98 protein-coding genes and 3 tRNA genes (2 of these 101 only partly in view) are annotated in these 114,296 nt (G+C 60.4%); 38 read left to right on the top strand and 63 right to left on the bottom strand.

The annotated features are described in order from the left end of the window. Window positions 1-1,615, bottom strand: the 5' portion of a protein-coding gene (locus tag ACZ5D1_RS15260) for a methyl-accepting chemotaxis protein (RefSeq protein WP_464555385.1). 407 nt of this gene lie to the left of the window's left edge; only the first 1,615 of its 2,022 coding nucleotides appear in the window; its start codon is at window positions 1,613-1,615; its stop codon lies off the left edge, out of view. Between the two features lie 798 nt (window positions 1,616-2,413). Between ACZ5D1_RS15260 and ACZ5D1_RS15255 the strand changes: the two genes are divergently transcribed. Continuing rightward, window positions 2,414-4,390, top strand: coding sequence for an acyltransferase family protein (locus tag ACZ5D1_RS15255; protein WP_464555383.1), 1,977 nt, complete (start codon window positions 2,414-2,416; stop codon window positions 4,388-4,390). A gap of 81 nt (window positions 4,391-4,471) precedes the next feature. Further along, window positions 4,472-5,287: a zinc transporter ZupT gene (gene zupT, locus ACZ5D1_RS15250; protein WP_011369242.1), complete on the top strand. Its 816-nt coding sequence runs from the start codon at window positions 4,472-4,474 to the stop codon at window positions 5,285-5,287. A 149-nt stretch (window positions 5,288-5,436) separates the two neighbouring features. Here zupT and ACZ5D1_RS15245 read toward each other — a convergent pair whose 3' ends face one another. The 19 genes from ACZ5D1_RS15245 to ACZ5D1_RS15155 all read right to left on the bottom strand — a co-directional run bounded on the left by ACZ5D1_RS15245 (window position 5,437) and on the right by ACZ5D1_RS15155 (window position 27,553). Further along, a complete protein-coding gene (locus ACZ5D1_RS15245) occupies window positions 5,437-5,733 on the bottom strand; it encodes a type II toxin-antitoxin system HicB family antitoxin (protein ID WP_273195763.1) in 297 nt (98 codons plus the stop codon). Window positions 5,734-6,237: 504 nt separating this feature from the next. After that, window positions 6,238-6,313, bottom strand: a tRNA-Phe gene (locus ACZ5D1_RS15240). Between the two features lie 90 nt (window positions 6,314-6,403). Beyond that, window positions 6,404-6,979, bottom strand: coding sequence for a hypothetical protein (locus ACZ5D1_RS15235; protein ID WP_011369240.1), 576 nt, complete (start codon window positions 6,977-6,979; stop codon window positions 6,404-6,406). Between the two features lie 3 nt (window positions 6,980-6,982). Further along, window positions 6,983-8,455 (bottom strand): aspartate ammonia-lyase, encoded by a 1,473-nt coding sequence (locus ACZ5D1_RS15230; protein ID WP_011369239.1) that lies wholly within the window; start codon window positions 8,453-8,455, stop codon window positions 6,983-6,985. A 108-nt stretch (window positions 8,456-8,563) separates the two neighbouring features. Then, window positions 8,564-9,304 carry a DUF1045 domain-containing protein gene (locus tag ACZ5D1_RS15225; protein ID WP_464555379.1) on the bottom strand — a complete coding sequence of 247 codons (741 nt, stop codon included), beginning with the start codon at window positions 9,302-9,304 and terminating at the stop codon, window positions 8,564-8,566. 148 nt (window positions 9,305-9,452) lie between these two features. After that, on the bottom strand, window positions 9,453-10,181 hold the full coding sequence (locus tag ACZ5D1_RS15220) for a histidine phosphatase family protein (RefSeq protein WP_011369237.1): 729 nt from the start codon (window positions 10,179-10,181) through the stop codon (window positions 9,453-9,455). Continuing rightward, window positions 10,178-11,455, bottom strand: coding sequence for a DVU_1551 family NTP transferase (locus ACZ5D1_RS15215; RefSeq protein ID WP_464555377.1), 1,278 nt, complete (start codon window positions 11,453-11,455; stop codon window positions 10,178-10,180). Before ACZ5D1_RS15215 ends, ACZ5D1_RS15220 begins: the two co-directional genes overlap by 4 nt. Further along, on the bottom strand, window positions 11,455-12,516 hold the full coding sequence (locus ACZ5D1_RS15210) for an XdhC family aldehyde oxidoreductase maturation factor (protein WP_011369235.1): 1,062 nt from the start codon (window positions 12,514-12,516) through the stop codon (window positions 11,455-11,457). The genes ACZ5D1_RS15215 and ACZ5D1_RS15210 overlap by 1 nt, the downstream gene beginning before the upstream one ends. Then, on the bottom strand, window positions 12,500-14,089 hold the full coding sequence (locus ACZ5D1_RS15205) for a DVU_1553 family AMP-dependent CoA ligase (RefSeq protein WP_464555375.1): 1,590 nt from the start codon (window positions 14,087-14,089) through the stop codon (window positions 12,500-12,502). Before ACZ5D1_RS15205 ends, ACZ5D1_RS15210 begins: the two co-directional genes overlap by 17 nt. After that, entirely contained in the window at window positions 14,086-15,480 is a 1,395-nt protein-coding gene (gene trsS / locus ACZ5D1_RS15200; RefSeq protein ID WP_464555373.1) for a radical SAM (seleno)protein TrsS, read from the bottom strand. The genes ACZ5D1_RS15205 and trsS overlap by 4 nt, the downstream gene beginning before the upstream one ends. Before the next feature lie 5 nt (window positions 15,481-15,485). Continuing rightward, window positions 15,486-15,938 carry a DVU_1555 family C-GCAxxG-C-C protein gene (locus ACZ5D1_RS15195; RefSeq protein ID WP_011369232.1) on the bottom strand — a complete coding sequence of 151 codons (453 nt, stop codon included), beginning with the start codon at window positions 15,936-15,938 and terminating at the stop codon, window positions 15,486-15,488. 31 nt (window positions 15,939-15,969) lie between these two features. Further along, a complete protein-coding gene (gene trsM / locus ACZ5D1_RS15190; RefSeq protein ID WP_464555372.1) occupies window positions 15,970-16,701 on the bottom strand; it encodes a DVU_1556 family methyltransferase in 732 nt (243 codons plus the stop codon). Continuing rightward, the gene (locus ACZ5D1_RS15185; RefSeq protein WP_011369230.1) at window positions 16,698-16,913 is read right to left on the bottom strand and encodes a DVU_1557 family redox protein; all 216 of its coding nucleotides are present in this window, start codon (window positions 16,911-16,913) and stop codon (window positions 16,698-16,700) included. Before ACZ5D1_RS15185 ends, trsM begins: the two co-directional genes overlap by 4 nt. Continuing rightward, on the bottom strand, window positions 16,910-19,420 hold the full coding sequence (locus tag ACZ5D1_RS15180; RefSeq protein WP_464555370.1) for a pyridine nucleotide-disulfide oxidoreductase/dicluster-binding protein: 2,511 nt from the start codon (window positions 19,418-19,420) through the stop codon (window positions 16,910-16,912). The genes ACZ5D1_RS15185 and ACZ5D1_RS15180 overlap by 4 nt, the downstream gene beginning before the upstream one ends. A 112-nt stretch (window positions 19,421-19,532) precedes the next feature. After that, on the bottom strand, window positions 19,533-22,256 hold the full coding sequence (locus ACZ5D1_RS15175) for a molybdopterin-dependent aldehyde oxidoreductase (protein WP_464555368.1): 2,724 nt from the start codon (window positions 22,254-22,256) through the stop codon (window positions 19,533-19,535). 108 nt (window positions 22,257-22,364) lie between these two features. Next, window positions 22,365-23,390, bottom strand: coding sequence for a molybdopterin-binding protein (locus ACZ5D1_RS15170; RefSeq protein WP_011369227.1), 1,026 nt, complete (start codon window positions 23,388-23,390; stop codon window positions 22,365-22,367). Window positions 23,391-23,842: 452 nt separating this feature from the next. After that, complete coding sequence (locus ACZ5D1_RS15165; RefSeq protein ID WP_011369226.1) at window positions 23,843-25,186, bottom strand: sigma-54-dependent transcriptional regulator; 1,344 nt, start codon at window positions 25,184-25,186, stop codon at window positions 23,843-23,845. Next, complete coding sequence (locus ACZ5D1_RS15160) at window positions 25,179-26,411, bottom strand: ATP-binding protein (RefSeq protein ID WP_011369225.1); 1,233 nt, start codon at window positions 26,409-26,411, stop codon at window positions 25,179-25,181. The genes ACZ5D1_RS15165 and ACZ5D1_RS15160 overlap by 8 nt, the downstream gene beginning before the upstream one ends. Beyond that, on the bottom strand, window positions 26,411-27,553 hold the full coding sequence (locus tag ACZ5D1_RS15155; RefSeq protein WP_464555366.1) for an iron-containing alcohol dehydrogenase: 1,143 nt from the start codon (window positions 27,551-27,553) through the stop codon (window positions 26,411-26,413). The genes ACZ5D1_RS15160 and ACZ5D1_RS15155 overlap by 1 nt, the downstream gene beginning before the upstream one ends. A 350-nt stretch (window positions 27,554-27,903) precedes the next feature. Between ACZ5D1_RS15155 and ACZ5D1_RS15150 the strand changes: the two genes are divergently transcribed. Then, window positions 27,904-28,098 carry a hypothetical protein gene (locus tag ACZ5D1_RS15150; RefSeq protein ID WP_011369223.1) on the top strand — a complete coding sequence of 65 codons (195 nt, stop codon included), beginning with the start codon at window positions 27,904-27,906 and terminating at the stop codon, window positions 28,096-28,098. Between the two features lie 70 nt (window positions 28,099-28,168). Here ACZ5D1_RS15150 and ACZ5D1_RS15145 read toward each other — a convergent pair whose 3' ends face one another. The 9 genes from ACZ5D1_RS15145 to ACZ5D1_RS15105 all read right to left on the bottom strand — a co-directional run bounded on the left by ACZ5D1_RS15145 (window position 28,169) and on the right by ACZ5D1_RS15105 (window position 37,153). Continuing rightward, the gene (locus ACZ5D1_RS15145) at window positions 28,169-28,969 is read right to left on the bottom strand and encodes a hypothetical protein (protein ID WP_011369222.1); all 801 of its coding nucleotides are present in this window, start codon (window positions 28,967-28,969) and stop codon (window positions 28,169-28,171) included. Between the two features lie 100 nt (window positions 28,970-29,069). Further along, a complete protein-coding gene (locus tag ACZ5D1_RS15140; protein WP_011369221.1) occupies window positions 29,070-29,909 on the bottom strand; it encodes an FAD/NAD(P)-binding protein in 840 nt (279 codons plus the stop codon). Then, window positions 29,902-30,990: a 4Fe-4S dicluster domain-containing protein gene (locus tag ACZ5D1_RS15135; RefSeq protein ID WP_464555364.1), complete on the bottom strand. Its 1,089-nt coding sequence runs from the start codon at window positions 30,988-30,990 to the stop codon at window positions 29,902-29,904. Before ACZ5D1_RS15135 ends, ACZ5D1_RS15140 begins: the two co-directional genes overlap by 8 nt. After that, window positions 30,990-31,952, bottom strand: coding sequence for a 4Fe-4S dicluster domain-containing protein (locus ACZ5D1_RS15130; protein WP_464555362.1), 963 nt, complete (start codon window positions 31,950-31,952; stop codon window positions 30,990-30,992). The genes ACZ5D1_RS15135 and ACZ5D1_RS15130 overlap by 1 nt, the downstream gene beginning before the upstream one ends. A 16-nt stretch (window positions 31,953-31,968) precedes the next feature. Continuing rightward, on the bottom strand, window positions 31,969-32,433 hold the full coding sequence (locus ACZ5D1_RS15125; protein ID WP_011369218.1) for a hydrogenase iron-sulfur subunit: 465 nt from the start codon (window positions 32,431-32,433) through the stop codon (window positions 31,969-31,971). Beyond that, complete coding sequence (locus ACZ5D1_RS15120; RefSeq protein WP_464555361.1) at window positions 32,421-34,379, bottom strand: 4Fe-4S binding protein; 1,959 nt, start codon at window positions 34,377-34,379, stop codon at window positions 32,421-32,423. Before ACZ5D1_RS15120 ends, ACZ5D1_RS15125 begins: the two co-directional genes overlap by 13 nt. Next, a complete protein-coding gene (locus ACZ5D1_RS15115) occupies window positions 34,376-35,302 on the bottom strand; it encodes a CoB--CoM heterodisulfide reductase iron-sulfur subunit B family protein (RefSeq protein ID WP_464555359.1) in 927 nt (308 codons plus the stop codon). The genes ACZ5D1_RS15120 and ACZ5D1_RS15115 overlap by 4 nt, the downstream gene beginning before the upstream one ends. After that, window positions 35,299-35,856, bottom strand: coding sequence for a 4Fe-4S dicluster domain-containing protein (locus ACZ5D1_RS15110; protein WP_011369215.1), 558 nt, complete (start codon window positions 35,854-35,856; stop codon window positions 35,299-35,301). The genes ACZ5D1_RS15115 and ACZ5D1_RS15110 overlap by 4 nt, the downstream gene beginning before the upstream one ends. Before the next feature lie 115 nt (window positions 35,857-35,971). After that, window positions 35,972-37,153 (bottom strand): iron-containing alcohol dehydrogenase, encoded by a 1,182-nt coding sequence (locus ACZ5D1_RS15105; protein ID WP_027182165.1) that lies wholly within the window; start codon window positions 37,151-37,153, stop codon window positions 35,972-35,974. A 430-nt stretch (window positions 37,154-37,583) separates the two neighbouring features. Between ACZ5D1_RS15105 and ACZ5D1_RS15100 the strand changes: the two genes are divergently transcribed. Then, on the top strand, window positions 37,584-37,961 hold the full coding sequence (locus ACZ5D1_RS15100) for a winged helix-turn-helix domain-containing protein (protein WP_011369213.1): 378 nt from the start codon (window positions 37,584-37,586) through the stop codon (window positions 37,959-37,961). A gap of 152 nt (window positions 37,962-38,113) precedes the next feature. Here ACZ5D1_RS15100 and ACZ5D1_RS15095 read toward each other — a convergent pair whose 3' ends face one another. Genes ACZ5D1_RS15095 through modA form a run of 3 tightly spaced genes read right to left on the bottom strand, consistent with a single transcriptional unit; the run spans window position 38,114 to window position 40,288 of the window. Further along, window positions 38,114-38,845, bottom strand: a complete 732-nt coding sequence (locus ACZ5D1_RS15095; RefSeq protein ID WP_464555356.1) for an ATP-binding cassette domain-containing protein — start codon at window positions 38,843-38,845, stop codon at window positions 38,114-38,116. Further along, window positions 38,842-39,516: a molybdate ABC transporter permease subunit gene (modB, locus tag ACZ5D1_RS15090; RefSeq protein WP_011369211.1), complete on the bottom strand. Its 675-nt coding sequence runs from the start codon at window positions 39,514-39,516 to the stop codon at window positions 38,842-38,844. The genes ACZ5D1_RS15095 and modB overlap by 4 nt, the downstream gene beginning before the upstream one ends. A gap of 1 nt (window position 39,517) precedes the next feature. After that, window positions 39,518-40,288 (bottom strand): molybdate ABC transporter substrate-binding protein, encoded by a 771-nt coding sequence (gene modA, locus ACZ5D1_RS15085; RefSeq protein WP_011369210.1) that lies wholly within the window; start codon window positions 40,286-40,288, stop codon window positions 39,518-39,520. Between the two features lie 141 nt (window positions 40,289-40,429). On the opposite strand from modA, the gene ACZ5D1_RS15080 reads away from it, so the two are divergent. Continuing rightward, window positions 40,430-41,572, top strand: coding sequence for a TOBE domain-containing protein (locus ACZ5D1_RS15080; RefSeq protein ID WP_455697027.1), 1,143 nt, complete (start codon window positions 40,430-40,432; stop codon window positions 41,570-41,572). 18 nt (window positions 41,573-41,590) lie between these two features. On the opposite strand, the gene fdhD is transcribed toward ACZ5D1_RS15080, so the two are convergent. From fdhD to ACZ5D1_RS15040, 8 genes are all read right to left on the bottom strand, one after another. Beyond that, on the bottom strand, window positions 41,591-42,475 hold the full coding sequence (gene fdhD / locus ACZ5D1_RS15075) for a formate dehydrogenase accessory sulfurtransferase FdhD (RefSeq protein ID WP_464555352.1): 885 nt from the start codon (window positions 42,473-42,475) through the stop codon (window positions 41,591-41,593). A gap of 29 nt (window positions 42,476-42,504) precedes the next feature. After that, window positions 42,505-43,428: a formate dehydrogenase accessory protein FdhE gene (locus ACZ5D1_RS15070; protein ID WP_464555350.1), complete on the bottom strand. Its 924-nt coding sequence runs from the start codon at window positions 43,426-43,428 to the stop codon at window positions 42,505-42,507. 58 nt (window positions 43,429-43,486) lie between these two features. Beyond that, window positions 43,487-44,215, bottom strand: coding sequence for a 4Fe-4S dicluster domain-containing protein (locus ACZ5D1_RS15065; protein ID WP_011369206.1), 729 nt, complete (start codon window positions 44,213-44,215; stop codon window positions 43,487-43,489). Window positions 44,216-44,266: 51 nt separating this feature from the next. Further along, a complete protein-coding gene (gene fdnG / locus ACZ5D1_RS15060; RefSeq protein ID WP_081701847.1) occupies window positions 44,267-47,308 on the bottom strand; it encodes a formate dehydrogenase-N subunit alpha in 3,042 nt (1,013 codons plus the stop codon). Between the two features lie 165 nt (window positions 47,309-47,473). Then, complete coding sequence (locus tag ACZ5D1_RS15055) at window positions 47,474-47,941, bottom strand: winged helix-turn-helix domain-containing protein (protein WP_011369203.1); 468 nt, start codon at window positions 47,939-47,941, stop codon at window positions 47,474-47,476. Window positions 47,942-48,115: 174 nt separating this feature from the next. Then, the gene (locus ACZ5D1_RS15050) at window positions 48,116-49,228 is read right to left on the bottom strand and encodes a M48 family metallopeptidase (protein ID WP_464555347.1); all 1,113 of its coding nucleotides are present in this window, start codon (window positions 49,226-49,228) and stop codon (window positions 48,116-48,118) included. Window positions 49,229-49,242: 14 nt separating this feature from the next. Next, window positions 49,243-50,355: a YjgN family protein gene (locus ACZ5D1_RS15045; RefSeq protein WP_464555345.1), complete on the bottom strand. Its 1,113-nt coding sequence runs from the start codon at window positions 50,353-50,355 to the stop codon at window positions 49,243-49,245. A gap of 107 nt (window positions 50,356-50,462) precedes the next feature. Beyond that, complete coding sequence (locus ACZ5D1_RS15040) at window positions 50,463-52,550, bottom strand: methyl-accepting chemotaxis protein (RefSeq protein WP_464555343.1); 2,088 nt, start codon at window positions 52,548-52,550, stop codon at window positions 50,463-50,465. 284 nt (window positions 52,551-52,834) lie between these two features. Between ACZ5D1_RS15040 and ACZ5D1_RS15035 the strand changes: the two genes are divergently transcribed. Further along, entirely contained in the window at window positions 52,835-53,353 is a 519-nt protein-coding gene (locus tag ACZ5D1_RS15035) for a DUF4410 domain-containing protein (protein ID WP_011369199.1), read from the top strand. A 151-nt stretch (window positions 53,354-53,504) separates the two neighbouring features. On the opposite strand, the gene ACZ5D1_RS15030 is transcribed toward ACZ5D1_RS15035, so the two are convergent. Continuing rightward, a tRNA-Leu gene (locus tag ACZ5D1_RS15030) sits at window positions 53,505-53,591 on the bottom strand. 195 nt (window positions 53,592-53,786) lie between these two features. Between ACZ5D1_RS15030 and ACZ5D1_RS15025 the strand changes: the two genes are divergently transcribed. Together ACZ5D1_RS15025 and ACZ5D1_RS15020 are read left to right on the top strand one after the other, a co-directional pair. Then, on the top strand, window positions 53,787-54,731 hold the full coding sequence (locus ACZ5D1_RS15025) for a bifunctional riboflavin kinase/FAD synthetase (RefSeq protein WP_011369198.1): 945 nt from the start codon (window positions 53,787-53,789) through the stop codon (window positions 54,729-54,731). A 147-nt stretch (window positions 54,732-54,878) separates the two neighbouring features. After that, the gene (locus ACZ5D1_RS15020; RefSeq protein WP_027182173.1) at window positions 54,879-56,687 is read left to right on the top strand and encodes a chloride channel protein; all 1,809 of its coding nucleotides are present in this window, start codon (window positions 54,879-54,881) and stop codon (window positions 56,685-56,687) included. Between the two features lie 128 nt (window positions 56,688-56,815). Here ACZ5D1_RS15020 and ACZ5D1_RS15015 read toward each other — a convergent pair whose 3' ends face one another. The 3 genes from ACZ5D1_RS15015 to ACZ5D1_RS15005 are packed head-to-tail and all read right to left on the bottom strand — an operon-like array spanning window position 56,816 to window position 58,724. Beyond that, complete coding sequence (locus tag ACZ5D1_RS15015; protein ID WP_011369196.1) at window positions 56,816-57,097, bottom strand: hypothetical protein; 282 nt, start codon at window positions 57,095-57,097, stop codon at window positions 56,816-56,818. 2 nt (window positions 57,098-57,099) lie between these two features. After that, the gene (locus tag ACZ5D1_RS15010) at window positions 57,100-57,900 is read right to left on the bottom strand and encodes a 2-amino-3,7-dideoxy-D-threo-hept-6-ulosonate synthase (RefSeq protein ID WP_011369195.1); all 801 of its coding nucleotides are present in this window, start codon (window positions 57,898-57,900) and stop codon (window positions 57,100-57,102) included. Further along, window positions 57,897-58,724 carry a tRNA1(Val) (adenine(37)-N6)-methyltransferase gene (locus ACZ5D1_RS15005; RefSeq protein ID WP_464555340.1) on the bottom strand — a complete coding sequence of 276 codons (828 nt, stop codon included), beginning with the start codon at window positions 58,722-58,724 and terminating at the stop codon, window positions 57,897-57,899. Before ACZ5D1_RS15005 ends, ACZ5D1_RS15010 begins: the two co-directional genes overlap by 4 nt. Before the next feature lie 230 nt (window positions 58,725-58,954). Here ACZ5D1_RS15005 and ACZ5D1_RS15000 point away from each other — a divergent pair, with 230 nt between their 5' ends. Continuing rightward, window positions 58,955-62,224, top strand: coding sequence for a UvrD-helicase domain-containing protein (locus tag ACZ5D1_RS15000; RefSeq protein ID WP_464555338.1), 3,270 nt, complete (start codon window positions 58,955-58,957; stop codon window positions 62,222-62,224). Window positions 62,225-62,303: 79 nt separating this feature from the next. On the opposite strand, the gene ACZ5D1_RS14995 is transcribed toward ACZ5D1_RS15000, so the two are convergent. After that, a complete protein-coding gene (locus ACZ5D1_RS14995; protein WP_169727961.1) occupies window positions 62,304-62,441 on the bottom strand; it encodes a hypothetical protein in 138 nt (45 codons plus the stop codon). A gap of 462 nt (window positions 62,442-62,903) precedes the next feature. Between ACZ5D1_RS14995 and cbiR the strand changes: the two genes are divergently transcribed. The 3 genes from cbiR to ACZ5D1_RS14980 are packed head-to-tail and all read left to right on the top strand — an operon-like array spanning window position 62,904 to window position 65,248. After that, the gene (gene cbiR, locus ACZ5D1_RS14990; protein ID WP_464555336.1) at window positions 62,904-63,698 is read left to right on the top strand and encodes a cobamide remodeling phosphodiesterase CbiR; all 795 of its coding nucleotides are present in this window, start codon (window positions 62,904-62,906) and stop codon (window positions 63,696-63,698) included. Beyond that, window positions 63,698-64,207 carry a bifunctional adenosylcobinamide kinase/adenosylcobinamide-phosphate guanylyltransferase gene (locus tag ACZ5D1_RS14985; protein WP_011369191.1) on the top strand — a complete coding sequence of 170 codons (510 nt, stop codon included), beginning with the start codon at window positions 63,698-63,700 and terminating at the stop codon, window positions 64,205-64,207. The genes cbiR and ACZ5D1_RS14985 overlap by 1 nt, the downstream gene beginning before the upstream one ends. Further along, window positions 64,208-65,248 (top strand): DHH family phosphoesterase, encoded by a 1,041-nt coding sequence (locus ACZ5D1_RS14980; protein ID WP_011369190.1) that lies wholly within the window; start codon window positions 64,208-64,210, stop codon window positions 65,246-65,248. A 164-nt stretch (window positions 65,249-65,412) separates the two neighbouring features. Here the strand turns inward: ACZ5D1_RS14980 and ACZ5D1_RS14975 are convergent, their stop codons facing one another. Both ACZ5D1_RS14975 and ACZ5D1_RS14970 read right to left on the bottom strand, forming a co-directional pair. Next, the gene (locus ACZ5D1_RS14975) at window positions 65,413-65,739 is read right to left on the bottom strand and encodes a P-II family nitrogen regulator (protein WP_011369189.1); all 327 of its coding nucleotides are present in this window, start codon (window positions 65,737-65,739) and stop codon (window positions 65,413-65,415) included. 20 nt (window positions 65,740-65,759) lie between these two features. After that, window positions 65,760-67,145 (bottom strand): ammonium transporter, encoded by a 1,386-nt coding sequence (locus ACZ5D1_RS14970; RefSeq protein WP_011369188.1) that lies wholly within the window; start codon window positions 67,143-67,145, stop codon window positions 65,760-65,762. 535 nt (window positions 67,146-67,680) lie between these two features. Between ACZ5D1_RS14970 and ACZ5D1_RS14965 the strand changes: the two genes are divergently transcribed. The 14 genes from ACZ5D1_RS14965 to icd all read left to right on the top strand — a co-directional run bounded on the left by ACZ5D1_RS14965 (window position 67,681) and on the right by icd (window position 81,702). Beyond that, window positions 67,681-68,484, top strand: a complete 804-nt coding sequence (locus tag ACZ5D1_RS14965; RefSeq protein WP_011369187.1) for a 2-amino-3,7-dideoxy-D-threo-hept-6-ulosonate synthase — start codon at window positions 67,681-67,683, stop codon at window positions 68,482-68,484. Between the two features lie 28 nt (window positions 68,485-68,512). Then, window positions 68,513-69,328, top strand: coding sequence for a 2-amino-3,7-dideoxy-D-threo-hept-6-ulosonate synthase (locus ACZ5D1_RS14960; RefSeq protein ID WP_011369186.1), 816 nt, complete (start codon window positions 68,513-68,515; stop codon window positions 69,326-69,328). 1 nt (window position 69,329) lies between these two features. Then, window positions 69,330-70,316 (top strand): 3-dehydroquinate synthase II family protein, encoded by a 987-nt coding sequence (locus ACZ5D1_RS14955; protein WP_011369185.1) that lies wholly within the window; start codon window positions 69,330-69,332, stop codon window positions 70,314-70,316. Window positions 70,317-70,318: 2 nt separating this feature from the next. Further along, complete coding sequence (pheA, locus tag ACZ5D1_RS14950) at window positions 70,319-71,458, top strand: prephenate dehydratase (protein WP_011369184.1); 1,140 nt, start codon at window positions 70,319-70,321, stop codon at window positions 71,456-71,458. A 54-nt stretch (window positions 71,459-71,512) separates the two neighbouring features. Then, window positions 71,513-72,841, top strand: a complete 1,329-nt coding sequence (aroA, locus tag ACZ5D1_RS14945) for a 3-phosphoshikimate 1-carboxyvinyltransferase (protein ID WP_464555331.1) — start codon at window positions 71,513-71,515, stop codon at window positions 72,839-72,841. Continuing rightward, entirely contained in the window at window positions 72,832-73,614 is a 783-nt protein-coding gene (locus ACZ5D1_RS14940; protein ID WP_455697082.1) for a prephenate dehydrogenase/arogenate dehydrogenase family protein, read from the top strand. The genes aroA and ACZ5D1_RS14940 overlap by 10 nt, the downstream gene beginning before the upstream one ends. Window positions 73,615-73,726: 112 nt before the next feature. Then, window positions 73,727-75,160 (top strand): anthranilate synthase component I family protein, encoded by a 1,434-nt coding sequence (locus ACZ5D1_RS14935; RefSeq protein WP_464555328.1) that lies wholly within the window; start codon window positions 73,727-73,729, stop codon window positions 75,158-75,160. Beyond that, window positions 75,141-75,746, top strand: coding sequence for an anthranilate synthase component II (locus tag ACZ5D1_RS14930; RefSeq protein ID WP_027182181.1), 606 nt, complete (start codon window positions 75,141-75,143; stop codon window positions 75,744-75,746). The genes ACZ5D1_RS14935 and ACZ5D1_RS14930 overlap by 20 nt, the downstream gene beginning before the upstream one ends. 18 nt (window positions 75,747-75,764) lie before the next feature. Continuing rightward, window positions 75,765-76,760, top strand: a complete 996-nt coding sequence (gene trpD, locus ACZ5D1_RS14925; protein WP_011369179.1) for an anthranilate phosphoribosyltransferase — start codon at window positions 75,765-75,767, stop codon at window positions 76,758-76,760. After that, window positions 76,753-77,514: an indole-3-glycerol-phosphate synthase gene (locus ACZ5D1_RS14920; protein WP_011369178.1), complete on the top strand. Its 762-nt coding sequence runs from the start codon at window positions 76,753-76,755 to the stop codon at window positions 77,512-77,514. Before trpD ends, ACZ5D1_RS14920 begins: the two co-directional genes overlap by 8 nt. 19 nt (window positions 77,515-77,533) lie before the next feature. Next, complete coding sequence (locus ACZ5D1_RS14915; protein WP_011369177.1) at window positions 77,534-78,178, top strand: phosphoribosylanthranilate isomerase; 645 nt, start codon at window positions 77,534-77,536, stop codon at window positions 78,176-78,178. 87 nt (window positions 78,179-78,265) lie between these two features. Continuing rightward, complete coding sequence (gene trpB / locus ACZ5D1_RS14910) at window positions 78,266-79,429, top strand: tryptophan synthase subunit beta (RefSeq protein WP_011369176.1); 1,164 nt, start codon at window positions 78,266-78,268, stop codon at window positions 79,427-79,429. Between the two features lie 14 nt (window positions 79,430-79,443). Further along, entirely contained in the window at window positions 79,444-80,256 is an 813-nt protein-coding gene (trpA, locus tag ACZ5D1_RS14905) for a tryptophan synthase subunit alpha (protein ID WP_273238073.1), read from the top strand. Window positions 80,257-80,553: 297 nt separating this feature from the next. Beyond that, entirely contained in the window at window positions 80,554-81,702 is a 1,149-nt protein-coding gene (icd, locus tag ACZ5D1_RS14900; protein ID WP_011369174.1) for an NADP-dependent isocitrate dehydrogenase, read from the top strand. A gap of 224 nt (window positions 81,703-81,926) precedes the next feature. On the opposite strand, the gene ACZ5D1_RS14895 is transcribed toward icd, so the two are convergent. Continuing rightward, a complete protein-coding gene (locus ACZ5D1_RS14895) occupies window positions 81,927-82,550 on the bottom strand; it encodes a LysE/ArgO family amino acid transporter (RefSeq protein WP_011369173.1) in 624 nt (207 codons plus the stop codon). A gap of 101 nt (window positions 82,551-82,651) precedes the next feature. On the opposite strand from ACZ5D1_RS14895, the gene ACZ5D1_RS14890 reads away from it, so the two are divergent. After that, a complete protein-coding gene (locus ACZ5D1_RS14890; RefSeq protein ID WP_464555323.1) occupies window positions 82,652-83,602 on the top strand; it encodes a LysR family transcriptional regulator ArgP in 951 nt (316 codons plus the stop codon). Between the two features lie 8 nt (window positions 83,603-83,610). Here ACZ5D1_RS14890 and ACZ5D1_RS14885 read toward each other — a convergent pair whose 3' ends face one another. Beyond that, on the bottom strand, window positions 83,611-84,204 hold the full coding sequence (locus ACZ5D1_RS14885; RefSeq protein ID WP_273196064.1) for an LOG family protein: 594 nt from the start codon (window positions 84,202-84,204) through the stop codon (window positions 83,611-83,613). 184 nt (window positions 84,205-84,388) lie between these two features. On the opposite strand from ACZ5D1_RS14885, the gene ACZ5D1_RS14880 reads away from it, so the two are divergent. Next, the gene (locus tag ACZ5D1_RS14880) at window positions 84,389-85,369 is read left to right on the top strand and encodes a bifunctional helix-turn-helix transcriptional regulator/GNAT family N-acetyltransferase (protein WP_464555321.1); all 981 of its coding nucleotides are present in this window, start codon (window positions 84,389-84,391) and stop codon (window positions 85,367-85,369) included. A 66-nt stretch (window positions 85,370-85,435) separates the two neighbouring features. Here the strand turns inward: ACZ5D1_RS14880 and zwf are convergent, their stop codons facing one another. Together zwf and gnd are read right to left on the bottom strand one after the other, a co-directional pair. Further along, window positions 85,436-86,977: a glucose-6-phosphate dehydrogenase gene (gene zwf / locus ACZ5D1_RS14875; RefSeq protein ID WP_273196059.1), complete on the bottom strand. Its 1,542-nt coding sequence runs from the start codon at window positions 86,975-86,977 to the stop codon at window positions 85,436-85,438. Beyond that, on the bottom strand, window positions 86,974-88,020 hold the full coding sequence (gnd, locus tag ACZ5D1_RS14870; protein ID WP_464556560.1) for a phosphogluconate dehydrogenase (NAD(+)-dependent, decarboxylating): 1,047 nt from the start codon (window positions 88,018-88,020) through the stop codon (window positions 86,974-86,976). The genes zwf and gnd overlap by 4 nt, the downstream gene beginning before the upstream one ends. Before the next feature lie 18 nt (window positions 88,021-88,038). On the opposite strand from gnd, the gene ACZ5D1_RS14865 reads away from it, so the two are divergent. From ACZ5D1_RS14865 to rfaD, 4 genes are all read left to right on the top strand, one after another. Next, window positions 88,039-88,776, top strand: coding sequence for a metallophosphoesterase family protein (locus tag ACZ5D1_RS14865; RefSeq protein WP_273196054.1), 738 nt, complete (start codon window positions 88,039-88,041; stop codon window positions 88,774-88,776). A gap of 107 nt (window positions 88,777-88,883) precedes the next feature. Then, the gene (locus ACZ5D1_RS14860) at window positions 88,884-90,275 is read left to right on the top strand and encodes a protein kinase domain-containing protein (protein WP_464555318.1); all 1,392 of its coding nucleotides are present in this window, start codon (window positions 88,884-88,886) and stop codon (window positions 90,273-90,275) included. 4 nt (window positions 90,276-90,279) lie between these two features. Then, on the top strand, window positions 90,280-90,942 hold the full coding sequence (locus tag ACZ5D1_RS14855) for a YkgJ family cysteine cluster protein (RefSeq protein ID WP_011369165.1): 663 nt from the start codon (window positions 90,280-90,282) through the stop codon (window positions 90,940-90,942). Window positions 90,943-91,083: 141 nt separating this feature from the next. After that, window positions 91,084-92,073: an ADP-glyceromanno-heptose 6-epimerase gene (rfaD, locus tag ACZ5D1_RS14850; RefSeq protein ID WP_011369164.1), complete on the top strand. Its 990-nt coding sequence runs from the start codon at window positions 91,084-91,086 to the stop codon at window positions 92,071-92,073. Between the two features lie 78 nt (window positions 92,074-92,151). Here rfaD and ACZ5D1_RS14845 read toward each other — a convergent pair whose 3' ends face one another. Together ACZ5D1_RS14845 and mutL are read right to left on the bottom strand one after the other, a co-directional pair. Beyond that, window positions 92,152-93,621, bottom strand: a complete 1,470-nt coding sequence (locus tag ACZ5D1_RS14845) for a response regulator (RefSeq protein WP_011369163.1) — start codon at window positions 93,619-93,621, stop codon at window positions 92,152-92,154. Window positions 93,622-93,796: 175 nt separating this feature from the next. Further along, window positions 93,797-95,875, bottom strand: a complete 2,079-nt coding sequence (mutL, locus tag ACZ5D1_RS14840) for a DNA mismatch repair endonuclease MutL (RefSeq protein ID WP_464555315.1) — start codon at window positions 95,873-95,875, stop codon at window positions 93,797-93,799. A 150-nt stretch (window positions 95,876-96,025) separates the two neighbouring features. On the opposite strand from mutL, the gene ACZ5D1_RS14835 reads away from it, so the two are divergent. From ACZ5D1_RS14835 to ACZ5D1_RS14825, 3 genes are read left to right on the top strand one after another with little or no spacing between them, the layout of a single operon-like run. Then, a complete protein-coding gene (locus tag ACZ5D1_RS14835) occupies window positions 96,026-96,772 on the top strand; it encodes an ABC transporter ATP-binding protein (protein WP_464555313.1) in 747 nt (248 codons plus the stop codon). Continuing rightward, window positions 96,769-97,557: an ABC transporter permease gene (locus ACZ5D1_RS14830; RefSeq protein WP_027182191.1), complete on the top strand. Its 789-nt coding sequence runs from the start codon at window positions 96,769-96,771 to the stop codon at window positions 97,555-97,557. The genes ACZ5D1_RS14835 and ACZ5D1_RS14830 overlap by 4 nt, the downstream gene beginning before the upstream one ends. A 30-nt stretch (window positions 97,558-97,587) precedes the next feature. Beyond that, window positions 97,588-97,899, top strand: a complete 312-nt coding sequence (locus ACZ5D1_RS14825; protein WP_011369160.1) for a hypothetical protein — start codon at window positions 97,588-97,590, stop codon at window positions 97,897-97,899. Window positions 97,900-97,978: 79 nt separating this feature from the next. Here the strand turns inward: ACZ5D1_RS14825 and purE are convergent, their stop codons facing one another. Together purE and purD are read right to left on the bottom strand one after the other, a co-directional pair. Further along, a complete protein-coding gene (gene purE / locus ACZ5D1_RS14820; RefSeq protein WP_027182193.1) occupies window positions 97,979-98,485 on the bottom strand; it encodes a 5-(carboxyamino)imidazole ribonucleotide mutase in 507 nt (168 codons plus the stop codon). 94 nt (window positions 98,486-98,579) lie between these two features. After that, window positions 98,580-99,851: a phosphoribosylamine--glycine ligase gene (gene purD, locus ACZ5D1_RS14815; RefSeq protein WP_011369158.1), complete on the bottom strand. Its 1,272-nt coding sequence runs from the start codon at window positions 99,849-99,851 to the stop codon at window positions 98,580-98,582. A gap of 179 nt (window positions 99,852-100,030) precedes the next feature. Here purD and ACZ5D1_RS14810 point away from each other — a divergent pair, with 179 nt between their 5' ends. Together ACZ5D1_RS14810 and ACZ5D1_RS14805 are read left to right on the top strand one after the other, a co-directional pair. Beyond that, the gene (locus tag ACZ5D1_RS14810; protein ID WP_464555309.1) at window positions 100,031-101,332 is read left to right on the top strand and encodes a phenylacetate--CoA ligase family protein; all 1,302 of its coding nucleotides are present in this window, start codon (window positions 100,031-100,033) and stop codon (window positions 101,330-101,332) included. 181 nt (window positions 101,333-101,513) lie between these two features. After that, the gene (locus ACZ5D1_RS14805) at window positions 101,514-102,752 is read left to right on the top strand and encodes an HD-GYP domain-containing protein (protein ID WP_011369156.1); all 1,239 of its coding nucleotides are present in this window, start codon (window positions 101,514-101,516) and stop codon (window positions 102,750-102,752) included. A gap of 307 nt (window positions 102,753-103,059) precedes the next feature. On the opposite strand, the gene argC is transcribed toward ACZ5D1_RS14805, so the two are convergent. From argC to ACZ5D1_RS14770, 7 genes are all read right to left on the bottom strand, one after another. Continuing rightward, window positions 103,060-104,133 carry an N-acetyl-gamma-glutamyl-phosphate reductase gene (gene argC, locus ACZ5D1_RS14800; protein ID WP_273238064.1) on the bottom strand — a complete coding sequence of 358 codons (1,074 nt, stop codon included), beginning with the start codon at window positions 104,131-104,133 and terminating at the stop codon, window positions 103,060-103,062. Between the two features lie 185 nt (window positions 104,134-104,318). Beyond that, window positions 104,319-104,624, bottom strand: coding sequence for a DUF1844 domain-containing protein (locus ACZ5D1_RS14795; protein WP_011369154.1), 306 nt, complete (start codon window positions 104,622-104,624; stop codon window positions 104,319-104,321). Window positions 104,625-104,690: 66 nt separating this feature from the next. Further along, on the bottom strand, window positions 104,691-105,866 hold the full coding sequence (locus tag ACZ5D1_RS14790; protein WP_464555306.1) for a pyridoxal-phosphate-dependent aminotransferase family protein: 1,176 nt from the start codon (window positions 105,864-105,866) through the stop codon (window positions 104,691-104,693). Window positions 105,867-105,895: 29 nt separating this feature from the next. Further along, window positions 105,896-107,086: a class I SAM-dependent rRNA methyltransferase gene (locus tag ACZ5D1_RS14785; protein WP_464555304.1), complete on the bottom strand. Its 1,191-nt coding sequence runs from the start codon at window positions 107,084-107,086 to the stop codon at window positions 105,896-105,898. Between the two features lie 76 nt (window positions 107,087-107,162). Beyond that, window positions 107,163-109,760 carry a DNA polymerase I gene (gene polA / locus ACZ5D1_RS14780; RefSeq protein WP_464555303.1) on the bottom strand — a complete coding sequence of 866 codons (2,598 nt, stop codon included), beginning with the start codon at window positions 109,758-109,760 and terminating at the stop codon, window positions 107,163-107,165. 718 nt (window positions 109,761-110,478) lie between these two features. Next, on the bottom strand, window positions 110,479-110,787 hold the full coding sequence (locus tag ACZ5D1_RS14775; RefSeq protein ID WP_464555301.1) for a hypothetical protein: 309 nt from the start codon (window positions 110,785-110,787) through the stop codon (window positions 110,479-110,481). A 373-nt stretch (window positions 110,788-111,160) separates the two neighbouring features. Next, window positions 111,161-113,557 carry a mechanosensitive ion channel domain-containing protein gene (locus ACZ5D1_RS14770; protein WP_464555300.1) on the bottom strand — a complete coding sequence of 799 codons (2,397 nt, stop codon included), beginning with the start codon at window positions 113,555-113,557 and terminating at the stop codon, window positions 111,161-111,163. Window positions 113,558-113,917: 360 nt separating this feature from the next. Here ACZ5D1_RS14770 and ACZ5D1_RS14765 point away from each other — a divergent pair. After that, window positions 113,918-113,993: transfer RNA gene (locus tag ACZ5D1_RS14765), tRNA-Ala, on the top strand. 301 nt (window positions 113,994-114,294) lie between these two features. Here ACZ5D1_RS14765 and ACZ5D1_RS14760 read toward each other — a convergent pair. Beyond that, a protein-coding gene (locus tag ACZ5D1_RS14760; protein WP_464555299.1) for a hypothetical protein crosses the window boundary here: on the bottom strand, window positions 114,295-114,296 show a 2-nt sliver of it. The gene runs 355 nt beyond the window's last position; only 2 of the gene's 357 nt are visible here; its start codon lies off the right edge, out of view; the stop codon is cut by the window's right edge — 2 of its three bases fall inside, at window positions 114,295-114,296.

Genomic DNA, 114,296 nt, shown 5'->3' with positions numbered 1-114,296 from the left:
CGGCAAAGCCTCTTCCGGCGTCGCCCGCGCGGGCGGCTTCTATGGCGGCATTAAGCGCCAGCAGGTTTGTCTGGTCGGCTATGTCGTTTATGACGTCCATTATCATGCCGATGCCGTCAGCCTGTGCCCCAAGCTCTGTCAGGTCCGTGGTCATCACCTGCGTTTCCTTGTGCAGAAAGTTGACCGCTTCGGCCACTTTGTCCACCAGTTCGGCGCTGCGTCCGGCTTCGCGTAGGGCGGCGGAAGCATTGGAGGCAGCCTCTCCGGAATTGCGTGCAACCTCCATGACCGATGCGTTCATCTGCTCCATGGCGGCTGCGGTTTCTGTCATGCGCGCCTTCTGGATATCTGAAGCACTGCTGATCTGGCGCGCCTGTGCTGACAGTTCTTCCGTGTTGGTGGCAATGCGTTTTACCACTCCCTCTATTTGCGATGTGGCCTGCAGAATACCGCGTCTTGTGGCCTGCAGGGCTTCCCTGCGGGCTTCTTCGGCCTGTTCGGTAGCTTTGCGGGCGCGTTCTGCCTCCTGCGTGGCGGCGCGCTCTTTCTGTTCCGTTTCGGTTATCATTTCTTTCAGCCGTGCCACCATGGTGCGCAGTGCCTCGGCAAGAACGCCCACTTCGTCGCTGCGGTTGATGTCCAGCGTTTCATCCAGCCTGCCTTCTGAAACAGCGGCGGCAAATGCCACGCCCCTGCCAAGCGGACGGAATATGAGAAATGAAGCCAGCATGTTGACCATAAGCACAGAAAGAAGCAGTGCCGTTACCGCCATGCCTATGGTGAGGTACAGATTTTCTTTTGAGTCTTTTTCAATGGTCGCAGTGCTTTCAAAGGCCAGCACTTTCCAGTTGAGACTGTCTATGTAGTACAGGCTTCCTTCATACGTCTGGCCGCCATGCGTGAACGACAGCCGGCTGGTTCCGGTGGTGCCCTGATATCTCTTCAGGTCGGGAATGACATCCCACAGGCTTTTGCCGATGTCCTTTTCGTCGGGAGCCGCCATGATGAAACCGTCGCGCCTTATGAGCAGGACATTTTTGAAATCCAGCACCTGCCGGGTGAAGCTTGTGATTTCATTCATGGCCAGATTGGCGCACAGCGTGCCGGCCACCGCCCCGTCTTTTGTTATGGGAACACCGGCGGCCATGACCAGTTCGCCGATGGAGGATGTGTAGGGCGTTGTGATGATTCTTTTTTCACCGTTGAAAATTCTTACATACCATTCGCGGCCCAGATCTTTTGCGTTGAAGTTGCGTATCTGCCCCTTGGCCGTGTAGGTCAGCCCGTCGCGCAGGCCGTAATAAGCTTCGCTCACGTTTGTCTGCAGCATCAGGGCGTGCAGCACTGAAAGCCTGTACTCCATGTCATCGGGGGTATGAGGGCTTAACACCGGCGCAAGCATTCTCGCTGCAAGCTCCAGCGCGTTGAAGTATGTATCGGTTTTTTCCGAAACAGCTTTGCCCACGGCCGTGGCCACTGTTTCCAGCTTGATATGCTGGGCTTTGTTCGATGATTCGCTGAAGCGCTGGTATGAAACTGCGGCCATTGCGATGATGACCAGTGCGAAAAAAGATAACACACTCAGTACAATTTTATTTTTTGCACTTAACGCCATGTCTGCTCCTGATGATTGCCGCAGGCACAGTGCGCCGGCGGGGGACAGGCGCTGCAACAGGCGCCTGCATATCTTTCATATAGTATGTGTGGAATGGAGAGCCTTTTACAGGCCCAGCGTTTGCTGTGTGCTGCCGTCCAAAGGTTTGCAGCAGGCGCTTTCCAAGCATGAAGCATGCCACTATATATAAGATATCAAGGAACTGTACTGTGTATTTATTGCGTATGATGTGTGCTGTTATATTATGTATGCAATGGTATGAGCTCGAGCGGAATGTGTGGATATGTATTCATGGTTTGTGTGTTCCATAAAAGAAACATGACAGGCGTTTCATATGATTCAATTTGCATGCTATTGATTTTTGTGTATCATTATTGAAACATTAGTTCCATAATTGAAACACGGAAGCAGATTTTTCTGTATCGTTGTTCTAATTGGCAGGATGTATGAATTTGCCATATTGCTATATTGATTGTATTTTTTATGATGCAATGTGATTTTTATGGCAGTAGGAATATTTTTTTGAAAACTTGATGCTCGTTAATTCGATGCTGTATCGCTTCTGTGTGTATATTTTTGTTTTTGTCTTATATGTATTTTTTATTAAATATGCTGTTTTGCATTTGCGATATAGTGATTGAGCTTTTTAATTGCGTGCTGCTGTATTTGTTTTTGTGTGTATTTATGCTCTGCAATTTGATGCTTTTAGCTGCTGTTGCAAATACTTTGCAAAAAAAGTAAGAAAAACGCCGCAATCACTCCGGTTGCCAAGGGGATTTTCAGCTCAGGGAGGGGGGCTTGCGCTACAGAGCGGATATCGACGGTCTGCGGGCCGTGGCTGTGGCTGCTGTTCTTTTGTATCATTTTCAGGTGGGGGCGTTGGCCGGGGGATTTCTGGGGGTGGATGTTTTTTTTGTGATCTCCGGATTTCTGATTACCGGCATTATCCTGCCCGCCGTGCAGAACAACACATTCACCTTTTCCGGTTTTTACAAAAAGCGCGTGCTGCGTATTTTTCCTTTGTTTGCCGTGGTGCTGGCGTGCTGTTTTGCTGCCGGCATGCTTATTCTCAGCCTCAAGGAATTCCGGCAGTTTTCGCAGGATGCGGCGTATGCAGCGCTGGGCGTTTCCAATATCCATTTTTTTCTGCACACCGGTTATTTTGACTTGGCGGCAAAAGCGAAGCCGCTGCTGCATACCTGGTCGCTGGGTGTGGAAGAACAATTCTACTTCTGTCTGCCCGTGCTGCTTGTCATGCTGCGTGCGCGCAGCGTCCGCTTCCGGACTGCGGTTCTGGGGGGGCTTGCGGTCTGCTCGCTGACCGCCATGCTCGTCACGGGACGTACAGCGCCGGACGCGGCGTTCTATCTGCTGCCGTTCAGAGCGTGGGAGCTGCTGGCAGGGGCCTTGCTGGCAATGCATACGGGGGCGGTTCATGCAGGGCGCGGCAGCTTGGCGCTGCGTCAGGCCGTTTCGCTGGGCGGGGCGGCGCTTATAGGCTCCGGCATGGTGTACGCCACCCCCGCCATGCATCCCGGCTGGGTGACGCTGCTGCCTGTGGCGGGCACATGTGCTGTCATCTGGGGAGCACATGACAGCCGCACGCTGGTGAACAGACTTCTGTCGCTTTCTGCCATGCGGTTTACTGGCCGTATTTCCTATTCACTGTATCTGTGGCACTGGCCTGTGCTTGTTTTCGGCGTGATGCTGGGAGGGCCGCTCACACCGCAGCGTACGGCGGTCATGCTGATGTTCTGCGTGGTGCTTTCGTGGCTTTCATGGCGTTATGTGGAGCAGCCGGCACGACACAGCGAGCGCCTGCTGTCCGGCTGGCGTCCGGTACAGGTGTTTGTTCCCGTGTTGCTGCTGCTGGTGGCCGCGGGCATAACCGGCTTTGCCACCAAGGGGCTGCCGCAGCGGCTCACAGCACAGGGACGGCAGATGGAAACGCTGCGGGCATTTAAAAATACCGATGTGCAGCCGGAAAAACTGACTGTTGCCGCCATGACGCCGCTGGGCGGAGGCAGCGGGCACCCGGACTTTATCGTGTGGGGTGACAGCCATGCGGAGCACCTGTATCCGCTGTTTGTCCGTCTGGCACAGCGGTACGGTCTGCACGGGTTGATGGCCACCCATTCCAACACCATACCCTCGCTGAATGTGCAGCTGGGCGAACAGTACGACGCCGCAGTGCAGTTTAACAGAAAAATGCTTGAGGCGGTGCGCGCCACGGGTGTGCGCCATGTGATTCTGGCTGCCCGCTGGCAGGGCTATCTTGCAGCGCGCATGTTGCAGGACGGCAGCCCCGTGCCGCCGGACAGAACCGCCGGTGCGGTGTTTGCCTCGGTCGGGCGGCTGACGGCAGACCTGCGCGCCATGGGCTGTACCGTGTGGCTGGTGGAGGATGTGCCCGGCCACGCCTTTTCTGCGCTGGATGAATTGCAGAGGCCGCTGCGGCCCAGCAATGCCGGTGAATTTGAGTCAACCGCAGCCGCTGCAGCCGATAAAGGGCGTGCCGTTGTCGAGCGGTTTCTCGATGGGCAGGCGGCAGCGGGAGTGCAGGTTGTCCGCACACGCGCTCTCTTTCTGTCCGGTGACCGCTATCTGGCTGTACGCGGCGGTGTGCCGCTGTACAGGGATACAAATCACCTGAGCGCCCCCGGTGCCCTGCTGCTTGAAGAAGCGCTGTGGCCTGCGCTGGCACAGATAGGGACCGACCGTGTTGTGGCGCACCGCACGGCACCTGTCCCTGCCCCGCAGAACTCCCGCCCGTGATGTAGTGTGTTTATTCTTGCTCTGAGGCGCATATCTGGTATTGTTTCAGACTGATATCTCTACCTGTGCCAGGAGCTGAAAATGTTTGCTACCCAAGATATTCTGTTCGCCTTCGGCCTGACGCTGTTTGCCGGTCTGTGTACCGGCATCGGCAGCGCTCTGGCGTTTTTTACCCAGAAAACCAATACAAAGGTGCTGTCTGTGGCACTGGGGTTTTCGGCGGGTGTCATGCTGTACGTTTCTTTTGTGGAAATTCTGTCCAAAGCGCAGGATGCCCTGACGGCATCTCTGGGCAATGTGGCCGGTGCGTGGGCAACTGTGGCTTCGTTTTTCGGGGGCATCGGGTTCATTGCGCTTATCGACTATTTTGTGCCGTCGGAAGAAAACCCCCACGAGGTGCAGAAAGTTGAGGCCATGGACGACCAATGTGAGGCAGCGCGTTTTAAAAAGCTGTACCGCATGGGAATCTTCACTGCCCTTGCCATCGGTATTCACAACTTTCCCGAAGGGCTGGCAACGTTTACAGCGGCCCTGACCGATCCCCAGCTGGGTGTGGCCATTGCCGTGGCCATTGCCATTCACAACATACCGGAAGGCATTGCTGTCTCCATACCCGTCTTTTATGCCACCGGTGACCGCAGGCTGGCGTTCAGGCTGTCGTTTCTGTCGGGGCTTTCAGAACCTGTGGGCGCGCTGGTGGGCTATCTGCTGCTGATGCCGTTTTTTTCAGATACGGTCTTCGGCGTGCTGTTTGCGGGTGTTGCAGGTATAATGGTGTTCATTTCGCTGGATGAACTGCTGCCTACGGCAAAGGAATACGGCGAGCATCATCTTTCCATTGCCGGTGTTGTGGCCGGTATGGCTGTTATGGCGCTCAGCCTGCTGCTGTTTATCTGATTGCGGTGGCGGACCGTTGCAGAAAAGCCCCCGCAAGGGGGCTTTGTGTTTGCTGCAGACCGGCCCTGTAAACCGTACCGGCCATTCTGCGGGCCTGCTGGCTCTGGTTTTCTGCTGCTCCGTATGGCCGGCAGGAAGGGGGAACGCCTTTATGCAGGGGCTCCGCAAACCGGTACCGCTCTCACCAGAAAGTCCCGTGAGCGGTCTATACCGTCTTCTTGCATACTTGCAGCGGCAAATGCCACAACCTCTTCGAAGGAGGCGGCAGGGGGCATTTCGCGTTGTTCCTCAGCCCGGACCTGAGCCTCAAGAGCAAGTACATCGGCTGCGTTTTCAAGTGCGTCAGCAAGGTCCTCCCCGTATGTAAAAGCCCGTGGACACTCCGCGAACCGGACAAGATAGCCACCTTCCATAGTGGGCAGAAGTGCTGCGTAATGGTTTTCCATATCTGTTGTTTTTCCTTGTGGCAGAAGAACCGTCCCGCGAAGCCGTCAGTTTTGCTGCCGGTGCTGCGCCACATGCGTGATTCTGTGCCGCCAGCGCCGGTTGTCTGATGGAGATCCGGGCCGGAACGTGTTTGCCGCCGCTGGAAACGGGACGGCGGGCAGTGAATGAGGGCTTCCACCGGAGGGCGGGGCCGGTGGGCCTGTCTGACGGGTAACATGTTGATGATATGCTTTTTTTGCAGCAAGGCAAGAGGCTTTCAGCGGCTTTGTATAGATTATGCCTTTCAGATTTTTGCAGCACTGTCTGCAGCAGTGAGCGGCGGGCGCGAAAGGTCGTCGGCGGTTTTCCGGTGTCTTTTTGCGGCACAAGAGGGCTTGAGGTCTTCGGTGCGGAATTGTGTGCGGCGATGCGCCGCAAGGGGGCTTTGTGTTTGCTGCAGACCGCAGATGTGGGCGAAAGAATAAAAAAAGGCGGCTACATTTCTGTAGCCGCCCTGGCACTCGTGGTGCCGAGAGAGAGAATTGAACTCCCGACACGGGGATTTTCAGTCCCCTGCTCTACCAACTGAGCTATCTCGGCGTCGCGGAGACATTGTTTAAGCAAAGCGGCATATCATTGCAAGCCTTTTTTTGCCTTTTCCTGAAAAAAGTTGCCGGAACGCCCGCGCAGCTACAAAAAAAGCCGCTTGGCATTGCGCATGGCGTAGTCGCAGTCGGCCACAAAACGCAGTGAAGCCTTCTGCGTGGGGGTGGCGTCTTCGGGTATCCGGCCATGGCGCAGCCAGTCGAGCATATCCTCCACAGGCGCGGTAACGCTGAACCAGTAACCCTGCGGGGCCGGTACGGGGCTGTGGGCATAATGTCCGAACAGGATTTTATCATCCACGATGATGACGGGCATGCAGGGCATGGCACGGGTTTCGTATAGTTCCACCAGTCCGTCATGGCGTGCGGCAAGCCGGACAAGAAAGTCGCGCGAGCTGTTGAACTCATGCTCCATCTGCGCCAGAGAATAATCGGGCCGCAGGACATGCATGAATTCTTCCATCCAGCCCCTTTTGGGGTCAAACGGCAGAGTGATGGCATGCAGCTTGCGGAAGCCGGGCTTGGTGAGTGCGGTGCTCAGGGCTTCGATGTGACGCGGTGAACGGGCGAAGTTGGAGTAAAGTGCGGCGTGCATGATGATGCGCCTGCGGGCTTCTGCAAAGACAAACGGCAGGCTTGCCGTATGGATGCCTACATACATGGATCATTCTCCGTTGTTGGATTCGTCCGGCAGAGCCTTGTCCGGTACCGTGTGTCCTGTGCGGCCGGAGCATTGCTGCGGCAGGTCCTGCGGTGTGAAGCCCAGCTTGCGCATACGCTCCGGTGCCAGCAGGCTGCGGATGTTGTCTTCCGGCACGCAGAGAGCCTGCGCCGCCACCCGGGCAAACGGAGTGCCGGTGGTCCGGGCCGTGTGCAGCATCTGCTCCACGGCAGTGTGGCCGGCCAGCGGCACCAGCACCGCCGCCAGTGCGGCGGAACGTCCCACATGGCTTTGTGCCTGTTCCGCCTGCGGCTCAAGGCCCTGCATGCAGCGGTTGTTGAGCAGCGTCACGCTGCTGCGCATCAGGTGCAGCGACTCGAGCAGGGTGTGCGCCAGCAGCGGCATGAACTGGTTCAGTTCCAGCGTGCCCATGGCCGAAGCGTGCGCGGCAAGACCGTCGTTGGCCAGCACCCGCAGCGCAGCCTGTGAAACGGCTTCGGCGATGACAGGGTTCACTTTGCCGGGCATGATGGTGGAACCGGCCTGCATGGCGGGCAGTTTCAGCTCGCCCAGTCCGGCACAGGGGCCGCTGCCCAGCAGCCGCAGATCCGTGCTGATTTTAAGCAGATTGGCTGCCAGCGCCTTGAGAATGGCGGAAACCTCGACCAGCTGGTCGGTGTTCTGGGTGGCATCCACCAGATTTTCCGCTCTGGAAAGTTTGAGTCCCGTAACGCTGCGCAGGGTGTCTGCAGCTTTCAGTATGTAGTCGCGGGGGGCTCCCAGACCGGTGCCGATGGCCGTGCCGCCCAGACTGACCTGCCGTATGCGTTCTCTGGATTTGAAAACCCGCCATCTGTCGCGGGCCACTGCTTCTGCCCATGCCCCGAATGTCATGCCGAACGTCATGGGAACAGCGTCCTGCAGCTGGGTCCGGCCCAGACGCAGCGTGTCCTGATGTGCGGCTTCAAGCTGCTGCAGCTGCGCCTGCAGGGCGGCGGTCTCTTTTTCCAGCGCAGTCAGTTCGTGCAGCATGGCCACGCGCAGTGCGGTGGGAAAAACGTCATTGGTGGACTGGTGCATGTTGACATGATTCAGGGGGCTGACCAGCGAATGCTGTCCGGGAACGCCTCCGAGCAGCTGGCAGGCGCGGTTGGCCACCACCTCGTTCATGTTCATGTTGGCCGAGGTGCCGGCCCCGCCCTGAAACGGGTCTGTGATGAAGCTGTCCTGATGGCTGCCGCCGATGATTTCCAGGCAGGCGGTTTCGATGGCTTCTGCCAGCCGGTTGTCCAGATACCCCAGACGGGCGTTGGTGCGTGCGCAGGCCAGCTTGACCTGAGCAAGAGCACGGATGAGCGGGGGGGCAAGGCGGTAGGGGCTTACGGGAAAATTTTCTGCGGCACGCAGCGTGTGTATGCCGTACAGCGCATCGGCGGGCAGTTCCCTGCTGCCCAGCGCGTCATGTTCAGTTCGCATAGTCCTCCGTGCCTGTTCACTTTTTCAGGATGTCGGTACCGTAACACGGGCGGCCATGCGGTTCAACAGAACGGCGCGGTTATCAGAACGGCACGGGCGGTGGCGTGGCTACAGGCGGGCCCGGTATCTGCGTGCAGGGCTTTGCCGGCCGGTAAGGGGAATGCGTTTTTGCAATATGAACGGAGAAACACGGTTTTCCTGACGGAAAAGGCACAGTTCGCCGATGTGCAGTGCGCCGGGCAGAAAAGGAGCGACGAGGGGCGCCAGTTTTTCGCACAGTGCGCGTCTGCATGCGGGGTCGCGGATTCTGCCCGTGAGGGCCATGTAAAAGCGGTAATCTTCAAGCACAAAAGGATAGCCGAACCGCATCAGCAATCTTTCCTGTCTTTCTGTGAGAGGCTTCATGCGGTGACGTTCCATGTCTGCCGGGCAGAGCGGTGCACGCAGCGGTTCAAAAAAACGCAGGCAGGCATCGGCCAGTCTGCTGATGGCTTTGCAGGGGCGTTCCGGCACCAGTGCCACCTGTGCTCCCAGACAGGCCAGCCGCAGCGGCGGGCCGCAGACCGGCGGCTGTGTTGTGCAGAATTCTTCCAGTGCGGCGGAAAGCTGCGCCGGTGTGATGCGCGGTGCAGCCTCAAACGGGGCCCGTATGGTGGCGTGGAACCCGCGCCGGCGTGTTCCGGCAAGCAGGTTTTCTGTTTTCTGCCCGCAGAATGAATCCCGCAGTGCCGGATGGGAGGGCATTGTGTCGGGTACCGCGGAAGGCGTCCGGCCCAGCCAGCGGCGGCCGAATTCTTCCAGCGGGCTGCCGTGCGGCGGAATCATGTATACAGCGTATCTGCGGGACAACTGCGTTCTCCGTTGCCGTAGGCCGGACACGGGGACGTCCTGATGCCGGACATGCGCGGCCATCAGGCGTCCTCCGGTGCAAAAGGGGGATGTTCCGTTGTGCCTGTGCCGTGTGACGGAGATGTGGCGGCGGTGTGCCTGTTGCGCGTCAGAAAGGTACGGGGGTGCCCAGCAGGGCCGCGGCCTCGTGGGCGCGCAGGTTGTGCCCCAGCAGTCTGGGGATGCCGGTGTTCAGTTCGACCACTGCGGCACACGCGTATGAAGGATAAAAGGAGAAAAGATCGTCAAGCGGGGTGTCTGTAAGATGGCAGAGCAGCGTGCGCAGCCACCCTGCGTGTGTCACAGCCACGGCGGGAAAGGGACCTGCGCTCATGAGCGCCAGAGATTTGCGCATGCGGATCTGGACATCGGCAAAGCTTTCACCCTGCGGCGGGCGGAATCCGGCCATGTTGCGGCCGCGTTCTTCGTATTCGCGGGGGTACAGATGCTCGATGGCGGCAAAGGGCATACCCTCCCACCGGCCCAGATTGATTTCGTCCAGATCGGCCAGCACGGTGACTTCACTGCTTTCCAGCCCGCCTGAAAGGGGGGCCAGCGTCTGACGGGCCCTGATGGCGGGGCTGCAGTACAGTGCGGCTATGCGCGGCGGGCGCGGGGGGGCATCGGCGTGCACGGCTCCGCAGGCGGCCTGAGCAGCCTGCGCTCCGCACCGGCAGGCTTCTTCAGGGTCGGGCAGCTGTTCTATGCCGAACGCCGCGGCTATGCCCTGCGCCTGAGTCAGACCTTCCGCCGAAAGCTGCACGGGCGTCCTGCCGATGGCGCGTCCTCCGCTGCCGGAGGTGGCCGCATGGCGGAACAGCGCGATACGGCCGTTCATGCAAGCTCCTGTTGCAGCAACCGGTAGCTGTCCTGCCCCAGAGCGGCGTCCAGCAGACGCCGCAGCGTCATTGCGCGGTGTTTGCGGGCCGAAATATCGCGTACCGCCTGCGGGTCGCGGTTCCACTCTCTTATGCGTTGGTCAAAGCGTTCTTCCATGGGAATCAGCGTCGTGCCCCGTATGTATTTATCCGCCAGCATGACCAGTTCGCGTTCACCGGGTATGCGCACCCGCGCGGGGTCCGTATCCCTGTGGGCCGCCACTATGCGCGCTGCGGCGTCAAATCCGTACCGGCGCAGCATGGCTCCGCCGGCTTTTTCGTGCTGCCTGTAGCCCTTCAATATATCGTGCAGGGTACCGGATGCAAGGGCAAGACCGGCATCGGGCAGAGATTCAACGGACGGAGAGGCGCAGCTGACCATCCGGCAGGCGAACAGAGCGGCCGCCTGTCCCACGCGTACCCCGTGTGCGCGCACATGGGGCGGCGTTGCGGCAATATCAAGCAGCGCCAGCACTTCGCCTGCCGTGGGGATGTGCCTGCGTCTGAAGGCCGCAACGGCCAGCCTGTATGCTTCGGGCGTGTCCATGTCGCGCAGGCAGCCTTCATCGGCAACGGGCACCGTGGTGTTCATGCCGAGGTCTGCAAATGCCCGGATGACGGCCCGCAGTCCGTCTTTGCCGTCATGCCGCAGTACGCTGCGCAACACATCAGCGCGCAGCAGCGGCGGATGCCCCGTGCGGCTGCGGTGCGGCGATGCCACAGGCAGCGTGACGGCGTGCCCCTGCCGGACAAAGGAGGCCGCAAGCAGCATGCAGGTGGACGCGCGTACCAGCGGGGTGTCAACGGGCAGAATAAAGGCCGCGTCAACGTGAGAGACAATGGCCTGTATGCCGCACTGTACAGAGGAAAACATGCCGTTTTCTGGATGCGGGTTGGTCACGGCGGTCAGACCGCAGCGGCGGGCTTCGGCGCGGACAGCATCGCCGTGATGACCGCAGACGACAACCACTGGGCCTGTGACGGCCGCTGCCAGCGCCAGCGCCGTCTGCTCCAGAACGGTGCTGCCGCCGAGGGGCAGTATGGCTTTGCACCGCCCCATGCGTGATGATTCTCCTGCGGCCAGAATAATACCGCCGATGCGCGGCAACGGGCCTGTGATGTCCTGCGGCGGCCATGCGGGAAGACACAGCGCCGGAGGCGGGGCCGGTTTGGGCCCCCGGCACGCGCTGTTATCCTGCGGACGCAGGCCGGGGGTGGATAAACTGCGGGGCATCAGCTTGCTCCGTCTCCGTTGCCGGCGGCACGGCAGGCGATGATTTCCGCCATGATGCTCACGGCGATTTCTTCGGGAGTGCGTGCCCCGATTTCCAGGCCGATGGGGCAGTGGCAGCGCGCGATGGAGCTTTCATCAACCCCTTCGCTGCGCAGCTGATCATACAGCGCGTCGCGTTTGCGTCTGCTGCCGATCATGCCCACATAGCAAGCGGGAGTCTTCAGCGCCTGTTCCAGCACGGTTTTGTCGTGCAGGTGTCCTCTGGTCATGATGACCACGTAGCACTGCGGGGTGATGGTCAGCTGTGCAAATGCCTGACCGAAATCCGGCAGCACCACGGTGCGGGCCTGAGGAAACCGCTGCGGACTGGCAAATTCTTCGCGGTCGTCCAGCACGGTCACGGCAAACCCCGTCATGGAGGCCATGGCCGCCGTAGGCAGTGCCACATGACCTGCTCCGAAAATGATCATGCGCGGTGAGGGTTGCAGCCATTCCGTAAACCGGCATGTTTTTCCGTCGCAGTCCAGCGTGGCAGACGCTGCGGCAGGCGCTGCATGACCGCAGTCAGGTGTCTTGCGGCCGGTGACGGCAAAGCAGGCCTCGCGCGTGGCGGCTGCGGTGTGTTCCAGCCGCTCCATGGTTGTTTCCAGCCCGCAGGCTTTGCCCTGCAGCAGGCTGTCGCGCGCGGCGCACAGCACCTCGGCCCCGCGTCTGCCTGCCTGTATGTGTTCAGCCACCACGGTCAGCCGGCCGCCGCAGACCATGGCGGCCTTGGCAGCTTCTTCATTGCTCAGGTCAAAATGCCTGATGACGGCCAGTTCCGGACCGGACTCCGCTGCGGAAGAGGCGAATCTGCCGGTGAGCATTTCGCGTCCCAGTTCCATGCAGCCCGCCTCCATCAGACCGCCGCCCACGGTGCCCAGTATGCTGCCGTCACGTCGTACGGCCATTTTGGCACCGCTTTCCCGCGGGGTGGAACCGGACTGCATGGCAATGGTCACAATGACCACATCTTCGCCCTGTTCAAGAAGTGCGCATACAGAATCAAGGAAGCTGTTCATGGTATGATTCTCCGGAGTTGAGAGGTGGCGTGCCCTGTGGAATGACGCGGATACGGCGTTTGCCGAAACCCGCCTGCGGTGCGGTGCGGGCGACATGGAACGTTGTCCCGCCGTGGCGTGTCAGAGCCGCAGGCAGGGGTGAATCCGCCAGCGCTTTTTCTGCCTGCTGCCGCAGCGTCCGGTCCGTACCGGCTGCCGGCGCGGGGTACAGCGTGATTTGCAGCGGGGTACCGGCCCACGGCTGCCAGCATGCTTCAAAATCATGCAGCCCGGCAAGGGGCAGAAGAATGTTGTCCAGATCGGCAGGGTACAGGCTGCCGCCGTCCGGCAGTGTGATTCCTTCGCCGGTTCTGCCCCTGCCGGGGCTGATGCGTCTCAGCGGGCTGCCGCAGGGGCATGCACCGGCAAGCAGCCGCGCCAGATCGCCGGTACGGTAGCGTATGAGCGGCATGGTGCGGCGGCGCAGGGTGGTGATGACCAGTTCGCCCTCCTGTCCGTCGGGCAGGGGGGTGCCGGTAACGGGATCTATCACTTCGGCCAGCAGGTCGGCTTCGCGCAGGTGCAGTCCCTGATGTCCGCAGCCCAGCGCTCCGCCCAGACCTGTTTCCGTCATGCCCCAGTGGACAAGCACTCTGCAGCCGAAAATGCGGCGTATGAGTCCGGCCACCGCGGGGGGCACGCTGTCCCAGCACAGCAGCACCGTGTGAATGCGGCCGGGGTCGTAACCGGCTTGCTGCCAGGCCAGTGCCAGATGCCTGACATGGCTGGCCGACCCGACAATCACTGCGGCTTTTTCCGTATGGGCCAGCCGTGCCAGCGCCGGAGCGCCCTGCCCCATATTGCCGGCCACGGAGCGCATGCCTGCGTTTTCCAGCGCGGTACCCAGCAGGCGCCCCACACTGGCGGGGCGTTCTCCCGGCAGGACAGCCAGCACGGTATCGCCGGGATGCCCCACGCTCAGCATGCCCCACGAAAAAAATTCCACCGTGGCGTTCAGGTCTTCTTCAGAAAAGAAAAGCCGCTTTGGCCGGCCGGACGTGCCCGATGTGTCCAGCGTGACCACCCGCGCCACGTCATCCTGCGAGGTGCACAGCAGGCTCAGAGGTGCGCGGCGCAGCACATCGGCATGCAGCAGAGGAAGGCGGTGCAGCCCCCCGCGCGCGCTGATGCTTGCCGGGTCCACACCCTGCAGGGCTTGTCTGTAATAGGGTGAAGCCTCTGCGGCGAGGGCGAGCACCTCGCGCAGTCTGTCTGTCTGCCATGCGCTTATGCCGGAAGCCGTGAGCAGCCTGCGCAGTTCCGGATCGCTGCATGCGGGGTTGCAGGCCGCGGCGCAGGAAATTCCCATGGCCCGGGCCGTCAGCCCGTCCGGAGTGAACACCGCCTGATTACGCTGTCCTTCTGCATCGCTACCTGCATCGCTGCCTGCATCGCTGCCCGTGCTGTCTTTTCCGCTGTGATGATTTTCTCTGTCCGGTCCGGCGCAGCACGGCGGGGCTGTGTGCGGGGCTTCATGCGGCATGCCTGCCTGTCCGCGGCATTGCCGGGGCAACACGCTGCGGTCTGCTGTCATTGTCCGCTCCTGTGCAGGGGCACTCCCTGCGCACTGGTGCAGTTCCATGCGCAGAAAGGCACTATGCGCCCGTCCGGAGCGGCCACATGGATGCAGCATCCGCGTACCCGTTCCAGATCAATGTTCCAGACATCCTGAAAGGCCATGGCCGACACGGCAAAGGTGTGCGTGGCCGCACGCTGCAGAAAACGGTCAAGGTCGTCGGCGGGCGGCTGCGGTGCGGTGCTTTCCTGCTGTTGCGGGGCGCCGTTACGCGGTGCGGCCCATTGGCGTTTGACAAAGGCTTTGGCAGCGTCGGCGCCTTCGCTGGCTGGTCTGGGGCGGCAGTCGCAGGCACTGCGCTGTACGGAAAGGCGCTGGAGTCCGCCGTCTTCACGCACCAGATAGTTGGCATGGAATGAACACAGCGAATGCTCGCAGCCGGGCGGCAGAAAATCATCGGTGGTCACAAGTCCCGCGGTCTGCTTTTCAAGGCCGCGCATGATTTCAGGCAGGGTGATGCGTTCTGCGGGGGGCGGGCCCTGTTCGGGGGCACGGGTTGCGCCGTCTGGCGCGGGGTGTCTGCCGAAGTGGCTTACCGGCTGGAAATGGACTCCGCGCACGGCAGGACACAGGGCAGCACCCAGGCGCAGAATTTCTCCGATATTGTCGTCGTTGACTCCCGGTACCACTGTAGGAACCAGCACAATGCCTATGCCCGCTTCGGAAAGCAGTCTGACGGCTTCCATTTTTTCGCGCAGCAGGGGCATGCCGCGCAGGGCGGTGTAGATGGCATCCTGTGTGCCGTCAAACTGCAGAAAGACGGAATCCAGTCCGGCACGGGCCAGCTGCGCGGCAAGAGAAGGTTCGCGGGCTATGCGCAGGCCGTTGGTATTCAGCTGGACAAAAGGAAAACGTTCCTTTGCCATGCTGATTATCTGCGGCAGGTCGTCGCGCATGGTGGGCTCGCCGCCGGAAAGCTGCACGTTGCAGGGGCCCGTGCGCGGGCGGGCGTTGTCCATGAGCGTCCGCAGCGCGGCCATATCCGGGTCGGGCGGGGCGGACTTGCCGGCGGAGGCAAAACAGAACCGGCAGTGCAGGTTGCAGCGTGAGGTTATTTCAAAAAGCAGCGTGCAGGTGTGCTGGTTGTGTTCCGGACACAGTCCGCAGTCAAAGGGACACCCTTTTGTTCTGCTTCCTCCGGGCGCGGGCGGAGTGGGCAGCTTGGGTTTTTTCCAGCCCTGCATGGCGGGCAGCCCCCGCCATACCGGGGTGCGGAATTCGCCGTGGCGGGGACAGCGTTTTACCTGCAGCACGGTATCACCCTCGTGTTCGTGCCGCGCGGGAATACGTTGCAGGCATACGGGGCAGAGGCTTTCGCGCATGTCGGCTTCAAGAAAAAATGGATTCATGCAGGTTATTCGTCCTTTCCCGTGGCGGGGTCCAGCGCATGGGCGTCCAGAATTTCCAGCAGCCTGCCGTACGCCGCTGCCACCAGTGTGCCGCAGCGGCTCATATCCGGCGTGCGGCATTGGCCGCCGGTAATCTGACTGCATTGAATGCCGCCGTATTGCGCGACTGCCTGCCCGAACCATTCGCCGTATTCTTCCAGCAGCAGCGGCAGAATTTCGTCTGCCGTGTCGTTATCGTGTCCTTTGGCCGTGTACAGGGCCAGCAGACAGTTGCCGCCGGTAAGTACACCGCAGGGGCCGTCGCAGTCACTGCCGCCATGGCACAGGCCCGCGGCCGCGCGCACAAGGTCGGGGTTGCGTCTGCCCATACCTTCAAGAGCAAGCAGTATGAGAATCTGGCTGCAGCAGTAGCCCTGCCCTGCCAGCCGCATCATGGTAAGCGATGTATCGTCGAGCATGGTTATTCTCCGTGGAAGGTGTGAGTGGTCTTCAGCCTGACCTGCGGGCCAGCAGCAGAAAGTAGCCTGCGCCCGTTCCGGTGTGCGGGATGTTTGCAGACCGGCCCGCAGCCGCGGCGCTGAGAGAGCACAGCGGTTCACCCGCCAGAACAAGACGGGCAGCCAGCGTACCGAGCATGGGGGTATGGTCCTCAAAGCACAGAGGCAGAAAGCCCGCCTGCCGCAGCATGGCCAGAATGCCGCTGCGCGTTGCCTGCCATCCAAGGCAGGAACCGGCTGGCAGCGTATGTTTTTTCTGACCGGTCAGGTACAGGTCGGTAACGGCCAGCGTGCCGCCGGAACGCAGCAGATTGCGGAAAATATGCAGTGCGCGGGCGGGGTCCGGCAGCAGGGAAAGAACGCATTCACACAGAATCATATGAAAGCTTTCCGGAATGAAAGGCGGCTGCATGGCATCGGCCCGCACCATGGGCACTCCTGTTGTGACGCGGCAGGGAACATCCCCCTGCCGGTGACGGCCGGCCAGCATGTCCATGCCTGCAGCCAGCGCCCCGTAACGGCGACGCAGATGCAGGGCGGAAGCGCCGGTGCCGCAGCCTGCGTCAAGCACTCGCCAGCCGGGCTTGACCCCTGCCAGCGCCGCGGCGCGGTCGGTAAGCTCCAGCCCGCCGGGGCGCCATGCATTGGGCGAAGCTCCGCGCATGGCCGGACGGGCCCACAGCGGCTCGCAGGCAGCTGCCGGTGCTGTGCCGGTGCAGGTCACTTGTCCTCCAGCAGGCTTTCCACATCCGCCATTTTACCGGTGGCCAGATCTTCGGGAATCAGCACCAGTCCGCAGGCGGCGCAGGCAGGCAGTTCCACGTTGAACAGGCTGTCCAGATATTCCAGTTCCACGGTGGCGGGCTGCAGGGGTTGCCCGCAGCGGGCGCACACCCAGTGTGAATAATCTTTGTCCAGAACCTTCATGGTGCTCATGACGGTGTTCTCCCGTTGACTGTGCGCACGTGCATCCGGTGGCTCCACACGTTGTGCACCGTGAAGGTGTTTTCATCGTGCCGGGTGAACTCCACCCAGTAGGTGACCACAACGGGCCGCAGCGATGCCAGCCGGTGGCCCTGCGGGCTGCGCGTATCCTGCAACCAGCGGTTGTCGCGGGAGTGCAGCAGCACTTTGCGCACGTCGGCATCCAGAATACGCCGCTCTTCCATGCGTGCGGCGGCCTGTGCCGTGTAGCGTATTTCCAGCGCCGCCTGCGGGCCGGAGGCGGCAGGCGCTTCATCCCAGCAGGATGTCAGCAGATATTCCCGCAGTCTGGCCCTGTTTTCATGCCGTGCCGAAAGCGAGGGAGCATGCCGTGCCGCGGCGGAAAAACCTTGCGCGCAGCAGTCGGCAGGCAGGGTTCCGGCGACGGGCTCTTCCTGCGCGGAAGGCAGGGGGGCTGCGGCGATGGCGGGAGCGTCAGCCTGCGCGGGCAGCAGAATGTCGAGCAGGTGCGCTGTGCGTTTGCCGTGCGCCGCAAGTCTGTCGCGGCACATGGCGCAATAGGTCACGGCATCGGCCTGCAGGTCTGTGCCGGAGGGGGCTGCTTCCGCTGTCTTGCCTTGTGCGGGGGGGGCCCCCAGCCGCAACGCTCTGCCTTCTGTTATTTTTTTTCCCAGTGCAGCATTGGCCTCTGCCGCCAGACCGCCGAAACCGCAGCATTCCGTGGTTTCCGCGGTCAGTTCCGGTTCGTGCACGGCTATGCCGTAGCGTTCCAGCAGCGACCTTACGGCCTGTCGCATGGGGGCGTCTTCGCGGGTGCCGCATGGGTCGTGCAGCACCACGGCGGGGTGTCCGTCTGCGGTTGCCGGCTGCAGAATATCCGGCTGGCTGTCAGTCAGGCTGTCCATGATTTCCCACAGTCCGGTCACGTCTGCCTGCGGCAGATGGCTGCGCAGCATGACGGCGCATGAGGGACAGGCGGCAATCATGACGGGAGAGCCGAGGTTTTCCCAGTCCTGTTTCAGGGCGGCCACGGTGCCGGCGGTCAGTTCGTTTCTGCCCGACCATTGTGCAGGGGCACCGCAGCAGCGCAGCATCAGGCCCACACCCTGATTCTGCGCGGTACCGCATGATGGGGGCAGATGCCGCCGCAGCCATTCCCATGTACGGGGAATGCTGTCCGGGTCCGAAGCAGCAAGCTGGCATCCGGGGAAAAACACCCAGCCGCTTGCCTGCGTGTCCGGAGCGTGGCGCGCCAGCGTACAGTGTTCTCCGTTGGCAAATTCCATATCGCGGAGCGCGAAATCGTGGGCCGAAGGGGGCATTTTGCCGCGGCGGACCATGCTTTGCCGGGCCTCTGCACACAGCGCGCCCATATCAAAGCCGTTGGGGCACAGGGTGGCGCACAGTCCGCACTGCATGCATGAGTTGATCATGGTGTTGGCCTGCCGCGTACCCATGACGATGGATTCATTGTTGTATATGCGACGGGCGTACTGTTTCGGATAGCTGCCGTATTCCTGCAGAAAGACGCAATGCCTGACACATTCCATGCATTCACAGCGCAGGCAGCGGGCTGCTTCGTTACGGGCCTGCGTGGCGTCGTATCCGCCTGCGGGTACGGGCACGGGCGGAGCGGGTTGTACTTTTTCCAGACTGGTGAACAGCGTGGATTCAAACACGCCTTCGCGTTCGCGTCCCGCAACCAGTGAAGCTCCCTCGTGCAGCCGGGCCACAGAGGTGGCCGCCCGTCTGCCCTGTGCCGCGGCGGCTACGGGGGAAGTCCCCTCCGTAACGGAGCATGGCAGCGGCGGTGCTGCAAACACGCCGTGCGTTGCCGTGCCCAGCGTCAGGGGGTCCGGTTCCGGCAGGCCTGCCATGAGCCTGTCATAGGCGCGGGGCGTGATGAATACGGCTCCGCACTCTTCCAGACAGCCGGCTGCCAGACCGGAAGTGATTTCTGTGTGTTCCTGTATTTCCGCGTCGAGTCTGCGCAGGGTGTCCAGCTCTTGCTGCAGCATGCTGTCTATGCTGTCTGCGGCAGCGGGGGGAATGTGCAGACCGTCCAGCGCATCCGCGGGCGGGGTGTCCGTGTATATGGTGACGGCAATGCCTTTTCTGGTCATATCCCATGCGGCGGCAAGACCGGCCAGATCGCATCCGAGCACGGCGGCTTTTTTGCCGCGGGAAGGGGCGGGCAGTATGCGCGGCTGGCGGGTTGCCCGCTGTGCGCAGACGTGTTCCAGCGCCGGCAGTTCTATGCTGCCGCCTGCCTGTCCGCGAATGCAGGCACTGCGGCACGGCCCGTCGCAGATGCGGGCGAGCACCCGGGGCAGGGGCATGGTGCGGCACAGTGTGGCCCACGCCTGATCATATTTTTCTTCCGCCATGCGGGTGCAGAATTCTTTCACGTCCACGTGCAGCGGGCAGGCGGCGCGGCATCGGGGCGGCTCTTCCTGTGTGCAGCGTGCTTCCCAGCGGCGCAGTTCGGCCTGTTCCATAACGTCTGTCCCCCGGAACGTCGTTCACGCATGCACCGTTACGGCACACGCGCGGAAAAAAAAGGACGGCCCCCGCCCCTGAGCGGGGGCCGTCTGCATGGTATCTGTTACGCTATGCCTTGGCCTGCAGGCCTGCAAGCACCTTTTCCGGCAGGGCCGGCAGTCGGGTGATGCGTACGCCGCATGCGTTGTATATGGCGTTGATCACGGCTGCATGGGGGCAGGTGAGCGGCAGTTCGCCCACACCCGCTGCGCCGAAGGGCCCTTCGGGCCGGTCCGATTCGTGGTAGATCAGTTCGATTTCATCGGGCACCTGCTTGATGTAGGGGAAGCCCGCACCCTTCATGGTGGAGTGCTTTTTGATGTCTTCGAAGTCTTCAGTGAGGGCCAGACCGATGGCCTGAGCAACACCGCCGTACATCTGTCCGTCCACGGCCAGCTTGTTCACGATTTTGCCCACGTCGGCGATCATGGTCATTTTTTCCACGGTGGTCTTGCCGGTGGCCACTTCCACGGCCACTTCGGCCATGAAGATGCCGTACATGTACACGGCAAAGGGGTTGCCCTGACCGTTGGTGTCGCAGTCGGTGCAGGGGGCTGTCCATTTACCGTTGTACTTGGTGGCTATCTTTTCATCGACCATTTCCTGATAGGTGCGGTAGGTGCCGTCGCTCTTGCGCATGCCGCCGAGCAGCAGTTCACATGCCGCTTTTATGCCGCGTCCCACCACAACCTGCGAGCGGCTGCCGCCTGCGGGGCCGCCGTTGGGGCAGAATTCGGTATCGTTGAGCACCAGCTTGATGTTTTCAGGAGCGATGCCCAGCGGGCGCAGCGCCTCGTGGGCGGTGGTCAGCGCGCCGATGTCGGCACCCTGTCCGTGGTCGTGCCATGTGGTGTAGATGCTGACGGTGCCGTCGGGATGCAGTTCTGCATCGACTTCGGCGGTGTCGGGGCCGTCAAGACCGCAGCCGTATACGCCCAGCGATATACCCACACCGCGTTTTACTTCGGCGGTGCTGTTTTTGGCTGCTTTTTCCAGTGCGGCCTTGTACTTGGGCCGCGCGGTGTCAAGCATGTCGGGCAGGCTGAATACTTCGGGATTCTGGCCGGTGGGCGTGGTGGCTCCGGGGCGGTATGCGTTTTTGTAGCGCAGTTCCAGCGGATCCATGCCCAGTTTTTCGGCCAGCATGTCCATAAGCACTTCAGAGGCGAACTCACTCTGGGGCGAACCGTAGCCGCGGAATGCCGAACCCCATGCGTGGTTGGTGCAGACGGTGCGGCCTTCGCCGCGGATGTTGGGAATGTCGTAGCCGGCACCGATGAACTGTGCGCCGCGCAGGGTCAGCAGGTCGCCGAATTCGGAATAGGGACCGTGGTCCACCGACCAGTCGCTTTCCATGGCAAGCAGCTTGCCCTGCTTGTCGGCAGCAAAACGCACATTCATGAAGAAAGGCGAGCGTTTGCCGGTGTAGGTCTGCTGCTGGTACCATGTGTAGTTAAGGTATACGGGCTTGCCGGTGGCCATGCATGCCGCGCCGACCAGCGCTTCCATGGTGGGGCTGAACTTGTAGCCGAAGGTGCCGCCTGTGGGGTTCTGCACCATGATGACGTTTTCGGGTTCAATGCCCAGACCGGGAGCGATCATGTACAGGTGCAGGTGCAGGCCGATGGACTTGGAATGGATGCACAGCTTGCCGTCTTCGTTGAAGAAGGCAAAACCCACGTCGGGCTCGATGGGCATATGGGGCTGACGGCCCACATAGAAGTCGCCTTCGGCCACCACATCGGCTTTTTCAAAGTAGGATGCTGTTTCCTCGCCCTTGGCGATTTTCTGTTCAAAGTACACGTTGGGGGTGCCGGGATGAATTTCCATGGCGTCTTCGGCCATGGCTTCCGGAGCGCTCATGTAAGCGGGCAGGACTTCCAGATCCACCTTGACCTTGGCGGCAGCAGCCTTGGCGTGTTCTTCGGTGTCGGCGCATACGATGGCTATCGCGTCGCCGTACTGGTATACCTTGTCATCGCAGAGGATGGGGCGGTCCCAGCCGTCACCTTTGTTGGTGGGAAAGGTGATGAGACCGGTGATGCGGTTTTTGCCCTTGATGTCTTTGTGGGTCACAACCTTGGCGACGCCGGGCATGGTTTCCGCTTCGGAGGTGTCGATGCCGAGAATGCGTGCGTGCGAGACTTCGGCCTGCACCAGAGCGCAGCGCAGGGTGCCTTCGGGCATTTTTATGCCCAGATCGGCGCCGTAGTCCAGCGTGCCGGTAACCTTGGCAATGCCGGAAGGACGGGGGTATTTGGTGCCCCAGATGCGTCCGTCTTCGGGAATTTTGAACAGCAGCTCGTTGACTTTCATGTCGCCGCGCAGCACAGCTGCGGCATCCATCACGGCGTCCACCAGCGGCTTGTATCCGGTGCAGCGGCAGGCGTTGCGATGTTTCTGGAACCAGTCGCGTACATCCTCGCGGGTGGGCGAGGTGTTCTGATCAAGCAGAGCCTTGGCGGAAACGATGAATCCCGGCGAGCAGAAACCGCACTGTGCGGCGCCGTGGGCCAGCCATGCCACCTGCAGGGGGTGCAGGTGGTCGGGAGTGCCTATGCCTTCCAGCGTGGTGATGACCGCGCCGTCGGCAAGGCGGCTCATCTTGTAGCTGCACGAGCGGACAACCTTGCCGTCGACAATGACGCTGCAGCTGCCGCACTGACCGGTTCCGCAACCGATCTTGACACTGGTAAGCCCCAGGCTTTCGCGCAGGTACGTTGCAAGCGTTGTGTCCGGCTTGGCAATGGCCATCCGGGGCGCTCCGTTGATCATGAGCGAACGTTTGATCATCGCGATCCTCCTTGCGGATTGATGTGCCGGTGCCTGTTCACGCAGACCGCGGCACTGTGTATGTGTATCCAAAAGCCCGTAAGCGGGCGGTCTGGAACATGTTGCTGCTTATGCCGACTTGCCGAAGGGGCAGACCGGGTATCTGCACGGTTCGCATCCTGCGCAGAAACCGCCGTGAGCCAGCGAGGCAATGTCCTGCCTGGTTACCGGCTGCCCTGCCAGCAGACGGGGCACCACCAGATCAAAAATGCTCGCGCGGTAGTACATGACGCAGCCGGGCAGCCCCAGAACGGGCACATCGCCCAGATACGCCAGCATGAACATCACCCCCGGAAACGTGGGTGAGCCGTAGGTCACCACGTCGGCTCCGGTGGAACGTATGCTGGCAGGTGTCTGGTCGTCGGGGTCCACACTCATGCCGCCGGTCACCACCACCATGTCCGCGCCTTCTGCGACAAACGAAAGTATGGCGGCACGGGTGGCCTGCGGGTCGTCGCCCACAAAGGTCTGTCCCATGACGGATGAACCGAGCGCGGCGAATTTTTTGCGCATGACCGGTCCGAATTTGTCTTTGATGCGGCCGTGGAGAATTTCATTGCCGGTGGTCACGGCCCCCACCCTGAACTGACGCAGCGGGGCGACCTGCACCACCGGATAGTGGGCGGCGCAGATGGCTTCCACCTGTTCTATGCGTTCGCGTTCTATGACCAGCGGCACAATGCGTGTACCCGCCACAGGCCGGGCCATGGGAATGTGCTGGTTGGTGTGCATGGTGGCCAGCACCACGTCGGGCACGCTGTTTATGGCGGCCAGCGCCTGCGTGTTGATCTGCAGCAGCCCCGGTTCGGCGATGAAGTTGATGCGACCCTCGCTGCATTCCGAAAGAGATATGCCCGGTCCGGCAGCCGCTTCGGCTATGCGCCGCGCGGCTTCATCCTCATGTATGTGCGTGTCGCCCAGCGAAAGAACATAAAGATGTTCCTTGCCGATGTTCAGCAGGTGGGGAATGTCTTCTGCGGTGATGACATGGCCTTTTTTGAATGCGCGGCCTTTGAATTCTCCGGGAACGATACGGGTCAGGTCGTGGCAGAGCACGGTGCCGACAGCTTCCTGAACAGGGATGGATTTCATCATGACGAGGCGTCTCCGGTAGAGCGGCAGAGCCGTTGCTGATTTTTCATATGCCTGTGGAGGCATATTAACTGTTCTTAAAAAAGACACAAAACGTGTCTGTACATACAGCGCAGCTGCCGTGCGGCAGACGCTGCGTTGTTTGCGGTGCCACATGGCACTTCGGGGGCCGGTGCCGCACACAGCGGCTGCCGGTATATACGCAAAGAACGGGCCAGTTTTATATGGTTAGTGATATAGCATTGTTATGTATTATTGTATGCCTACACGTGGGCTGTGTCATCCGTTAATTTGTGCTAAAAAGCACAAAGTCTGCCTGCGTCGTACTGAAAAACATTGATAATCTGGCACGTTATCATGTGTGTCATTGTGACGCTGTTTTATATCGCCGTTGAGTCACTTTGTCACATCTTTCAAGTCGCCTGTGCGTATAGGTTATTCTTTGTGTCCTGCGGTTACAAATTGTAACGCTCCAGCTTGCGGTACAGGGTTTTGCGTCCTATGCCCAGCGCCTTGGATGCCTGCTGTCTGTTTCCGTTAAAAAAGGCCAGAGCGCGGGTGATATGTTCACGCTCCATGTGTTCCAGCGAAAAGATGCTGCTTTCCAGCCCGCTCTGTTCAGCCCGTTCCACAAGATCGCGCGGCAGTGAACGTTCTGAAATGATGCCGTTTTCTGAAAGAATTATACTGCGCTCCAGCACGTTGCGCAGCTCGCGCACGTTGCCGGGCCAGTCGTAGTGCTGCAGGCACTGCATGGCTTTGTCACTGACGGTCAGTTCGTTGTGGCCCATGGCATTGCCCAGTCTGCCCAGAAAATGCTCCACAAGCAGGGGGATGTCTTCTTTGCGGTCGCGCAGCGGTGCCACGCAGATGTTGAATACGTTGATGCGGTGAAAAAGGGCGTCATTGAACCGGCCTGCCTCCACTTCTTCCAGCAGGTTGCGGCTGGTGGCGAAAAGAAAGCGGATATCCACCTGCCTCTCGCTTTTCTCGCCCACGCGGCGGTATCGTTTGGCCTCCAGTACCCGCAGCAGTGCGCCCTGCACTTCCGGCGGCAGTTCGCCGATTTCGTCCAGAAACAGTGTGCCGGTGTCTGCAAAGGCAAGCAGCCCTTCGCGGTTGTCGGTGGCGCCGGTGAACGAGCCTTTGGTATGGCCGAAAAGTTCGCTGCGCATCAGTTCTTTTTGCAGGGTGGCGCAGTTTTTCACCAGAAAAGGCTTGCCGCTTCGGGTGCTGAGCGCCTGAATGGAATGGGCCACAACATCTTTGCCCACGCCGCTTTCGCCGGTGATAAGCACAGGAACGTCGGTGGGAGCGACTTTGCCGACCAGATAGCGTATCTGTTTTATTTCTGCTGAATTACCGACCATCTTTGAAGGCGGAGCGCTGCTGTGCGAGTGGCGGAAGCTGCGGTTTTCGCGCTGCAGGCATACCCGCTGGTAGGCCCGTTCGACCACCAGTTCCACCCTGTCCAGATGAAAAGGTTTGGTCACATAGTCGTAGGCGCCCAGACGCATGGCTTCCACGGCGTTGTCTATGTTGCCGTGTCCGGTGATAAGAATGAATTCAACGTCGGGATATATGCCTTTCAGCTCGACCATGAGGTCCAGCCCGTCGGCGTCGGGCAGGCGGATGTCGGAAATGACAACGTCATAACGCTGGCGGCTCAGTTTTTCACGGCCTTCGCGTCCGTTCTGGGCGGTGTGGACAATGCGGTCCTGTGTGGTCAGTTCGCGTTCGAGCAGTCGCAGTATGGATTCTTCGTCATCAATGACCAGAATGCTGTAGATGTCAGACACGTTGTTCTCCGCGGTTGCCGGGTAGCGTTACGGTGAATTGCGATCCTTTGCCTTCCGTGCTTGTGACGGTTATTTCGCCGCCGTGCTTGCGGACTATGGAATAACAGGTGGAAAGACCGATGCCGATGCCCTTGCCCACATTTTTGGTGGTGAAGAAGGGTTCGAAAAGTTTGTCTATGTTGTCCGGCGGAATACCGCAGCCCGTGTCGCTGACAATGAGTTTTGCGCCGCTTTCGCCGAAGGGGGCTGTTTCCACGGCCAGCACGCCGGAAAAGTAGCAGCGGTCTTTGTTTCCGGTTTCGCTCATGGAGTCGAGCGCATTGGTCAGCAGATTGAGCACCACCTGTTTCAGCTGGGCTTCGTCGCCGAAAATATGAGGTACGGTTTCGTCAAGGTTCAGATTGACCTTGATGTTGTGATGCTTTTTGAAGTGGTTGTGCAGCAGCCAGACTGTTTCCGAAACCACGGAGTTGAGACTGAGCTGCGAAAACTCCGCCGAGGAGGGACGGCTGAAGGTCAGAAGAGTCTGTACGATGTCCTGACAGCGCAGACATTCTTTGAGAATGGTGTCGGTGTATTCCTGAAAGTCGGTGAACAGCTGGTCATCCACCAGTCCGCGCAGCTTGGGCAGACGACGCCGGATGCCTTCGGCAAAGCCTGTCACCGCCGTAAGGGGGTTGTTTATCTCGTGTGCGACACCGGCTGCCAGCACACCCATGGTGGCCATTTTTTCGGCCTGATAGAATTTCGCCTGATATTCTTTTTCCAGTGTCACATCGCGTTTGAAAATGAGCACGCGGTGTTCGGGCAGGTACGGGCTTTTAAGCGGCGATGCCACCATCTCGAACTGCATGTTGCGTCCGTTGATGCGGAAAATGGCAGTCTCGCGGCATACCGTGTCCGTGCTGAGCGAGCGGAACGCGGGACATTCGCGGCAGGGGGTGTGGGAATGCCTGAAGTATTTGTAGCAGTACTGTCCGTGGGGGTCGCTGTCGGGGAACAGCTGCATGAATACATGGTTTACCGAGATGATGCGCAGGTCTTCGGAAAGCACCATCATCACATCGGTAATGCCGTCAAGGATGGCGGCTGTTTCGCGGCGCTGTTCCTCCAGCTCCTTGTTGCTTTCTTTCAGTTCCTCAATGCTCTGCTGGAGTTCCTGAAAAAAATTCAGCTTGCTGTGTTCAATGCCGACAAGGTCTTCTATGGTTGTTTTGCCTTTCATTACCAGGCCTCTTTGCATATCCCCATCAGGTCAGTCCAGGTGGCTTCGCGCGGGTTGGTAAGTGCGCATTCGTCCGGCACCGCCATTTTGCATATCTGCTCCAGCTGACTGTCGTCGGGCAGAATATCACGCAGTCTGGTGGTGACCTGCAGCGAACGGAACATGTGTTCCAGCTGTTCTATGCCCTCCAGTGCGCGGCCGGTTCCGGCGGGGTCGCAGCTTTGCAGCACCACGGCGGCGATGTTGTCCATTTTTTCGCGGCACACAGGCAGGTTGTACCGCATGACGTGCGGCAGCAGTACCGGATGCACCAGCCCGTGCAGCACGTCGTAGCGTCCGCCCAGCGAGTGCGCCAGCGCATGTCCTATGCCCAGCCCGGCATTGCTGAAAGACATGCCCGCCGCGGTACTGGCGATGCTCAGCTTTTCCAGTGCCGCGGGGTTGCGCGTGCGGGCTGCCGTTTCCAGATTTTCCATGATCAGCCGGATGGCATACAGCGCCTGCGTCTCCGTAAACGGAGAAGCCAGCCGCGATACATAGGATTCAACCGCGTGGGCCAGCGCGTCTATGGCCGAAGCAAGAATCAGTTCCACGGTTTTTGTGAGCAGAAGAGAAGGGTCTATGATGGAGACGTTGGGCACCAGCGAACGGCTGATGATGGACATTTTGAGCTGCCGCTCCACGTCGGTGATAATACAGTACTGTGAAATGTCAGAGCCGCTGCCCGCCGTGGTGGGGATGAAAATCATGGGCGGCAGGGGACGCATGATGCGGTTGGCGCCCTCGTAATCATGAATCCGCCCGCCGTTGCTGGCAATGGTGGCAATGCCCTTGGCGGCGTCAATGGGGCTGCCGCCGCCGAGACCGATGATGAGATCGGCGCGTTCTTCAGTGTACAGACGGGCGCCCTCGTGCACCTGCCAGTCTCGGGGGTTGGAATCCACATCGTTGTAATAGACGCATTCCAGCCGGTCTTCGGAAAGAATGTCAATGACGTGCTGCACCCAGCCCGCCTTTTCCAGCCCGGGATCACTTACCAGAAATATCCGTCTTGCTCCGAGCCGCAGCGCACACTGTGCAAGATACCGCAGGCTGGAGTTGCCGAAGATGACTTCCGGAATAGCGAACTTCGTTACCGACATGCCGCCTCCTCGGAGCGTATAAAGAAAATCAGTCTTGTTGATACCCGCTTATCTCCCGTTAGGGCAAGCCCGTGAACAAAAATTGCTTATGCTTTTCAGGACATAATAAATATCCGTCGTGCCCCTCATGTGCAGTGTCGCGGTGTCCGGCGTACCATAATCATCAACCGTCTGTAAAAGTGCAGTTACTGCCGGACGCATTATAAAGACCGTTATTTTGTGCCATGTCTCCGTACGTTCTGTTGACCTGTATGCAGCACAATATATATTCAAATGATGAGGGACCGTGCCTGCACTGCGTGGCAATAGTGCCTTTTGCGCATGCATGTTTCTGCAACAATGGGGGATTTATGAAAATAGCTGTGGAAATAACAGTGTTCGGCCATGTGATAAAAGAGGTCGTGGACTATCCCGGGCAGCCTGCTTCGCAGGCGGAAGTCATCCAGTGGCTGATGAATCAGACCGGTTACCGCTGGGCAGACTACGAAAATGCCGCAGCCGAGGACAGGCAGATATACCATCTGGATGATTCCGTGGTGCACTGACCGTGCCTCAGGGCACGCAGGCATATACGGGCCTCCGGCAGCATGCTGCCGGAGGCCTTTCACGTTCATGTCATCCTCTGCTGATGACGATGCCTGCTTCGTCTTCGCCCTGTACGGGCAATGCGCCGGCGGTGCAAAGCTGTCGTACCGTGGCGTGCAGCGCCGTGCGGCTTCCGGCGCAGCCGCCGGAAAGCGGCCCCAGCTGGTCAAAGGGAATACACATCTCGCTGCTTACGTATACCATGCCGTGCAGCCAGCGTTCCAGCGAACGGGCGCGCAGGGCAAAACGGCTGCGGGTGAAGGACCGCATGTCGGGCAGCGAGCGCAGTGCGGCAAAAACCTGCGGCGAAAATTCCACAACGCAGCGGTCCTGAGTGCTGTCCAGCAGCAGTCTGTTGATGATGCGCAGCGTGTAGTGCAGTCTGCCGTTGGAAACTTCAAGCAGGCCGCAGGCCATGCGCTGCAGACTGAGGGCTGTTTTGCGCCGCGTGGCGCGGTCGTCAGGCCTTTTCATGGCTCTGGCTATGCCGCCCGTCATCATGCCCACGCAGGTGCCTGTGCGTCTGCCGGTATGTGCCGAGCTTTCCATGCAGGCCAGCAGTACATCAAGGTCGAACTGGTCAAGGCGCTCTCCGGAATACAGCATGGTACGTGCGGAATCTGTGGATGCCAGCGGCAGCCTGCTGACCACCGGCCTTTTGCGGGCGTACACGGCCTGAAAGAGGTCCGACGCCAGCAGCGCCGACGGCGGCAGGTGCATGAACACCGCCTCGTTGTGCAGGATGGGCGTGCTGCGCTGTACGGCATGGGCCGGTCTGCGTTCCGCGGGGGCGGATTCACTTTCCAGTCGGTCGAATTCATCATAGAGCATGGTTAGTTCTCCCGGCAGTCTGTTGTGGTGGCGCAGCCCGTGCCCGGCGCAGAAACCGCCGGCGGGGATGCCGCGCCGGCGGTTCCGGGCAGTTGCGCGGTTACAGCTCGTTGGGCAGTTTTTTCAGCTGGGCATAGCTGAAAACAGGCCCGTCCTGACAGACGTATTCTGTGCCGATGTTGCATCGGCCGCATATGCCCACGCCGCACTTCATGCGTTTTTCCAGCGTGGTGATGATCTGCTCGTCGGCAAAGCCGAGTTCATGCAGCGCCTGTATGGTGAACTTGATCATGATGGGCGGTCCGCAGGTGACTGCCACGGCATTCTGCGGCGAAGGATTCATTTCTTTCAGAATGTTGGGTATGAGGCCCACTCTGTGGGGCCATTCGTCGGCGGGGTTGTCCACCGTGAGCACCGTGTGCATGTCGTCGCGTTCCAGCCATTGCGGCAGCTCATAGCTGAACGCCATGTCCGCAGGGCTGCGTGCGCCGTACAGCAGTGTTATTTTGCCGTAGTCTCCGCGGTTGTCCAGCATGTAGAGCAGCAGTGTGCGCAGCGGTGCCATGCCGATGCCGCCCCCTATGAAAACGATGTCTTTGCCCTGCATCTGCCTGTACGGAAAGGCGTTGCCCAGCGGGGCGCGCACACCTATCTGGTCGCCGGCACGCAATGAGTGCAGTTTGCCTGTCAGTTCGCCCACCTTCATCACGCTGAACTGCAGGTATTCTTTGCGGGTGGGCGGCGAATTGATGACAAAGGTTGATTCTCCCGCGCCGAAGACGGAAAGCTGTCCCACCTGCCCCGGTTCAAACTGGAAGTTGTCCATGGCGGCGGGGTCGTTCAGCCTGACGCGGAACGTTTTGATGGCGGGTGTTTCGGTGACGACTTCCTGTATGGTCGCCATGTAGGGCAGATACAGATTATCCTGCGGGCTATTCATGAGCTTGCTCCGGCGTTGCGCATTGCGCCCGCTGCATGGCACTGTGCACGATGCGGCGGATGTCCATGGTTACGGGGCAGGAGCTGATGCACCGGCCGCAGCCGACGCACGAAAGAGCCCCGTCGTGTATTCTGGGATAATAGCTGAACTTGTGTCCGATGCGGTTGCGGTAGCGGTGGGCTTTGGTCGGGCGCGGATTGTGCCCGCTGCCTTCCAGTGTGAACTGGAAAGACATGCAGTTATCCCACGTGCGCAGTCTTCTTCCTTCCAGCCCGTTGCTTTCATCCGTGATGTTAAAACAGTAGCAGGTGGGGCACAGATAGGTGCACGCCCCGCAGCTGAGGCATTTGGCCGTGACTGACTGCCAGAACTCCATATCGTCGAACAGCGCCGCCACGGGTTCCGGCGCGGCCGTGAAATCGGCCGGGGCGCAAGGCACGGCCGCGCGGGCTGCAGCGCATACGTCCGCGGCTTCCTCTTCTCTGTGAGCGGCTTCGGTAAACAGCGGGTGCCGCAGCACTGCTTCGCCGGCCTGAGTCAGCGGGCGCACGATGAAGCCGTCCTGCACAGGGGTGAACAATATGTCGCTGCCTTCGGTATCATCGGGCGCACCGCCCACGGCCGTGCAGAAACAGCTCTGTTCCGGACGGGTGCAGACGACGGAGGCCACCACGGTGGCTGCACGCCGCGCCGTGTAGTAAGGATCTTTGCCCCTGCCGGCATCGTATACGCGGTCAAACACCGTGAACGCCCGTGCGTCGCAGGGGCGCGGCCCGAAAAGCAGTACAGCCCCCTGCGGCATGACGGGCTGCACGTCCAGCGAGGTGCTTCCGTCTTCCTGCTTTGCGTAGCTGAACTCAAGCAGAGTCTCGCAGGCCGGAAGCAGTACGTTTTTGGGCGGGGTCTGTGCCTGTCTGTCCAGTTCAAGCGCCTGTGTCTGCGCGGCGGCGTCCTGCGCGCAAAGCCGGTGAAAGTGCACGCCTGTCTTGTCGCGCAGCGGTGCGTACACCGTGTGCGTGGCAGCCGTGTCCGCCAGCCATGCGGCAATGTCGCCGCGTTGTATGAACAAGGTCGTTGCCATCACCAGTCCCTTTCTTTGATGTTCTCTTCGGTTTCCTTGAAGTGGAACAGCGGCGGGGTTGCCTGCGGGTCTGTGCCCGCGCGGTAGTCGAACAGCCGGTGTATTTCTCTGTTCAGCGCCTGCTTGAGCGCCAGCACCGGAATATCCATGGGGCAGGCCCGTTCGCATTCGCCGCATTCCGTGCACCGTCCTGCAAGGTGCAGGGCGTGGATAGCCTGAAACATCAGTTTTTCACGCGGGGTGTCTTCCTGTGTCACCCAGTGCGGATTGCGGCTTTGTGCGGCGCAGTGATCCTGACACACGCACAGCGGGCAGGCACTGCGGCAGGCGTAGCAGCGCAGGCAGCGGCTCATTTCCTGTTCCCAGAAGCGGAAACGGCTTTCAAAGTCCATGGCTTCCAGCCGCTCCAGCGTTCCCTGAGGGTTTCCGGAGACGGCGGCACGTTCAGCCGTGCCGTGCGGTCCGGCAAAGTGGTCGCAGATGAGCGCTTCCGGCTCGGTACACGTCAGGCATTTGGCGGCCAGCGCTTCCGTTTCCGGCAGCGCTACGGGGCCGGTGTCCGTCTGCAGGCGCACCTGTCCGCTGCCGTGTTCCATGCTCTGCACGGGGTGTCTGTCGGCGGCACCGCGCAGACGCGGCACGTTGACCACGCCGGAGCACGCAAAACCGAAAACAGTCAGGTTGTCGCGGTCCACCAGACCTTCCTGCAGCAGTTCAATAACAGAACGGCTGTCGCAGCCTTTGACCACTATGCCCACCTTTCTGTCCCTGAGACCGGGCAGATAGGTGGCAAGATTGTGAACGCACGAGGGGCCGAGGATCATGTCGTCGAGGTCTTCCGGCTTGGTGATGAACAGCGGCGTGGCGCCCAGCGCATCCAGCCCGCGCCCCCATGCGATAACCACGTCCAGTTCGGGCAGTGCCTTTGCGATGGCGTCTTTCAGAGATTCAAGTTGCGGCATCGTGTACTCCTCGCGGTTAGATGACGGCTTTCAGAACGGCCTGTGCCTGTTCGGAAGCTTCCTGCGCAAAGGCGGGAGCAGGCCCCAGTCCGTGAATCTGGGCGGTGAATTCCCGCACCACCGTCTGCCAGCGGTTGCCCTCGGAAGCGGAGACCCATGTGTACTCGAACCGGAGCGGGTCTATGCCCAGCACCGGCAGCAGCGCCTTGAGCACTTCCATACGTCTGCGGGCGTAAAAGTTGCCCGCCGTGTAGTGACAGTCGCGCGGGTGGCAGCCTGAAACGAGCACCCCATCGGTGCCGTTCAGCAGGGCGCGCACAATGAACAGCGGGTTGATGCGGCCCGTGCAGGGCAGCCGCACGATGCGCAGGTCAGTGGGCTGGGCAAACCGTCCCACGCCTGCGGTGTCGGCACCGCCGTAGGAGCACCAGTTGCACAGAAATCCGATGATGCGCAGTTCTTTTCCTTCTAGTACCGGCATAGGGCGTTGACCTCGGCAAGTATCTGGTTGTCTGTGAAATGCTGCAGCTGAATGGCACCCTGAGGGCAGGTGACGGCGCATATGCCGCATCCCTGACACACGGTTTCCACCACGGAGGCTTTGGGCATGCCGCGGAATTCGGTCATTTCGATGGCACCGAACGGACACGTTTCCCTGCATTTGCCGCATCCTACGCATCGCAGCAGCGATACGGCGGAAACCTGCGGGTCGCTTTCCAGCTTGTCTCTGGAGAACAGGCTGAGCACTTTGCTGGCGGCGGCGCCGCCCTGTGCCACGGAAGAGGGGATATCCTTGGGGCCCTGACAGGAACCGGCCAGATACACACCTGCGGTGTTGGTTTCCACGGGCTTCAGCTTGGGATGGCCTTCCATGAAAAAGCCGTAGCTGTCGTAGGAGATGCGCAGTTTTTCAGCCAGTTCAGAGGCGCCCTTGGCCGATTCCACACCTACGGCCAGCACCACCATGTCGGCTTCGATTTCCACCTGATTGCCCAGCAGCGTGTCCGCGCCCTTCACCAGATATCTGCCGCCCCTGGGCTGGATGGCGGAAACGCGGCCGCGTATGTAGCGGGCACCGTATTCCTCCATGGCGCGGCGGGTGAACTCGTCGTACATTTTGCCCGGTGAGCGGATGTCCATGTAAAAGACATAGGACTGGGAGTCGGGGATGTGATCTTTTGTCAGAATGGCCTGTTTGGCCGTATACATGCAGCAGAACCCCGAACAGTAGGGGCGGCCGATGGACTTGTCGCGCGAACCGGCGCACTGGATGAAGACGATATTTTTCGGTTCGGCGCCGTCTGACGGCCGCTTGACGTGCCCGCCCGTGGGACCGGATGCCGAGAGCATGCGTTCATACTGCAGCGAGGTGATGACATCGGCGTAGCGTCCGCCGCCGTACTGCCCCAGTGCGGTGTGGTCGAACAGGTCATACCCCGTGGCGGCGATGATGGCTCCCACTTCTTCCGTGACAATGCTGTCCTTCTGGTCAAACTGAATGGCCCCTGCGGGGCAGACCTTGGCGCAGTTTCCGCACTTGCCTTTGGTCAGCATGATGCATGTTTCCGGTGTGATGACGGCCTTTTTGGGTATGGCCTGCGGAAAGGCTATCTTGATGGCCGTGGTGCGGCCTATGCCTTCATTGAATTTGTCATACGTTTTGCGCGCGGGGCATTTTTCTTCGCAGGCACCGCAGCCGGTGCACAGCGACCAGTCCACATAGGCGGCCTTTCTGCGTATGTTCACGCTGAAATTGCCCACGAACCCGTTCACGCTTTCCACTTCTGAAAGAGCGTACAGCGTGATGTTGGGGTGCTGGGCAATGTCCACCATTTTGGGACCGAGGATGCAGCTGGAACAGTCCACGGTGGGGAATGTCTTGTCCAGTTTGGCCATTTTGCCGCCGATGGTGGGCTCGCGCTCCACCAGCACCACCTCAAGCCCGCCTTCGGCGCAGTCCAGTGCGGCCTGAATACCGGCCACGCCGCCGCCGATGACCATGACGCGTTTGTTTATGTCAAATTTGCGGGGATGCAGCGGGGTGTTGCGGCGCAGTTTTTCTACCGCGATGCGTACAAGGTCCATGGCCTTGGACGTGTTGGCTTCCATGTCTTTGCCGATCCATGAAACATGCTCGCGGATGTTTGCCATTTCGAACATGTAGCGGTTCAGCCCAGCCCGTTCCAGCGTGCGGCGGAAAGTGGCTTCGTGCATGCGCGGCGTGCATGACGCCACCACCACGCCGTCCAGCCCGTGTTCGCGGATGGCGGATATGATGCCCTCCTGCCCCGGTTCGGAACAGGCGTACATTGTATCGGTGGCAAAGCGGACTTCGGGATACAAGCGCGCGGCCTCGGCCACTTTTTCCGTATCCACGGTGCCGGCAATGTTGCTGCCGCAGTGGCAGACGAAAACACCTATGTTCATGCTCCGGCCTCCCGTGGTTGCGCCGGTGCGGTGTCCGGCCCCGCGGCGGGGGTTATGCAGGCAAGGGCGCCTGCCGGGCTGACGCACAGCTTGTCTAGCCCCATTTCCGCCGCGGTGTATCCGGTGGCAAGGCCCACCAGCTGCGTGTAATAAAAGACAGGCATATGAAACTGCGTGCCGTTGTCTCTGTTTATCTGCTGCTGGCGCATGTCCAGATTCATCTGGCACATGGGACAGGCCGTCGCCATGGCATGCGCGCCGGCTTCGACCGCGGCATCAAGCAGCCGGCATGAAAGCGAGGTGACAATGTCGCGGCGTGTCAGCGCCAGCGAGGCGCCGCAGCAGTCCACTTTCATGGCATAGGGCACCACCGTGGCTCCCAGTGCCGCCAGCAGTCCGTCCAGCGCCACGGGGTTTTCATGATCGTCAAACGCCATGACATCCGGAGGGCGCGACATGAGACAGCCGTAATACGGAGCCACCTTCATGCCGGTGAGCGGCCGGGTGACATGTTCCTGAACCCGCTGCGGGCCGAAATCTTCGGCAATGACCTGCAGCACTGATTTGACGGGCAGCGTGCTTTGCACGGGGTAATCCAGCAGGGCTTCAATGCCTGCCCTGTAAGCGGGCCGCTGCAGGCGGTGCTGGGTGGTCTTGAGATTTTTCAGACAGCTGGGGCACGGGGTGATGATGCCGCGCACATCAGGCATCTGTTCGGCCAGCATCAGGTTGCGCGCCACCAGCGCTCCGGCCAGTGTGTGGTCTGTGGCATGGGCCGGAGTGGAGCCGCAGCAGTTCCAGTCGGGTATTTCCATCAGTGTTATGCCCAGCCTGCTGCACAGGGCGCGGGTGGATGCTTCATATTCCGCCGAGGTGCCCATGGCGGAGCAGCCCGGATAGTAGGCGTAGGTGAATGTGCTCATGCCGAACGCTCTCTGTAACGTCTGAAAATTTGTCTTATGGCTTCCTTGTCGGTCACCGGATGCGGCCGAAGGGGAAGTTTGCCCTTGCCCAGCGCCGCCGGAGCAAGATCTGCGTCGGTCCAGAACCGGCCAGTTTTACGCACATATGCGGCCATGAGGCCCACCTCGTACACGCGTCCGTGTTTTTCGACGGACTCGAGAAAGGCGTCCCAGAAATCACGTATGTTTTTTTCGGCCACATGATTTTCACGGCGGGCCATATGACGCAGCACATCCATGACGCGTGCCACGTCGATATCATTGGGGCAGCGAGTGGTGCATGTTTCGCATGAGGCGCAAAGCCATATGGAATCGGCCCCCAGTGCGGCCTCGCGCTGACCTGCCTGCACAAGGCGCATGACCTGCGTCACCGGCGTGCTGCTGGCGCGTGCCACAGGGCACCCCGCCGTGCAGTTGCCGCACTGGTAGCACAGTGCCATGTTCTGCTCGCTCTGCTGCTGCACGCTTTGTGTGAACGCGGCATCGCAACGACGGATGGTACGGTCGTCTCGCATGGGTATATTTCTCCGGAAAGATTACCGCCGGGGCCAAGGATGACCCCGGCGGCGGGTTCTGCGGATATGCAGGGCAGCGGGAGAAAAAGGGGTTTTCCCCCGCTGTAAGCAGGCGTTACAGAGCAGCCTTGTAGATGGCCATCACGTCGGCATCGGTGGGGCAGCGGGGGTTGGTAAGACCGCAGGCGTCCTTCTGGGCGTTGGCGGTCATGGTCGGAATATCAGATTCCTTCACATCCTTGCCGTAGCGCTTGCCCAGCTCGATAAGGCCGGAGGGGATACCCACGTCGGCGGAAAGCTGGCGGATGGCGTCGAGGCACTTTTCGGCTGCGGCGCGGGGGCTCAGGCCTTCGGTGTTTTCGCCCATCCAGCGGGCCATTTCGGCAAAGCGCTCAACCTTGGCTATCAGGTTGAATTTTTCCACGTGGGGCAGCAGGATGGCGTTGCATTCGCCGTGCGGCAGGTCGTAGAAACCGCCCAGCTGGTGCGCCATGGCATGCACATGCCCCAGGCTTGCGTTGTTGAACGCCATACCGGCAAGGTACTGGGCGTAGCACATGCCTTCGCGGGCTACCACGTCCTGTCCGTTGGCCACTGCGGCACGCAGGTGCTGGAAGATAAGCTTGATGGCTTTTTCGGCGCAGGCGTCGGTCATGGGGGTGGCAATGGTGGAAACATAGGCTTCCACGGCGTGGGTCAGGGCGTCCATGCCGGTGGCTGCGGTCAGTGCGGGGGGCATGCCCATCATCAGCAGCGGGTCGTCAAGGGCGATGGTGGGAGTAACACGCCAGTCGACGATGGCCATTTTGACCTTGCGGGAGGTGTCGGTGATGATGCAGAAGCGGGTCATTTCAGAGGCGGTGCCCGCCGTGGTGTTCACGGCAACGTAGGGGGGCATGGGCTTGGTGGACTTGTCCACGCCTTCGAAATCATGAATTTTGCCGCCGTTGGCGACCACAAGGCCGATACCCTTGCCGCAGTCGTGGGAGCTGCCGCCGCCCAGAGTGATCAGCGAGTCGCACTTGTTTTTCTTGTACACGTCCACGCCGGCATGCACGTTTTCATCGGTGGGGTTGGGAATGGTTTCATCGTAGACAACGCAGTCCATTTTGTTGTCTTTCAGCAGCTTGACGATTTTTTCGGTCAGGCCGACCTTGGTGATACCTTTGTCAGTTACGAGCAGAGGCTTCTTGCCGCCCAGAGCCTTGATCTTGGCCGGGATTTCCTTGTGGCTACCGATGCCCATCAGGGTGACGCTGGGAATAAAAAAGCCGTAAACTTCTTCACGTACTGCCATAACTTTATCCATCCTTACCGTTTGTGTGTTGGTGGCAAAACTGTGGACTTTGCCGTGAGCATTAGTGTTGCTCTCCCATAGGCAAGGAACGGGCCAAAGCTATATAGTGCATTAAAACATGCAGTTATGTATTTTATACCTGTTATACCTCTGGGCCGGTCCGGACGTGAAAAAAGTGCCGGTTGTGTCCATTTGACCCCCGGACAGCACAGAAGGCCGATATAACGCCGCTGCGGACGTGTGTTTCATTCTGATACATGTGTTCCCGCTGTTTGAGTCAAATAGTCACCCCGGCCGGAGGCTGTGCGGACGGTATCAGGCCGTGCCGCGGTGACGGCCCTTGGAAAGCTGCTGCGCCGGTGGTAAGCAGCCGGAACGGTACACGCGCATGTTGTGCGGCGGACACGGTTGCTGAAGGAGGAAATAACGCATGGAACACAGTACCCCGCAGCTGAAGATGAAGCTGTGGATTGAAAAAGACGGTAAAAACGCCTTCGGCATGGGCAGTGCCGCGCTGCTGCGCGGAGTGAATCAGACGGGGTCGCTGGCGGGTGCCGCCAAGGCTCTGGGCATGTCGTACCGCGCCGCATGGGGCCGCATACGCAAGATTGAAGAACGGCTGGGCACCGATGTGCTGGTGAAGCGCGGCGGCAATAAATCGGGGTATGAGCTTTCGGCGGACGGCAGGGCCTATCTGGAAGCCTATGAGCAGCTTGCGCGTTCTCTGGAAGAAGAAGCGCAACGGCGTTTCGGCGAGTTGTTCGGCGGGCTGCCGGCCTGCCGCCGCGGGGGAACGGCGGAACGCTGACATTGGGGCTGCTGCTGTGCCGTGGCTGACGGAATGCTGCGGCATGCAGGTGTCATATTGCCGGTAACAGGTATATATGCGGGCCGGAGCACAATGCTCCGGCCCGCAGGTCTTCCGCCTGACAGATGCCGGACGGAGGATGCGATGCGTTTTCACAGGCTGACCGGCGCTGTCCGCAGCGAGGCACCGCAGGCGGCGCTGCGGGCGACCGGTGCCGCGGCGTGCCGCCGCGGGGCGGGCATGTTGCGGCCAAGCCACTGCTCATCCGGTATGCCCGCATTGACGGCGATGACGGTGTCGCCCAGCATGGCTGCTTCTTCCAGATCGTGCGTCACGTGCACGATGGGTATGTCCAGCTCATTTTTCAATTCCAGCATGGTCTGCCGCAGGCTGCGGCGGGTATCCACATCCAGCGCGGAAAAAGGCTCGTCCAGCAGCAGCATGCGCGGACGGCGTGCCAGAGCCTGACACAGGGCCACGCGCTGTTTTTCGCCGCCGGAAACGGCAGAGGGGCGCTGGGCTGCCAGATGGGCTATGCCCATGCGTGCCAGCAGTTCACGGGCCTGTTTTTTGTCTCCGGTGGCAAACGATACATTGCCCAGTACATCAAGGTGCGGAAACAGGGGATAGTCCTGAAACACAAATCCCAGATGTCTGCAGCGCACCGGCAGAAAAGTGCCCGCGGCTGTGTCGCACCACACCGTGCCGTTCAGCTTCACATGGCCTTCATCGGGTTGTTCCAGTCCTGCAAGGCAGCGTATGAATGTGGTCTTGCCCGCACCTGACGGCCCCACAACGGCTGTAAGGTGACCGCAGGGGCATGTCATGGCAACGTCCAGCGTGAAGTGGGGCAGCGTTTTGCAGATGCGGGCGTCCAGAGTCATTGCAGGCTCCTGTTCATTCTGTTTACGGCCAGCAGCACGATGAAGCTGGCGGGTACCAGCGCCAGACACAGCAGAAAGGCATCGTCATAGCGCAGCGCTTCCACGGCTTCGTATATGGCGATGGATGCCACTTTTGTGGTGCCCGGCATGCTGCCGCCCACCATCAGGATGACGCCGAATTCACCCAGACTGTGGGCGAACACCAGCACGGAAGAGGCGGCAAGCCCCGGCAGGCTGTTGGGCAGAATGACCCTGCGGAATGTGGCAAGCGGCGAAAGCCCCAGTACGGCGGAACATTCCAGCAGTCTTCTGTCCATTTTTTCAAAGGTGGCCCGCAGCGGCTGCACCGCAAAAGGCATGTTGTATACCACGGATGCCAGCAGAATGGCGGGAAAGCTGAAAATCAGCCGTTCGTTGAAAACCGCCTGCCACGCCTGCCCCATGAATCCGTTGGGGCCCATGACCACAAGCAGCCAGAAACCCAGCACCGTGGGGGGCAGAACCATGGGCAGGGCCACAAAGGCCTCGGCCAGACTTTTACCGGCAAACCGGCGGAAGGCGAACAGCCACGCCAGCGGCAGCGCTGCCACGGGAATGAACAGCGTGGTGAAGAATGCCAGCTTGACCGAAAGGTACAGCGGGTCTGCTATGGCGGGTACCGCTTCCAGCATGCTATTCGTATCCGTATTTTGCCTTGATTTCAGCGACCAGAGGCGAATTGAGGAATTCGACAAATCTGGCGGCAGCCTGCGGATTCGGAGCGCTTTTCAGGATGCACGCGGCCTGAATGACGGACGGTGCCTGCGGCACGGCAAAGGTTGTGCCGGTGCGGCCCTGTTCCGTCAGAGTAGACGACAGCGCGCAGAATCCGGCATCGGCCGCGCCGGAGGAAGCAAACTGGAAAACCTGTGCGATGGATTGTGCATAGGCAAGACGGGGACTGACGGTTTCAAACAGCCCTGCCTTGTTCAGCGCTGCCACGGCAGCCGCGCCGTAGGGGGCGGATTCGGGGTTGGCCACGGCGATGCGCTGTATGGTATCGCGCTGCAGGCACTGCTGCCAGTCGGCGGCGGTCACGCCCGGCTGCGGCAGCCAGAGCACCACCTTGCCGCGCGCATAGACAAAAGGTGCTTCCGATTTGCCTTCGGCGGCCAGCTTGGCCGGTCGTGCCTCGTCTGCGGCCAGAAAAACGTCAAACGGTGCTCCGTTGGAAATCTGGGCGTACAGTTTGCCTGTGGAGGAATATACGGCGTGCCCTTTGATGCCTGTGGCGGCTTCGAAGGCGGGCAGAATTTCTTCCATGGCGGGCATGAAGTTGGCGGCCTGCGCCACCAGCAGGTCCTGCGCGCCGGCGGGGGCTGCCAGCAGACACAGGGTCAGGCAGAGGGGCAGGCAGAGCGGGGCCAGCAGGCGTGCCGGCAGAGCGTACAGACGTGACAGCATGGGATGAATCCTCCTTGATGCGTGTGCAGAAGTGCGAGTATGTATTTACTGCATGTACGCACTTACGAAGTTGTGTATCGTCTGCCAACGCGGTCACGAATGCCCTGAAAATCGTGACAAAACCAGTTTACGGGAGCAGCCATGACGACAACCGGCACAACAGTACGGTCCGGCCGTCCGGCGGGCGGCAGAATAGCGCCGCATGCACTTTTTGTGGTGCCGGAGGGGGTCAAGCTGCTGGATGCGGAGCAGCTTTTGCGGCTGGAACAGGCGTTCAGCCGCTGGCGTGCCGCGGCCGCAACCCCGCATGCCGAAATTTCGCGCGGGCGCATGTGGCTGCTTTTTCAGCTGTTGCGCCATACGGGAGCGCGCCTCGGCGAGGTGCAGGCGCTTGATGTCCGCACCGACGTCTGTCTGCAGACGGGAAGCGCGCGCTTCGGGCACAACGGCAGAATGCGGGAGGTGCCGCTGCCCCGTGCCTTGTGCCGAGAAATCGACCGGCTGCTGAACGGTGTTTCGGGCGGCGGGTTCGGGGAGTATCCTTTCGGCGTTGACCAGGGGTATGTGCGCCGCGTTTTTTATGCCCGCGCAGAGGAGTGCGGCGTGCCCAGAGACATGGCCACGCCGCGTGTGCTGCGCAATACCCGCGCCGTGGAACTGCTGCGCAGCGGTGTGCCGCTGGCCGTGGTGCGCGAAGTGCTGGGGCAGGCATCCGCTGATCTGGCTGCGGTGCTGCAGAACTATTCATCGGGTGACATGCGTGCCATCGTGCGGCGTCTGGCCATGGATGCGGGAGAACGCAGCAGTGCGCGAAACAGCTTCAGAGGGCATGTGAGCACCATCAGAACAGATGCGATCATGGCCGAGGTCAGTCTGTGCACGGTGGGAGGGCATACCGTTTCGGCGCTTATCACCATGGAGAGTCTGCGCGCGTTGGAGCTGGAACCGGACAGCCCTGTGGGGGCAACGGTAAAGGCGCCCTATGTCGATGTGCGTCTGTGCGCACCCGGCAGCGCAGATGGGGATACGGGCGGCAGCGGGCGGCCCAACTGCATGACGGCCGCCGTCACGCAGGTCCGCAGCTCCGGTGTGATGGCCGAAGTCATGGGAGCCTGCGCCGACGGCACCCAGCTGTGCGCGCTGCTTTCCGTTTCTGATGCCGAACGCATGGGGCTGGTATCTTCGGAAGCAGGCGCGGGGCAGGATGTGGCAGCACCCGGCGTAAAGGGTATGACCGCGGAATTTTTTTTTAAACCGCTCTCCGTGGTGCTGCATACCGTGTAAGAAACGGCTGTTGTCCGGTCATGACGGGCGGCGCAGCGGACAGCTTTCTGCCGGACCGCTGCACGGGGTCGTGCCGTCGCATGCGGCGACCATGCGCTGTGCATGTGTATAGATGTTCATTCTGCCGCTGCGCAGAAAACCCACCAGCGTGATGCCCGAGGCTTCCGCAAGTTCCGTCCCCATGCTGGTCACGGCGGACAGCCCTGCCACCACCCGGGCCTTGAGAGCCAGCGATTTCTGTACCATCTCGAAGCTGAGCCTTGACGAGAGCAGCACCAGATGCACGTCTGCCGCCGTGCCCTGCATCAGGGCCTGTCCGGCTGCTTTGTCCAGTGCGTTGTGCCTGCCCGTGTCTTCGGCAAAGGCCAGTATGGTCAGCTGCCCGTCATACAGCGCGCAGAAATGAGTGCCGCCGGTCCGGCTGAACAGCGCCTGATAGCCTTCCGCCTCGCGCAGCAGGGCATTGAGTGTTTCCGGTGCCACCCGGAAAGCCTCTTTGTTGTCTGCCGGGCCGGAGGAAGGCACGGGGGGCAGAGTCCGGACAAGTTCCTGCGCACTGACGGCGTTACGGTTGCCGCAGCAGGAAAAACCCATACGCACGCCTCTGCCGCGCATCATTTCCTGCACGCGCCGCGGGCCGCCCTGAATTTCCAGCAGCATCCGCATCGTGCCGTCCGCGGCGGTGCACCGGTGCATGCTGTACGGTTCGCCCTGCTGCAGCAGTCCTTCCGTATGGCAATACCCCAGTGCCAGCGCCTCGTCGTCGCCGGGGGTGCGCATGAGAGCGGCCCACGGCACGCCGTTGACCACTATCTCCATGGGGGCTTCGATGATTATCTCATCGTCGGAAAAACGCCTCAGACCCTGATTCAGTCTGGTGATGCGCCTGCTTCTGGTATGCATATTAACGGGTTCCGTTGCTGCGGGGCAGGTTATTCGTCGTCAAATGTGTTCCAGAATGACGGGGCCAGCGGCATCAGTCCTTCACGGGCGGCCACAAGATCAAGATGCAGCATACCCAGTGCCATGGCATCCATCTGGGGATTTTCCGTGGTTTCGCGCAGATCGACTCCCGGGCAGTAGGTGTTGCATTTGCGGCACAGGTCTATGCGTTCCCACGGGGTCTGCGGGTCGCGCAGGTATTCCAGCGCTCCGGGGTCTTCGTTGCCGCACGAAGGACAGGCTCCGCGTCTGAACAGCCATTCGTGCGTGCACAGGGAACAGTGCAGATGCTTTTTGCCGCCGCCGCTGCGCAGAAATTCCGACTGGTCAGGGTCTGGCCTTCCCAGATACGCGATGGAAGGAAATGAGCCGCAGACAGGGCATGTTCCTTCACGCCACGCGGCAAAATCAGCGTCGTGCAGGTGGTGCTGCGTCATGGCGTGCAGTACCGGACCGGCAACCGCGTTTGCGGCAAAAGCAAAGACCGCTTCGGGTACGTCGTGCTGCCGGGCGGCGCGTGTGAGGGCACCGGCGTCGCCGTGCACGATGGCGGACATGAGGCCGGCCAGAGCGGTATCATCCTGATCGAAGGCTTTTTCCAGCCCTGCGCGCGAGCCGGCCAGCGACTGGTGCGCGGTTATGACGGGCAGCAGGTGCCGTGCTGCAACGCGCATGAGCGGCGCGGCCCACTGTGTCGGGGCGTCTGCCATGACGGGCACGCCCTGTGCCAGCCTTTCAGACCGGGCCTGCGGCAGGGTGGCTGTGCCGTTGCGCAGTTCATCCGCCAGAGCGTCCGGCAGGGCTGCGCTGGCGGTAAGCAGCGGTTCGAATGCGCTGAGTATGGAGTGCAGCGCCGGACGGCGTGAGGCAATGGCGTTCAGAGTGGCACTGACTGATTCGCGTGATTGTGGCATTCGTGCTCCGGTAAAGCCGGAAGGCCGGGTAAGCGGCCTTCCGGGCTGTTGTTCGGTCCTAGCTGTTTTCCGTCATGGCCCGCACGGGACGCCGCAGCGAGGCAAACAGCCGCTTGCGGCTGACGGGCTCGGCCTGAGCCACGCTGTATTCGTGGTACCGTTCGGGGTCGTCTGCCAGCAGAAAGATGACATTCACGTCATCGGGGTCTGCCAGCATGGCGCGGGGGTGTTCCTTGCGGACTTTTTCAAGCCGGGTTCTGGCCAGCTTGAGCATCTCTTCGCGCTCTCCGAAGTTCATGGTGCCCGTGGGGCACACCTTGACGCAGGCAGGCTGCATGCCGGCCTTGATGCGGTCAAAGCACATGACGCATTTTTTGACCTGTCCTGTCTGCTCGTCGCGGCGGGGAATGTCATAGGGACATGCGTCGCGCACGGCCTGAAAGTCTTCGGCCGAAAGCAGGCTGGATTTTTCGGTGGTCAGCACCGCGCCGGTTTCTTCATCGTGCACCAGTGCGCCGTCCACAATCATGTTGGCGATGTCCACGCACGGCGGGTTGACGCAGTGCCTGCACTGGTCGGGAAAGAAGTACCAGACCACGCGGTCGTCTATCATGTGTTCATGAAAACGGACCAGTTTGAAGTTGTTGGGGTTGAGGTCCGGCGGATTCTGGTGGCTGCCTGTCTGGCGCGTTTTGTTGGCGGGCAGCTCGTACCATTCCTTGCAGGCAAGCTGGCAGCCGCGGCACGCCGTGCAGCGGGTGGTGTCTATGAATATGGCTTTTGACATGTCATGACTCCTTGGCGGGGCGGCCACATGAAGCGGCCGTCCGCCGTATGGCTATCGGTCGATTTCGGTCAGGGTGTCGGCCTTGCGTATATTGACGCAGCTGGCCTTGTATTCCGGTATGGATGTGTTGGGGTCGCCGACCGAAGGCGTAAGCCTGTTGGTCGAGTCGCCCGTGCCGGGTGTCGTCCAGCCGAAGCAGAACGGCATCCCCACAAGGTGTACCGTTTTTCCCTGAACGGTGAAGGGGCGTATGCGCACCGTCACCATGGCGATAGCCTCTACCCTTCCGCGGGCACTTTCCAGAATCACTCCGTCGCCGTTGGCGATGCCTTTTTCTTCTGCCAGCTCGGGGCTTAATTCCACATACAGCTGCGGTTCGGCCTCAAGCAGGTTGGGCACGTTACGGGTTTCGCCGCCGCCGCACCAGTGTTCCGTCACGTTGTAGGTGGTCAGCACATAGGGGAAGCGCGGGTCGGCAGGTCTGGCCAGTTTATCCATGTCGCTCGAAACGAACTTGTACACGGGGCTGCTCAGCTGTTTGGAGAACGGATGCGCGTCGATGGGGGTTTCCACCGGCTCGTAGTGTTCCGAGAACGGCCCGTCCATGCGGCCGGTGCCGTACAGCTGGCCGAAGCCGTGCTTGCTCATGATGAACGGATGTCTGCCCTTGCCGGTGGCCATGGGCGGCCAGCCGCCGTCGGGGACATCGCCTTCCCATTTTTTGCCGTTCCAGCTGATGACAGCCTTGGCAGGGTTCCACGGTTTGCCCTGAGCGTCGACGGACGCACGGTTGTACAGAATACGGCGGTTGACAGGCCAGCACCACGACCACTTGGGGTACAGGCCGATGGCGGCCTGCATGGGGGTCTGCGAGGGGTCCCGCCGCTGAGCCTTGTTGCCGTCTTCTTCCGTGTAGCTGCCCGAGTACAGCCAGTTGAGCGAAGAGGTGCTGCCGTCATCGGCAAGCGCCGTGAAGGAGGGCACCAGCTGCCCTTTTTTGTACTCTTTGCCGTTTACCGTGGTGTCCTTGAGGAAGAACCCGTTGATGCGGCGTGCCCATTCCTCGGGGTCGTACTGCTGCGGCCAGTCGAGGTTAAGCACGGCTTCAGGCATGGTGCCGCCTTCTTTGCGGTACAGGTCGCGTACCACGTTTATAAGCGGTACGAACATGTCGCCGAAGCTGCGGGCTTCGCCTTCGGGTTCCACGGCCTTGTGGTGCCACACAAGCCAGCGCCCGCTGTTGCTCACCGAGCCTGCCTTTTCAACACGGTGGGCGGAAGGCAGCAGAAACACCTCGGTTTTGACAGTTGCCGGGTCCACGCCGGGTCTGCGCCAGTTATCCGTGGTTTCGGAATGGTGCAGTTCCGCGGTGACCAGCCAGTCGAGGTTGTCCAGCGCCTTGCGCACCTTGTTGGTGTTGGGCACGCTGTTCATGGGGTTCAGCCCGATGATGAAGCCGCCTGTGATCTTGCCGCTGTACATCCTGTCAAACAGGAACATGTAGGAGTGGTCGGCGCCTTTTTCTATTTTGGGCAGCAGCCCGTAGCAGTAGCCGTTTTCCGCCGTGGCCGCATCGCCGAACCATGCCTTGAGCAGGCTGGTCAGGTACTTGGGCTTGTGCTGCCACCAGTTGGCGCTCTGCGGGTCTGCGGAAACAGGCGTGTTGGCCTTGTTGTAATCGGCATAGGTCTGCCAGTCGGCCATGGGCATGGTCATGTAGCCCGGAATGATGTGATAGAGCAGGCAGTGGTCGGTGGAACCCTGCACGTTGGGTTCGCCGCGCAGGGCGTTGATGCCGCCGCCCGCCACACCTATGTTGCCCAGCAGCAGCTGCACAATGGCGGCGCTGCGGATGTTCTGCACGCCCACCGTGTGCTGTGTCCAGCCGAGGGCGTACATCATGGTGCCTGCTTTGTCCGGTTTGCCGGTGGCGGCAAAGGCTTTGTAGACCTTCAGCAGGTTTTCCTTTGTCACACCGGTTACAGATGAAACATTGTCCAGCGTATAGCGTGAATAATGTTCCTGCATCAGGCGGAAGACGCAGCGCGGGTGCTTGAGCGAGGGGTCGCGTTTGGGCGTGCCCTGCGCGTCGGTTTCAAAGTTCCACTTGCTGCGGTCGTAGCTGCGGGTGTGTATATCGTACCCGCTGAACAGTCCGTCCTTGAACCCGTACGATTCGCCCACGATGAACGATGCGTTGGTATAATCAAGCACGTACTGCCGGAAGTAGCTTTCCGTTTCCAGAATGTAGTGTATCATCCCGCCCATAAAGGCGATGTCGGTGCCCGAACGCAGCGGTACATGAAAGTCCGAGCGTGCGGATGTGCGCGAAAACTTGGGATCGACGTGCATTACCACGGCGCCCTTGTCTTTGGCCTGCAGCACCCATTTGAACGAGATGGGGTGGTGTTCGGCAGCATTGCTGCCCATAATAAGAATTGCATCGGCATTCTTGATGTCGATCCAATGGTTGGTCATCGCACCGCGTCCGAACGACTCTCCCAGAGCCGCTACAGTTGCGCTGTGTCAGATACGTGCCTGGTGGTCCATATGGACGACACCGAGGCCTCGCATTGCTTGGTGCACAAGGGCGCACTCTTCGTTGTCCGCATGGGAGGTGCCCAGCAGGAACATGGATTCCAGACGGTTGACCCGCTGGCCCTTGTTGTTTTCGAGTATGATTTCCTTGTCGCGGGTATCCTTGACGCGGCGGGCTATCTGCTCCAGCGTCCAGCCCCAGTCTTTTTCTTCCCACTTGTCGCTGAAGGGTGCGCGGTATTTGGGTTTGAGCAGTCTGTGATGACTGGTCGACATGGTCAGCAGCGCGGCGCCCTTGGCGCACAGCGAACCTTCGTTGATGGGATAATCCGGATCACCTTCCGTGCTGATCAGCTTGCCGTTTTTCACATACGCGATGATGTGGCAGCTGACGGAACAGAACGGACAGACGGTGATGACTTCCTTCGCCCCTTCAATCTTCAGCGACGCGGCAAAGGCGCGCGCCTCTTTCAGACTGAAGCCGAGCTGTGCCAGAGAAATACAGGCTGCGCCCGCTCCGGCCAGCTTCAGGAATCCTCGCCGGGTGCAATTCATGTCCTCGGCCTCCTTTTTCGGTTGCTAATGCCGCGGCGCAGGTGCACGCCGCATCCTATGCAACGGATGCCACGTCAGGAAATGTTTGGTCAATAAAAAGTCAGTTATTATAATGTGTTAATATTAACACAACGGCGGGCGGAGCAATGCATACCGCAAGGTGCCTCAGTGTGCGGAGGCAGATTTTTCCACAGCCGCCTGTGATGGTGTGTTTTTCTTTTTAGCTGCGGGGGCATGCCGCGGTGTCAGGGCACAGGCTCCGTGCCGGTTTATAAACCGTTCGGGCATGTAGCCCAGATGTTCTTCGGCCTTTTGCAGCGCCAGAGCTTCCACTTCATCCAGCCAGTTACGGTAGCCGGTCATTAGCATGCGCGCCGCATCGCTGAGCCGGCAGCCGGAACGTCTCCCTTCGGGCTGTTCCAGCAGTTTGAAACCCAGCGCTTCTTCCGAGGCTTTTATTTTACCCCACGCCGCGCGGTAGGACATGCCCAGCCGCTTGGCCGCCGCGTTTATGGAACCTGTCTGGTCTATGTATTCGAGCAGCTGCAGCCGCCCCTGACCGAAAAGCACGCCATCGGACTGTTCGAGCCACAGGTGCAGGCGCATGACAGGTTGTTGTGTCTTTTTTGGCATATTTACCTCCGCGGGCTTTCCCGTGGTGCACGGCTGTGAACCACGCGGAACAGCTTGAAGCAGACAATACAATGGATGTTATGTCTTGTTGAGCATATTATTCTTGCGCATGGTTTGACATGACCGCGGGCAGCCGGAAACCCTGTACGTTTCCGGCTGCCCGCGGGATGAATGTCATAACTGGTCTGTGCGCCGGGAGCAGGCGTTTTTGACCGCCTGCCACTGTCGGGACGACAGCGGTGACTGCCGCGGCGGCGGTGTGCCCAGCGCGTCGTATTGTGCCTGCATGGCTTTTACCCTGTGCGGGGTGTCAGGGTGGGTGGAAAGGTACCTGTCAATCAGCTGCAGCGGGGTGTCGCCGTCTTCGGGCGGGGGAGCGGCCCGGACAAGAAAGTCCTGCAGCCGGCTGATGGGAATACCGGCGCGGTGCAGCGCGCGCACGGCACCGCTGTCCGCGGCGTCTTCGGCCTCGCGGGAGAAGCGCAGCAGCATGAGGGCCTGCGCGCTGCCGCCAATCATCCGCAGTGTATCGCTGTTGGCGGCAAACATCTTCAGCACCATGCTGAATGCGGCATTGCGCACGTAGCTGGTTGTGCCGTGGTGCTGGGTTATGTGGGTGCGTTCATGGGCCAGAATGCCCGAAAGCTCATCGGGGTGCTGCAGGTCGTTTATCAGCGCGCTGGTCACCAGTATGGTGCCGCCCGGAATGGCAAGCGCGTTGTTGAATGAGCTGTGCAGAATCCTGATTTCATAGGGCTGCGGGTCTTCCGGCGAAAGCAGTTCGCTTTGCATTGCGTCCAGTGCGGCCTGCGATTCCGCCGAGGTGCACCACTCCGGAGTGGTGTTGAGCGAGAGCAGCGGCAGCAGACTTTCCATGGCCTGTCTGCCCATGGCTTTTTCCACATCGTGCGGAATGCACGAGGCAATGAAGCGGGTGGTGACGTCGCCCATGAAAATCCCCCAGCATACCATGGCCACGACCGCCGTCAGCGCCGCCACACCGAACTTGCTGATTACGGGCAGGCGGATTCCCCTGTGCATGCGGATGTGGCGGACTATTTCGTCCGTGCGGCTTCCGGCAGGCAGGGTCAGCCGTTCATAGGTGTCGGGGGTGCGTTTCAGACGCAGCGGGCGGCTGCTCCAGCCGTCCACTGCGTCTATGCGGGAAAGCGGCCAGCGGCAGGGTTCTCCTTTGTGTTCAAAGACAAGAGACCCTGCCGACATCTGCGGCGAGACTTCGGCCGTTTCGGGTGTCAGGCCGTCGTTGTACAGTGCGCGGTGCTGCATGCGGGACACAGCGGTTAAAAGCCCATGTCAAAGTCAAAGGCCTGTGCAATGCCGTCGCCGGTGGCTTCATGCTGTTCCGGTCCGCGGTGCACATCGGCAAAGACAATGTCGCCTGTGGGTTCGTACAGCTGCATGAAAAAGCGCTGCAGCCCGACGATGGCCCACGGCAGGCCGATGCCCAGCGTGAACAGCGTGATGAGCATGAATTTGAGCAGGGCGACAAACAGGCGCAGCGGCGTTATGGAGCATGTCAGTCCGGCTTCGCCGAAGTGCATTCCGGTGGCTGCCCAGCGGATAAAGCGGCACTGCCACAGCAGGCTTGAGATAAAGGTAAGAAGGCCCAGCGCGCTGGCAATGATGAGAATTAGCGTCCTGAGTTCCGAGGATGAATACCCTGCTAACGAGCCCGAGGCCAGCATGACAAGAAAACCCACATAAGCGGCCATAGGCACAATTACAAGCAGCATGGGCAGAATGGCCGCCTTGACCAGAGCCATGGGCTTGCCGGTGAACGTGAACATCTTGTCGCCGTACCGGATGTTGCCCAGAATGTCGGCCGTGACCTTGGCGTATGCCCACGGAATCATGAGGCCAAGAGTGACCAGTGCGATGAACGAGCGCAGCAGCGTGCGTCCGGCGAACCGTACGGGGGAACCTTCCAGCCCGAAGGGGATGCCGTGCAGGCGGGTATGCGCCAGCCTGAAGCGCATGCTGCGGAAGATGGCGTACGGGGCAAACAGCAGTGCTATGAGAATACCGGTCAGCGTGCCGGCGGGCGGTCCGAAAAGCATGTCAGTGGCCAGAGCGATGAGAGCCAGCAGTCCCAGCAGAACAATGCCGATGAGAAAGCCTACAAACAGCTGCCCGCCTGTCCCCGTGTATTCCAGCGGTTCGCCCTGCACCTTCGTGTGCGACCAGAAATATCGTCTGATCTTGGTGGTACCCCAGAAACTGTAGATTCCCAGCGTGAGAACTGTCAGTAATCCGTTTATAATGTATAGAAAAAAGAGCGACTTTCCCGTGCCGGTAAATGCAAGGAACGGGGCTGTTGCAGCGGCATCTGAAGCCGCATGATGCATGGTTTCGCCTGCCTCGCCAGGCGCTTGTACGTTGTTTTCATGATGCATATGAGTTTCTCCGGATAGTATAATCCTGAATCTCATATAGAAAGACAGACGCGATGGGAAGCATTTTGAAGAAGCTTGCTGTTCCGCACCCTTCCGGCAGGGGATGTTCAGCACATCGGATTGTTTTCATCCTCCATTGAGCAGATTATCTGGCGCAGCTGTATGGCCAGTCCCGCAAGGTGCTGTACCGCCTTTGCCGCTTCTTCCATCAGCGAAACCGTGGAAGAAGAAAGGGTGGCAACCTTGTCGAGTGACGCGTTGATGGCTTCGGATGCCTCGACCTGCTGCTCTGAAGAATGCGCGATGGCGCTGACTTCCTGTGACGAGGCGGAAATCAGCCGGACGATGGTTTCCAGCGCCTTGCCGGAGTCGGCGGCATAGCCGTTGGCGGTCTGTGTGACGGCAAGCGCGTTCTGCGCATTTGCAATGTTGCCTGTGATGCTGGTGCGGATTGCAGAGACTGAGCGCTCCACCTCTTTGGTGGCGCTTTGTGTTTTTTCGGCAAGTTTGCGCACCTCGTCCGCCACCACGGCAAAGCCCCGTCCGGATTCTCCGGCCCGTGCGGCTTCTATGGCGGCGTTCAGTGCCAGCAGGTTTGTCTGGTCTGCAATGTCGGATATCATGTTGACAACCTGACCGATGCCGGCAGCGTGTTTGCCCAGTTCGTCCATGTCCGTTGCAAGGTTGCGGGCTATTTCATGCACTTCGTTAATGGAGCGGATGACTTCCTGTACCACGCTGTTTCCGGAATCAGCTTCTTTTCTGGCATGTTCTGTTGATTCGGCATTCTGTCCGGTCCGTCCTGCTATTTCCATCACACTGGCGTTCATTTCCTCCATGGCAGTGGAGGAAAGCTGAAGTTGCTGTGCCTGTTCATGGGCGCCCTGACTGCATCCGTCAATGTCTCTGGCCAGTTCGTCGGCCGTTTCCATAATGCCGGATACGGCCTGACTGAGCTGGCGCGTGGCATACAGCACGCCTTCGGACCGCGCCTTTTCGGCCTGAATTTTGGCTTCTGCCGCTTCTTCCGCGGCCCGCTGTGATTTTTCGGCTTCGCGGGTGGCTGCCGCGCTTTTCTGTTCCGCCGTTTCATTCGCGGCTTCCAATTCGTGCACCATGGAAAGAAGACTCTGCTTCAGCACATCAAATTCAAATGCATATGCTCCGCGGGGTGTGGCCTGCCAGTCACCGGCGGCGACCTCTTCTGCAAATTTTTTGATATTCACCAGCGGAGTGATGACCTTTATGCGCAGGACCGCGTATATGACCGTGAAAATGATAAGAAAACCGAATCCCATGGTGATGAGTATATATAACCCTGCTTCCATAGCGGCGCTGATTTTGGCCTCGACGATGTGCGCGTCCTTGGCCAGCAGATACAGGCCGGTCTGCCGTCCCTGCAGATCCAGAACTGGTTCAACCACAACGAACAGGCCGTCGGAGATGAAATATCTGTCGCGGGTGACGCGTGTAAGGTCTATGTCCTCAAGCCGCTGGACCACGGATGAAGAAAACCACTTGTTGTTTGCCAGTACATAACCGCCCAGACGTGTATTGTTTCTGAGGCTGTCCGGAGGAGAGGCCCCGTCGGCACTGACCAGCTGTACAAAAAACATGCCCTCTTTTTCAAAGTCGCGGGAAATGCTGCCAACACCCTGTATGAACTGGATATAGCCCGCGATGTTGTCCGGCTGGCCGATAAACGCTGTGCCGCGCAGAAGCAGGCCGTCTTCATCCAGTACAAAAGCGGAAGCCGCCTGCCCCTGCCGGGCGGCGGCACGCAGCACTTCGCCGGCGGCTGCGGGCGCATCCCCGTGTTTATCTTTGTTCCAGCTGCGTACCAGCGTACGGCCTTCCGCATCGAAAATGTGAAGCCTGATGCCGCGGAAGTTGGAAGTTTTTTTAAATATGTCACCGATACTGCTTACATGGCGCATCAGACCTTCCCTGTCCTGTGTGCGGACAAGACGCACAAGGTCGGCCGAAGAGGCAAAGGAGATGCTGTTGGTGATGCCGATATCAATCTTTTTTTCCAGCCGCTGCTGCAGTGAATGAATCATGGTTGCGTATTCATTCTGCAGCGTTTCCTGCCGGACTTTTTTTTCCTGAAGGTGAAAGAGTATTCCGCAGGCAGCTGATATGGCGAGCGATGCGGCCAGAAGAAGGCCGATGGTGTATGTACCTAACGATTTCACGGGGCATCCTCCGCAAAAAGGGGTGAAAGGCAGGGGCGCGCCTCGGCGGAACGCTGTGTGCCGCAGTCGGGGCCGGAGCGTATAGTATTCTCTGGCGGGTGTTAGTCGCCTTTATTTTTTATGCGGCGCATGAACGTGCCCCTGTCTGTGCCGTCACGGCGCGGGCAGGGGGGGACTGCCGTTCCGGCGGATGGATGCGGGAACCGGAAGTGTATTTTCCTTTATTGACAGGCTTGTTTTTGTCCGGTCGGTGCGATACGACCTTTGCGCCCGAAGGAGGGATCATGAAACGTATTGTATTACTGATTTTTTTATGTCTGGCCATGGCGGGCTGCTCCACAAAAGCGCAGCTTGTTCCGCAGACGGAAAGCGGAAAAACTATCATGGCCGACAGCTTTGCCATCAGCAGCGTGGAAGACCGTTCCGGCTATGCTTTTGAAAGCGCCGAGGAGAATTTCAGTCTGGCGGAAGCCATGCGCACGGCCCTGAACAAAGCTCTGACCAAAGAGCATCTTGAGCGGGCCGATAGTGAGTATGTGCTGGTCACGACCATTGTGTCTTACAGCCCGGGCAATGCCTTTAAACGCTGGCTGCTGCCCGGAGCCGGAGCCACCGAGCTGAAAACCGAAACAGCCATCATGGACAGAGAGGGGACAGTGCTTGCCACGGTTCCTGTGGAACGTTCCATCGCGGCTGGAGGCGGATACACCGTCGGCGCATGGATGTATGTTTTTGACGATGTGGCCGAAGCGACTGTTGATGTACTGAAGACAGTTGTCAGACAGGATGTAGCTGTGAAGTGATGCGTACCTGCGCGGCTTGCCTGTACAGAGAAGGAAACACGGGGGCGGCGGTGCCGCCCCCGTGTGGTGAGCGGTGTTGCAGAGTCTGTGCAGGGTGGCAAATAAAGAAAAAAGGGAAACCGACATATGTCTGTTTCCCTTTAATTGCGAATGGTGCCGAGGGGGAGACTCGAACTCCCACGGGGGAACCCCCACTAGACCCTGAACCTAGCGTGTCTACCAATTCCACCACCTCGGCGCGGAAGAGGCATATAGACAAAAGACCGGCGCCTTGGCAAGTTTTTTCTGGTAAAAAAGTAAAAAAAGTCCGGCCGGATTCCGGCGGGGTGTCCGTATGCTTGAACGGATGCGGGTTTTGGGGTAGCTATAGCGGTCTTCGGCGGGCTGAACGGATATTTCCGGCGCCCAACCCAACCCGGAGAACGGGAACCCCATGCAGATCGCAAGACAGCTTCAGGAAATAACCCTTGATCTTTCCGGCGGGTCGTGTGTCACCATCGGCAATTTTGACGGTGTGCACAACGGCCACCGCAAGCTTATAGGCCGCATGATGGCCAAAGCCGCCAAGGCTTCGTTGCCGGGTGTGGTGGTCACGTTCTGCCCGCATCCGCTAAGGGTGCTTGTGGGCCCGCATACCCCCCCGTTCATTACTGATTATGAAAAAAAACTTGACCTGCTGGAAGCGCTGGGGGTTGATCTGACCCTTATGCTGCAGTTCACGCGGGAACTGGCGGCGCTGGAGCCTGAAGAATTTGTGCGCAGTATTCTGGTGGACGGCCTGAATGTGAAGGAGCTGGTCGTAGGGTACGATTACTCCTTTGGCAAAGGGCGCAAGGGGCACTTTGAGCTGCTGGTGGAACTGGGAGAAAAATACGGCTTTTCATGTGAGCGGCTGGACCCTGTCATCATCGACGGTGCCGTGGTAAGTTCCACGCGCATACGTGATATGATTAAGGCCGGTGATGTATGGGGAGTGCGGCCTCTCATGGACAGGTTCTATGTGGTGCGGGGCACTGTTGTGCACGGTAAAAAACGCGGAGGCCGGCTGCTGGGTTTTCCCACGGCCAACCTTGAGGTGAGGGACGAGCTTGTTCCGGGACCGGGCGTATACGCCGTGTGGGTTGAAGTGGACGGCAACCTGTACAAGGGTGTCACCAATATCGGGTACAATCCCACATTCGGCAACGAGACGCTGAGTGTGGAAACATATATTATGGATTTTGACCGCGACATCTACGGATGGGAGCTGCGGTTGAATTTTGTGCACAGGCTGCGGGATGAACGCAAGTTTTCGGGTCTTGACGATCTGATGACGCAGATTCGCAGCGATGTGGAACTGGGGCGGCAGATACTGGATTCTCAGGAAGCCGGACTGTAGCCTCCCTCTGCGTTGTTTCGCGCCTTTCTGTACGCCGCCCGGCACCGCCGCGCGGCGTGGCGGTGTTTGCACCGTGCAAAAGCGGGGCGGCAGTTATCTGCCGTCATAACCACGCGGCGCTGTTGCCGTAACGGAGTTTCACCTCTCATGTTTCGCCCTTTTGTCCGTTTGTGGGAAGAATACCTGCGGCTGTACCGTAATGTGACCTATGTGCGCATGCTTGTGCTGGGCGTGGTGCTGGGGGTTGTCTCGGGCATAGCGGCTACGCTGTTTTTTCTCGGCATAGAGTATTTCAAGCACCTCATTCAGGCCGTCTGGGCCGGCTACAGCCTGCCGGCACCGGCTGGCGAAGCGCTGTTTCACGGACATGCGGGCGAAACATTCCGGCCGTGGGTCATTCCTCTGGCCACCACCACCGTGGCGCTGGTCACCGGCTGGCTGGTCAGCCGCTTTCTGCCGGACAGCTTTCACGGCATGACCGACGGCACGGACTCCATGATCAGGGCTTTTCACCGGCAAAAAGGCGTTATCCGTCCTGTGGCCCCGCTCATCAAGGGCATTACCTCCATTTTCACCATTGCGTCCGGCGGCAGTGCAGGACGCGAAGGGCCCATATCGCAGATAGGGGCCGGTATCGGGTCTTTTTTTGCCGACAAAATGGGCCTGAGCACCAAAGAGCGCCGCATACTGATGCTGACAGGCGCCGCGGGCGGACTGGGTGCCGTCTTTCGTGCGCCGCTGGGCGGGGCGTTGACTGCCGTGGAAGTTATCTACAAGGAAGACTTTGAATCCGAAGCCATTCTGCCTGCGGTGACCTCATCGGTGGTATCGTATTCCATTTTTACGCTGGTGTTCGGTACCGAACCTATTTTCGGCATACCGGAGTTCAGCTTCAACAGCATGAGCGAACTGCCGTTCTACCTGATTCTTTCGCTGGTCTGCGCCGCTGCGGGCTGGCTGTATGTAAGCACGTTCCGGTTCATCAAATATTCCGTGTTTGCCCGTATGCAGCAGAAGGTGGGCATCATGTGGACCATGGCGGCCGGAGGGCTTTTAATGGGGCTTTTCGGCATGCTGTACCCCAAGGTGCTTTCGGGCGGCTACGGCTGGCTTGAACAGGCCATTCTGGGACAGATGACCGTTGCCACCATGGTGACCATCATACTGGCAAAAACGCTTGCCACATCGGTCACGCTCGGCTCGGGCATGAGCGGCGGCATGTTTGCGCCGGCTCTGTTCGTGGGAGGGATGAGCGGCGGCATTGTGGGCTTTACCGCGCATAAATATTACCCCGATATAGTAACGCAGCCGGGCGGATATGTGCTGGTGGGCATGGCGGCCTTTTTTGCCGGTGTGGCCAACGCACCCATCGGCCCGCTGATAATGGTGTGCGAACTGACACAGGGCTACGGTCTGCTGGCGCCGCTTATGCTGGCCTCTGCCGTGTGCATTGTGCTGGGCAGGCGCAGCAACCTGTACGAAAATCAGGTGGAGAACAAATTCGAGTCACCCGCCCATATCAATGATGCCACCATCAACCTGCTGGAACAGCTGAAGGTGACTGACCACTTTGAACGCGGCAGAGTGACCATTCTGGAGGAAAGCGTCACCCTCAAAGGCCTGACGGACATTATTTCCGGCACCAATGAATTTTTCTTTCCCGTCAAAAGCGAAGAGGGAGAAATCACCGGTATCCTTTCCATAAATGACGTGCGCAGCCTGCTGTATGAAGAGAGCCTTTTTGATCTGGTGCTGGTGAAAGACCTTGCGCGCAAGCCTGCCACACTGGAGGAGGAAGATGATCTGTACACGGCGCTGCTCAAGTTTGTGGATACGGATCTCGGCCAGATTCCTGTGGTGGACGCGGACGATCATAATACCATTCTGGGACTCATCAACCGCTCGGACGTGTTCCACGCTTATACCAAGACATTGCAGAAACTGCGTGAAGACTGATGTCTTGTTCCGCGATGACAAACCCCCGATGACAAAACCCCCGTCTGCATATGCTGACGGGGGTTTTTTATGCCGGATGCTGCATGCTGAAAAACAGGCAGCGCCGCTGCGGAAAGCCGGCGCATATGTCAGCGCCGCCGCGGACCGTTGCCCGAAGACATGCCTTTAACTATCCATATGGAAACAAAGTAGGAGCCGGCAAAGAGCGCCAGCGTGAGAGCCACCTGCAGCAGAAAGTGGTCTTTGACGAACTGCTGGCCGGAAAGCAGGGTGTTGCCTGTGAATACCAGCGCCGCCCACAAAATGAGCTGGAGCAGGTGGTTTGTGTCGCGGATGACCTTGCGCCGGCTGCTCAGAAAAAAGCTGAGCACCCAGACCGCGACAAACAAAATGACAACAACCTTGAACATGATTACCCGTTCCGCACGTCGTTTTCCTGCGGTGTTTTGTCGTCCCGCTGGCTGTGTACCACTGTCAGCAGTCTGTCCAGCGCCGCCATGGGGTCGTCCTGCTGAAAAATATTGCGCCCGATGCTTACACCGGCGGCGCCGCATTCAAGCGCTTCTTCCATGTGCCTGATAAAATTTTCAAAGTCACCCATAGAAGGGCCGCCCGCCACCAGTACGGGCACGGGACAGGCATCAACGGCCCGTGAAAAACTGTCCATATGACCGGAATAGGGAACACAGACCATGTCGGGCCCCAGCTCGCCGCCTAGCCTGACACAATGGGCGATGAGCGAAGGGTCAAGCTCCTGCACTATGTTGCCGCCCCGCGCCACGATGACGGCCATCACCGGCAGGCCGTGCTGGTGCGCTTCTTCCGTGGCCATGCCCAGATCCGTAAGCATCCGGTCTTCCTGTTCGTTGCCGATGTTCACCTGTACGGCCACGGCGTCGGCCCCCAGGCGCAGCGCTTCGGGAATGGAGCAGACCAGCGATTTGTTCCACGCGGGCAGCCCGTGCCGGGTTCCGGCGGAAAGCTGCACCACAAGCTGCGTGGCCGTGGGGATTTCATTTGCGTAGGCGCGTGCCGTGCCCTTGTTCAGCACCACGCCCTGCACCGGACGGTCGCCTATGTCCGCAAGCAGACCGGGTATATTGTCCAGCCCGTGCAGCATGCCTTCACCGGCACCGTGGTCCAGCGGCAGCACCACGGCCCTGCCGCTGGGGGTCATGAAAAATCGTTCGAGTTTGCGGATGGCTCCGATCATGGTGTCTCCTGTGTATGGCATTGAACGCCGCGGGCATTGCAGCCGAGGAACGGACAGAAGGCCAGCGCTTCCGGCGTGAGATGTGTCCTGTGGCCGCTGCCTGCATACAGAACCAGCGGCGGGTGTATGGTGATGGCGGGATTAGCGTTTTTTCTGGCTTCCAGCAAGATGAGTCTGGCCGGCTGCTCCGCGCGTGAATGAACGGGCAGCAGGCTTTTGGCTTCCAGCCCTGCGGGGCGCAGCGTGCATAAAAGATCGGGCAGTCTTTCCGCCGGATAGATGCAGAAAAAGCGGCCCTTGTTGCGCAGAGCGTAAGCCGATGCGGCCACAAAGGCCGTCAGCGGACCGGCTGTTTCAAACAGGGCGCGTGTGCGTTGCTGTGTCGCCGCGTGCCTGCCCTGATCCGGCCGCCGGTACGGAGGGTTTGTCACCACCAGATCGAATGATTCCGGCGTGATGTCTGCGTGTGCGCGTACCTGCTGCGCATCGGCCTGTACCGCGCTGAACCGGTTGCCCAGTCCCAGCATGGCGGCGTTGTGCATGGCTGCATCGGCCAGCTGCGGGTCTATGTCAAATCCGGTGCCCTGCACCGTATCAAGCAGCAGGCACAGAGCCAGCCCCACCACCCCGCAGCCCGTGCCCGCATCAAGAAACCGCAGCGGTTTTGCGGGGGTGCCGTATGCGGCGGCGGTCCATGCGGCCAGCAGCAGCGCGTCCGCGGAAAAGCGGAACGAATCCGGCGGCTGCAAAAGTCCGCGCGGAAAATATTCCCGCGCCGCGTGTACATCCTGTCCTGTATTTTTTTGCGGCCTAAGGTTCTGCATGGGTATGTCCGATAGTGTGGTGTCAGTCTGCACGGTGTCAGCCTAGCCTGACGTGCCGCCGCGGACAAGGGCGGAATGCAGGACAGCTGCCGGGCGTGCACGGCGTGTCCGGTATTTGGCTCCATGCACGTTTTCTGCTAGCATCCGTCAAACCACCGGCAAACGGCCGGGGCGGCATCCGCAGGTGCCGGATGCCATGCTTTTTCACATGCTGCAAGGACAGGCTATTCATGAAGCAGTTTAGGGCCGACCTGCATATACATTCCCGTTTTTCCCGCGCCACAAGCAAAAAACTCACTGCCCGTCATCTGGCGGCATGGGCGGCCGTCAAAGGGCTGGATGTGCTGGGTACGGGAGACTTCACCCACCCCCAGTGGCGCGAGGAACTGGCCGCACAGCTGATTCCCGACGACAATACCGGCTTGTTGCGCCTGCGTGAAGCGGACGGGCTGGACGAAGAGATTTCTGTTTTTGCCGGGCGCCCGCTGGGCGGCCGTGTGCAGTTCATGCTGCAGGCCGAAATAAGCTCTATCTACAAACGGGGCGGCAAGGTGCGCAAGGTGCACAACCTTGTTTATGTGCCCACGCTGGAAGCTGCGGAGTCACTGTCGCGCAAGCTTGAGCAGGTGGGCAATCTCGCTTCCGACGGGCGGCCCATTCTGGGGCTTGATTCGCGCGACCTGCTTGAGATGGTGCTGGAAACCCACCCCAGAGCATTTCTTGTGCCCGCGCATATCTGGACTCCGTGGTTTTCCGTGTTCGGGTCAAAATCCGGCTTTGATTCCATAGAAGAATGCTACGGTGATCTGTCAGCGGAAATATTTGCGCTGGAAACAGGTCTGAGCTCCGATCCGGACATGAACTGGATGTGGAGTGCGCTGGACCGGTTCCGGCTTATCTCCAACTCGGACGCGCATTCCGGCGACAAACTGGGGCGCGAGGCCAACCTGTTCAGCGGAGACGTTTCCTACGACGGCATTTACAGGGCATTGCGCGGTGAAGGGCTGGGGCACCGGTTTCTGGGCACGCTGGAATTTTTTCCCGAAGAAGGCAAATACCACATGGACGGCCACCGCAAGTGCGGTGTGATCATGGACCCGCGTGAAACGGCGGCCAGAGACGGCATATGCCCCGTTTGCGGCAAGCCGCTCACCGTGGGGGTGCTGAGCCGTGTCATGGAGCTGGCGGACAGAGAAATGCCCGAACGACCGGCGGGACAGCCCGGTTTCATTTCGCTGGTGCCTCTGGCAGAGGTCATATCCGAAATTGTCGGCACCAGACCGGGCACCCGCAAGGTACTTGATTTTTATGCAGGCGCCGTATCGCGGTTCGGTTCGGAGCTGGGTATTCTGCAGGATGTGCCGGAAGAAGATCTGAGGACATTTTCCGCGCCGCTGGCTGAAGGCATTTCGCGCATGCGCCGCGGCGAGGTTGCGCGGCAGCCGGGTTGCGACGGCGAATACGGGGTTATCAGCGTGTTCACCCCGCGTGAGCGTGATGAGTTTAAAAACGGCCGCATGCTGATGGACCTGCCCTTGCCCGCTTGTGGCACAACGCGTACGGCGGAACCCGCCGCGGCTGCAGATGCTGTGCCGCAGGACGGCGGCGGAAACGGGCCGGAAACGCAGGCTGCGGCGTCCGGCGGAACGGCGGGTGCGGCCCTGCAGGACGCTGATGCCGGTGTGCAGGGTGTTTCCGACGAATTTATTTTTGAAGACGACGAGGCTGCGGAGCAGCCGCAGGGAGCCAACGAGGCCCAGCAGCGGGCCATGGACGCCGGACCGGAACCGGTGCTGGTGCTTGCCGGACCGGGAACGGGCAAGACCCGCACGCTGGTGGGGCGCATCCGCAGACTGGTGGATAACGGGGTTTCTCCGCGGCAGATACTGGCAGTGACATTCACACGCCGTGCCGCGACAGAGATGGACGGCAGGCTGCTGGCCGAGCTTGGGGGTAATGCGGCGCTGCCCCGTACCGACACCCTGCATGCGCTGGCCTTTGAATACTGGCACAAAGCCTATGACGATGCGCCGGTGCTGCTTTCGGAAGACGGCGCGCGGCGTGTGTTTGCCGAGGCCAATTCCGGCGAGACCGCGCAGCGGATACGGGAAGCGTGGGAACGCATAGCCGTGTGCCGCGAACGCATGTCCGTGTGCCATACGGATGACGCCCCGTTTCTGCACAGGTATGTGAAGCTCAAGGAATCGTGGAATCTTGCCGATTATACCGACCTGCTGGAATTCTGGCTGGAGCAGGTGAACAACGGTATTTACGCCTGTCCGTATGTGCATGTGCTGGTGGATGAAATTCAGGATCTTTCACCTCTGCAGCTTACACTGGTGCGTTCTTTGCTGCCTGAAAACGGCGCGGGGTTCTTCGGCATAGGCGACCCTGATCAGTCCATCTACGGTTTCCGGGGGGCGCACGGCGATGTGCGTGCGTTTTTCGGTGCGGCGTGGCCGGATATGCAGGTGATCAAACTGACCCGTAACTACAGATCTTCTCAGGCCATACTTGATTTTTCGGCTGCTCTGCTGCCGCAGGACCCGCCGCTGGTTGCCATGCGTGCGCTGCCGGGCGAGATACGGCTTTTTGAAGCGCCCACGGCAGAAGGTGAAGCCTCCTGGATTGCCGGGCAGATACGTTCGCTTATCGGCGCCACAAGCCATTCTCTGGCCGACAGCGGGGCCACCCGCCTGAAAAGTGGCGGGCATGACGACGATGTGAGCGGTATGGCCGGTGCTCTCGCCCCCGGCGACATTGCGGTACTGGTACGCTTCAAGGCGGTTATTCCTGTTATCCAGCGCACGCTTGTCCGGCTGGGCATACCCTGCTCCGTGCCCGAGGCCGAAGCTTTCTGGGTGGAACCGCGCATACAGATGATTCTGGCCGCGGCGGGCCGTGTGCTGGGCATTGCCTACCGGTCGGAGGAAGAAACCATTTCGTGCCCCGACAAGGTGCTGGCCAAAGGACCTCTCGGGGTTTCGGCGTATCTGCAGGACATGCCGCCTTTTGATAATCTGTTCTGGCAGTCTCCGGAGTTCAGGCGTCTGGTGAAAGCTTATGACGAGTACGGGGGCTGGGCGGGTCTGCTTAACTGGGTGCACCTGCAGACAGAGCTTGAACTGGTGCGCAGCCGCAGCGAAAAAGTACAGATAATGTCGCTGCATGCGTCAAAAGGTCTTGAATTTAAAGCGGTATTTCTGCCTGCGCTGGAAGACGGCATACTGCCTTTTGCCAGCGCGGGCGTGTTGACGGGCAGCGTGGACAAGGCCCGCATGCGCACGGATACGGAGGAGGAACGCAGACTGTTGTATGTGGGGATGACCCGTGCGGAACAGGCGCTGTTTCTCAGCCGCGCAGCGCGGCGGATGCTCTACGGCAAGGAACTGCGGCTCAGGGAATCACGGTTTCTTCAGGGGCTGCCGCTGGGCGACCTGCGCCGTTCGACGCTGGTGGCGCACCAGAAGCGCAAGGAAAAACAGCTGACATTGATGTGACGGAGGCAGGGGGCGTGCGTACGCCCGCCCGCCTGCATACGGCGCTGCCGGCGGTGCGGGCTGCCGTCTGCAGTTGCGGCTAAAGCCTGTACAGATAACGCTCGTACAGTGCCGAAAACCGTGCGGCCGCACCCGCACTTATGCCGCAGTCGCGCAGTCTGCAGTATATGTGCAGCGGGTTGAGACGGTGTTGCAGGTAGCTTTTTATTTTCCGCATGGGAGCAGTCTTCCGTTGGGGGTGCTCATTCCGGATGCCGTCCGTGGACACAGGCTGCCGGTAATTTTTTTGTGCAAGCGCCGTGCCTGTGCCGTACGGGGTGCACAACACCGGCTGGTTGCCGCTGCAGCCCGCCGTTACAGCTGTCTTGCCGTGCTCGTTTCGCGCGCCGTGCGGCGGTTTTCCGGCACGGGGCCGCGGGTGGCACGGACTGTGCTTTGTACAGGGCGGCTGCACTTCTTTCCGGTTTCCATATAGAACGTATCGGCGCAAGGCAAGCCCGGCACTAGGTCCGGGCACGTTTTTTATGGCGTGCCCGTTACCGTATCCGGCCGCCTTCCGGACATGGATGCTCCGGCGTGCATGATATGTCTGTTATCCTGACAGCCTGCGGCGCGGTTTGTGCTGTGTCCGGCCATGATGTATACTGAATAACCCGCGTAAGATTGCGGAACGGTGTGTATGAAGGAACAGCAAGGAACAGGGCGGTTGCCGCACGGCAGAATTCTGGCGGCACCCTCGTGGGTCATTCCCGCGGGGGTGGCGGAAAACTGCCGCTTTCTTGCCGGCAGGGTGGATGAAGTCGGGCTGCTGTTTCTGGAAAGTGAAGCCTGTCTTGCCTATTCGCGCCATGATCTGCCTGTGGATTTGGCCGACCTGCCCTTGAGCTGGCATGTGCATCTGCCTGTGGATCTGCCGTGGGGCGCAGCCCGCGTCCGTCCGGAAACCGCACACCGCGACGGCAGCCGCTGTGCTGATATCTGCCTGCGGCTTATGGATAAAGTTGATTATCTGGGGGCGGTACGCGGGGTTGTGCATCCGCCGGCATATTGTCATGCCGCATACGCGGTGCAGGCGCTGGAAGCCTTTACCGCTGCCTGGACTGCCGCCGGTCTGCGGCCCGAAGACATTCTTCTGGAAAACATACAGGGCCAGCCGCTGACGGAACTGGCGGAAACTGTCCGGTCTCTGGGACTGTCGGTTTGTCTGGACACGGGCCATATGCTGTCCTACGGTCAGCATGGGATTCTGCGGGATGCGCGCCTGACAGGGCGCATACGCATGCTGCACCTGAATGCGGAACGCGCGGGCCGGCATGTGCCGCTGACTGTGCTGCATGACGAAGCGCTGCGCGTCTGCGCATCTGCCGTACAGGCCGCCCCGTGTGACTCTGTGGTCATGATGGAACTGTTCGACTGGAAAGAAATAGAAGAATCACTGCCTGTGGCGGTCATGTGGCTTCGGGGGAGCGGCTGATGATACGGTTGATACTGGGGGGGGACAAATCGGGCAAGTCGGCCTTTGCGCTTTCTGCGCTGCAGGAAGGGGCAGGGCCGCATCTGCTGCTTGCCACCGGGCAGGCTGCCGATTTTTCCTTCAGGCGTCAGATTCTGGAACACAGAACTGCCCGCGCCCCTCATATTCCCGTTCGGGAAACCGGCACGGATCTGGTGTCCGCCCTGCTGCGGGGCAGAGACGGTTTCGGCTCAGTGCTGGTGGACAGTCTCGATTTCTGGCTTTTTGCCTGCCGCGAGGCAGGCATGCAGCAATACAGCGGAGACTTGGCGGAGTGTCTGCGGCTGGTCGGGCGTGATACAGAGATCACGCTTGTTTCCTGCGAGGCGGGGCTGGGCCCCGTACCTGCTGACCGCGCGACACGCATGTTCATCAGAGAACTGGGAGCCCTCAACCAGACCGTGGCGGCGCTGGCCGACGAGGTATGCTTTATGGTTGCCGGTATTCCCATGTATCTTAAGAGGCGCTAGATGTCTTATTTTCGCAAGCTTGAACCGGGGCTTTCACAACTTCTCGAACTTTTTTCGCGCGATGAGCGCTGGCTGATTGTCATCAACGCCGATCCCGACGCCATGGCATCGGCCATGGCCCTGCGCCGCATCATGATTCACAGGGTGTCCGATGTGGGCATAGCCCATGTGAACACCATATCACGGCCCGACAATCTGGCCATGGTGCGCTATCTGCACATTCCCATGGTCAAGTTCACCCCCACCGTGGCGGCGCAGTATGACCGGTTCGCCATGGTCGATTCTCAGCCCCATCATCATCCGGGGTTTTCCGGTGTGCATTATTCCGTGGTGTTCGACCACCATCCCCTGAGCGAAGAGGAACCCGTCATTGCCGACTTCAAGGACCTGAAGCCGGAATACGGCACCTGTTCGGCACTGATGACCGAGTATCTGTACAATCTCAAGATACGTCCCGGAAAGCTGCTTGCCACCGCGCTGCTTTTCGGCATCAAGACGGATACAAACAGCTTCGAACGCGAATCCTGCGACATCGATATCCGCGCATTCCGGTATCTTTCCAAGTTTGCCAACCATCAGCTGCTCTCGCGCATCGCCCGCAGCGAATTCCGGCTGGAGTGGCTGGATTATTTTTCACGCGCGTTCACCAGCCTGCACACTGTGCGTTCCGGGCGATACGTGTATGTGGGCGAGGTGGACAACCCCGATGTGCTTGTGGTTATTGCCGACTTTTTTACGCGGGTGCACGAAATCCGCTGGGCCGTGGTGGCCGGGGTGTACAAGGATACGCTGGTCATTATTTTCCGCGGCGACGGTGTGGTGCGCAATCTGGGCAATTTTGCCAAGCTGCAGTTCGGCGATATCGGCTCTGCGGGGGGGCACAAGACCATGGCCCGCGCCGAGGTGCCTTTGCAGCGTCTGGAGGGCAAAGATGTGGAAATGTTCGTTTTCAAGCGTCTGGTAAGCCCCCCGAAGCGCGTCCGCCCCAGAGAGGAAGAGCGTCAGGCTGATGCCGCAGGCAACGACAGGAAAAAAGAATGATACCCCGCCGCCCGCTTGCGGGCTGTGCAGGTGATGTTGTTTATATGGGAAAAGGCAGCCGGAGGCTGCCTTTTCCTGCAGGGATTGCGGATGGAGTCCGCCGGAACCGTTCATGAGCCGGCAGTTGTTCCTGTAATCGGCGGCCTTGCGGCCGCGGGGTATGTTCAGGGGGCTTCGCCGGTCCGTACCCGTACTGTTCTGGCCACGTCCTGCACAAAGATTATGCCGTCTCCCTCACGTCCGGTGTGGGCACCTGTCTGCAGCGCCGCCAGAGCGTCTTCCGCTTTGTCCGCGGGTACCCCCACCTCTATGCGGACCTTTTTCAGCAGATTCACTTCCGTCACAATGCCGCGATAGGTTTCGGTAAAGCCTTTCTGCTGTCCGCTGCCCAATGCGTTGGTCACGGACATGGCGTATATGCCTCTGGCATAAAGAGCCTTTTTCACCGTCGAGAGCTTTTCAGGGCGTATATAGGCGATAAGCAATTTCATGATGGTTCTCCTTTGGCCTGCTATTCCACGGTGAAAATCTGAAATCCGTTGTACGATTCGGAACCGTGTTCCGTGATATCCAGACCTTTGAGCTCTTCTTCGGGAGAGACACGCAGGCCCGCCACTGCGGCCACAATGCGGAACACCACCAGCCCCATGCCGAAGGCCCAGGCGAATACCACCGCCACACCGAGAGCCTGTACCATGAGCAGAGAAGCATCGCCGCCGTATACAAGGCCTGTGGACCCGCCGTAAGAGGGATGCGCCAGCAGCCCCACCATCAGCGTACCTATGGCGCCGCACACGCCGTGCACGGAAACCGCGCCCACGGGGTCGTCGATCTTCAGAATCTTGTCCAGAAACTCAATGGAGAGCACGACCACAAAGCCGCAGATGATCCCCACGATGATGGCGCCGGAAGGGGAAAGCTCGTAACAGCCTGCCGTGATGCCCACCAGACCTGCCAGAGCGCCGTTCATGGTTATGGATGCATCGGGTTTGCCGAACCGTATCCATGCGGTGAGCATGGCGGTAACGGTACCGGCACAGGCTGCCAGACTGGTGTTCACGGCGATATAGCCTATGGTGCCGTCTGCGGTGGTGGTGGAACCGGGGTTGAACCCGAACCAGCCGAACCACAGTATGAACACACCCAGAGCCGCCAGCGGAATGTTGTGGCCCGGTATGGCCCGCACGGAGCCGTCGGGTCCGTATTTGCCCGCACGGGGACCCACCACGATGGCCCCGGCAAGGGCAACCCAGCCGCCCACGGAATGGACAACCGTCGATCCTGCGAAGTCGGCAAAGCCCAGCCCTTCAAGCCATCCGGCGTTTCCGGCCAGTCCGCCCCATGCCCAGTGGCCCGATACGGGGTAGATGATGCCTGTCACCAGTACGGAGACAATGATGTAGCTGGCAAATCTGGTGCGTTCGGCAATGCCGCCGGATACGATGGTGGCCGCCGTGGCCGCGAACACCGACTGGAAGAACCAGAAGGTCAGATCCCACATGCCGCCTTCTGTGGCGGGGTCCACATGGGCAAGGGCAAATCCCGATGTGCCGATGAAGCCGCCTGCGTCGGCGCCGAACATGAAGGCATAGCCGACCAGAAAGAACACCAGTGAACCCGCCGCAAAGTCCACAAAGTTTTTCATGAGGATGTTGCCCGCGTTTTTGGCACGGGTGAATCCGCATTCCACCATGGCAAATCCGGCCTGCATGAGCATGACCAGAATGGCGGCGATGAGCGTCCAGAGGATGTTGCCATGCTGCTGGCTGAGCATTGCCGGAGCATCTTCCGCCAGTGCGGGTGAAGCGTGGAGCAGAGTTGCCACAACCAGCCAGAGAGCCGCCGTGCGGGCAAAACGTTTTGCCGGATGGCGGGGTGACGATACGGGTGCGTGCATGGAATAATCCTCCTTTTGGGCAGGGCCCGTTCTAATGGCGATGTTCCGGTAAGAGCAAAAGGAGGGCCAAATATGATAACATGCTGTTATTATATGTTTTCTGTTTTCAGGTGGGATTCAGGCGCTTTGTTATAGTGCTAGTAATTGACATATATGTTAAAAATAAGCTTGTGTAATTTACAAAAAAGTAAATTTACGTCAAAAAAGAACGGAAATAAAATATCAGAAAAAACAAAAAAGCCGATTGACAATTCCGGTAACAGCTGAGTAGGTAGACACATGCATCGGAATTCCGGTTGCACAAAATACTGTTGAGGACGTAGCTGACACAATGAAGACCCAGACTTCCGCCATATCTTACGTGTACTTTTGGTACTACTTTTTTGGCTATGGAAGCGTCCGTGGTCTCTTTGTCGCTGCGTAGCAGCCGGAATACCAGAAGGTAGACTGAATCAAGGGCCGCGGGCGAAAAGCCGGCGGCCCTTTTCTTTTGGCCGCAGGTGTCCGGGGCCGAAAACGGGAAAAGGAGCTTCGCATGCTGCTCGGTAAAAGTGTCCGTATGGAACGCATCATCAACAGAAACACTGGAAGAGCCATCATCGTGCCCATGGATCATGGTGTCAGCGTGGGGCCCATTTACGGGTTGGTGGACCTGCCCGGTACTGTGAACAAAGTGGCCGAAGGCGGTGCGGATGCCGTTCTTATGCATAAGGGGCTACCGCGCTGCACTCATCGGGGGTATGGTAAGGACGTCGGGCTTATCGTGCATCTTTCGGCCAGCACGTCGGTTGCCACCCTGCCCAACGCCAAATCGCTGGTGGCCACGGTGGAAGACGCCCTGCGGCTGGGTGCCGACGGCGTGTCGGTACACGTTAATCTGGGTGATGAGACAGAGCGTCACATGCTGGAAGACCTCGGCCGCGTGACCTCGCGCGCCATGGAATGGGGTATGCCGGTGCTGGCCATGGTGTACGCCCGCGGGCCGAAAATCGACAACGAGTTCGCCCCCGGTATTGTCGCCCATTGCGCCAGAGTAGGTATGGAGCTGGGTGCTGATCTTGTCAAAGTTAATTATACCGGCGACATGGACTCTTTTGCAGACGTGTGCGAAGCGTGCTGCGTGCCGGTGCTCATAGCCGGCGGGCCCAAGCTTGATTCCACAAGAGAGCTCGTTCAGGTGGTGCACGATTCGGTGCGCGCCGGTGGTGCCGGTCTTTCCATGGGACGCAACGTGTTTCAGCATGCCCGTCCCGACATGCTTATGAAGGCCCTGCACGGTGTGGTGCACGAAGACTGGGACGTGGAACAGGCCATGGACGTGCTGGAAGGCGCGGAATAACTTTTACGTTCGCAAGCGAGGAAGCGAAATGCATATCGGCAAACGTATTCGTATAGAGCGGCTGTTCAACAGAACGACAGGCCGCACCATTATTGTTCCTCTGGACCACGGTGTCAGCGTGGGGCCCATCGACGGGCTGGTGGACATGCGCGACACGGTGAATCAGGTGGCGGAAGGCGGCGCGGACGCCGTGCTGATGCACAAGGGTCTGGTGCGCTGCGGCCACCGCGAAGGCGGTCGCGACGTGGGTCTTATTGTGCATCTTTCCGGTTCCACGGGGCTTTCGCCCATCCCCAATTCCAAAATTCTGTGTGCCACGGTGGAAGATGCCATCAAACACGGCGCCGACGGCATCTCGGTACATGTCAATCTGGGCGATCCTAATGAGCGCGAAATGCTGGGCGACCTTGGCAGGGTGTCTGCCGTGGCGGCGGAATGGGGCATGCCCCTGCTGGCCATGATGTATGCCCGCGGGCCGGAAGTGAAAGACCCGTATGACGGCATGGTGGTTGCTCACTGCGCACGTGTGGCGGTCGAGCTGGGCGCGGACGTGGTCAAGGTGCCCTATACCGGTGATATGGATTCCTTTTCCCGCGTGGTGGAAGCCTGCTGCGTACCCGTGGTCATCGCGGGCGGTCCCAAGCTTGATTCCACGCGTTCGCTGCTGCAGATAGTTCATGACTCCGTGCGTGCGGGCGGTGCCGGTCTTTCCATCGGCCGCAACATTTTTCAGCATGAACGCCCCAGAGCGCTGGTAAAGGCGCTGCGTGGTCTTGTGCACGAAGACTGGGACGTGGAACAGGCACTTGAAACTGTGGGCGGGTGCGCCCCCGAGGGTGAATAACATGAAAAAAGTGCTTTTCCGTTGCGTTCCTTACGATAAAGACGCAGTGACGCTCGCGCTGGAATCGGGGGTGGACGGTCTGGTGGTTCCTGCCGGTCATGTGCAGGAGGTGGCTTCACTGGCACGCTGCACCGTGGTGGCCGACGAGGATATGCCCTGCATACTGCTGCAGGAAAAGGCGGATGAGGAAAACGTGGCCCGCATGCTGCAGCAGGGGCGCAGTGTAATACTGGCCCGCGGCTGGGAAATCATTCCCGTGGAAAACCTGCTGGCGGTTTCGGATAACGTGGTTGCCGAAGTGGCCTCGCTGGAGGAGGCAAGACTTGCGGCGGGCATACTGGAACGCGGTGTCTCCGCCGTGGCCGTGTCTGCCCGGGGTGTGGAGGAACTGAAGGACATCGTGAAGGAACTCAAGCTTTCTCAGGGGACGCTGGAACTTGTGCCCGCCACGGTCACTGCCGTCTCTGCCGCGGGACTGGGGCATCGCGTGTGCGTGGACACCATGTCGCTTATGCGCACAGGACAGGGCATGCTGGTGGGTAACTCCAGCGCGTTCACCTTTCTGGTAAACGCCGAAACCGAGCACAACGAGTATGTGGCGGCGCGTCCTTTCAGGGTTAATGCCGGAGCAGTGCATGCCTACGCCGTCATGCCGGGTGACAGGACAACGTATCTTGAGGAACTGTCCGCCGGAACAGAGGTGCTGGTGGTTGACCATACAGGTGCCACGGGCATTGCCACGGTGGGCAGGGTAAAGGTGGAAGTGCGCCCCATGCTGTTGGTGCGCGCGCGGGTGCAGGGACCGGACGGGCAGTGCACCGAAGGCGCTGTTTTTCTGCAGAACGCCGAGACCATACGGCTGGTACGCACCGACGGTACTCCCGTAAGCGTTGTGGCACTGAAAGAGGGTGATGAAATTCTGGTGCGTACCGATGCTGCGGGCCGGCATTTCGGCATGCGAATTTCCGAAGAGATAAGGGAAGAGTAGCCATGGCAGACGCAGACCGGATTCAGGAACGGATGGGCAGCGTACGTGAAGATATAGACGCCGTGGACAGAGAGCTGCTGGCCCTTTTGAACAGGCGGGCGGAACTCAGTCTGGAAGTGGGCCGCATAAAACGCGACGACCCCGGCGTCATATTCAAACCGTTCCGCGAGCGTGATGTGCTGGAAAAACTGCGCAGCCTCAGCGCAGGCCCGCTGCCGGAAGAACACCTGCGGTCCATATACCGCGAGATACTGTCGTCTTCACGCAGTCTGCAGCGTCCTCAGCGTGTGGCCTATCTGGGGCCGGAAGGCACGTTTTCATATTTTGCGGGCATTCAGTTTCTGGGGCATTCCGTAGAGTTTCTGCCCCAGAAGGATCTGCATGGTGTCATCCGCTCCGTGCACGCCCGCGAATGCGAACTGGGCGTCCTGCCGCTTGAAAATTCGCTGCACGGCACCGTGGGGCAGAGTCTTGATCTGTTTCTGCGTTACGAGGTGTTCATCAACGCCGAACTGTTCTGTCGTATCAGCCATTCATTGCTGACGGCGGAAAAACGGCTTTCCGACATCACCACCGTGTATTCGCACCCGCAGCCGCTGGCACAGTGCGGCGAATGGCTGCGGCTTAATCTGCCCGGTGCGCGTATTATTCCCACCGAATCAACGGCAGCTGCGGCTCGGCGTATCAAAGGCGAAAAGGGCGCTGCGGCCATCGGTCACGGCAACCTTGCCGAACGTCTGGGACTGAGTGTGCTTGCTTCTGCCATTGAAGACCAGCCCGATAACTGGACCCGGTTTGTGGTGGTGGGGCCGGTGCCGGCCGACAGGGAAGGCAGGGACAAAACATCCATGCTGTTCACCTTGCCGGACAAATCCGGTTCGCTGGCGCAGGTGCTCAATATCCTCGCGCGGGAGGATATCAATATGAAAAAGCTGGAATCCCGCCCGTTGCGCGGCGAAAAATGGCAGTATGTGTTTTTTGTGGATGTGGAATGCGACCTGAACCATGAAGATTACCGGCAGCTTGTGGACGAGTTGAAGCATGTCTGCCACAGCCTGCGGATTCTGGGCAGCTATCCTGCCGGAATGTATTTTGATGTGGCCCGCACGGCCGATGGTTCGGAACGGCTGGTGACCGAATAGTTTTTTTAGCGCACGACGCCCGCAGGGGCGCACAAGCATACGACGGATGAACGCATGAACAGCAAGACCGTAACGGCTCCGGCCTCCAAATCCGTGTCCCACCGCATGGTCATAGGTGCCGCGCTGGCCGCCGGCACTTCCACGCTGACCAACGTGCTGGAAAGTGATGATCTGACGCGCACCGTGGAGATAATGAAAACCTGCGGCGCAGACATTGTGCGGCAGGGTGCAGGCCGGTATTCGGTGCGTGGTGTGGCCGGTACGCCGCGCGGCGGCAGTACCGAACCCGCTTCGTGCTATGTGCACGAATCCGGCACCACCTGCAGGCTGCTGACCGCGGTTGTGGCGTGCGGGCTGGGCACGTTCCGCATTCACGGGGTGCCCCGCATGCATGAACGTCCCATAGGCGAACTGGTCACCGCTTTGCGCATGGCCGGGGCTGATGTGCGCTATGAACAGCATGAGGGGTTTCCGCCGCTCATTGTCGAGGCGCTGGGACTTTCGGGCGGCATGGTGACCATCGGGCTGGACGAATCCAGCCAGTACCTGTCGGGGCTTCTGCTGGCCGCGCCGCAGGCGCGTTCCATGACAATCACCGTGGGCGGAGCCAAAGTGGTCTCGTGGCCCTATGTGGGGCTGACGCTGCAGGCCATGGAGGATTTCGGACTGCGTTTCAGCGTGGAGACAAAGGACGACGAAGGCTGGCACAAGACAGACTGGCGGACAGTGAAGGATATCGTGCCCGGCAGGGTGCGGTTTGTGGTACCCCCCGGCATGTACAGAGCCGGTGACTATACCGTGGAAGGCGACTGGTCCAGTTCGTCGTATTTTCTTGCCGCGGGAGCGGCGGGGCAGGTTCCCGTCACCGTGGGGGGGTTGCGCCGCGATTCTCTGCAGGGTGACCGCGCCATGCTGGATATTCTCCGGCGCATGGGGGCCGGTGTGGCATGGGACGGCGACGCCGTCACCGTGAGCCCGGCTCCGCTCAAAGGGATAGCGGTGGACATGGGCCACTGTCCTGACCTTGTTCCCACCGTGGCCGCAGTGGCTGCTTTTGCCTCGGGTGACACCACCATCAGCAATGTGGGGCACCTGCGCATCAAAGAATGCGACCGTCTTGCCTCGCCTGCCGCGGAACTTGCCCGCGCGGGTGTGCAGTGCGAGGTGCGCGACGACGGTCTGGTGGTGCACGGCGCAGGCAGAGAAAATATCCGGATAGCACCCGGCACCGTGTTCAGCACCTACGCGGACCACCGTATGGCCATGAGCATGGCTGTGCTGGAAATGGCCGGACAGCCCGTCACCGTGGATGATCCTGCCTGTGTGGGCAAATCATTTCCCGCATTCTGGGAACAGTGGAAAAAGGTTTCGCCATGCGTATAGACAATGTTGCCGTGGTGGGCGCGGACGGCCGCATGGGGCAGCTGTTCTGCGCGCGGGCCCGTGCGGCCGGCATGGGGGTGGTCGCTCTGGACAGGCCTCTGGAGCCGGAAGCCGTGCGGCAGGCTGTGCACGGGGTCCAGATGGTGTTGCTGTGTGTTCCGGCAGCAGTACTTGACAAAGTAGCTGGACTCATGTCAGGTATTCTCTCAGGTAATCAGATTCTGGCAGACATAACTTCGGTAAAGGTTCTTCCCATGCAGCAGATGCGCAGACAGTACAGCGGCCCCGTGGTGGGTACGCATCCTCTTTTCGGGCCGGCGCCCGCGCAGGGCGAAACCCGCGTGGCCGTTGTTCCCGACAGCGGCCATGCTGCCGGTGAAGCGGCCTGCGCCGCGGTGGAGGATTTTTTTGTGCGTCTGGGGTGCGAGCCTTTCCGTACCACGGCGCAGGAACACGACCGTGCGGCCGCGTGCATCCAGAATCTCAACTTCATCACGTCCGTGGCATATTTTGCCACACTGGCGCATGACGACGCCATTACGCCTTTTCTTACTCCTTCGTTCCGCCGCAGGCTGGACGCCGCACGTAAAATGCTGACCGAAGACGCCGAACTTTTCGAAGGGCTTTTCGAGGCCAACCCCTACAGTCAGGACGCTGTGCGTGCGTTCCGTGCCATTCTGAATCATGCCTGCGCAGGTGACGTGAATCTGCTCGTCGACCGTGCCGGCTGGTGGTGGCGCTCCTCGGATAACAGGGGAGGTGCGCCCTCGTAGCGCATGGCAGCACGATATGTGCAACAGTTTGGTTGATACCAAGGCCGCATCCTCCCCGGATGCGGCCTTTTTTGTTTTTACCGCCGGAACCACCGCAAAGGAGCACAAGACAATGAACGTGAATCTCAGGCAATCGGCCCGCTGGATAGCCGCCGACGTGCAGACCCCCATCAGCCTTTTTCTGGGGCTGGTGGGCAACGGGCAGGGCATTCTGCTGGAAAGTGCCGAGGTGGACGGGCGCTGGGGCCGTTACAGTGTCATCGGTTTCAACTTTCTGCTGCGGCTCGGGTGCAGGGACGGCAAGCTGACAGTGGCTTCGCGCGATGCCCGTCTTGACTGCCTGAAAGAGCTGGAAGGCATGGATTTTACGGATGGTGTGCGTGCCGTGCAGGCCGCCGTCGACGTTACACCGGCAAGCGGATTTGAAGACCTGCCGCCCATTACCCGCGGGCTGTACGGATACTTCGGGTACGGGGTGGCAGGCATGTTCGAACCGCATCTGCAACGGGTTCTGCCGGTGCAGAGCGCGGAAGCATGTCTGGTGCTGCCCGGCACCGTGGTGCTGGTGGACCACCTGTACAACAGGTTGTGCCTGCTGAATCTGGCAGAAGGGTTTGTCATCCGCATGGACAGGGATGCCGTGGACAGAAAACCGGAGAATCCCGATGTGGGTCCCGTTGTCATGGTGCCGGACAAGGCGACGTTCATCCGCAATGTGGAGCGGGTGAAGGAGCTCATACGGCAGGGCGAGGCCATTCAGGTGGTGCTTTCCACGCGTTTTCAGGCTTCGTTCAAGGGCGATCCTTTTGTGCTGTACCGCCGGCTGCGCCAGATCAATCCTTCTCCGTACATGTTTTTCATGCGTCTGCCCGGCGTCAGTGTGCTGGGGTCGTCTCCGGAGGTGCTGGTCCGCTGCAGGGGCGGCGAAGTGCAGGTCTGCCCCATAGCCGGTACCAGACCGCGGGGCAGCGATGAGGCGGAAGACATGCGGCTGGCCGAAGAGCTGCGCAGCGACCCCAAGGAGCAGGCGGAGCATGTGATGCTGGTCGATCTGGGACGTAATGACCTGGGCCGCATTGCAGAGGCAGGCACCGTAAGCGTTGAAAAGTACATGCAGGTCGAACGGTTTTCCCACGTCATGCACCTTACTTCCTATGTCAGGGCGCGGCTGGCCGCAGGCAGGGACGCTCTGGATGTGCTGGCTGCCACGTTTCCGGCGGGAACGGTGAGCGGTGCGCCCAAGGTGCGTGCCATGGAGATCATAGCGGACATGGAAGGGCTGGCCCGCGGTCCTTACGCCGGTGCCATAGGCTGGCTGGGACTGGACAGCGGCAGTGTGGACATGGACACGGGCATTCTCATCCGTTCCATGTGGGTGCGCGACGGCATGGTCAGCTGGCAGGCGGGAGCAGGCATCGTCTACGACTCGGTGCCCGAAAAAGAATGGGAAGAGTGCTGCAACAAGGCCAGAGTGGTGCGTTCGGCCATCACGGGTACGCATGGCGGCGGATCAACGGGAGACTGCGATGTTTTTGCTTATCGATAACTACGATTCGTTCACCTTTAATCTGGTGCAGGCCTTCAGCAAAGGCGGGCTTACTCCGCAGGTGCGCAAAAATGACGACCCTGAACTGCCCGCGCTGGCACAAAGCGGGACACTGACCATGGTGTGCATTTCTCCCGGGCCGGGCAATCCGGCGGGGGCAGGACTGTGCCTTGAATTTCTGGACAGGCTGCCCCGCCATGTGCCGGTACTGGGCGTGTGTCTGGGCCATCAGGTGCTGGGCGCCTATGCCGGTGCCGCGGTGGAAGTTGGGCCGCGTATCATGCACGGCAAGGCATCCCGCGTTGTCCATCAGGGTACGGGCCTGTTCGAGGGTGTGTGCAACCCCATGACTGTGGGCCGGTATCATTCGCTGGTTGTGCGTGCGGAACAGTGCCCCGGCACGCTCGAAGTGCTGGCCGTCACAGACGCGGCGGCGGATGACGGGTGTGTGATGGCCATGCGTTATCGCGACAGGCCGTGGATGGGGGTGCAGTTCCATCCCGAGTCCGTTCTGACCCCGCAGGGTGAAACCCTGTTGCAAAACTTCTGCCGCATGGCGACTGCCTGCACGGCCGGGGCCGTGTGAATACGAGGTAAAAAGACAATGCATACTGCAGAAATACTGGAAACACTGGCTTCGGGCGGCGTGCTGCCGCCCGAAACGGCACACATGGCGTTTGACAGACTCATGTCCGGCGAGATGACTCCGGCGCAGGCGGGCAGCTTTCTTATGGGGCTGCGCAGCCACGGAGAAACGCCGGAACTGGTGGCCAGCGCGGTGCGTGCGGCGCTGGCGCATGCACGGCTCATACAGGGGCTTGAATATGACCGCATAGACATAGTGGGCACGGGCGGAGACGGACGCAACAGTTTCAACTGCTCCACCGCCGCGGCGCTGACTTTGGCAGGCATGGGGTACAAGGTGGTCAAGCACGGCAACAGGGCTGTTTCGTCCACCAGCGGCAGCGCCGATGTGGTTGAAGGTCTGGGACTGCCGCTGGAAACCGCGCCCGAAGATGTGCCGGTTTTGCTGGCACGGCATAACTTCGTGTTTCTGTTTGCCCCCTTTTATCATCCCGCTTTCCGTCATGTGATGCCTGTACGCCGCGATCTGGGTATCCGTACGCTTTTCAACGTACTGGGCCCGCTGCTTAATCCCGCCCGTCCCACCCGCATGCTGCTGGGTGTGGCAAAACCGGCCATGCTGCATACCATGGCCGACGCCCTGCTGCTGACAGGCGTGCGGCGCGCGGCGGTGGTGCACGGTGCCGGCGGCTATGATGAGCTGACCACCATGGGGCCTGCCCGCGTGGTCATGGTGCGCGACGGCGCCACGGAAGAGATGGAAATAAATCCGGCGGACCACGGATTTGCCCCGTGCACGCCCGCGCAGCTGGAAGTGCACGACAGGCAGGAGGCGCTGGAGGTCATGCGGCTGCTGCTGGCCGGAGAAGGCCCGGCTCCCATGCTTGACATGATGGCGTTCAATGCGGGGCTGGCGGTGTATCTGATGGAGGATTCCATGCCTATTTCCGCAGCCATGGCCCGTGCGCGGCAGGCTGTTGCCGGCGGCGCCGGCGGGAAGGTGCTGGATGCTTAGCCGTTTTGCCGCAGCAAAGGAGGCCGAAATTGCAGTGCTGTGCGCCCGGGAACGGGCCGGTACGCTGCCGCAGGCGTACCGGGGTGCCCGTCCGGTGTTTTCGCAGGCGCTGCGGCGTCCCGGACTGGTGACCATTGCAGAATACAAACGGGCATCACCTTCAAAGGGCGACATAGCACCGGAACTGACACCGGAACAGGTGGCGGCGGCGTATGCCGGTGCCGGTGCGGGAGCTCTTTCCGTCCTGACGGAGGAAACCTATTTCCGGGGCAGTCTGGGCTATCTGGAACGCATGGCATTTTGCGGACTGCCCATGTTGCGCAAGGATTTCATACTGCACCCGCTGCAGGTGGTGCAGACGGCGGCGACTCCTGCGTCGGCGCTGCTGCTGGTGGTCCGCATGCTGGAGGGTGCAGACGGTGTGCGGCGTCTTATAGAGGCGGCCCATGAAAAAAGTCTGGAGGCCGTAGTGGAGGTGTTTGACGAGCAAGATCTTGAAATAGCGCGCAAAGCTGGCGCGCGGATAATACAGGTGAATAACAGGGACCTGTCCACGTTGCGCACGAGCCTTGCCATTTCCGGCAGGTTGGTTAAGGAACGGGATGCGGCCGAATGCTGGATTTCGGCAAGCGGCATCACCGGAACCAACCACAGGAAGTATGTCGAGGCGCTGGGGTTTGACGCCATGCTTGTGGGCACTGTGCTCATGAGCGGGGGCGACCCCGCGGGAAACCTCGTCAGGCTTCTGCAATAGGACAGGAGAGTTTGAGGCCATGTTTGTTGAAAAAGACGCCCTGACAAAGGTGTGCGGCATTACCCGTCAACAGGACGCCGATTTGTGCGTCGAGCTGGACGCCGACCTTGTGGGTTTTGTCTTTCACCCCGAAAGCCCGCGCTGCATGACTCCCGAAGCCGTGCGCGCCATCGAGACGCCCGGACTTATGCGTACAGGCGTTTTTGTCAACCAGACTGCGGACGAGGTGCGGCTGATCATGCAGCGCGCCCGTCTGGACGTGGCGCAGCTGCACGGCGGGCAGGACGAGGCTTTCTGCACCAGAGTGGGCAGAAGCCGTGTGATCAAAGTGCTGTGGCCTGCAACGTATGCAACCCGCAGCGAGCTGGAAGACGACATGCGGCGGTTTGCCCATTGTTCGCGCTTCATGCTTTTCGACGCGGGCACTTCGGGCGGCGGTTCGGGCGCCACGCTGGACTGGAAATGGCTGGCGGGCACTCCGGGCATTAAAACATGGTTTGTTGCAGGTGGTCTGGGACCGGATACGCTGGCGGAAGCCATCCGTCAGTGCAATCCTTGCGGCGTCGATCTGAATTCCGGCGTCGAGTCCGCTCCCGGCATCAAAGATGAAGCGCGGCTGCGCGCCTGCTTCCGCATTCTCGGCGGAGACCATCGCCCCATGTAGGGCGGTGATGTCTCTCCTGCGGCGGCGGGTGTCCGGCGGCTTCTGCACTGTGCGGTGCGCAATGCACCGGCAGAACAAGGACTGGACATGAAAAAAGGGTATTTTGGTGATTTCGGCGGGCAGTTTGTACCCGAACTGCTCATGCCGCCGCTGAAGGAATTGGAAAATGCGCTGGAAACCGTGGTGCCTTCACCTGAGTTTCAGAATGAATTCCACATGCTGCTGCGCGAATATGTGGGCCGCGAAACGCCGCTCACCCTGTGCCGCAGGCTGTCTGCCGAGCTCGGGTTCAATCTGTGGCTCAAGCGTGAGGACCTGGCGCACAGCGGATCGCATAAAATAAACAACACGCTGGGGCAGGCGCTGCTGACAAAGCATATGGGCAAGCCGGCCATGCTGGCGGAGACAGGTGCAGGTCAGCATGGCGTGGCCACGGCCACGGCCGCCGCCGCTCTGGGGCTGGAATGTGTGGTCTTTATGGGCGCCGTGGACGTGGAGCGTCAGGCGCTCAATGTGGAACGCATGCGCCTGCTGGGGGCCGAGGTGGTGCCCGTGCAGAGCGGCACCCGCACCCTCAAGGATGCCATCAACGAAGCCATGCGTTTCTGGATAGCCAATATTGCCACGCACCATTACTGCTTCGGCACGGCGGCGGGTCCGCATCCTTTTCCCACGCTGGTGCGCGACCTGCAGTCCGTCATAGGGCGCGAGGCACGCAGGCAGATTCTGGAAAAAACAGGCAGGCTGCCCCATATGGTGGTGGCATGCGTGGGCGGCGGTTCCAACGCCATCGGCGCATTCCATGCCTTTATTCCCGACGGGCAGGTGCAGCTTGTGGGGGTTGAGGCTGCAGGCAGCGGAGAACCGGGCTGCTACAATTCTGCGCCCATCAATCTGGGTACTCCCGGCGTGCTGCACGGCAACCATACCATGCTGCTGCAGAGTGCCGACGGGCAGATACTTCCCTCGCATTCGGTTGCTGCCGGACTGGACTACCCCGGCGTGGGGCCGGAACATGCAGCTCTGGGCCGCAGCGGCAGAGCGCGGTACGGCATGGTGAACGATGCGCAGGCGCTGCATGCGTTTAAAACGCTTTCGCGCATGGAGGGCATCATACCGGCGCTGGAAAGCTCGCACGCCGTGGCGTGGGTGCTGGAAAACCGCGACGGGATTCCCCGCGGGGCCGATGTGGTCGTCAACCTGTCCGGTCGTGGCGACAAGGACATGGGCATCATCAACAACCTGCTGTAAAAGGGGAACACACCATGCATACAGAACATATCACAAGCCCCGCAGACAGGCTGACCATGCGTATCCGCGAGGCCAACCGTCAGGGCCGCAAGGCTCTTATCCCGTTTCTTCCGGCAGGGTTTCCCGATTCCGGGGATTTCTGGCGGCAGCTGGACGAGCTGGACGCGGGCGGTGCCGATGTACTTGAAATAGGCATTCCTTTTTCCGACCCGTGCGCCGACGGACCGGTGGTGGAGCAGGCTTCGCTGGAAAGTCTGGCCCGCGGAACCACCCTGCGCGGCGTGCTTGAAGAGCTTGAACGGCGCAAGGGACGCTATCGTGCAGGTATTGTGCTGATGGGGTACCTTAATCCGTTTCTGCAGTACGGGCTGGATGCGCTGGCGCGCGATGCCGCCCGTGCCGGGGTTGAAGGGTTCATCATTCCCGACCTGCCGCTAGAAGAGGATGCCCTGTGCCGCGGGGCGCTTGCGGCTGAGGGGCTGGCGCTGATTCCGCTGGTGGCATCCAATACCGATGAAGACCGTATGCGTGCCTATGCCGGAGTGGCGCAGGGCTATGTCTATGTGGTTTCGGTTATGGGTACCACCGGTGCCCGTACCGACCTGCCTGCGGGGGTTACCGCCACGCTGGAACGCGCCCGCCGGTGCTTTGACCTGCCGCTGGCGCTGGGGTTCGGCGTCCGTGAACCGGAACAGCTGGCAGCCTGCGGCGACAGACTGGATGCTGTGATTTTCGGCAGTGCGCTTATCAGCCACATCCGCACACAGGGCAGTGCTGCTTCGTTTATGGAACGCTGGCGCCGGCCTGTGGCAGAACCGGTGCTCTGACGGCGGGCGCGGGGCTGTCAACGGCTTCTGCGCAAAAGAAACAGGGTTTTTTTGACAAAAAAAGTAAAAAGCAGTAAACGCGAGTTGTCAGTCGCCCTTTTTTACCGCATGGTAGGGGCGACAGACAGCCCCGCTTGGCGGTGGCTGCCGCCTGAGGAATATCCGGTGCGGAGTGCCGTGCCAGATGGATAGTTTGGTCACACCATCAATACGTGATTTTGGACAGGTCGTGACCTGCTTACCGCCGCTCTTCTCTCGCAGAAGGGCGGCGGAAATTTTACGGGAGGAACGCTCTTTATGCGCAAGACTGTGTATTTCATCGAAGGTGACGGCATCGGACCGGAGGTCTGGAACGCCGCCCGTCCTGTCATCGACAAGGCCGTGGAACTGGCATACGGCAACGGGCGTTCTCTGGAATGGAAGGAACTGCTTGCCGGCGAAAAAGCCTATGCCGAGACAGGCACCTATCTGCCTCAGGAAACGCTCGACACGCTGGCCGGTGCCGAACTGGCCATCAAGGGGCCGCTGGGCACCCCCGTGGGCAAGGGGTTCCGCAGTCTCAACGTGACCATGCGCCAGACTCTCGACCTGTATGCCTGCATCCGGCCCATACGGTATTTCGAAGGCATCGAATCACCGGTGAAGCATCCGGAGCGGGTCAATATGGTTGTCTTCCGCGAAAACACCGAAGACGTGTACGCCGGTATAGAATACAAGGCTGACACCGACGAAGCCAGAAAGCTGATTGCCTTTCTGCGCGACGAACTGGGCGCCAATGTGGACGAGCGCTGCGCCGTGGGCATAAAGCCCATGAGTGAAAAAGGCTCCAAGCGTCTGGTGCGCCGCGCCATGGACTTTGCTCTGGCGCAGGGGCTGCCCAGCGTCACGCTGGTGCACAAAGGCAATATCATGAAATTTACCGAGGGCGGATTCCGCCAGTGGGGCTACGAACTGGCGCATGACGAATACGCCGGACGCGCGGTGACCGAAGCACAGGCAGCCGCCGGGGAAACCGGTCTGGTGGTCAAGGACCGTATAGCCGACGCCATGTTCCAGGAAGTGCTCATCCGTCCGGAACAGTACAGCGTGGTTGCCACCAGCAACCTGAACGGCGATTATATTTCGGATGCGCTTGCTGCGCAGGTGGGCGGTCTGGGACTGGCTCCGGGCGTGAACATGTCCGATACGCTGGCCTTCTTTGAAGCCACCCACGGCACGGCACCCACCATTGCCGGAAAAGATATGGCCAACCCGGGCAGTCTTATTCTGTGCGGGGGCATGCTGCTGGAACATCTGGGCTGGCATGAGGCTGCAACCCGTATCCATACCGCCATGAACACCGTCATAGGCAACCGCACGGTCACCGTGGATCTGGCCAGCCAGATGCAGGGTGCCTCCACTGTGGGCTGCCGACAGTTCGGCGAATTGCTGGGCGCGGCATTGTAGCCGCGGTCACATCATGCATCCAGACGTCCCGGTTATGCCGGGACGTTTTTTTTTTTGCGCTCCGGACTGCCGGTTGAGCCGGTGCGGGCTGTGGCGTGCAAACAAATACACCCCGGTGTTATGGCACCGGGGTGTGTTTGTGAGGCGGCTTCTGCGGCGGAGGAGATGATGAGGATACGGGAAAACCGCCGCAGGAGCCTGACTATGATAACAGCGTGCAGGTGCTACGCCGTAAGTGACAGTGCATGGTGCGCCAGTGAGGCGGCAATGCCCCACATGGTCAGGCAGACAAAGCCGTCGAGCATGCGCCATGTGGCGGGCCGCCGGAACAGCGGGGCCAGCAGACGGGCGCCGAATGCAAGCGAAAAAAACCAGACAAACGAGGCGCTGAGCGCCCCCGCGCCGAAAACGAAGCGCTGGCTTTCGGGGTATTGCCCGCTGATGCCGCCCAGCAGCACCACAGTATCCAGCCATGCGTGCGGGTTAAGCAGCGACACGGCAATGGTGGTCGCAGCCACGGCCCGCAGACTGTCGGAACCGCGGGTATCGGCTTCCAGCGTGCCGCCTCTGATGGCGGAACGCAGCGCGCCCAGTCCGTACCAGCTTAGAAACACCACACCCGCCCAGGCCGTGGCTGCGGTGAGAGCACTGCTGGAAGAGACAAATGCACCCACACCGGAAAGTCCCAGCGATATGAGGAGCACATCGCACAGGCAGCACAGCAGTGCCACGGTCAGCACATGCCTGCCGCGGATTCCCTGTGACAGGATGAAGGCGTTCTGGGCGCCTATGGCAATGATAAGACCGGCACAGATGCCGAATCCCTGAAAAAATACTGCGGAGTTCATGGGGTCCTCTGGTGTGGTTGCGTGCATGGGAGATATACCCCCGCTTTCAAGAAGTGAAATTACTAGTTTATATGCTGCATAAGTTTTGCTAATGTCAGGTCATGCTTGAATACCGGCTTATAGAGGCTCTGGCCATGGTGGTGCGCGAAGGCGGGTTTGAAAAAGCAGCCCGTGTGCTGCATGTGACCCAGTCGGCCGTGTCGCAGCGTATCCGTCAGCTGGAAGCGGCAGCGGGTACGGCGCTGGTCACACGGGCGGCACCTGTTACACCTACCGAGGCAGGCCGCAGACTGCTGCGGCATTATCATCAGGTTTCCATGCTGGAGGCTGACCTTGAGCGCGACATGGCCGCGCGCTTCAGCGCGGAACTGCTGGGCGAAGGCGGTGCTGCGCACGGGGGGGCCCCCGCCTACCGGCAGCTGAGTGTGGCCGTCAATGCCGACAGTCTGGCCACATGGTTTCTGGAGGCGGTGGATGCCGTGGCGGAACAGGAAAAGCTGCTGCTTGATGTGCTGGTGGATGATCAGGACAGAACGCATGACCTGCTGCGTAACGGTGAAGTGGTGGGCTGTGTGAGCACGCGGGCCACGCCGTTTCACGGGTGCAGCATGCAGCGGCTGGGCAGTATGGAGTACCTTGTGTGCGCTGCGCCGGATTTTGCCGCTGAACACGGCCTGCGCGTGGGGGCGGACGGCCGTGCCGCCACTGCCGCCGATCTGCTGCGGGCGCCTGCCGTGCTGTACAACAGGGTGGACGGGGTGCATGACACCATGCTGCAGACCTTGTACGGCATTGCGCCGGACACCCCGTATCCGCGGCACTATGTGCCTTCTTCGGAGGCATTTGTAAAAATGGTGGCTGCGGGGTTCGGGTGGGGCTGCGTGCCGCATCTGCAGGCCGAACCGCTGCTTGCCGGCGGTGAACTGGTCGATCTGGCACCGGGCTGGGCATTGCCCGTGGCACTGCACTGGCACTGGTGGGATCTGGGTACGGGGCTTTTCAAGCGCATGGCCGCGGTCCTTTCGGACCATGCGGCTCTTGTTCTGCGCTGAGGCGTATGTCAGCTTTTTGCCAGCGCCTCGTCAAACCATTTGGGGCTGCATACGGGCTGCCATGCCGCCATGCGGTCCAGCAGCGCTGCGGCGTTTTGTTCCACCAGCAGCATGTCGCGGTGGTCCTGTTTTATAAAGCGTTCGTCCTGCATATGGCGGGTGAACTGTACAAGCCCGTCGTAATAGCCCTGCACATTCAGCAGGCCTACGGGTTTGTGGTGAAAGCCCAGCTGTGCCCACGTGAGCATCTCGAAAACTTCTTCCAGCGTGCCGATGCCCCCCGGCAGGGCGATGAAGGCGTCAGCCAGATCGCACATGCGCTGTTTGCGTTCATGCATGGTGTCCACCACGTGGCGTTCGGTAAGGCCGCTGTGCCCGATGCGTCCGGCGATGCGTGCGGGAATGACGCCTACGGCCCTGCCGCCGTGTTCCAGCACGCCGTCTGCCACGGCTCCCATCAGACCGGTGGCGGAGCCGCCGTACACCAGTGTCATCCGGCGCATGGCAAGAGTTTTGCCCAGTTGCCGCGCCGTATCCATATACTCCGTACGCAGTCCCGGATTGGAACCGCAGTAAACACATACGCTGTTAATGGTGTGCATGGCGGATTCTCCTGTTGTGTCCATGATGCGGCAGTGCTTGCCGTGCTTCGTTGGTAGTTCCGCATGTGGCCGGTGTCAATCTGCGGTCATGTGCAGCCGATTGGTTTTGTGAAGTACTTGTGGTATCTGTGTCGTATTCGGGTGTGAACACTGCAATTTACAGGAGTTTGCTGCGAGGAGCGTTGTGGAGAAAGTAACTTCGTGTTTTATCAGGAAGATATCACGCGAGCTGGCGCGGGAACTGCGCCTTGTGGGCAGTTATGCAGACCAGAAGGGGCTGACGGTGGCGGAGGCGCATGCGCTTATCGAGCTGGGTGAGCATGGAATGTTGTCTGTGCAGCAGGTGGCGCAGTTGCTGCTGATTGATGCGGCCAACGCCAGCCGGGCGGTACAGTCACTTATTTTGCAGAAGCTTGCCGTGCTGGTGCCCGAAGGCCCGCCGGACAGGGCAAAGGGAGTGGCATTGACCGAAGCCGGACACCGGAGGCTGGCAGAAGTGCACGGCGAGATGGACAGTCTGGTGCGTGCAGGGCTGGACCAGCTGACCCCCGGAGAACAGAAAGCAGTGGCTGACGGCCTGATGACCTATGCCAGAGGGTTGCGGTACAGCAGGCTGCAGGAAGGATTTGTCATCAGACCCGTCCGGCCTGCCGACAATGCTGCGGTGGCAGAGATTATCCGCAGCGTTTCACAAGAGCACGGTCTGACGGCCGAAGCCGGTTATGCCGTGGGGGATGCTGCGGTGGACGCCGTAAGTCAGGCGTATGCCGCGGACGGAGCCTGTTACTGGGTGGTGGAACATCAGGGGCGGGTGCTGGGCGGTGGCGGCGTGGCGCCGCTTGCCGGTTGTGACGGCAGCATCTGCGAGCTGCAGAAGATGTATCTGCTGGCGGAATGCAGAGGACGCGGGCTGGGCAGGCGGCTGGTGCTCACAGCGCTGGAATTTGCCCGCAGCCACGGATACAGGGCCTGTTATCTGGAGACCACCGGAATATTGCAGCAGGCCGCACGGCTGTACGAATCGCTGGGGTTCGAGCGCTGCACAGCGCAGGGCGATACGGGACACAGTGTCTGTGAGCTGCGGTATATCATGCATTTTACCACGCAGGCATCATCAGCCCGCGGGGAACACCCCCCGCAGCCCTGCTGCGGCTGCGGCGCCTGAGTAGCCGCGTATACGGATGAATTCCGGCCGCCCGCGCATCATGCGCGGGCGGTTTTTGTCATTTTTTCAGCGCCGCCACTGACGCCCTGCGGCACTGATCATCCGCTGCGCGGCTTCCGGCCCCCATGTGCCGGCTGTGTACTGATGCAGCGGCGAAGTCTGCGGGTTGTCGCACCATGTATCCAGCACCGGGGTTATCAGCCGCCACGAAGCTTCCACACCTTCGCGGCTCCAGAACAGGGTCCTGTCGCCCAGCATGCAGTCCAGCAGAAGCCGCTCGTAGGCGTCCGGAGGGTTGATGCCGAAAATTTCTCTGTACTTGAATGCCAGAGCCATGGTTGCCATGCATGATTTCGGGCCGGGCTGCTTGGCCTGAATATGCAGGTCGATGCCTTCTTCCGGCTGGATTTTGAGTACCAGTACATTGGCCGGCATTTCGGATTTTGAGTGCATGCCGAACATGGAGTGGGGCACCCGCCGGAAGGTGACGGCAATTTCGCTGACCTTGCGGGGCATGCGTTTGCCGCTGCGCAGAAAAAAAGGAACGCCCTGCCAGCGCCAGTTGTCGATGAAAAGACGCGCGGCCACATAGGTTTCCGTGGTGCTGCCTTCGGCCACACGGGGTTCGTGGCGGTAACCTGCCAGCGGTGCGCCTTCGGCGGTAACTCCCTGTGTATACTGGCCGCGCACGACCCAGTGGCGCATGTCGTCCGCTGTCCACGGCCGGATGGAGTGCAGCAGTTTGACCCGCTCGTCGCGTACCCGTTCCGGGTCGAAACTTGTGGGCGGTTCCATGGCCACCAGCGCCAGCATCTGCATCATATGGTTCTGGAACATGTCACGCAGACAGCCGGCACTGTCGTAGTATGCCCCCCTGTGTTCTATGCCCAGCGATTCGGCCACGGTTATCTGTACATGGTCCACATAGCCCCTGTTCCACAGCGGTTCGAAAATGGCATTGGCAAAGCGGAACATCAGTATGGACTGCACTGTTTCCTTGCCAAGATAGTGGTCCATGCGGAAAATCTGTTCCTGCCGCAGCACGGAGCACAGCCTGCTGTCAAGTTCCAGCGCCGAGGCAAGGTCGTGACCGAAGGGTTTTTCAAAAACAACTCTGCGCCACGGGCTGCCGTTTTCACCTTCCGCCGTAAGACCGGCGCCGTGCAGATGACGCACCACTCCGGCGTGCAGGTGCGGCGGCAGAGCCAGATAAAACAGCAGGTTTTCCGCGGCGTGGTAGTCCATGACGCATTCCGAAGAACACAGCGCAAGGTTGGTATAGGCCGCGGGGTCGTCGTAGTCGCCGTAGGTGTAACGGCACAGCGCCAGAAAATCGTCCAGCTGGCCGGCGCCCTGCGGGTGCGCGGCAAGGATGGATTCGCGTACTCTGCCGCGGAAGTCGTCATCCGTCATGGGAGTGCGGGCAAAACCCAGCATGAAAAAGCGTTCGGGCAGCAGCCCGCGGCGGAACAGCCCGAACAGCGCCGGCAGCAGTTTGCGCGCCACAAGATCGCCGGATGCGCCGAATATGACCATACCGCACGGTTCCGGCGGTGTTTCCTCGCACATGGCTCTGCCTATGGTCACGCGGGTGTCTGCGGGACTCATGAGGCATCCCCTTCGTCAGTGTTTTTTACCGCATGCCCGCCGAATTCGTTGCGCAGGGCGGCCAGCACCTTGTTGGAAAACAGATCGTCCTGCCGTGATTCGAACCGCCGGAACAGCGCCTGTGCCAGTACCGGCACCGGCACCGCATGGTCCACGGCATCGGTTACTGTCCAGCGTCCCTCGCCGGAATCGTCCACATATCCTTTCAGCGATGCAAGGCCGGGGTCTTTTTTCAGCGCCGCATCCAGCAGTTCCAGCAGCCACGAGCGTACCACGCTGCCCCTGTTCCACAGGGCGCCGATACCCTGCAGGTCCAGCTCGCTGAACGGGCCGTTGCGCAGCAGGTCAAACCCTTCGCCGTATGACTCCATCATGGCGTATTCAATGCCGTTATGGACCATTTTGACAAAGTGTCCGGCTCCGGCCGGGCCGCAATGCATCCAGCCCTGCGGCGGGGCCAGCGTATCCAGTACCGGCGCCAGATGCCGGATATCAGCCGCTTCACCCCCCAGCATGGTGCAGTATCCGTTTTCCAGTCCCCATATGCCGCCGGAAACTCCTGCGTCCACATACCGTATGCCGTGTGCGGCCAGCCTGTCGGCACGGGGCCGGTCGTCCTTCCAGTAGGCATTGGCACCGTCCACCACCACATCGCCGGGCTGCAGAAACGGCAGTACTTCGTCCATGCGCTGTTGCGTGGCCTCTCCGGCGGGCAGCATGAACCACAGCGTACGCGGCGGGGCAAGACTGGCGGCCAGTGCCTGCAGGCTGGTGAATCCGGCGGCACCTTCAGCCTCCATTACCTGTGTTTTGGCAGGGCTGCGGTTCCATACGGCAACCTCGTGTCCTCCGCGCAGCAGGCGCCGGGCCATGTTCATGCCCATTCTGCCCAGTCCTATGATGGCTATCTGCATGTATATGCTCCGTTGGTGTTGTACCCGCGGCGTATTGCTGCCGCCGCGGGGCCGCACGGGTGCGGTTTGCCCCCAGCATAGCGTATCGGCGCGGCCGCGGCAACGGCGCACGTCATTTGCCGCTTTCATGACGGTGCGAAGCTTGGTATGCATGAGGCTATGCCCGTAGCCATTCTGTCAGACATACACGGCAATCTGCCGGCTTTTGAGGCGGTACTGGAAGACATGGACGCCTGCGGCGTGCACGAGATCATTTCTCTGGGCGATAATGTGGGCTATGGCCCGCAGCCTGACGAGGTGGTCAGACTGTGCATGCGGCGCGGTGTCATTTCCGTGGCCGGAAACCATGAAGCCGGCGTGCTGCTGGAGCGCGAACGCAGGCGGTTTAATTTTCAGTCGCACGAGGCGCTTATGCGCACCATTGCACTGCTGTCGGATTGTGCCGTGGAGTGGATAGCATCGCTGCCGCGCGGGCTCAGCCGGCACGGCTGCCGCTTTGTGCATGGCATGCCTCCTGATTCCGTGCACAAGTATCTTTTTGCGGTGAGCGGCGGAGAACTGAAAGGAGCTTTTCAGGCGTTTTTGGGTCCGTTGTGTTTTGTGGGGCATACACATGATCTGGAACTGGTGTGCCTGCGCGGCGGCGTGCTGGAGAGACGGCCGCTGGAGCAGGGGCCGTGCCTGTTTGACCCGGACTGCCGCTACATAGTCAATGTGGGCAGCGCGGGCCAGCCGCGTGACGGCGACAACAGAGCCAAGTATGCGCTGTGGTGGCCGGACGACGGGCGTCTGGAGATGCGTTTTGTTTCCTATGATATCGAGCGGGCCGTGGCGCTGTTTGCGGAGCGGGGCATGCCCCTGCGCTATGCGCAGCGGTTGCGCTGAAGCACGGATGTACAGATGGGCAATATATGTTATGTGATATGTCAAGTGTCGGGTGCGCCGTGCAGGACATGGTGTCCGGCGGCGCACAGGCGGGGAGTGGCTGCTGAATGTTCATAGGCAGATACAGGGTTTGCGGGCTGCTGGGACGCGGAGGCATGGGAGCCGTGTACAAGGTGCTTCAGCCTGTCACCGGCCGTATGGCGGCGCTCAAGCTGCTGCGTCCTTCGGATGTGCTGGAAGAACTTGTGGGCACAGAAGAGCTTGCCCGGCGGTTTTATGAAGAGGCCCGCATCATGGGGCAGCTTGAACATCCCCATGTGGCCGCGGTGCTGGATGCGGACCACGACGCCCGCAACAGACCGTTTTTTCTGATGGAGTATTATTGCCTCAATCTGGGTATGCTTATCGGCGAAAGCTACAGGGTTGAGGCTCCCACACGGCGGCTGCCGCTGGACAGGGCGGTGCGGTATGCCCGCCAGACCCTCGAAGCGCTGCGGCGCATGCATTATGCGGGCATCGTGCATCGCGATGTGAAGCCTTATAATATTATGATAACTGCCGATGATGATGTGAAGCTCATTGATTTCGGCCTGTCGCGGCTGCGCGGCGAGACCGGTCACGGCACCGCGGGACGTCTGCACAAGGGCGTAAAGGTGGGGTCGCCCTATTATGCGCCGCCGGAACAGGAAAACGATCCGGAATCTGCGGATGCGCGGGCGGATATCTATCCTGTGGGTGTTATGCTGTACCGTATGCTTACCGGTGTGCTGCCCACCGGTGAAGAGGTCATGGCTGAAGGGGGCATTCCTCCTGCCAGCCAGTTCAGCGACGATCTGGATGCGGAGTGGGACGTTTTTTTTGAACGGGCCATGGCCCCTGACCCCGGTGCACGTTTTGCCTGCGCCGCAGCCATGCTGGACAGGCTGAATGTGCTGGAGCGCCGCTGGCGGGCGCGGGTGACCAATACCTGTACGCTGGCCGGTGCTTCGCCGCTGCGCAGGCAGTGCCCGCCCGTGCACACCGACGTGCGCACCGTGCCACTGAAAGCAGGCACGCGCGAAGCGCGCGGGGTATTCGGGCTGGATGACCTGTGGCGTCCGTTGTGCCCCGCGGGTGAAACTTTTGAAGATCAGGGCGATATGACCGTGCTGGACAGCGCAACTGATCTGATGTGGCAGCAGTCCGGCAGCGACTATCCTTTGACATGGGACGAGGCTGCCGAGTATGTGCACTCGTTGAACGCGATGCGGTTTGCCGGATACGGCGACTGGCGCCTGCCCACTGTGGCCGAGCTGGTCACCCAGCTGGCCGAACCGCCCATGCTGGGCGATTACTGCGTGCCCCCTGTTTTTGACATCCGCTGTGATGTGCTGTGGAGCGCCGACACCAAGTCGCATGTGGCGGCATGGTTTGTCTCGGCATCCATGGGGTTTGTGGGCTGGCAGGATTTCACCTGCCGGTTTTCCGTCCGTGCGGTGCGGACGCATTCAGGAGAATAACCCTGTGACCGAAATTATCTGCGACCGCTGCGGCACCTGCTGCCGCAAGGGCGGACCGGCCCTGCACCGGCAGGACATGGACCTTGTCCGCAGCGGTGTCATACGCCCTGCGCACATGGTCACCCTGCGGCGGGGCGAAATGGCCTATGATGAAGCCCGCGACGAGGTGATTCCCCTGCAGGAAGAGCTGGTCAAGCTGCGCGGGGCGGTGCGCGGCAGCTGGACATGCCTCTTTTTCATGCCCGCGGAAATAGGCTGCCGCATCTACAACAGCCGCCCTGCGGAGTGCCGCGCTCTGTCCTGCAAGGATACTTCCGCCATTCTGGGAATGTATGACAAAGACAGGCTGACACGGCGCGATATTCTGGCGGACAATGCGGAACTGCTGTCTCTGGTGGAGGCGCACGAAGCCAGCTGTCCCTATGCGCCGCTTGCCGAGCTGGGGCCCCGGTTGCGCAGTGATGAGGATGCGGCGCGCAGGCTGCTGGAAGCCGTGCGTCTTGATCTTTCCTTCCGCGAGGTTGTGGCGGAACGCACATCCGTTCCCGCAGAGGATATGGATTTTCTTTTCGGCAGGCCCCTTACCGAAACAGTGCACCGCATGTACGGCATCAGAGTGCAGCGGCGGGGCGATGATCTTTTTCTGGCGCCCGCACAGGCTGTCTAGGTTGCGCGGGCACCATGTCCGGTGCAGGGCGGGACAGGCGCCCGCGGCGTAAAACGCCGCACTGCAGGCGGCATGGTGATGAACAGCGGCGGACAGGGGATGACCGGCCCGCCGCACTCACGGTTTTTTTCAGGAGAATATATGTACATAGTCACAGGTGGCGCAGGATTTATCGGCAGCGCCATGGTCTGGAAGCTCAACACCATGGGCATAGACAATATTCTGGTGGTGGATAATCTGGCCAGTACGGAAAAATGGAAGAATCTCGTAAATCTGCGGTATGTCGATTACATGCACCGCGATGCATTTCTCGATCTGCTGCTGGATGACTGCCTGCCGTGGAACGTGAAGGGCATTGTGCATATGGGCGCCTGCTCTTCCACCACGGAACGCGACGCTGATTTTCTGATGGAGAACAACTACCGCTATACCAAAGCCCTGTGTGATTTTGCCCTGCAGCATGGCGCGCGTTTTATCAATGCCAGCTCGGCAGCCACCTACGGCGACGGCTCGTGCGGGTTTGATGATTCCGTGGAAACCATGCACCGCATCAAGCCGCTGAACATGTACGGCTATTCCAAACAGCTGTTTGACCTGCGCGCCCATGCCGAAGGCAAGCTGGACAGCATAGCCAGCCTGAAGTTTTTCAATGTCTACGGTCCCAACGAATACCATAAGGACGATATGCGTTCGGTGGTGTGCAAGGCTTTTTCACAGATAGGTTCCGAAGGGGTCATGCGTCTTTTCCGCTCGTATCACCCCGATTATCCCGACGGCGGACAGAAGCGTGATTTTGTATACGTGAAAGACTGCGTGGACGTGATGTGGTGGCTGCTGGAAAATCCTTCCGCCAACGGGCTGTTCAATATCGGCACCGGCAACGCCCGTACGTGGAACGATCTGGCGCGGGCGGTGTTCAGCGCCATGGACGTGCCCGAACGCATCGAATACATCGATATGCCCGAGCAGCTGCGCGGCAAATACCAGTATTACACGCAGGCTCCCGTGCAGCGGCTGGCTGATGCCGGTTGTCCGGTGACGTTCCGTTCGCTGGAAGACGGTGTTAAGGATTATGTGCAGAATTATCTTGCAGCGGAAGATCCGTATCTCGACCCCCGTGCAGGGGTATAGGCGCATACCGGAAAGGGTGCGTAACGCTCAGAACGCCGCGGGCAGGTCCTGCGGCGTTTTTTATGCGGCGGCAGCACGTCAGGAAGCACCGGCACCCGTGCCGGGTACGCGGCTGTCGTGTCCGGCGGGCAGCGAAAGAGTAAGCGTATGCACGTTGTGGCTGCGGGTGACGGACAGCAGCCCGCCGATGGTTTTTACCAGCCGGTAACTTACCGCAAGGTTTCTTTGCGGTCCGGAAACGTCAAAGGGCAGCAGCAGCTGTTCGGGGTCGGCCATGGGCGTGCCCTGCACCGGTGCCATGAGCGTCACTTCCTGTGTTCCGGCACTTTGTGAGGTGATCAGCCGCAGCGTTTCGCCTTCAGGCATGGCATCCAGCAGGTTGGTCACCAGATTCATGAGCACCTGCAGCAGAATGTCGGGATCGGACTGTATTTCCGGCATGCCGGCTTCCAGATTGCTGGAAACGGCCGCCCGGCGTCTGGCTATCTGAGGTTCCAGCCTGTCCAGCGCAAAATTGACGGATGTGTTGACATTGGTGGGTTCCGGCGAGACGTCCACAGGGCTGGTGTACTCCTTTAGCCTGTCCAGCATGGTTTCCATGCGTTTTGCTTCTTCCAGAATGATTCCGGCCTCCATGATGTCGGGCATGCGCGTATGCAGTCTGCGTGCAAAACCGCCCAGCGCAAACAGCGGGTTGCGGAATTCATGGGCCACTTCATCGGCCATGGCTCCCAGCGTGTTCAGTTTTTCTCGCTGCACAAGCACCTTATCCAGAAAATCGCGGTCGGTGATATCAAGCAGAACGCCTTCGATTCTGCCCGCGCGCGCAGCGTCCGGAGCAGATACGGATGTGGAGCGCGCCTGCAGGCGGATAAGGTAGCCGTGGCGGTGGCGGAATGAAAATTCGCAGAAAATGTCGTTCCCGCGCTGCAGCGCGGCTTCCAGTGCCTGTTGCAGTGCGGGCCTGTCCGGCGGGTGCACGTTATCCATGAACCAGTTTTCCGTCCCCAGCGCTTCTGCCACGGGCCAGCCCAGCACTCTGGGGCATGCGGCATTGAGCCATGTGACCTGCATGCTGCCGTCCATGGAAAACACCGTCACGGGCAGATGCTGGATGAACTGGAAATAGCGGGTCTCTGCGGCGTCCAGCCGTTCGCGCAGTGATTTGCGTTCCAGACAGTTCCGCACGGTTTTTTCCAGCAGTTCCATATTGGGCACGGGTTTGGTGATGAAATCCCATGCGCCGTTCTTGAAGGCGCTGATGGCGGCGTCTATTTCCGCCGTGCCGGAAACGATGATGACCGGCGTGTCGGGCTGTTCCTGCACCATGAGCTTGAGCAGGCTTTCACCGCTCATGCCGGGAATGCCGAGATCCAGCAGTACAAGGTCTGGTGTGTGCCTGCGGAAAACGTCCAGACCTTTGCTGCCGTCTTCGGCCTGCAGCACGGTCAGGCCGGAATCCTCCAGCCAGGCTGCTATGGTTTCGCGGATGACAGGGTCATCTTCCACCGTAAGTACCGTGGCCTGTTGTGCCGGTGCGGTTTGCATGCCGTATTCCCGCGCGTGTCCCGCGCCGTTGATGCCGTAAACTGTGCATTGTGCAAAGTCCTGCGGATGCAGGTTGCCCAGTTTACGACGGAGCGCGCGCTGCGTCCACCCTGCGGAAAAATAAGACGCAAAAAAAGGCCGGAATGTTCCGGCCTGCCGGTGCGCCGGCTCCGGCTCACCCTGTGCGTTTGAACATTTTTTCCAGATCGGCAGGGGTGAAGCGCAGCACCGCGGGCCGCCCGTGGGGGCAGAATTCTCTATCGGGCACTTCAAGCCATTGGGCAATAAGGCCCGCAGCCTCGTCAGGAGTAAGCCGCTGCCCCGCCTTGATGGCGGAGCGGCACGACATCATCACCCACATATCGGGCAGTCTGCCCTTTCTGTCTGCCAGCACTTCACGCAGAAATTCCGTGGCCCCGCGCTGGTCCAGGGTGGACGGTATGCCCCGGATGCGCAGTGAAGGCCCGTGCGTTTCCAGCGCAAACCCCATGACTGCCAGCTTTTCCCACACCGAGGCAAGACGTTCCGCTTCTGCGTTATGCAGGGGCATTTCCGCAGGAAAGGCCAGCAGCTGCGTCTGCCCCTGCGTGGCATCGCGGCGGATGCGTTCGTACAGCACGCGCTCATGCACGGCATGCTGGTCGAGCAGCAGCAGGGTGCTGCCTTTGCGCCTGACAACCAGATACGTGTCCGCAATCTGGCCGAGATAGGTGTATTCGCCCACGGTGACACCCCCGTGTGCGGGGTCCGCGGGGGCACCGGCCGGCTGCGGGGTGCTGTGCGGGGCTGCATGGCCGTATTCCGCGTCCGGCTGTTCCGCAACTGCGGCGTCCGTGTGTCCTGCCGCCCGCGAAGGGCCGCCTGCCATGAAGTCAATGCGCACCCCGTCGTCACGGTGAGGCAGGTGCGCGTCCGGTGCTTCCGCACTGTCCGTATGCTCCGTGCGGTCTGTTCTGCCGTCGGCAGAGGACGGCTGCGGCATATGACGCAGCGTCACCTCGTCGTCCTCATGGTCACGCGGCGCTCTGGGGACAATGGGTGCTGCGTCTGCCTCTCCCCAGAATCCCAGCGGACGGGCGGCTGCCCTTGGGGTGGCAGGGCTGTCCGGTGTCAGACGCAGACCGGCTGCGCCGGAAGCGGCATGTCCGGGTATGTCTGCAACGCCTGCGGTATCCGGACTGTCCGGTGTCCCTGTGGCGCTCAGCTGCTGCAGGGCGGCTTCAACCGCGCGGCGCACGGCACTGAAGACATGCCGTTCTTCGCGGAAGCGCACTTCGCTTTTGGCGGGATGCACGTTCACATCGACCATTTCGGGGTCCAGTTCGATGAACAGCAGCACCTGCGGATACTCGCGCCCCAGCATTCTGCCGGAATAGGCATCGCGCACGGCACGCATGAGCAATTTGTCGGTAACCGCTCTGCCGTTGACGTAAAACAGCATCTTGTCCGCCCGCGGCTGCGACTGGCGGGGGTCGCCGCACAGTCCGCGTACCTGCACGTCGGGTACTGTACCGTCGTGGGCGCGGCTGCACAAAGGCGGTACTTCCACCATTGATTCCGTGATGCTGGGCGGCCACAGCACCGCAAGGCGTTCGCGCCACGTCTGACCGGCAGGAAAGCGGAACACCTCGCGCCCGCCGCTGGAAAGTGAAAACCCCGCGTCGGGGCGTGCCAGCGCCAGCCTGCAGAACAGTTCCTGACAGCGTTTGCTTTCCGTGGCTGTGGTTTTAAGAAATTTAAGCCGTGCCGGAACGTTCATGAACAGGTCGCGCACTTCCACCAGTGTGCCTCTGGACAGCGCTGCCGGCCCGTGCGAAATGATGCTGCCGTGCCGCACATGGATGCAGCTGGCTTCCGGTGCGGTATCAGCCGCCGTGCGTTGAGCAGGCGCTGAGGTCATGCGGAAATCTGATACCGAGGCTATGCTGGGCAGTGCCTCTCCGCGGAAGCCGTAACTGGCTATGCGCATCAGTTCGTCAAACGTGGTGACTTTGCTGGTGGCGTGTCTGGTCATGGCCAGTTCCAGTTCGGCCGCGTCTATGCCGTCGCCGTCGTCGCGTACGGTTATCAGGCTGCGTCCGCCGTCTTCAATGGCCACTTCCACCGTGCGTGCACCGGCGTCCAGACTGTTTTCCACCAGTTCTTTGACCACGCTGGAAGGGCGTTCCACCACTTCGCCCGCGGCTATCTGGTTGCGCAGGGCGTCGGGCAGCAGCTGTATGCGTTTGCGCTGCGGAGTGTTATCTTGCGTCATGGATATGTGTCCTCATAGTCTCGTGCACTGCCCATCTAGCCATAAACGGGCGCGCGGGTAAAGTGCGGCGCGTAACGCGGCTGACACGGTGCGCCCGTATGAGAAGCAGAACCGTGAGGGAATATGAAGCCGGTATTATCATTTTGTGACATGAGTTTTTTCTGGCCCGGCGGTACGGGGCTGCGCAATGTGGCGCTGGACATTTACGCGGGTGACCATGTGCTGGTTACCGGACCTTCCGGTGCGGGCAAGTCAACCCTGCTGCGCCTTGCCGCGCGTCTGGAGGAGCCCGCATCGGGCTGCATAGCATTGGACGGTCAGCCGCTGGCGCAACTGGATGTGCACGAACTGCGGCGCAGGGTGGGGTTCATACAGCAGACCCCCGTGGTCGATGAAGGAACGGTGCGCCACAATCTGCTGCTCGCTTTCGGTTTTCGCGCCAATGCCGCGCTGCGGCGTCCTGATGATGCGGCATTACGGCACTGGCTGGACAGGTTTCTGCTGTCATCCGTGGGGCTGGACGACTCCGCGTCCGTGTTGAGCGTGGGGCAGCGCCAGCGGCTGTGCATCATCCGCGCCATGCTTGCCGGTCCGCAGATGCTGCTGCTGGACGAGCCCACAAGCGCGCTTGACCCGGAAAGCCGTAGCGTTGTGGACAGCAGGCTGGCGGCATTGAATGCCGAAGGTGTGACTCTGCTGATGGTGACGCATGCCGAAGGAGCATGCCGCGGGGCAGGCAGGCGCAGGGTGGAAGTCTGTGGCGGCAGGGTGCGCGAGGTGCCGTCGGCAGAGGTGCCGCGATGTACACAGGCGTCCGGTGCCGCGGGGCCGGATGCCGGAAGCCGTGACCGTGTTGCCGGAAAATGCACTGCGGACAGCGGGGAGGGAGTGGCATGACGTCCGGATACATTGCCATCGAGTGGTGGCAGCTGTGTTTTGCGCTGGGGTTTGTATTGCTTTCCGGGGCGGTCTCAGTATGGTACGGCCTGCGTCTTGAGCGCGACCTTGCATGGGGCACTGTGCGCACTTTTGTGCAGCTTATGGCCATGGGATATATACTGCGCCTGCTTTTCGGGTTGCAGAACGCTGTGGCGGTATTATGTATATATGTGGTCATGACATGGTTTGCATCGCGAATCGTGCGTGACAGAGTGGGGGAGACAGGCGTATCCTATTTCGGGCCGACCTTTCTTTCCGCGTCATTCAGTTTCATGCTTGTCACCATGCTTGTGACGGCGGTCATTGTGCAGGCCAGCCCGTGGTGGGACCCCCGCTATTTCATTCCCATAGGGGGAATGGTGGCAGGCAATTCCATGAACGCCCTTGCCATTTCGCTGGACAGGCTGTTCACGGAACTGCGCCTGCGACGCAGTGAAGTTGAAATGCGCCTTTGTCTGGGCGCCGATTACGAAGAAGCGAGCCGCGATATTTTCCGGGACGCGCTGAAGTCCGGCATGGTGCCTTCCATCAATTCCATGATGGGCGTGGGCATAGTTTCGCTGCCGGGCATGATGACCGGTCAGATTCTGGCTGGTGCCGACCCCGCGGAAGCTGTGCGCTACCAGATTGTGGTCATGCTGATGATAGTGGCGGCAACGGCGCTCAGCAGCTTTCTGGTGCTGCGGCTGGTGCGCAGGCGCTGCTTCGGTACAGGACACCGTCTGCTGGTTCGTTACAGATGAGCGGCAGTACAACATAAAAGGGGATCAGTTTTGATACACGACATCGAAGCGCTGTTCCGGCGCGGCGTATTGTCGGAACGGCTGTTTGCCGGGGGCTTTGACCCCGAGCTGCTGTTTGTGGAATGCCACAAATGCAGCAGGCCGATTTTCTGGGAAAAGGGAAGAACAACCCATATTCTGCAGGATGCGGGCATTTCTGTGCGCGATCTTGATGAACGCTGTATGATAATGTCGCACGGCTGCCCCCAGTGCAGCCCCGAAGAAACCGAGTTTGAGCTGCAGGTGGTGCGTCTTGCGCCTGAGGGGGAACCTTCGCTGCCTGATGTTTTCGGCACGGCGTAAAGGCAACCTGTGCAGAAAAGCAGAAAAGGGCCGTGATCGCATGCGATCACGGCCCTTGCTTTCGGTCTGAGGACAGGGATTATCTGCCCTGTGCCATACGGCGTTCCAGATCTTCTCCGGCGCGTATCACCTCGGCGGTGAACTCCTTGCGTGCCGCGGCAAGGCGCTGTGCCAGTTCCGGGTCGTTCAGGGCGATTATCTGCGCGGCAAACCAGCCTGCGTTTTTGGCGCCTGCCTTGTCCAGTGCCACGGTGCCCACCGGATATCCGGGAGGCATCTGCACCGTTGCCAGCAGCGCATCCATGCCGCCCAGTTTTGAGGCGGTGACAGGTACCCCGATGACAGGGCGCAGAGTGCGTGCGGCCACGGCGCCCGCCAGATGGGCGGCCATGCCTGCGGCACAGATAAAGACCTGACAGCCGTCTTTTTCCAGCGTATCCACCAGCGATTCCGTGCGTTCAGGGGTACGGTGCGCGGAACTGACAGTAAACAGATAGCTGATGCCCAGCTTGTCCAGCACCTCGGTGCAGGGGCGCAGGGTTTCCTCGTCAGAGATGCTTCCGATGAAAATGCCGACCTGAGGCATTGTCTACTCCATACAGGTTGATGGTGGATATCAGAGCGGGCCGCACAGGCGGCCCGCAGTCCCGGTTGCGGAGCTGTGCCCCGCTGAAGATGTATTACGCCCGTGAGAGGCCTTTGTTGCCTATATCACGACGGTAGTAGCTTTTTTCCATGCGTACGCGGTCTGCGGCGGCATAGGCTTTTTGCTGCGCCTGAGCCAGCGTGTCGCCCAGCGCGGTGACGCACAGCACACGTCCCCCGCGGGAGACCGTTTTGCCGTCTTTCAGGCTGGTGCCCGCCTGAAACACTTTGGCACCGTCTGCTTCTGCTTCTTCTATGCCGCTGATTTCCATGCCCGAATCATAGCTGCCCGGATACCCCTGTGCCGCGATGACCACTCCAAGCGCTGTCCGGGGATTGTATGTCACGGGCACGCTGTCCAGCCTGCCTGTGGCGGCAGCCATCATGATGGCTGCAAGATCGCCGTCCAGCCTCATGAGCAGCGGCTGGCATTCCGGATCGCCGAAGCGGACATTATACTCCAGCACATAAGGTCCGTCCGCGGTCATCATGAGTCCGGCGTACAGCACGCCGCAGAAAGGTGTATCTTTGGCGGCCAGCGTGCGTACGATGGGGCGTATGACCAGTTCGGTCATCTCGTCCCAGCGGTCTGCGGGCAGGACCGGTGCGGGGCTGTATGCGCCCATGCCGCCGGTGTTGGGACCGGTGTCGCCCTCGCCCACGGCCTTGTGGTCCTGCGCCGAAGGCAGGGGCACTATGGTTTCGCCGTCCACCAGCGCGAGAAACGATGCTTCCTCTCCGGCCAGTGCGGCTTCCACCACCACATGGGCTCCGGCGCTGCCGTAGATTTTTTTGACCATGATGTCATCAAGGGCTTCGATGGCTTCTTCCGTGGTGCGGGCCACCACAACACCTTTGCCCGCGGCCAGCCCGTCGGCTTTTACCACGATGGGCGCGCCATGACGCAGCACATAGTCACGGGCTTCGTAAAAATCGTCAAACACGCCGAAGTCGGCAGTGGGTACGCCTGCTTCGCGCATGATGTGCTTGGCAAAGGCCTTGCTGCCTTCGAGCTGGGCGGAAAAAGCGTTGGGGCCGAAGCAGGCGATGCCTGCGGCGGCAAGGGAATCCTTGATGCCGAGAACAAGGGGGAGTTCGGGCCCGGGTACCACAAGGTCTATGCTGTGTTCGCGGGCAAAGGCCACGATGGCAGGCAGATCGTCTTCGGCGATGGGCACGTTTGTGCCTTCAAGGGCGGTACCGCCGTTACCTGGGGCGATGAACAGCTCGTCGACGAGCGGACTTTGGCGCAGCTTCCATGCGAGGGCATGTTCGCGTCCGCCGGAGCCGACAATCAGGATCTTCACGGGTGGGCCTCCGGATGTCTGTGGCAGGGGCGGTGTGGCCGGGGTTTTCCCCCGCCGTGTTTCGTGTTAGCACGGTCAGGCCCCGTAGGGGCGCTTTTCGTGGGCACTAGGTACAGTTTTTTCGGCCTGCGGGCAAGCAGGGTATATGTTCCTTTTTCCGACGCTCAGGGAGTCTAGCCATGTCCCGTTACCGCTTTTTGCCTGATCTTTCAGATGATGCTTTTGCAGCTGTGCAGCTTTCGGGGTTGCAGTGGACCGTTGAGCATGCCTTGCGCAACAGCCCGTTTTATCGTGGAGTTCTGACTGCTGCCGGTGTGCAGTCCGGCGACATACGGTCGCTGGACGATCTGCGCCGGCTGCCTTTTACCACCGTGGCAGACCTGCGCGAAGGCTATCCGCTGCCGCTGCTCAGCGTGCCGGAAAAAGATGTGGTGCGTATCCACGCTTCTTCGGGAACCACGGGCAAGCGCAAGATTCTGGCCTATACAGCCACCGATGTGGAAAATTTCAAACTGATGATGGCCCGTTGCTACGAGCTTGCCGGTCTGTCTGTGGAAGACAGGGTGCAGATAGCCGTGGGGTACGGGCTGTGGACGGCCGGTGCGGGGTTTCAGCTGGGGTGCGAACATTTCGGGGCCATGGCCGTGCCTGTGGGGCCTGGTAATCTGGAAATGCAGCTGCAGCTGCTGACTGATGTGGGCGTGACGTGCCTGTGTTCCACTGCGTCCATGGCTCTGCTGATGAGTGAAGAAGTGGAGCGCCACGGGCTGCTGGACAGGGTGCGGCTGAAAAAGGTCATATTCGGCGCCGAAGCGCACAGCCCCAAGATGCGCAAAGCCTTTGAGGAACGGCTGGGGCTGGAAGACAGCTTTGACATTGCCGGTATGACCGAAATGTACGGTCCCGGCACCGGGCTTGAGTGCCGCGCCCATGACGGCATCCACTACTGGGCAGACATGTTCATCATAGAAGTGCTGGACCCTGTGACGCTGGAACCGGTGGCCCCCGGCGAGGTGGGCGAGATGGTTGTCACATCGCTGCGCAAAGAGGCGGCGCCTCTTATCCGCTACCGCACCCGCGACCTTACACGCATGTTGCCCGGCAGATGCAGCTGCGGTCTGGAATGCCCGCGGCATGACCATATTCTGGGCCGTTCCGACGACATGATTATTTTCCGCGGGGTGAATATTTATCCGGGTCAGATAGCCGACGTGCTGCAGCAGCATGCGGAACTGGGGGCGGAGTATCAGCTGACGCTGACCCGCCGCGACGGCAGGGACGCCATGCAGCTGCGGGTTGAACGTGCGCAGGATGCCCCCGGGCTGGGCAGTGAAGGTGAAGCTGCGCTGGTGCGCAGCGTGGCGGACGAGCTGCACCGCAAGCTTATGGCCCGCTGCGGTGTGGAACTGGCAGCCCACGGTGAGCTGCCTCGTTCCTTTGCCAAATCTAAGCGGGTGGTGGACTTGCGCGAACAGGAATAGTAAGTAGTGCGTAACTGACATTTTTCTGCCGCGAGATGGGGGTCGGACGGCAGACTCTGCCGCTGCGTGTGCTGCGGCGGGGTGTTTTCCTTGGTGTGGACGTGCGGGAGTCTGCCGGCAGCGTCGCTGAAAAAGCGTGTGCTGCGGTGCGTCCTGCTTGTGCGGAAGGAGGACGTCGACCGTGTACAGAAAAATCAAGGCGCAGGACCTGCGTCCCGGTATGTATGTGGTGGATGTGGGGCTTTCATGGCTTGAAAACCCGTATCTGTATATGACGGAAGGTGTGCTGGCCGATGAAGAGGCCGTCGGGCGCGTTTTGTCTGAAGGATACGAAGAGGCCGTCATTGACCTGCGCCGCTGTCTTGAAGGATCTGTGCCGGATGATCTGGCAGAACTGGAACCGCTGACCGATGCCGAGCATGTTTCGCGCGCTGTCAGCGCAACGGCGGACAGTCCAGTTTCCGCAGTGGCGCAGCGGGTGCCTGTGGCGCAGGAGATGCTTGCCGCCAAAGCCATTTATTCGGAAAGCATCACCTTTGTGCGGGGCTTTATGGAGGGCGCGCGCGAAGGCAGACCTGTTGATCTGAAAGCGGCTGAACCGCTGGTCGAAGACATTATTCAGTCTGTAAGCCGCAATGCCGGCGCGCTTATCGGGTTCGCCAAGCTGCGTGCCTACGACCTGTACACCTACACGCACAGTCTCAATGTTTCGCTGCTTGCCGTGGCTTTCGGCAAGTACCTCGGCCTTGATACCGTAGCCCTGCGACAGATTGGTCTCGCGGGGCTTTTTCATGATCTGGGCAAGGCGCTTATTCCCGATTTCATACTCAACTGCCCGGGCAGACTCACGCCGGAAGAGTTTTCGGTCATGAAGCGGCACCCTGTGCTGGGCAGGGATGTACTGCCCGGCGGAGGCCGGATTCCCGACATGGTGCTGGAGGGCATGCTGCAGCACCACGAGAAATTTAACGGTACGGGGTATCCTGCCGGTCTGAAAGGTGATGCCATAAGCGAGGCAGGCAGGATTATCGCCGTGGTGGATGTGTATGACGCCCTGACAAGCAAGCGTCCCTACAAGAATGCCATGCTGCCCAACAAGGCGCTTTCCATTCTGTACAGCATGGCGGGTGAAGAGTTTTATCCGGGGTATGTCGAACACTTCATCAAGTGCATCGGTATTTATCCCGTGGGCCAGATTGTCCGTCTGAATACGGGGCAGGTGGGGGTTGTATCCGCCACGGACCCTGCGGTGCCGCTGCGTCCGGAAGTTATTGTGGTGCGCGACCCGCTGGGCAGACCGGCCCCGCCGCGACTCATCCGGCTGGCGGATGTCATCTCTGTTTCTGTTACGGAAACGCTGGAGGCCGCACATGCGGGCATTGATGCGGCAAGGGTTCTGCAGGACGGGGCGGCATCCTGAAAACCGCAGGCATGGCGGACCGGCATAATGAATCTGCACCGCTCTGCAGGTGGCGGCAGCGCAGCATGGCAGACCCTGAAACTGCGTGACGGCGCGGGCGGGAGTGCTTTGTGTCCGGCGGAGCCTGAGCGGCCCTGCGGCGGAAGGCAGTTACCGTAATGCTCCGGTGCGGGGCGGGATGTTCCGGAAGATGACGGCTGCCAGCTGCAGGTGCGCCGTGCAGGGGGGCTGGCAGAACTGTTTTTTTGAACGTGAAAGCGCCCCGCTGCGGCTGATGCCGCGGCGGGGCGTTTTATTTTTCCGGCGGTCAGGGAACCAGCGGGGCCAGATCGAGGCCGGTGTTCACCGGCAGGCCCAGCATGAGGTTGGCATTGGCCAGAGCCTGCCCCGATGCACCACGGCACAGGTTGTCAATGCACGAAACAATGATCAGGCGGTGCGTGCGCGGGTCGACCACCAGTGCCATGTCGCAGTACATGGTGCCGCGAACATTGCGCAGTGCGGGCAGCCTGCCTTTGGGCAGCACGCGCACCCATGGTTTGTCCGCGTAGGCGTTTTCATAGATGGCCTGCACGTCGTCTGCACTCATTTCGTGCTGCAGCGTGGTGTATATGGTGGACAGTATGCCGCGGTTGACAGGCAGCAGGTGCGGGTTGAAGGATACCGTCAGCGGCGCGCCGGCAATGGCTGAAAGCTCCTGTTCTATTTCCGGCGTGTGACGGTGGGTGCCGATGCCGTATGCACGGAAGGAGTCATGCACTTCGCAGAACAGCGAGGGCACGGATGCCTTGCGCCCTGCCCCTGTGGCGCCGGACTTGGCGTCGATGACAATGCCGTTGGGCAGAATCATTCCTTCTTTGAGGGCAGGGTACAGGCCCAGAATGACAGAGGTGGGGTAACAGCCGGGGTTGGCCACCAGCGTGGCGTTGCGGGTCTGTTCTGCATACAGTTCGGGCAGCCCGTAGACGGCCTGTCCGAGCATTTCCGTACGGGTGTGGCCGGTATTGTACCACTGCTCATATACATCGCTGTCGTGCAGACGGAAGTCGGCGGAAAGGTCAACCACTTTCAGCCCGCGTGAATGCAGCTGTGCGGCCATCTCCATGGCGGCGCCGTGGGGTACCGCCAGAAAGGCGATGTCACAGGCCGCGGCAAGGTCTTCCGCATCCGGTTCCGTGATGGCAAGCCCGCCGTAGCGGGTGCCCTGTGTAAAAGGATAGATGTCGTCGAGCCGCTTTCCGGCTTCTGCGCGGGATGTCACCCGCACCAGCTCCATGCTGTGGTGTCCCAGAAGCAGGCGGATAAGCTCCATGCCGGTGTATCCGGTAGCTCCCACAAGACCTGCGCGGACGGGGGCTGCCTTGGTGGCGCCAGTGGTCATTTTTTCCTCCGGAAGATGCGGCGGTGCGGCCTGTGTTGCAGCCGGACCGGTAGCGTGCGGCGTGCCGCGGGTGCGGGCGCGCCGGTCTTATAGTATGCGTTGCCGCCGGGCATGCCGCTGCCGTCACGCCGCACCGGCAAAAAATCCGGCGTCCTGTGCGGCCTGCGGGTGTCATGCGGGCCGGGTTAGCGCGATTTCACAACATATTTCATGCGCAGTTCGTACAGCAGGCCTTCCAGCAGCCGTGCCTCGTCCGCATCCAGACAGCTGCGCGTTTTTTCCTGCAGCATCTGCAGCACGTCTATGCTGTGGCGCGCCATAAGCAGGTTTTCGCCGGTCTGTCCGGTTTCGGGGTCGGGTACTTCACCCAGCTGCACCAGCGCCGAGGACGCCAGCGAAAGAATGAATGTGGAAAAAGTCACGGAGGGCATCTGCCCTTCGGGGGTTTTGCCGGTGCAGCCGCAGCCGCTTTTTTCCTGTGCTTCTGACATGCGATGACTCCTGATGCCGTTTCTGCGGCAGCGTCATACGCGCTGCCGCACCGCCGTTTTTTCGTCTCAGGCGAACGGGTTGTTCTCTGCGTAGGAGAGTAATGCCTCGTTGTAGGCTTGCAAGGCCTGTTCGATATAATCGCGGCAGCCTATGTAGCCCCCGCAGGCGCGGTAGCTTTCTGCCAGTGCGTGCAGACCGGCGGCTATATCGCCCCAGTCCACCCAGCCCATGTGTCCCATGCGTATGATACGGCCCTTCAGGTGGTCCTGTCCTCCGGCCATGATAACGCCGTAATGCTGCGCGGCATGGGCCAGCACCGCAGTGCCGTCGATCCCTCCGGGCAGTGCTATGCTGGTCAGCCCCCAGCCGTAGTCCGCGGCCACAAAGGGAGCAAGCCCCATGGCGCTTACACCGGTGCGCGTCATCTGTGTGAGCGCCCACTGCTTGCGGAAAACCTCTTCCAGCCCTGTTTCTTCGTACATGCGCAGACTTTCGCGCAGTCCGATTATCAGGCTGACAGGCGTTGTGAACAGCGTCTGGTCGGCTTCGGCATTTTTACGTTCAGCCCGCAGGTTGAAGTAAAAGCATGAGGGCGTCACCGTGGCGGTACGGGCCCAGGCCCGCTCGGACAGGGCGATGAGCGCCAGACCGGGGGGCAGCATCAGTCCTTTTTGCGAGCCGGTGAGCAGACAGTCAACTCCCCATTCGTCCATGGGACAGGGCGAAAGCCCCACCGAGGAAATGCCGTCCACCACCAGCAGTGTTTCGGCGGAGCGCGTGACGGCGGCTATCTCGCGGACGGGATGCATGACACCGGTGGATGTTTCCGAGCACTGCACCAGCACACCCGCCGCATCGCCGTGCTGTTCCAGCGTCTGTTTGACGGCCTGCGCGGTTACCGCGCTGCCCCAGGGCACCTCGATGACCACGGGTACAAGACCGTGCGAGCGGGCAATTTCTGTCCAGCGCTGGCCGAATTTGCCGCCTTCCACCACCACCACCTTTTCACCGGCGGAAAACAGGTTGGTGACCGCGGCAGTCATGGCGCCCGTGCCGGAACATGACAGCGGCAGTACGGGTTGCGCAGTGCCGAAAAGCGGTCTGAGCAACCGCTGGGTTTCGGCCATGACGGCTTTGAACGCGGGTTTGCGGTGGTGGATCATGTCCTGCGCCATGGCCAGCCGCACTGCGGCGGGTATGGGCGTGGGGCCGGGGGTGAGCATTCTGGGCTTGTTCAGCATGAGATTCTCCGGTTCAGGTAGGTACTGAATCAGCTTGTGCGGTTGACCCGCACGGTGAATGTTTTCAGATAATTCGTTTCCGGCATGGCCGGATGAACAGGGTGGTCCGGGCCCTGATGTCCCTGAGTGAGCGTCTGAATGCGGCAGCCTGCCCGGCGGGCGGCGCGGTTGAGCACGCGTCGCAGCTCGTCGGCGGAAAGATGCTGCGAACAGGAGCAGCTCATCAGGATGCCGCCGTCTTCTGCCAGTTCCATGGCCAGCTCGTTTACGCGCTGGTACGCCTTTAGCCCCTGCTTCTGGTGCTTGCGACGTTTGATGAACGCCGGCGGGTCAACACAGATGACATCGTAGCGGCGGCCCTGATCGCGCAGTCTGGCAAGTGTTTCCAGCGCGTCTCCGGCCACTGTCTTTACACTGCCGCTGACGCGGTTAAGGGCTGCGTTGGCTTCCACTGTCTGCAGCGCAAGCGGTGAGGCGTCCAGAAACGTGGTCTGTGCGGCACCGGCAGCCGCTGCGGTCACACCGAACCCGCCTGCATAGCAGAATGCATCCAGCACCTTTTTGCCCTGTGCGAACGAGGCAAAGTCTCTGCGGTTGATGCGCTGGTCATAAAACCAGCCTGTTTTCTGCCCTTCCATCAGCGGCGCGTAAAAACGTACTCCGTTTTCTTCTATTTCCAGCGTGTCGGGAATGTGTCCGAAGGCTTGTTCCACATAGCTTTTCAGACCTTCCATTCCGCGATTGGCACTGTCGTTGCGGTACAGGAGTCCGCGCGGTCTGACCACATCTTTCAGTACCGCGGTTATCTGCGGTTTGGCGGCTTCGGCTCCTGCCGTTGTCAGCTGCGCCACCAGAAAATCGCCGTACCGGTCCACGATGAGGCCGGGCAGCCAGTCGCCTTCGGCAAATACCATGCGGTAATATGGTCTGTCGAAAATCATCTGCCGCATGGCCAGAGCTTCCGTTATGCGTCTGTGCAGCAGTCCGGCATCAAGCGGCGTGTCGGGCTGCTGTGAAACAACGCGGGCCGCAATGACCGATGACGGGTTGACATACGCCGAGGCAACGGGAGAACCGCCGGAGTTGCAAACGGTTACATTTTCTCCGGGGGTGAAGTCGTGCAGAGGGCTTTTGCCTGTGTCCACCTCGTTGCTGAAAATCCATTGGTGGCCGATGCGCAGGCGGCGCTCCTCGCCCTTCTTCAGGTACAGTCGTCTCATTATCTGTCGGGTCCTTCGCGCCGCGGTGCGGTCGCGGGGTGTTGCGGGTCTCTTTTTTATTGTGCCGTCAGGCCTGTTAGTGCGCCTGACCCCAGTTGTCGCCGATGCCGTAATCCACGGCCAGCGGAACGTCCAGTGCCGCGCCGCCGGGACGCACGGACGACATGATGTCTGCCAGACGTTTTGCTGCGGCTTCTGCGACGTCCTGAGGCGCTTCAAGCAGCAGTTCGTCATGCACCTGCAGAATAAGCGCGGCGTTCAGCTGCTGCAGGGTTTCGTCCGCTGCGGCCTTTAGCATGGCAATTTTTATGATATCGGCGGCACTGCCCTGCACCACGGTGTTGATGGCCTGCCTGCGGGCCTGAGACCGCAGCTGGTTGTTGTCCGAATGGATTTCGGGCAGCAGTCTGCGGCGGCCCGCCAGTGTGGTGACAAAACCGTGTTCGCGGGCACTTTGTTCCACGTTGTCGTAAAATTCTTTCAGGTGCGAAAGTTTGCTGAAATACCGTTCGATGAATTCTTTGGCTTCGTTCAGTGTCACTTTAAGTTCCTGCGCCAGCTTCTGGGGGCCCATGCCGTATATCAGCCCGAAGTTGATGGTTTTTGCATTGCGGCGCTGGTCGGGTGTCACGTCCGCGGCGGTCACATCGTACAGCAGGCCTGCCGTGCGGCTGTGAATGTCTTCATTGCGGGTGAACGATTCAATGAGTGTGGGGTCTGCGGAGACATGTGCCAGTACACGGAGTTCAATCTGCGAATAGTCCGCTGCCACCAGTTTGTTGCCCGGGGCGGCGGTGAAGCAGCGGCGCATGCGTTGTCCCATGGGACCGCGTACGGGAATGTTCTGCAGGTTGGGCTGGCTTGAAGAAAGTCTGCCTGTGGCCGTGGCCAGCTGGTTGAACGTGGTATGTATGCGGTCGTTTTCCTGCGCCAGTCTGGGCAGCGGTTCCAGATAAGTGGAGCGCAGTTTTTCCAGCTTGCGGTATTCCAGAATGGTATCGATGACAGGGTGCTTGCCCGCCAGTTTTTCCAGTACGGCCTGACTGGTGGATGCCTGACCGCCTTTGGTCTTGCTGCCTGCTTTAAGTCCCAGCGTGCCGAACAGCAGTTCGCCCAGCTGCTGCGATGAGCGGATGTTGAACTGGCCGCCGGCCACGGCGTACACTTCCTGTGTCAGCCGATCAAGCTCCTTCTGCACTTCGGCAAGAAATCCTGAAAATTCTGCGCGGTTGATGCGTATGCCGCGCAGCTCCATGTCTGCCAGCACGGGAATAAGCGGCATTTCCAGCTCTTCCATCAGCGCGCTCAGTCCTACGCCTTCAAGCCGGGCTGCGGCATCCTGTGCCAGCGTCAGCGCCAGCGTGGCGGGTGTCTGTGCGTCAATGCCGAATTCTTCGGCTCTGCGCGCAAGGCTTGTCCATGAATAGTCGCGTTCTTCGGGGTTCAGCAGGTATGCCGCGAGTCCGAGGTCAAACCAGCGGTGTACCTCTATGGCCCGCCATGACGTATGGCTGAGGTAGAGCGCCTTGACGTCGGGAGCGATGATCCGGCTGATTGCGCCGGTCTGCGCCATATGGGCGGCCAGATCTTCCGGTTTTCCGGTGTACAGGTACTCGTTGCCGTTAAAGGCTACGGCGATGCCTTTTTCGGCGGGTACAAGGGCGACCGTGCCCGAAACGGCAGGTAACTGGTCTGTGGAACTGAATGAGGGAATCTGCGGGGCCGCCTGCGGTTCTCCGAATAGCGAGGCCTGCTGCATGGCGGCTGCACCGGACCGGGCAGGACGCACCGGCACGCTTTGAGGCAGTTCCCGCAGCAGTGTGCGCAGCTCAAATTCTCTGAGGAACGCCGCGGCGTTGTCTGCATCCACTGACTGCACGGTCATGTCTTTGAGGGCAAGGCTTGTGCAGCGGCCGGTGTCCAGTGTGGTCAGGCGGCGGTACAGATATATGTTGTCCCACTGACCGGCAAATTTTTTCTGCACACCCGGCTTCAGTGCCTTTTCGTTTTCCTGAATGGCTTCCAGCGTGGGAAATTCGGCAAAAATCTGGGCGGCTGTTTTGGGGCCGACACCCGGTACACCGGGAATATTGTCGCTGGAATCACCTATCACCGCCTGAAAATCTGGCCACTGTGACGGGGAAAGTCCTGTTTCCTCAGTAAAGGCGGCAAGGTCGAGCAGTTTTTCCTGTTTTGCTCCCGGATCCCACAGGTACACGTTGTCGTCGATGCACTGCTTCAAGTCTTTGTCGGCACCCACAATGATGACTGGCCGTTCGCTTTTGAACTTTGCCGCCAGCGAGGCAATGCAGTCGTCGGCTTCGCAACCGTCCGAGACTTCCAGAGGGATGCCCAGCGAGCGGACTCCGCGGCGGATGGGGTCAAGCTGCTGTACCAGAGGTTCCGGCGTTGCAGAGCGGTTGGCCTTGTACTGGTCGTACAGGGCATGGCGGAAAGTGGGGCCTTTGCCGTCCATGAAAAAAGCTGCGTAGGCTGGCTGCTCTTCTCGCAGCAGCTTGAGAAGAATGCGCAGCACGATGAACAGGGCGTTGGTGGGCAGACCGTCGGAGCGCTGCATGTTCTGAAACGCGTAGAAACCGCGGAAGATAAATGCAGAACCGTCGATGAGGTAGACCGGTTCCTTGTCAAGGCCGAGGCGTTCCTTGAGCGACATGGTAATTCTCGATGATGTTTTCGCTGTCCGGCGACAGCGTTTGGTGCCGGATTGTCTGGCGGGAACCGCAGGGGCTGCCGCAAGCAAGGCAGGTATGGTAACGATTTTCCCCCTGTCCTGTAAACTGTGCAGGCAGTCTGCCAAAGCATAATGGTATAAAAGACGCGGGTACACGGCCGGAGTCTGCGTGCTTCGCACTGCGCAGATGTGACACGTGCAGACTACGCACAGGCGCTGATGGCGGTGCGGCAGCCGGCGGTCCGCAATATTGTATGCAGCGTCACGGGGCGGTGCTTCTGTGTAGCGACTGTGCCGCCACTGTACCGCTATCGTGCCGCCACTGTGTCGGAAGACAAGCCGGAAAACGAGGACAATGCTTCGGGGCGTGAAACGGGGCAGGGGCTCAGGTTGCGGGCGTTGCCGGATGTCCCGTCGGACGGCAGGGCGGGCTGTCGGCTGTCGGGCTGTCACGCTGGCGCGCTGTCGTTGAAGTTGTCAGCAGAGAATGTGCAGCCCCTGAAGATGTGCCGGTATGCCGTAACGGAGCACCGGTGGCAGGCCGTTTGCTGTGCCCTGCCGTCTGCCGTATCACGCACAGTTGTTTTATGGCGGCATGCAGGGCTTCGGGCGGTGACCGGAGCCCTGCATGCCGCCCGTACTGCGTGTTCTGCGGGATTCTTTGAGCGGGTTTCTTTGCGTGGGCTTCTTTACACGGGTTTCAGGGGACAGACAGCTGCCGCTGGCAAAGGTGGTCGTTTTTGTCCAGCATACCTTCATGTTTCCATGTGTCTGTTCTTACCCGTGGGCGCACGTCAAGACGCCAGCGGTTCAGCGGACTGCAGCAGCCGGAACCCACATGCACCAGACGTCCCACGGCTCCGCTTTGTTCAGCAAGCGCGCAGCGGTAACATTCGCCGTTCCAGTAAAGGGCGGGGCAGATTCTCCGCGGACCGAAGAGAGCATTGCTGGGCGGGCACTGCGATTTGACGCAGCAGTAGCCGCACCCCACACAGGCGTGAGCTGGCATGGTGTCTCCTCCTGACTGTTGTCTGAAGGGTATTGTATGCACAGAGTATAGCAGGGCAGGCGGGGCGTGTCAGCCGGAACGGGCGATGTGCCATAGTGAAACAAAAATAAAACCGCGCCGTGTGGGGGGCGCGGTTTCAATTCATTTCTGCGTTGTATTCGGGCATACATCGCAGAATGAGGAGGCTGGGTCACGGAGGTGGACTATTCCCCCGTGAGAAGAAAGCTAGCATTGAGTGAGTGCACAGTCAACGGCTGTCGCGCAAAAAGATGAAAATAGTCCGGACGCCCCCTTGCCGCCGTGCGCGGCAGTATTCCGGCCGCTTGTGCGGGCGTCTGTGTGCCGCCTCTGCGGGTTGCACACAGGGACATGCCTATGCCGGGGCGTCGTTGCCGGACTGCGCAGACGGTATGTTGTCTTCCGCTTCAGTGTTGTTGTGTTCCTGCCGGACGGACGCAGATGGTTGTACCTGCCACGAGGGGGGCAGGCTGCGCAGGTGCAGGTCCATTTGCGGAAAGGCTATTTCTATTTCTTCTTTGCGGAACTCTTCATCAATGGCAAAGCGCAGCGATGATGCCGTGGTGAGCATGTTGTCGATGTCATCTATCCAGATGCGCAGGAAGAAATCCAGCGAGCTGGCGCCGAAGTTGCTGAAAATGACCTGCGGTTCCGGACGGCGCATGACATTGGGGTGCGCCTTGGCCAGTGCCAGCAGGGTTTTTTCCACTTTGCGCGTATCAGAACCGTAGGCCACTCCCACAAGGATGTCGCGCCGGATGGTTGTGTTGTTTTTTGTCCAGTTGGTGACCTGTGTGGTCACAAGGTCCGAGTTGGGGATGAGAATGGTGGCGCTGTCGAATGTTTCCACAATGGTGGTGCGTATGGTCACGTTTTTGACTGTGCACCACAGTTCGCCCACTTGTATAATGTCTCCCTGCTGTATGGACCGTCCGAACAGCAGGATGAGACCGCTCATGAAGTTGTTGAAAATGGTCTGCATGCCGAACCCCAGACCGACGCTGAGGCCACCGGCAATGACCGTGAGACTGGTCAGGCTTACCCCCAGAATATGCAGCGCGATAAGCGCATACAGGCCCCAGAGTGCATATGTGGCGGTGGTCTGCAGTGAAAGTACAGCGCCCCGCTGGCCTCTGGGCCAGTGCAGCGACATGCGTGCCAGTGCGCCGCGCGCCAGTGTGGTGCAGGCACGCGTGATGTAAAAAAGAGCAGCCAGCAACAGCAGGCTGGCCAGCTTGAGTGAAAAACCTTCCCAGCTCAGTTCAAGATTGGCAATGCTGGCAAACACCCCCTGACCGACAAAGCCGTACAGCCAGAGAAGACCGGCGCCGAAGCTCATCAGCCACACCCCCGGAGAGGCAATGCCCACAAGAACCCCTTTGCCCATGACCAGTGCCGTGGAATCAGCCGTGCTTGCGGCACCGCGCAGGTGGATGAGTTCCGTGAGCGCGATGCTGGCGCTGTATGCCGCGTACAGAACAAACCACACCATAAAAAGAAAGGCGGAGAATACGCCGTAGCCTGCCACGGCCACTATGAGCAGCAGTGCGCACAGCCAGAACCATGATCTTTTGGCTATGCTGCCGTGAATACCGCGCCGCCTGTCGCGCAGGCTCATGTAGAACCCGTACAGAACCAGCAGCAGGGCCCATAGCGGTACCGCCAGCTTGGCGGGCATCTCGCTGACCACAATCAGGCTGCTGCACAGAAACATCACCGCCGCAGGGCTGTGTGACAGCCGTATGAATCCGGTATTGATCATGCGCCGCAAAATGGCCGAAGCCCGAATGGTGGCAAAGCCGAGCATCACCATACCGGCTACGCTGGTATATATGGCCGCTCCGGCAAACATGCGCGACGATGCTATGACCACGGCCAGACCGATACTGCCTATGAGGCAGCTGGTGTGCAGCGCCCGCACGGCCTGCGGGGTGGCGCCGGGGGTACCCCGTGTAGCCGACCTGATGACAGGCACGCCGCCCAGCGCAAGCAGACCTATGATGCCCAGCGCAAACAGCACCGCAGAAAAAGCGTTGCTGCTCAGCATGCCCAGTTCACGCGTCATGCCGGTCATCAGCATGGATGCCCATAACGCCACGGAATCGGATTGCCGCCACAGCTCCACGGAAAGAAGCGGATCTTTGTTGCGGAAAAAGAAATCCCGCCAGCTTGAAACCAGCTCTTCTTCGCGTTGCAGGCGTCTTTCCTGTACGTTTTGCCGCAGCTTGCCCAGCCTGCTTTCCAGCTTGGCGGCACGGGCCTCCTGTGTCTCCAGCCTGCTTTGGATGTTGCGCAGATCGCGCAGGTAGGCGTCTACCAGATTGCGCGTAGCCGCTGAAATGTCACGGGATTTGAGCAGCGGGGCCACATCAACAGCGCCTATTCTTTCCAGACGTACCCGCGCCTGATCGCGCACATTGGAAAGAGACTCCTGTGCTGTTTCCAGATCGTTGTATAATGCGTTCAACCGCTGTACGGATGACCGGGTAAGCATGGGGGTGCCGCCGGAAAGCCCGTGCGTAAGCTGGGCTTCCTCATAGTCGCGCAACGCTTTTTCGTATGTTTCCGATGCCGATTTCAGCGCGCCTTTCATTGCTTCCTGCAGCTTCAGGTCCGACTGTTCCAGCAGGTTCAGCTCGCGCTGTTTTATCTCGACAAGGTGCAGTATTTCACTGTTTTCAATCTCTTCCGGTGACTGTTCTGCCTGTGCGGCGCTGACGTGCAGCAGCACCACGGCGGCAAAGGTGATCAATAGGGCAGTAATGTTCCGGAAAGTTTGAGATATTGCGGGTGCTGCAGGTGTCATATGCTCTGTTCCGTAATTTGTGGCTTCCGCCGCAGCGCGGCGCGCCGGTATGGCAATGTGCGGAAAGGCAGCATAACAGGTTCATGTGCATACGCAAGGTGCGTCCCAAGGACTGCCGGGGCGCACTGTGTGCCCTGACGGTATGCTGCCGGATGCACAGGGCATGGCGCTGCATGCGGGGGCGTGGTTGCCTCCGGCTGTCAGCACTGTGCAGCCTGAGGCTGCCTGCACAGATACTGCAGCTAAAAATGTTTAAAAATTGTATTGACAATTTTCTCTCTTTGAGAGAGGAATCAACTTCGCTTTGGGGCTGTAGCTCAGTTGGGAGAGCGCTTGAATGGCATTCAAGAGGCCGTCGGTTCAATTCCGTCCAGCTCCACCAAAAAATTTCAAAGAAATTGGCCTGGTTATCCTTCAAGGTGACTAGGCCTTTTTCTTTGCGGTGAACCTGCCGGTGAACCGGGTGTGAACATCCCTCCGCCGAGAAGCATCTTTACCTATCGAAATAACTGAGTATGAGTCGGTGTAGGGCTGTGATGCACGTTGTATATCAGTGGTAATGACTTGGACTTGCATGCCGTCCATTTGAATCTGAAAACGCAGGGCCTTACTCTTGTCGGTTGCCAAAAGGGGACGCCATCTCTGACGTCCCCCTTTCCATTACCAGCGTTCGTGCATCTGCTTT

This window comes from Oleidesulfovibrio vietnamensis (assembly GCF_055388115.1).
Note: the sequence above shows the minus strand (reverse complement) of the source record. Positions and strands in the feature narration are given on the sequence as shown.

Bases quoted from the DNA above. Each gene is read 5' to 3' on its own strand.
- zupT (WP_011369242.1), top strand. From the start codon at position 4,472: ATGTTTGCTACCCAAGATATTCTGTTCGCCTTCGGCCTGACGCTGTTT.
- ACZ5D1_RS15245 (WP_273195763.1), bottom strand. From the start codon at position 5,733: ATGGAAAACCATTACGCAGCACTTCTGCCCACTATGGAAGGTGGCTAT.
- ACZ5D1_RS15235 (WP_011369240.1), bottom strand. From the start codon at position 6,979: ATGTATGTAGGCATCCATACGGCAAGCCTGCCGTTTGTCTTTGCAGAA.
- ACZ5D1_RS15230 (WP_011369239.1), bottom strand. From the start codon at position 8,455: ATGCGAACTGAACATGACGCGCTGGGCAGCAGGGAACTGCCCGCCGAT.
- ACZ5D1_RS15220 (WP_011369237.1), bottom strand. From the start codon at position 10,181: ATGAACGGCCGTATCGCGCTGTTCCGCCATGCGGCCACCTCCGGCAGC.
- ACZ5D1_RS15215 (WP_464555377.1), bottom strand. From the start codon at position 11,455: ATGCCCCGCAGTTTATCCACCCCCGGCCTGCGTCCGCAGGATAACAGC.
- ACZ5D1_RS15210 (WP_011369235.1), bottom strand. From the start codon at position 12,516: ATGAACAGCTTCCTTGATTCTGTATGCGCACTTCTTGAACAGGGCGAA.
- ACZ5D1_RS15205 (WP_464555375.1), bottom strand. From the start codon at position 14,089: ATGACAGCAGACCGCAGCGTGTTGCCCCGGCAATGCCGCGGACAGGCA.
- trsS (WP_464555373.1), bottom strand. From the start codon at position 15,480: ATGAATCCATTTTTTCTTGAAGCCGACATGCGCGAAAGCCTCTGCCCC.
- ACZ5D1_RS15195 (WP_011369232.1), bottom strand. From the start codon at position 15,938: ATGCTCGACGATACATCGCTTACCATGATGCGGCTGGCAGGGCAGGGC.
- ACZ5D1_RS15185 (WP_011369230.1), bottom strand. From the start codon at position 16,913: ATGAGCACCATGAAGGTTCTGGACAAAGATTATTCACACTGGGTGTGC.
- ACZ5D1_RS15180 (WP_464555370.1), bottom strand. From the start codon at position 19,420: ATGGAACAGGCCGAACTGCGCCGCTGGGAAGCACGCTGCACACAGGAA.
- ACZ5D1_RS15175 (WP_464555368.1), bottom strand. From the start codon at position 22,256: ATGATCAAACGTTCGCTCATGATCAACGGAGCGCCCCGGATGGCCATT.
- ACZ5D1_RS15170 (WP_011369227.1), bottom strand. From the start codon at position 23,390: ATGATGAAATCCATCCCTGTTCAGGAAGCTGTCGGCACCGTGCTCTGC.
- ACZ5D1_RS15160 (WP_011369225.1), bottom strand. From the start codon at position 26,411: ATGAAAGGCAAAACAACCATAGAAGACCTTGTCGGCATTGAACACAGC.
- ACZ5D1_RS15155 (WP_464555366.1), bottom strand. From the start codon at position 27,553: ATGTCGGTAACGAAGTTCGCTATTCCGGAAGTCATCTTCGGCAACTCC.
- ACZ5D1_RS15150 (WP_011369223.1), top strand. From the start codon at position 27,904: ATGAAAATAGCTGTGGAAATAACAGTGTTCGGCCATGTGATAAAAGAG.
- ACZ5D1_RS15145 (WP_011369222.1), bottom strand. From the start codon at position 28,969: ATGCTCTATGATGAATTCGACCGACTGGAAAGTGAATCCGCCCCCGCG.
- ACZ5D1_RS15140 (WP_011369221.1), bottom strand. From the start codon at position 29,909: ATGAATAGCCCGCAGGATAATCTGTATCTGCCCTACATGGCGACCATA.
- ACZ5D1_RS15135 (WP_464555364.1), bottom strand. From the start codon at position 30,990: ATGGCAACGACCTTGTTCATACAACGCGGCGACATTGCCGCATGGCTG.
- ACZ5D1_RS15130 (WP_464555362.1), bottom strand. From the start codon at position 31,952: ATGCCGCAACTTGAATCTCTGAAAGACGCCATCGCAAAGGCACTGCCC.
- ACZ5D1_RS15125 (WP_011369218.1), bottom strand. From the start codon at position 32,433: ATGCCGGTACTAGAAGGAAAAGAACTGCGCATCATCGGATTTCTGTGC.
- ACZ5D1_RS15120 (WP_464555361.1), bottom strand. From the start codon at position 34,379: ATGAACATAGGTGTTTTCGTCTGCCACTGCGGCAGCAACATTGCCGGC.
- ACZ5D1_RS15115 (WP_464555359.1), bottom strand. From the start codon at position 35,302: ATGAGCACATTCACCTACGCCTACTATCCGGGCTGCTCCGCCATGGGC.
- ACZ5D1_RS15110 (WP_011369215.1), bottom strand. From the start codon at position 35,856: ATGCGAGACGACCGTACCATCCGTCGTTGCGATGCCGCGTTCACACAA.
- ACZ5D1_RS15105 (WP_027182165.1), bottom strand. From the start codon at position 37,153: ATGGCAGTACGTGAAGAAGTTTACGGCTTTTTTATTCCCAGCGTCACC.
- ACZ5D1_RS15100 (WP_011369213.1), top strand. From the start codon at position 37,584: ATGGAACACAGTACCCCGCAGCTGAAGATGAAGCTGTGGATTGAAAAA.
- ACZ5D1_RS15095 (WP_464555356.1), bottom strand. From the start codon at position 38,845: ATGACTCTGGACGCCCGCATCTGCAAAACGCTGCCCCACTTCACGCTG.
- modB (WP_011369211.1), bottom strand. From the start codon at position 39,516: ATGCTGGAAGCGGTACCCGCCATAGCAGACCCGCTGTACCTTTCGGTC.
- modA (WP_011369210.1), bottom strand. From the start codon at position 40,288: ATGCTGTCACGTCTGTACGCTCTGCCGGCACGCCTGCTGGCCCCGCTC.
- ACZ5D1_RS15080 (WP_455697027.1), top strand. From the start codon at position 40,430: ATGACGACAACCGGCACAACAGTACGGTCCGGCCGTCCGGCGGGCGGC.
- fdhD (WP_464555352.1), bottom strand. From the start codon at position 42,475: ATGCATACCAGAAGCAGGCGCATCACCAGACTGAATCAGGGTCTGAGG.
- ACZ5D1_RS15070 (WP_464555350.1), bottom strand. From the start codon at position 43,428: ATGCCACAATCACGCGAATCAGTCAGTGCCACTCTGAACGCCATTGCC.
- ACZ5D1_RS15065 (WP_011369206.1), bottom strand. From the start codon at position 44,215: ATGTCAAAAGCCATATTCATAGACACCACCCGCTGCACGGCGTGCCGC.
- ACZ5D1_RS15055 (WP_011369203.1), bottom strand. From the start codon at position 47,941: ATGCCAAAAAAGACACAACAACCTGTCATGCGCCTGCACCTGTGGCTC.
- ACZ5D1_RS15050 (WP_464555347.1), bottom strand. From the start codon at position 49,228: ATGCAGCACCGCGCACTGTACAACGACGGCCTGACACCCGAAACGGCC.
- ACZ5D1_RS15045 (WP_464555345.1), bottom strand. From the start codon at position 50,355: ATGCATCATGAAAACAACGTACAAGCGCCTGGCGAGGCAGGCGAAACC.
- ACZ5D1_RS15035 (WP_011369199.1), top strand. From the start codon at position 52,835: ATGAAACGTATTGTATTACTGATTTTTTTATGTCTGGCCATGGCGGGC.
- ACZ5D1_RS15025 (WP_011369198.1), top strand. From the start codon at position 53,787: ATGCAGATCGCAAGACAGCTTCAGGAAATAACCCTTGATCTTTCCGGC.
- ACZ5D1_RS15020 (WP_027182173.1), top strand. From the start codon at position 54,879: ATGTTTCGCCCTTTTGTCCGTTTGTGGGAAGAATACCTGCGGCTGTAC.
- ACZ5D1_RS15015 (WP_011369196.1), bottom strand. From the start codon at position 57,097: ATGTTCAAGGTTGTTGTCATTTTGTTTGTCGCGGTCTGGGTGCTCAGC.
- ACZ5D1_RS15010 (WP_011369195.1), bottom strand. From the start codon at position 57,900: ATGATCGGAGCCATCCGCAAACTCGAACGATTTTTCATGACCCCCAGC.
- ACZ5D1_RS15005 (WP_464555340.1), bottom strand. From the start codon at position 58,724: ATGCAGAACCTTAGGCCGCAAAAAAATACAGGACAGGATGTACACGCG.
- ACZ5D1_RS15000 (WP_464555338.1), top strand. From the start codon at position 58,955: ATGAAGCAGTTTAGGGCCGACCTGCATATACATTCCCGTTTTTCCCGC.
- ACZ5D1_RS14995 (WP_169727961.1), bottom strand. From the start codon at position 62,441: ATGCGGAAAATAAAAAGCTACCTGCAACACCGTCTCAACCCGCTGCAC.
- cbiR (WP_464555336.1), top strand. From the start codon at position 62,904: ATGAAGGAACAGCAAGGAACAGGGCGGTTGCCGCACGGCAGAATTCTG.
- ACZ5D1_RS14985 (WP_011369191.1), top strand. From the start codon at position 63,698: ATGATACGGTTGATACTGGGGGGGGACAAATCGGGCAAGTCGGCCTTT.
- ACZ5D1_RS14980 (WP_011369190.1), top strand. From the start codon at position 64,208: ATGTCTTATTTTCGCAAGCTTGAACCGGGGCTTTCACAACTTCTCGAA.
- ACZ5D1_RS14975 (WP_011369189.1), bottom strand. From the start codon at position 65,739: ATGAAATTGCTTATCGCCTATATACGCCCTGAAAAGCTCTCGACGGTG.
- ACZ5D1_RS14970 (WP_011369188.1), bottom strand. From the start codon at position 67,145: ATGCACGCACCCGTATCGTCACCCCGCCATCCGGCAAAACGTTTTGCC.
- ACZ5D1_RS14965 (WP_011369187.1), top strand. From the start codon at position 67,681: ATGCTGCTCGGTAAAAGTGTCCGTATGGAACGCATCATCAACAGAAAC.
- ACZ5D1_RS14960 (WP_011369186.1), top strand. From the start codon at position 68,513: ATGCATATCGGCAAACGTATTCGTATAGAGCGGCTGTTCAACAGAACG.
- ACZ5D1_RS14955 (WP_011369185.1), top strand. From the start codon at position 69,330: ATGAAAAAAGTGCTTTTCCGTTGCGTTCCTTACGATAAAGACGCAGTG.
- pheA (WP_011369184.1), top strand. From the start codon at position 70,319: ATGGCAGACGCAGACCGGATTCAGGAACGGATGGGCAGCGTACGTGAA.
- aroA (WP_464555331.1), top strand. From the start codon at position 71,513: ATGAACAGCAAGACCGTAACGGCTCCGGCCTCCAAATCCGTGTCCCAC.
- ACZ5D1_RS14940 (WP_455697082.1), top strand. From the start codon at position 72,832: ATGCGTATAGACAATGTTGCCGTGGTGGGCGCGGACGGCCGCATGGGG.
- ACZ5D1_RS14935 (WP_464555328.1), top strand. From the start codon at position 73,727: ATGAACGTGAATCTCAGGCAATCGGCCCGCTGGATAGCCGCCGACGTG.
- ACZ5D1_RS14930 (WP_027182181.1), top strand. From the start codon at position 75,141: ATGTTTTTGCTTATCGATAACTACGATTCGTTCACCTTTAATCTGGTG.
- trpD (WP_011369179.1), top strand. From the start codon at position 75,765: ATGCATACTGCAGAAATACTGGAAACACTGGCTTCGGGCGGCGTGCTG.
- ACZ5D1_RS14920 (WP_011369178.1), top strand. From the start codon at position 76,753: ATGCTTAGCCGTTTTGCCGCAGCAAAGGAGGCCGAAATTGCAGTGCTG.
- ACZ5D1_RS14915 (WP_011369177.1), top strand. From the start codon at position 77,534: ATGTTTGTTGAAAAAGACGCCCTGACAAAGGTGTGCGGCATTACCCGT.
- trpB (WP_011369176.1), top strand. From the start codon at position 78,266: ATGAAAAAAGGGTATTTTGGTGATTTCGGCGGGCAGTTTGTACCCGAA.
- trpA (WP_273238073.1), top strand. From the start codon at position 79,444: ATGCATACAGAACATATCACAAGCCCCGCAGACAGGCTGACCATGCGT.
- icd (WP_011369174.1), top strand. From the start codon at position 80,554: ATGCGCAAGACTGTGTATTTCATCGAAGGTGACGGCATCGGACCGGAG.
- ACZ5D1_RS14895 (WP_011369173.1), bottom strand. From the start codon at position 82,550: ATGAACTCCGCAGTATTTTTTCAGGGATTCGGCATCTGTGCCGGTCTT.
- ACZ5D1_RS14890 (WP_464555323.1), top strand. From the start codon at position 82,652: ATGCTTGAATACCGGCTTATAGAGGCTCTGGCCATGGTGGTGCGCGAA.
- ACZ5D1_RS14885 (WP_273196064.1), bottom strand. From the start codon at position 84,204: ATGCACACCATTAACAGCGTATGTGTTTACTGCGGTTCCAATCCGGGA.
- zwf (WP_273196059.1), bottom strand. From the start codon at position 86,977: ATGAGTCCCGCAGACACCCGCGTGACCATAGGCAGAGCCATGTGCGAG.
- gnd (WP_464556560.1), bottom strand. From the start codon at position 88,020: ATGAAAGCGGCAAATGACGTGCGCCGTTGCCGCGGCCGCGCCGATACG.
- ACZ5D1_RS14865 (WP_273196054.1), top strand. From the start codon at position 88,039: ATGCATGAGGCTATGCCCGTAGCCATTCTGTCAGACATACACGGCAAT.
- ACZ5D1_RS14860 (WP_464555318.1), top strand. From the start codon at position 88,884: ATGTTCATAGGCAGATACAGGGTTTGCGGGCTGCTGGGACGCGGAGGC.
- rfaD (WP_011369164.1), top strand. From the start codon at position 91,084: ATGTACATAGTCACAGGTGGCGCAGGATTTATCGGCAGCGCCATGGTC.
- ACZ5D1_RS14845 (WP_011369163.1), bottom strand. From the start codon at position 93,621: ATGCAAACCGCACCGGCACAACAGGCCACGGTACTTACGGTGGAAGAT.
- mutL (WP_464555315.1), bottom strand. From the start codon at position 95,875: ATGACGCAAGATAACACTCCGCAGCGCAAACGCATACAGCTGCTGCCC.
- ACZ5D1_RS14835 (WP_464555313.1), top strand. From the start codon at position 96,026: ATGAGTTTTTTCTGGCCCGGCGGTACGGGGCTGCGCAATGTGGCGCTG.
- ACZ5D1_RS14830 (WP_027182191.1), top strand. From the start codon at position 96,769: ATGACGTCCGGATACATTGCCATCGAGTGGTGGCAGCTGTGTTTTGCG.
- purE (WP_027182193.1), bottom strand. From the start codon at position 98,485: ATGCCTCAGGTCGGCATTTTCATCGGAAGCATCTCTGACGAGGAAACC.
- ACZ5D1_RS14810 (WP_464555309.1), top strand. From the start codon at position 100,031: ATGTCCCGTTACCGCTTTTTGCCTGATCTTTCAGATGATGCTTTTGCA.
- argC (WP_273238064.1), bottom strand. From the start codon at position 104,133: ATGACCACTGGCGCCACCAAGGCAGCCCCCGTCCGCGCAGGTCTTGTG.
- ACZ5D1_RS14795 (WP_011369154.1), bottom strand. From the start codon at position 104,624: ATGTCAGAAGCACAGGAAAAAAGCGGCTGCGGCTGCACCGGCAAAACC.
- ACZ5D1_RS14790 (WP_464555306.1), bottom strand. From the start codon at position 105,866: ATGCTGAACAAGCCCAGAATGCTCACCCCCGGCCCCACGCCCATACCC.
- ACZ5D1_RS14785 (WP_464555304.1), bottom strand. From the start codon at position 107,086: ATGAGACGACTGTACCTGAAGAAGGGCGAGGAGCGCCGCCTGCGCATC.
- polA (WP_464555303.1), bottom strand. From the start codon at position 109,760: ATGTCGCTCAAGGAACGCCTCGGCCTTGACAAGGAACCGGTCTACCTC.
- ACZ5D1_RS14775 (WP_464555301.1), bottom strand. From the start codon at position 110,787: ATGCCAGCTCACGCCTGTGTGGGGTGCGGCTACTGCTGCGTCAAATCG.